At 60.9% G+C, this 113,087-nt stretch carries 116 protein-coding genes and 7 pseudogenes (1 of these 123 running past the window's edge); 48 read left to right on the forward strand and 75 right to left on the reverse strand.

The annotated features are described in order from the left end of the window. Positions 1–569 (reverse strand): chloride channel protein (locus tag LB556_RS25695; RefSeq protein ID WP_224570402.1); only part of this gene is annotated, 569 nt, incomplete at its 3' end. A 150-nt stretch (positions 570–719) separates the two neighbouring features. Here LB556_RS25695 and LB556_RS25700 point away from each other — a divergent pair. Next, positions 720–1,148, forward strand: coding sequence for a MarR family winged helix-turn-helix transcriptional regulator (locus LB556_RS25700; RefSeq protein WP_224570403.1), 429 nt, complete (start codon positions 720–722; stop codon positions 1,146–1,148). A 119-nt stretch (positions 1,149–1,267) separates the two neighbouring features. Here the strand turns inward: LB556_RS25700 and cydB are convergent, their stop codons facing one another. The 6 genes from cydB to LB556_RS25730 form a co-directional block, all read right to left on the reverse strand. Continuing rightward, a complete protein-coding gene (gene cydB, locus LB556_RS25705) occupies positions 1,268–2,278 on the reverse strand; it encodes a cytochrome d ubiquinol oxidase subunit II (protein WP_224570404.1) in 1,011 nt (336 codons plus the stop codon). Beyond that, a complete protein-coding gene (locus LB556_RS25710; RefSeq protein ID WP_224570405.1) occupies positions 2,275–3,678 on the reverse strand; it encodes a cytochrome ubiquinol oxidase subunit I in 1,404 nt (467 codons plus the stop codon). The genes cydB and LB556_RS25710 overlap by 4 nt, the downstream gene beginning before the upstream one ends. A gap of 166 nt (positions 3,679–3,844) precedes the next feature. Next, entirely contained in the window at positions 3,845–5,005 is a 1,161-nt protein-coding gene (gene metB, locus LB556_RS25715) for a cystathionine gamma-synthase (protein ID WP_224570406.1), read from the reverse strand. Positions 5,006–5,044: 39 nt separating this feature from the next. Then, positions 5,045–5,677 (reverse strand): peroxiredoxin, encoded by a 633-nt coding sequence (locus LB556_RS25720; RefSeq protein WP_140892765.1) that lies wholly within the window; start codon positions 5,675–5,677, stop codon positions 5,045–5,047. A 31-nt stretch (positions 5,678–5,708) separates the two neighbouring features. Then, entirely contained in the window at positions 5,709–7,424 is a 1,716-nt protein-coding gene (locus LB556_RS25725; RefSeq protein ID WP_411908617.1) for an NADPH-dependent assimilatory sulfite reductase hemoprotein subunit, read from the reverse strand. A gap of 15 nt (positions 7,425–7,439) precedes the next feature. Beyond that, positions 7,440–9,287: an assimilatory sulfite reductase (NADPH) flavoprotein subunit gene (locus LB556_RS25730; protein ID WP_224570408.1), complete on the reverse strand. Its 1,848-nt coding sequence runs from the start codon at positions 9,285–9,287 to the stop codon at positions 7,440–7,442. A gap of 413 nt (positions 9,288–9,700) precedes the next feature. Here LB556_RS25730 and LB556_RS25735 point away from each other — a divergent pair, with 413 nt between their 5' ends. Continuing rightward, entirely contained in the window at positions 9,701–9,916 is a 216-nt protein-coding gene (locus LB556_RS25735) for a hypothetical protein (protein ID WP_140883725.1), read from the forward strand. 75 nt (positions 9,917–9,991) lie between these two features. On the opposite strand, the pseudogene LB556_RS25740 reads toward LB556_RS25735, so the two are convergent. From LB556_RS25740 to LB556_RS25795, 12 genes and pseudogenes are all read right to left on the reverse strand, one after another. Then, positions 9,992–10,591: pseudogene (locus tag LB556_RS25740) on the reverse strand (cation transporter). A gap of 65 nt (positions 10,592–10,656) precedes the next feature. Next, positions 10,657–10,965: a hypothetical protein gene (locus LB556_RS25745; protein ID WP_224570409.1), complete on the reverse strand. Its 309-nt coding sequence runs from the start codon at positions 10,963–10,965 to the stop codon at positions 10,657–10,659. Between the two features lie 367 nt (positions 10,966–11,332). Then, the gene (locus LB556_RS25750; RefSeq protein ID WP_411908616.1) at positions 11,333–11,644 is read right to left on the reverse strand and encodes a cupredoxin family copper-binding protein; all 312 of its coding nucleotides are present in this window, start codon (positions 11,642–11,644) and stop codon (positions 11,333–11,335) included. A gap of 11 nt (positions 11,645–11,655) precedes the next feature. Then, entirely contained in the window at positions 11,656–12,180 is a 525-nt protein-coding gene (locus LB556_RS25755) for a DUF4142 domain-containing protein (RefSeq protein WP_224570411.1), read from the reverse strand. 115 nt (positions 12,181–12,295) lie between these two features. Beyond that, positions 12,296–12,976 carry an RNA polymerase sigma factor gene (locus LB556_RS25760; protein ID WP_224570412.1) on the reverse strand — a complete coding sequence of 227 codons (681 nt, stop codon included), beginning with the start codon at positions 12,974–12,976 and terminating at the stop codon, positions 12,296–12,298. 59 nt (positions 12,977–13,035) lie between these two features. Further along, positions 13,036–13,623 (reverse strand): GTP cyclohydrolase I FolE, encoded by a 588-nt coding sequence (folE, locus tag LB556_RS25765; RefSeq protein ID WP_140892774.1) that lies wholly within the window; start codon positions 13,621–13,623, stop codon positions 13,036–13,038. 545 nt (positions 13,624–14,168) lie between these two features. Then, positions 14,169–16,187: a hydantoinase/oxoprolinase family protein gene (locus LB556_RS25770; protein WP_224570413.1), complete on the reverse strand. Its 2,019-nt coding sequence runs from the start codon at positions 16,185–16,187 to the stop codon at positions 14,169–14,171. Positions 16,188–16,192: 5 nt separating this feature from the next. Next, positions 16,193–16,531, reverse strand: coding sequence for a ferredoxin FdxA (gene fdxA / locus LB556_RS25775; protein ID WP_140892754.1), 339 nt, complete (start codon positions 16,529–16,531; stop codon positions 16,193–16,195). After that, the gene (locus tag LB556_RS25780) at positions 16,528–16,926 is read right to left on the reverse strand and encodes a group III truncated hemoglobin (protein WP_224570414.1); all 399 of its coding nucleotides are present in this window, start codon (positions 16,924–16,926) and stop codon (positions 16,528–16,530) included. Before LB556_RS25780 ends, fdxA begins: the two co-directional genes overlap by 4 nt. A gap of 32 nt (positions 16,927–16,958) precedes the next feature. After that, positions 16,959–17,453 (reverse strand): CBS domain-containing protein, encoded by a 495-nt coding sequence (locus LB556_RS25785; RefSeq protein ID WP_224570415.1) that lies wholly within the window; start codon positions 17,451–17,453, stop codon positions 16,959–16,961. Beyond that, entirely contained in the window at positions 17,384–17,656 is a 273-nt protein-coding gene (locus LB556_RS25790; RefSeq protein ID WP_224570416.1) for a CBS domain-containing protein, read from the reverse strand. Before LB556_RS25790 ends, LB556_RS25785 begins: the two co-directional genes overlap by 70 nt. 11 nt (positions 17,657–17,667) lie before the next feature. Beyond that, a complete protein-coding gene (locus tag LB556_RS25795) occupies positions 17,668–18,195 on the reverse strand; it encodes a hypothetical protein (RefSeq protein ID WP_224570417.1) in 528 nt (175 codons plus the stop codon). A 131-nt stretch (positions 18,196–18,326) separates the two neighbouring features. Between LB556_RS25795 and LB556_RS25800 the strand changes: the two genes are divergently transcribed. From LB556_RS25800 to LB556_RS25815, 4 genes are all read left to right on the forward strand, one after another. After that, positions 18,327–18,497, forward strand: a complete 171-nt coding sequence (locus tag LB556_RS25800) for a hypothetical protein (RefSeq protein WP_224570418.1) — start codon at positions 18,327–18,329, stop codon at positions 18,495–18,497. Positions 18,498–18,507: 10 nt separating this feature from the next. Continuing rightward, the gene (locus LB556_RS25805; protein ID WP_318011320.1) at positions 18,508–18,810 is read left to right on the forward strand and encodes an XRE family transcriptional regulator; all 303 of its coding nucleotides are present in this window, start codon (positions 18,508–18,510) and stop codon (positions 18,808–18,810) included. Positions 18,811–19,440: 630 nt separating this feature from the next. Next, complete coding sequence (gene rnk, locus LB556_RS25810; protein WP_224570419.1) at positions 19,441–19,905, forward strand: nucleoside diphosphate kinase regulator; 465 nt, start codon at positions 19,441–19,443, stop codon at positions 19,903–19,905. Positions 19,906–20,066: 161 nt separating this feature from the next. After that, on the forward strand, positions 20,067–20,630 hold the full coding sequence (locus LB556_RS25815; RefSeq protein WP_224570420.1) for a nucleoside-diphosphate kinase: 564 nt from the start codon (positions 20,067–20,069) through the stop codon (positions 20,628–20,630). A gap of 8 nt (positions 20,631–20,638) precedes the next feature. Here LB556_RS25815 and LB556_RS25820 read toward each other — a convergent pair whose 3' ends face one another. Both LB556_RS25820 and LB556_RS25825 read right to left on the reverse strand, forming a co-directional pair. After that, positions 20,639–21,184 (reverse strand): DUF488 family protein, encoded by a 546-nt coding sequence (locus tag LB556_RS25820; RefSeq protein ID WP_224570421.1) that lies wholly within the window; start codon positions 21,182–21,184, stop codon positions 20,639–20,641. Between the two features lie 68 nt (positions 21,185–21,252). Then, positions 21,253–22,098: a LysR family transcriptional regulator gene (locus LB556_RS25825; protein WP_224570422.1), complete on the reverse strand. Its 846-nt coding sequence runs from the start codon at positions 22,096–22,098 to the stop codon at positions 21,253–21,255. Positions 22,099–22,239: 141 nt separating this feature from the next. On the opposite strand from LB556_RS25825, the gene LB556_RS25830 reads away from it, so the two are divergent. The 3 genes from LB556_RS25830 to LB556_RS25840 all read left to right on the forward strand — a co-directional run bounded on the left by LB556_RS25830 (position 22,240) and on the right by LB556_RS25840 (position 25,247). Beyond that, positions 22,240–22,902, forward strand: a complete 663-nt coding sequence (locus LB556_RS25830) for a 5-formyltetrahydrofolate cyclo-ligase (protein WP_140883749.1) — start codon at positions 22,240–22,242, stop codon at positions 22,900–22,902. A 96-nt stretch (positions 22,903–22,998) separates the two neighbouring features. Then, positions 22,999–24,594 (forward strand): cytochrome c oxidase subunit I, encoded by a 1,596-nt coding sequence (gene ctaD / locus LB556_RS25835; RefSeq protein ID WP_140883751.1) that lies wholly within the window; start codon positions 22,999–23,001, stop codon positions 24,592–24,594. Between the two features lie 74 nt (positions 24,595–24,668). Beyond that, on the forward strand, positions 24,669–25,247 hold the full coding sequence (locus LB556_RS25840; protein WP_224570423.1) for a Tim44/TimA family putative adaptor protein: 579 nt from the start codon (positions 24,669–24,671) through the stop codon (positions 25,245–25,247). A gap of 134 nt (positions 25,248–25,381) precedes the next feature. On the opposite strand, the gene LB556_RS25845 is transcribed toward LB556_RS25840, so the two are convergent. The 9 genes from LB556_RS25845 to LB556_RS25885 form a co-directional block, all read right to left on the reverse strand. Then, positions 25,382–26,203: a universal stress protein gene (locus LB556_RS25845; protein ID WP_224570424.1), complete on the reverse strand. Its 822-nt coding sequence runs from the start codon at positions 26,201–26,203 to the stop codon at positions 25,382–25,384. A 191-nt stretch (positions 26,204–26,394) separates the two neighbouring features. Continuing rightward, positions 26,395–26,691, reverse strand: coding sequence for a hypothetical protein (locus LB556_RS25850; RefSeq protein ID WP_140883757.1), 297 nt, complete (start codon positions 26,689–26,691; stop codon positions 26,395–26,397). Between the two features lie 79 nt (positions 26,692–26,770). Continuing rightward, positions 26,771–28,300, reverse strand: a complete 1,530-nt coding sequence (locus tag LB556_RS25855) for an FAD-dependent oxidoreductase (RefSeq protein WP_140883758.1) — start codon at positions 28,298–28,300, stop codon at positions 26,771–26,773. Between the two features lie 223 nt (positions 28,301–28,523). Continuing rightward, a complete protein-coding gene (gene fsa / locus LB556_RS25860) occupies positions 28,524–29,180 on the reverse strand; it encodes a fructose-6-phosphate aldolase (RefSeq protein WP_140892735.1) in 657 nt (218 codons plus the stop codon). A gap of 142 nt (positions 29,181–29,322) precedes the next feature. Next, on the reverse strand, positions 29,323–29,694 hold the full coding sequence (locus LB556_RS25865; RefSeq protein WP_224570425.1) for a DUF488 domain-containing protein: 372 nt from the start codon (positions 29,692–29,694) through the stop codon (positions 29,323–29,325). Beyond that, positions 29,691–29,900, reverse strand: coding sequence for a hypothetical protein (locus LB556_RS25870; RefSeq protein ID WP_140892733.1), 210 nt, complete (start codon positions 29,898–29,900; stop codon positions 29,691–29,693). The genes LB556_RS25865 and LB556_RS25870 overlap by 4 nt, the downstream gene beginning before the upstream one ends. 36 nt (positions 29,901–29,936) lie before the next feature. Then, a complete protein-coding gene (locus tag LB556_RS25875; RefSeq protein ID WP_224570426.1) occupies positions 29,937–30,344 on the reverse strand; it encodes a c-type cytochrome in 408 nt (135 codons plus the stop codon). Positions 30,345–30,466: 122 nt separating this feature from the next. Beyond that, positions 30,467–32,236 carry a GMC family oxidoreductase gene (locus LB556_RS25880; RefSeq protein WP_224570427.1) on the reverse strand — a complete coding sequence of 590 codons (1,770 nt, stop codon included), beginning with the start codon at positions 32,234–32,236 and terminating at the stop codon, positions 30,467–30,469. 26 nt (positions 32,237–32,262) lie between these two features. Then, entirely contained in the window at positions 32,263–33,108 is an 846-nt protein-coding gene (locus tag LB556_RS25885; RefSeq protein ID WP_224570428.1) for a gluconate 2-dehydrogenase subunit 3 family protein, read from the reverse strand. A 104-nt stretch (positions 33,109–33,212) separates the two neighbouring features. On the opposite strand from LB556_RS25885, the gene LB556_RS25890 reads away from it, so the two are divergent. Further along, entirely contained in the window at positions 33,213–34,058 is an 846-nt protein-coding gene (locus LB556_RS25890) for a LysR family transcriptional regulator (protein ID WP_140883771.1), read from the forward strand. An 11-nt stretch (positions 34,059–34,069) separates the two neighbouring features. Here the strand turns inward: LB556_RS25890 and LB556_RS25895 are convergent, their stop codons facing one another. The 3 genes from LB556_RS25895 to LB556_RS25905 all read right to left on the reverse strand — a co-directional run bounded on the left by LB556_RS25895 (position 34,070) and on the right by LB556_RS25905 (position 35,937). After that, the gene (locus LB556_RS25895; protein ID WP_224570429.1) at positions 34,070–34,891 is read right to left on the reverse strand and encodes a sensor histidine kinase; all 822 of its coding nucleotides are present in this window, start codon (positions 34,889–34,891) and stop codon (positions 34,070–34,072) included. A gap of 114 nt (positions 34,892–35,005) precedes the next feature. After that, positions 35,006–35,527 (reverse strand): plastocyanin/azurin family copper-binding protein, encoded by a 522-nt coding sequence (locus LB556_RS25900; RefSeq protein WP_224570430.1) that lies wholly within the window; start codon positions 35,525–35,527, stop codon positions 35,006–35,008. After that, positions 35,524–35,937: a DUF5602 domain-containing protein gene (locus tag LB556_RS25905; RefSeq protein WP_140883837.1), complete on the reverse strand. Its 414-nt coding sequence runs from the start codon at positions 35,935–35,937 to the stop codon at positions 35,524–35,526. The genes LB556_RS25900 and LB556_RS25905 overlap by 4 nt, the downstream gene beginning before the upstream one ends. Before the next feature lie 601 nt (positions 35,938–36,538). Between LB556_RS25905 and LB556_RS25910 the strand changes: the two genes are divergently transcribed. Beyond that, positions 36,539–37,063 (forward strand): PTS sugar transporter subunit IIA, encoded by a 525-nt coding sequence (locus tag LB556_RS25910; protein WP_140883773.1) that lies wholly within the window; start codon positions 36,539–36,541, stop codon positions 37,061–37,063. Positions 37,064–37,256: 193 nt separating this feature from the next. Here LB556_RS25910 and LB556_RS25915 read toward each other — a convergent pair whose 3' ends face one another. After that, positions 37,257–38,030, reverse strand: coding sequence for a hypothetical protein (locus LB556_RS25915; protein WP_224570431.1), 774 nt, complete (start codon positions 38,028–38,030; stop codon positions 37,257–37,259). On the opposite strand from LB556_RS25915, the gene LB556_RS25920 reads away from it, so the two are divergent. From LB556_RS25920 to LB556_RS25950, 6 genes and pseudogenes are all read left to right on the forward strand, one after another. Next, positions 38,017–38,478 carry an RrF2 family transcriptional regulator gene (locus tag LB556_RS25920; RefSeq protein ID WP_140892726.1) on the forward strand — a complete coding sequence of 154 codons (462 nt, stop codon included), beginning with the start codon at positions 38,017–38,019 and terminating at the stop codon, positions 38,476–38,478. The genes LB556_RS25915 and LB556_RS25920 overlap by 14 nt on opposite strands. A 174-nt stretch (positions 38,479–38,652) precedes the next feature. Next, a complete protein-coding gene (locus LB556_RS25925) occupies positions 38,653–38,796 on the forward strand; it encodes a hypothetical protein (protein ID WP_224570432.1) in 144 nt (47 codons plus the stop codon). A 734-nt stretch (positions 38,797–39,530) separates the two neighbouring features. Next, positions 39,531–40,372 (forward strand): annotated as a pseudogene (locus tag LB556_RS25935) (saccharopine dehydrogenase NADP-binding domain-containing protein); the annotation flags it as partial. Positions 40,373–40,822: 450 nt separating this feature from the next. Further along, on the forward strand, positions 40,823–41,266 hold the full coding sequence (gene rnk, locus LB556_RS25940) for a nucleoside diphosphate kinase regulator (protein WP_224570433.1): 444 nt from the start codon (positions 40,823–40,825) through the stop codon (positions 41,264–41,266). Positions 41,267–41,411: 145 nt separating this feature from the next. Next, entirely contained in the window at positions 41,412–41,945 is a 534-nt protein-coding gene (locus LB556_RS25945) for a nucleoside-diphosphate kinase (RefSeq protein WP_140883779.1), read from the forward strand. A 1,113-nt stretch (positions 41,946–43,058) separates the two neighbouring features. Beyond that, entirely contained in the window at positions 43,059–43,340 is a 282-nt protein-coding gene (locus tag LB556_RS25950) for a DUF1127 domain-containing protein (protein ID WP_224570434.1), read from the forward strand. A gap of 548 nt (positions 43,341–43,888) precedes the next feature. Here LB556_RS25950 and LB556_RS25955 read toward each other — a convergent pair. Genes LB556_RS25955 through LB556_RS31745 form a run of 3 tightly spaced genes read right to left on the reverse strand, consistent with a single transcriptional unit; the run spans position 43,889 to position 44,617 of the window. After that, positions 43,889–44,188 carry an XRE family transcriptional regulator gene (locus LB556_RS25955; protein WP_224570435.1) on the reverse strand — a complete coding sequence of 100 codons (300 nt, stop codon included), beginning with the start codon at positions 44,186–44,188 and terminating at the stop codon, positions 43,889–43,891. Next, positions 44,185–44,454 (reverse strand): hypothetical protein, encoded by a 270-nt coding sequence (locus LB556_RS25960; protein ID WP_224570436.1) that lies wholly within the window; start codon positions 44,452–44,454, stop codon positions 44,185–44,187. The genes LB556_RS25955 and LB556_RS25960 overlap by 4 nt, the downstream gene beginning before the upstream one ends. A 40-nt stretch (positions 44,455–44,494) precedes the next feature. Beyond that, a complete protein-coding gene (locus LB556_RS31745) occupies positions 44,495–44,617 on the reverse strand; it encodes a hypothetical protein (RefSeq protein ID WP_263485509.1) in 123 nt (40 codons plus the stop codon). Between the two features lie 620 nt (positions 44,618–45,237). Here LB556_RS31745 and LB556_RS25965 point away from each other — a divergent pair. The 3 genes from LB556_RS25965 to LB556_RS25975 all read left to right on the forward strand — a co-directional run bounded on the left by LB556_RS25965 (position 45,238) and on the right by LB556_RS25975 (position 47,371). Continuing rightward, positions 45,238–45,801, forward strand: a complete 564-nt coding sequence (locus tag LB556_RS25965; protein ID WP_224570437.1) for a hypothetical protein — start codon at positions 45,238–45,240, stop codon at positions 45,799–45,801. Between the two features lie 182 nt (positions 45,802–45,983). After that, complete coding sequence (locus LB556_RS25970; protein ID WP_224570438.1) at positions 45,984–46,514, forward strand: PTS sugar transporter subunit IIA; 531 nt, start codon at positions 45,984–45,986, stop codon at positions 46,512–46,514. Next, the gene (locus LB556_RS25975; protein WP_224570439.1) at positions 46,511–47,371 is read left to right on the forward strand and encodes a hypothetical protein; all 861 of its coding nucleotides are present in this window, start codon (positions 46,511–46,513) and stop codon (positions 47,369–47,371) included. The genes LB556_RS25970 and LB556_RS25975 overlap by 4 nt, the downstream gene beginning before the upstream one ends. A 320-nt stretch (positions 47,372–47,691) precedes the next feature. Here LB556_RS25975 and LB556_RS25980 read toward each other — a convergent pair. From LB556_RS25980 to LB556_RS26010, 7 genes and pseudogenes are all read right to left on the reverse strand, one after another. Continuing rightward, positions 47,692–47,841 (reverse strand): annotated as a pseudogene (locus tag LB556_RS25980) (IS6 family transposase); the annotation flags it as partial. 190 nt (positions 47,842–48,031) lie between these two features. Beyond that, entirely contained in the window at positions 48,032–48,931 is a 900-nt protein-coding gene (locus LB556_RS25985; protein WP_224570440.1) for a GlxA family transcriptional regulator, read from the reverse strand. Positions 48,932–48,987: 56 nt separating this feature from the next. After that, positions 48,988–50,082, reverse strand: a complete 1,095-nt coding sequence (locus LB556_RS25990) for an ABC transporter ATP-binding protein (RefSeq protein ID WP_224570441.1) — start codon at positions 50,080–50,082, stop codon at positions 48,988–48,990. A gap of 5 nt (positions 50,083–50,087) precedes the next feature. Further along, positions 50,088–50,912 carry an ABC transporter permease gene (locus tag LB556_RS25995; RefSeq protein WP_224570442.1) on the reverse strand — a complete coding sequence of 275 codons (825 nt, stop codon included), beginning with the start codon at positions 50,910–50,912 and terminating at the stop codon, positions 50,088–50,090. Then, positions 50,909–51,754, reverse strand: coding sequence for an ABC transporter permease (locus LB556_RS26000; protein ID WP_140892671.1), 846 nt, complete (start codon positions 51,752–51,754; stop codon positions 50,909–50,911). The genes LB556_RS25995 and LB556_RS26000 overlap by 4 nt, the downstream gene beginning before the upstream one ends. Before the next feature lie 109 nt (positions 51,755–51,863). Next, complete coding sequence (locus LB556_RS26005; protein WP_140892672.1) at positions 51,864–53,000, reverse strand: extracellular solute-binding protein; 1,137 nt, start codon at positions 52,998–53,000, stop codon at positions 51,864–51,866. Positions 53,001–53,090: 90 nt separating this feature from the next. Further along, entirely contained in the window at positions 53,091–54,005 is a 915-nt protein-coding gene (locus LB556_RS26010) for a LysR substrate-binding domain-containing protein (RefSeq protein ID WP_140892674.1), read from the reverse strand. Between the two features lie 99 nt (positions 54,006–54,104). Between LB556_RS26010 and LB556_RS26015 the strand changes: the two genes are divergently transcribed. Then, positions 54,105–54,884: a creatininase gene (locus LB556_RS26015; protein WP_224570443.1), complete on the forward strand. Its 780-nt coding sequence runs from the start codon at positions 54,105–54,107 to the stop codon at positions 54,882–54,884. 315 nt (positions 54,885–55,199) lie between these two features. On the opposite strand, the gene LB556_RS26020 is transcribed toward LB556_RS26015, so the two are convergent. Further along, a complete protein-coding gene (locus tag LB556_RS26020; protein WP_140892676.1) occupies positions 55,200–56,414 on the reverse strand; it encodes a M24 family metallopeptidase in 1,215 nt (404 codons plus the stop codon). A gap of 254 nt (positions 56,415–56,668) precedes the next feature. Here LB556_RS26020 and LB556_RS26025 point away from each other — a divergent pair, with 254 nt between their 5' ends. Both LB556_RS26025 and LB556_RS26030 read left to right on the forward strand, forming a co-directional pair. Further along, positions 56,669–57,883, forward strand: coding sequence for a M24 family metallopeptidase (locus LB556_RS26025; RefSeq protein WP_224570500.1), 1,215 nt, complete (start codon positions 56,669–56,671; stop codon positions 57,881–57,883). Between the two features lie 100 nt (positions 57,884–57,983). Further along, a complete protein-coding gene (locus tag LB556_RS26030; protein ID WP_224570444.1) occupies positions 57,984–58,877 on the forward strand; it encodes a LysR substrate-binding domain-containing protein in 894 nt (297 codons plus the stop codon). A gap of 41 nt (positions 58,878–58,918) precedes the next feature. On the opposite strand, the gene LB556_RS26035 is transcribed toward LB556_RS26030, so the two are convergent. Genes LB556_RS26035 through LB556_RS26050 form a run of 4 tightly spaced genes read right to left on the reverse strand, consistent with a single transcriptional unit; the run spans position 58,919 to position 63,160 of the window. Beyond that, the gene (locus LB556_RS26035; protein WP_224570445.1) at positions 58,919–59,728 is read right to left on the reverse strand and encodes an ABC transporter permease; all 810 of its coding nucleotides are present in this window, start codon (positions 59,726–59,728) and stop codon (positions 58,919–58,921) included. Positions 59,729–59,732: 4 nt separating this feature from the next. Then, positions 59,733–60,965, reverse strand: coding sequence for an ABC transporter permease (locus LB556_RS26040; protein WP_224570446.1), 1,233 nt, complete (start codon positions 60,963–60,965; stop codon positions 59,733–59,735). Positions 60,966–60,968: 3 nt separating this feature from the next. Further along, positions 60,969–62,090 carry an ABC transporter ATP-binding protein gene (locus tag LB556_RS26045; RefSeq protein ID WP_224570447.1) on the reverse strand — a complete coding sequence of 374 codons (1,122 nt, stop codon included), beginning with the start codon at positions 62,088–62,090 and terminating at the stop codon, positions 60,969–60,971. A 26-nt stretch (positions 62,091–62,116) separates the two neighbouring features. Next, positions 62,117–63,160, reverse strand: a complete 1,044-nt coding sequence (locus LB556_RS26050) for an ABC transporter substrate-binding protein (RefSeq protein WP_224570448.1) — start codon at positions 63,158–63,160, stop codon at positions 62,117–62,119. A gap of 718 nt (positions 63,161–63,878) precedes the next feature. On the opposite strand from LB556_RS26050, the pseudogene LB556_RS26055 reads away from it, so the two are divergent. Further along, positions 63,879–64,273, forward strand: a pseudogene (locus LB556_RS26055) (aldehyde dehydrogenase family protein); the annotation flags it as partial. 54 nt (positions 64,274–64,327) lie between these two features. Here the strand turns inward: LB556_RS26055 and LB556_RS26060 are convergent. The 7 genes from LB556_RS26060 to LB556_RS26090 all read right to left on the reverse strand — a co-directional run bounded on the left by LB556_RS26060 (position 64,328) and on the right by LB556_RS26090 (position 71,886). Next, positions 64,328–64,999 (reverse strand): IS6 family transposase, encoded by a 672-nt coding sequence (locus LB556_RS26060; RefSeq protein WP_224570449.1) that lies wholly within the window; start codon positions 64,997–64,999, stop codon positions 64,328–64,330. Between the two features lie 133 nt (positions 65,000–65,132). Further along, complete coding sequence (gene hydA, locus LB556_RS26065) at positions 65,133–66,536, reverse strand: dihydropyrimidinase (RefSeq protein ID WP_224570450.1); 1,404 nt, start codon at positions 66,534–66,536, stop codon at positions 65,133–65,135. Between the two features lie 15 nt (positions 66,537–66,551). Then, entirely contained in the window at positions 66,552–66,968 is a 417-nt protein-coding gene (locus tag LB556_RS26070; protein ID WP_224570451.1) for a DUF3830 family protein, read from the reverse strand. A 145-nt stretch (positions 66,969–67,113) separates the two neighbouring features. Further along, positions 67,114–68,340, reverse strand: a complete 1,227-nt coding sequence (locus LB556_RS26075; RefSeq protein ID WP_224570452.1) for a sugar ABC transporter substrate-binding protein — start codon at positions 68,338–68,340, stop codon at positions 67,114–67,116. Positions 68,341–68,375: 35 nt separating this feature from the next. Continuing rightward, the gene (locus LB556_RS26080) at positions 68,376–69,383 is read right to left on the reverse strand and encodes an ABC transporter permease (protein WP_224570453.1); all 1,008 of its coding nucleotides are present in this window, start codon (positions 69,381–69,383) and stop codon (positions 68,376–68,378) included. After that, a complete protein-coding gene (locus tag LB556_RS26085) occupies positions 69,380–70,351 on the reverse strand; it encodes an ABC transporter permease (RefSeq protein ID WP_224570454.1) in 972 nt (323 codons plus the stop codon). Before LB556_RS26085 ends, LB556_RS26080 begins: the two co-directional genes overlap by 4 nt. Then, positions 70,348–71,886: a sugar ABC transporter ATP-binding protein gene (locus LB556_RS26090; RefSeq protein ID WP_224570455.1), complete on the reverse strand. Its 1,539-nt coding sequence runs from the start codon at positions 71,884–71,886 to the stop codon at positions 70,348–70,350. The genes LB556_RS26085 and LB556_RS26090 overlap by 4 nt, the downstream gene beginning before the upstream one ends. Positions 71,887–72,498: 612 nt before the next feature. Here LB556_RS26090 and LB556_RS26095 point away from each other — a divergent pair. The 6 genes from LB556_RS26095 to LB556_RS26120 all read left to right on the forward strand — a co-directional run bounded on the left by LB556_RS26095 (position 72,499) and on the right by LB556_RS26120 (position 77,489). Continuing rightward, a complete protein-coding gene (locus tag LB556_RS26095; RefSeq protein ID WP_224570456.1) occupies positions 72,499–73,233 on the forward strand; it encodes a GntR family transcriptional regulator in 735 nt (244 codons plus the stop codon). After that, on the forward strand, positions 73,230–73,529 hold the full coding sequence (locus tag LB556_RS26100; protein ID WP_224570457.1) for a hypothetical protein: 300 nt from the start codon (positions 73,230–73,232) through the stop codon (positions 73,527–73,529). The genes LB556_RS26095 and LB556_RS26100 overlap by 4 nt, the downstream gene beginning before the upstream one ends. Positions 73,530–74,043: 514 nt before the next feature. Next, on the forward strand, positions 74,044–74,766 hold the full coding sequence (locus tag LB556_RS26105) for a haloacid dehalogenase type II (RefSeq protein ID WP_318011324.1): 723 nt from the start codon (positions 74,044–74,046) through the stop codon (positions 74,764–74,766). Between the two features lie 257 nt (positions 74,767–75,023). Continuing rightward, positions 75,024–76,130 (forward strand): IS5 family transposase, encoded by a 1,107-nt coding sequence (locus LB556_RS26110; protein ID WP_224570458.1) that lies wholly within the window; start codon positions 75,024–75,026, stop codon positions 76,128–76,130. 59 nt (positions 76,131–76,189) lie between these two features. After that, the gene (locus LB556_RS26115) at positions 76,190–76,453 is read left to right on the forward strand and encodes a hypothetical protein (RefSeq protein WP_224570459.1); all 264 of its coding nucleotides are present in this window, start codon (positions 76,190–76,192) and stop codon (positions 76,451–76,453) included. A 346-nt stretch (positions 76,454–76,799) separates the two neighbouring features. Then, positions 76,800–77,489 carry an IS630 family transposase gene (locus tag LB556_RS26120; protein ID WP_224570460.1) on the forward strand — a complete coding sequence of 230 codons (690 nt, stop codon included), beginning with the start codon at positions 76,800–76,802 and terminating at the stop codon, positions 77,487–77,489. A 458-nt stretch (positions 77,490–77,947) separates the two neighbouring features. Here LB556_RS26120 and LB556_RS26125 read toward each other — a convergent pair whose 3' ends face one another. The 10 genes and pseudogenes from LB556_RS26125 to LB556_RS26170 form a co-directional block, all read right to left on the reverse strand. Beyond that, positions 77,948–79,042, reverse strand: coding sequence for a CobW family GTP-binding protein (locus LB556_RS26125; protein WP_224570461.1), 1,095 nt, complete (start codon positions 79,040–79,042; stop codon positions 77,948–77,950). Then, positions 79,035–79,367 carry a hypothetical protein gene (locus LB556_RS26130; protein WP_224570502.1) on the reverse strand — a complete coding sequence of 111 codons (333 nt, stop codon included), beginning with the start codon at positions 79,365–79,367 and terminating at the stop codon, positions 79,035–79,037. Before LB556_RS26130 ends, LB556_RS26125 begins: the two co-directional genes overlap by 8 nt. Before the next feature lie 264 nt (positions 79,368–79,631). After that, positions 79,632–80,531, reverse strand: a pseudogene (locus tag LB556_RS26135) (polysaccharide deacetylase family protein). Between the two features lie 41 nt (positions 80,532–80,572). Next, positions 80,573–81,334: a FadR/GntR family transcriptional regulator gene (locus LB556_RS26140; protein WP_224570462.1), complete on the reverse strand. Its 762-nt coding sequence runs from the start codon at positions 81,332–81,334 to the stop codon at positions 80,573–80,575. An 85-nt stretch (positions 81,335–81,419) separates the two neighbouring features. Next, a complete protein-coding gene (locus LB556_RS26145) occupies positions 81,420–82,169 on the reverse strand; it encodes an SDR family NAD(P)-dependent oxidoreductase (RefSeq protein ID WP_224570463.1) in 750 nt (249 codons plus the stop codon). 31 nt (positions 82,170–82,200) lie between these two features. Further along, complete coding sequence (locus tag LB556_RS26150) at positions 82,201–83,256, reverse strand: ABC transporter ATP-binding protein (RefSeq protein WP_224570464.1); 1,056 nt, start codon at positions 83,254–83,256, stop codon at positions 82,201–82,203. Beyond that, positions 83,253–84,275: an ABC transporter ATP-binding protein gene (locus LB556_RS26155; protein ID WP_224570465.1), complete on the reverse strand. Its 1,023-nt coding sequence runs from the start codon at positions 84,273–84,275 to the stop codon at positions 83,253–83,255. The genes LB556_RS26150 and LB556_RS26155 overlap by 4 nt, the downstream gene beginning before the upstream one ends. A 13-nt stretch (positions 84,276–84,288) precedes the next feature. Further along, positions 84,289–85,299 (reverse strand): ABC transporter permease, encoded by a 1,011-nt coding sequence (locus tag LB556_RS26160; RefSeq protein ID WP_224570466.1) that lies wholly within the window; start codon positions 85,297–85,299, stop codon positions 84,289–84,291. Then, positions 85,299–86,222 (reverse strand): ABC transporter permease, encoded by a 924-nt coding sequence (locus LB556_RS26165; RefSeq protein WP_224570467.1) that lies wholly within the window; start codon positions 86,220–86,222, stop codon positions 85,299–85,301. Before LB556_RS26165 ends, LB556_RS26160 begins: the two co-directional genes overlap by 1 nt. A gap of 64 nt (positions 86,223–86,286) precedes the next feature. Further along, on the reverse strand, positions 86,287–87,948 hold the full coding sequence (locus tag LB556_RS26170) for an ABC transporter substrate-binding protein (RefSeq protein ID WP_224570468.1): 1,662 nt from the start codon (positions 87,946–87,948) through the stop codon (positions 86,287–86,289). A 234-nt stretch (positions 87,949–88,182) separates the two neighbouring features. On the opposite strand from LB556_RS26170, the gene LB556_RS26175 reads away from it, so the two are divergent. The 3 genes from LB556_RS26175 to LB556_RS26185 all read left to right on the forward strand — a co-directional run bounded on the left by LB556_RS26175 (position 88,183) and on the right by LB556_RS26185 (position 91,475). After that, positions 88,183–89,142, forward strand: a complete 960-nt coding sequence (locus LB556_RS26175) for an asparaginase (RefSeq protein WP_224570469.1) — start codon at positions 88,183–88,185, stop codon at positions 89,140–89,142. A gap of 79 nt (positions 89,143–89,221) precedes the next feature. Beyond that, positions 89,222–90,298, forward strand: a complete 1,077-nt coding sequence (locus tag LB556_RS26180; protein WP_224570470.1) for a tartrate dehydrogenase — start codon at positions 89,222–89,224, stop codon at positions 90,296–90,298. Positions 90,299–90,305: 7 nt separating this feature from the next. Further along, positions 90,306–91,475, forward strand: coding sequence for a mandelate racemase/muconate lactonizing enzyme family protein (locus LB556_RS26185; protein ID WP_224570471.1), 1,170 nt, complete (start codon positions 90,306–90,308; stop codon positions 91,473–91,475). Between the two features lie 34 nt (positions 91,476–91,509). Here the strand turns inward: LB556_RS26185 and LB556_RS26190 are convergent, their stop codons facing one another. Beyond that, on the reverse strand, positions 91,510–92,592 hold the full coding sequence (locus LB556_RS26190; protein ID WP_224570472.1) for a tartrate dehydrogenase: 1,083 nt from the start codon (positions 92,590–92,592) through the stop codon (positions 91,510–91,512). A 176-nt stretch (positions 92,593–92,768) separates the two neighbouring features. On the opposite strand from LB556_RS26190, the gene LB556_RS26195 reads away from it, so the two are divergent. Further along, entirely contained in the window at positions 92,769–93,683 is a 915-nt protein-coding gene (locus LB556_RS26195) for a LysR family transcriptional regulator (protein WP_224570473.1), read from the forward strand. Positions 93,684–93,781: 98 nt separating this feature from the next. On the opposite strand, the gene LB556_RS26200 is transcribed toward LB556_RS26195, so the two are convergent. Then, positions 93,782–94,078, reverse strand: a complete 297-nt coding sequence (locus LB556_RS26200; RefSeq protein WP_224570474.1) for a hypothetical protein — start codon at positions 94,076–94,078, stop codon at positions 93,782–93,784. 217 nt (positions 94,079–94,295) lie between these two features. On the opposite strand from LB556_RS26200, the gene LB556_RS26205 reads away from it, so the two are divergent. Together LB556_RS26205 and terL are read left to right on the forward strand one after the other, a co-directional pair. Continuing rightward, complete coding sequence (locus LB556_RS26205) at positions 94,296–95,186, forward strand: polysaccharide deacetylase family protein (protein WP_224570475.1); 891 nt, start codon at positions 94,296–94,298, stop codon at positions 95,184–95,186. A 102-nt stretch (positions 95,187–95,288) separates the two neighbouring features. Further along, complete coding sequence (terL, locus tag LB556_RS26210; protein WP_224570476.1) at positions 95,289–95,777, forward strand: phage terminase large subunit; 489 nt, start codon at positions 95,289–95,291, stop codon at positions 95,775–95,777. Positions 95,778–95,808: 31 nt separating this feature from the next. On the opposite strand, the gene LB556_RS26215 is transcribed toward terL, so the two are convergent. Further along, a complete protein-coding gene (locus LB556_RS26215) occupies positions 95,809–96,414 on the reverse strand; it encodes a TetR/AcrR family transcriptional regulator (RefSeq protein ID WP_224570477.1) in 606 nt (201 codons plus the stop codon). 124 nt (positions 96,415–96,538) lie between these two features. Here LB556_RS26215 and LB556_RS26220 point away from each other — a divergent pair, with 124 nt between their 5' ends. After that, entirely contained in the window at positions 96,539–97,738 is a 1,200-nt protein-coding gene (locus LB556_RS26220; protein WP_224570478.1) for a RidA family protein, read from the forward strand. Beyond that, positions 97,738–98,892 carry a M24 family metallopeptidase gene (locus LB556_RS26225; protein ID WP_224570479.1) on the forward strand — a complete coding sequence of 385 codons (1,155 nt, stop codon included), beginning with the start codon at positions 97,738–97,740 and terminating at the stop codon, positions 98,890–98,892. The genes LB556_RS26220 and LB556_RS26225 overlap by 1 nt, the downstream gene beginning before the upstream one ends. A gap of 11 nt (positions 98,893–98,903) precedes the next feature. On the opposite strand, the gene LB556_RS26230 is transcribed toward LB556_RS26225, so the two are convergent. Next, complete coding sequence (locus LB556_RS26230) at positions 98,904–99,665, reverse strand: IclR family transcriptional regulator (RefSeq protein ID WP_224570480.1); 762 nt, start codon at positions 99,663–99,665, stop codon at positions 98,904–98,906. Between the two features lie 122 nt (positions 99,666–99,787). Between LB556_RS26230 and LB556_RS26235 the strand changes: the two genes are divergently transcribed. From LB556_RS26235 to LB556_RS26260, 6 genes are all read left to right on the forward strand, one after another. Beyond that, positions 99,788–100,459: an amino acid ABC transporter permease gene (locus LB556_RS26235; protein ID WP_224570481.1), complete on the forward strand. Its 672-nt coding sequence runs from the start codon at positions 99,788–99,790 to the stop codon at positions 100,457–100,459. Then, a complete protein-coding gene (locus LB556_RS26240) occupies positions 100,456–101,106 on the forward strand; it encodes an amino acid ABC transporter permease (RefSeq protein WP_224570482.1) in 651 nt (216 codons plus the stop codon). Before LB556_RS26235 ends, LB556_RS26240 begins: the two co-directional genes overlap by 4 nt. Continuing rightward, positions 101,093–101,824, forward strand: a complete 732-nt coding sequence (locus LB556_RS26245; protein ID WP_224570483.1) for an amino acid ABC transporter ATP-binding protein — start codon at positions 101,093–101,095, stop codon at positions 101,822–101,824. Before LB556_RS26240 ends, LB556_RS26245 begins: the two co-directional genes overlap by 14 nt. Before the next feature lie 35 nt (positions 101,825–101,859). Beyond that, complete coding sequence (locus LB556_RS26250; protein WP_224570484.1) at positions 101,860–102,648, forward strand: transporter substrate-binding domain-containing protein; 789 nt, start codon at positions 101,860–101,862, stop codon at positions 102,646–102,648. 105 nt (positions 102,649–102,753) lie between these two features. Then, positions 102,754–103,770 (forward strand): succinylglutamate desuccinylase/aspartoacylase family protein, encoded by a 1,017-nt coding sequence (locus LB556_RS26255; RefSeq protein WP_224570485.1) that lies wholly within the window; start codon positions 102,754–102,756, stop codon positions 103,768–103,770. Beyond that, positions 103,767–104,717 (forward strand): threonine/serine dehydratase, encoded by a 951-nt coding sequence (locus LB556_RS26260; protein ID WP_224570486.1) that lies wholly within the window; start codon positions 103,767–103,769, stop codon positions 104,715–104,717. The genes LB556_RS26255 and LB556_RS26260 overlap by 4 nt, the downstream gene beginning before the upstream one ends. Before the next feature lie 116 nt (positions 104,718–104,833). Here the strand turns inward: LB556_RS26260 and LB556_RS26265 are convergent, their stop codons facing one another. Beyond that, positions 104,834–105,379 carry a hypothetical protein gene (locus LB556_RS26265; RefSeq protein WP_224570487.1) on the reverse strand — a complete coding sequence of 182 codons (546 nt, stop codon included), beginning with the start codon at positions 105,377–105,379 and terminating at the stop codon, positions 104,834–104,836. Positions 105,380–105,497: 118 nt separating this feature from the next. Here LB556_RS26265 and LB556_RS26270 point away from each other — a divergent pair, with 118 nt between their 5' ends. Together LB556_RS26270 and LB556_RS26275 are read left to right on the forward strand one after the other, a co-directional pair. Continuing rightward, complete coding sequence (locus LB556_RS26270; protein WP_224570488.1) at positions 105,498–106,217, forward strand: plasmid pRiA4b ORF-3 family protein; 720 nt, start codon at positions 105,498–105,500, stop codon at positions 106,215–106,217. Positions 106,218–106,385: 168 nt separating this feature from the next. Further along, positions 106,386–107,785: pseudogene (locus LB556_RS26275) on the forward strand (ISKra4 family transposase). Between the two features lie 32 nt (positions 107,786–107,817). On the opposite strand, the pseudogene panC reads toward LB556_RS26275, so the two are convergent. After that, positions 107,818–108,399: pseudogene (gene panC / locus LB556_RS26280) on the reverse strand (pantoate--beta-alanine ligase); the annotation flags it as partial. Beyond that, positions 108,396–109,241, reverse strand: a complete 846-nt coding sequence (gene panB / locus LB556_RS26285; protein ID WP_224570489.1) for a 3-methyl-2-oxobutanoate hydroxymethyltransferase — start codon at positions 109,239–109,241, stop codon at positions 108,396–108,398. The pseudogene panC and the gene panB, both read right to left, overlap by 4 nt. Positions 109,242–109,581: 340 nt before the next feature. Between panB and LB556_RS26290 the strand changes: the two genes are divergently transcribed. Then, a complete protein-coding gene (locus LB556_RS26290) occupies positions 109,582–110,049 on the forward strand; it encodes a MucR family transcriptional regulator (protein ID WP_224570490.1) in 468 nt (155 codons plus the stop codon). A 169-nt stretch (positions 110,050–110,218) separates the two neighbouring features. Here the strand turns inward: LB556_RS26290 and LB556_RS26295 are convergent, their stop codons facing one another. Both LB556_RS26295 and LB556_RS26300 read right to left on the reverse strand, forming a co-directional pair. Next, the gene (locus LB556_RS26295; RefSeq protein ID WP_095081581.1) at positions 110,219–110,431 is read right to left on the reverse strand and encodes a cold-shock protein; all 213 of its coding nucleotides are present in this window, start codon (positions 110,429–110,431) and stop codon (positions 110,219–110,221) included. 328 nt (positions 110,432–110,759) lie between these two features. Further along, positions 110,760–111,545, reverse strand: a complete 786-nt coding sequence (locus LB556_RS26300) for a GGDEF domain-containing protein (RefSeq protein ID WP_224570491.1) — start codon at positions 111,543–111,545, stop codon at positions 110,760–110,762. A gap of 838 nt (positions 111,546–112,383) precedes the next feature. Here LB556_RS26300 and LB556_RS26305 point away from each other — a divergent pair. After that, positions 112,384–113,087, forward strand: partial view of an NAD-dependent succinate-semialdehyde dehydrogenase gene (locus LB556_RS26305; RefSeq protein WP_224570492.1) — the beginning only. It continues 772 nt past the right edge of the window; 704 of the gene's 1,476 nt are visible here — the first part of the coding sequence; its start codon is at positions 112,384–112,386; its stop codon lies off the right edge, out of view.

The raw sequence follows: 113,087 nt of genomic DNA on the forward strand, positions 1-113,087 counted from the left end.
GCGAGCATGATGGCGGCGATCGGCGTGCCGAACACGGTGGTCATGCCGGCCGCCGCGCCCGCGACCAGCAATGTCTTGCGCTCATTGTCGCTGACCGGCAGCATCTGCGCGATCAGCGAGCCGATAGCGCCGCCGGTCATGATTATCGGACCCTCGGCGCCGAACGGACCGCCGGAGCCGATCGAGATCGCCGACGACAGCGGCTTCAGGATTGCCACCTTGGCGTCCAGTCTGGAGCGCCCGAGCAGGATCGCCTCGATGGCCTCGGGAATGCCGTGGCCGCGGATCTTCTCGCTGCCATAGCGCGCCATCAGGCCGATGATCAGCGCGCCGACCACAGGGACGATGACGGAGGCATAGCCCAGCGGAGTGTCCTCGAGCTTCAGGTCGGCGAGCGTGAACTGGCCAAAATAGGCAATGTTGGTGGCCAGCCGGATCAGCTTCAAAAGCGCGATGCCGGCAAACAGCCCCGCCGTCGCTACCACCACCGCTATCGCGGCAACCAGCAGCACCCTTGCATCGGTCGTGAAATCTCGGAGATGGTCGGGGCTGGCGTGATCAGGTTTCATTGCTGCTCTCATTCTGCGGACGCATCGCATGTGCCGGATGACTGTATCGGCGGACACGGCATGCTTGTCGGTTCGCTATATATCGTAATACGATATAAATAGACAAGGCCGTTCTTGCTAAAACCGATCGGAATGGAACAAGTGTCAAAAATGACGCATCCGCAAAAACCTCGCCCCGCCATCAGCCAGGCCGACTACCAGCGGCTGTCGGAGTTTCGTTACCTGATCCGCCGCTTCCTCGAATTCAGCCAGGTCCAGGCACATGATGCCGGGCTGACCCCACGCCAGCATCAGGCGCTGCTTGCGATCAAGGGATATCCCGGTGGTGGACCGGTGACGGTCGGCGACCTCGCGGAGCGCCTGCGCATCCGCCACCACAGCGCCGTCGAATTGGTCAATCGCCTTGGCGAGGCCGGGCTGGTCGCACGGGATCAGGACAAGGACGACCACCGTCGTGTGCTGCTGCAGTTAACGGTGCGTGCCGACGACCACCTGGCCGACCTTTCGGTTGCGCATCTCGACGAGCTTTCGCGGATAGAGCCGATGCTGAGACGCTTGCTGCGTCGTGGCGAGGAATGATCCGAACAGGTCGACTTCATTGGCATTGGCTCGTCGCAACACGCAGCTTCTTGCACGAGCCAGTTAGATACCATGTAAATATGAGAGCAACTGTGTCGGCTAGCGTCCGAAAAACCTATTCAATGGTAGCCAACGTCAGCGCGAACTTTGCCGCGGAACACCCAATACGACCAGCCGGTGTACATCAGGATCACGGGCAACAACACAAGAGTCCCGACGAGCAGGAAAGCCTGGGTGCGTTCTGAAGAGGCCGATTCCCAAAGCGTGAAATGGTAGGGAACGATCATCGGGAAGAGGCTGATGGCGATCCCAACATAGGAAAGCGCAAAGAGGCCGATGGCGCCGACGAAAGGCTTCGTCTCACTTGCACTGCCCAGTACCCGCCAGGTGAAGAAGGCGACGGCCGCTGTCGCGACAGGTACCGGTGCCAAATACAGAATGTTGGGCCAGGCGAACCAGCGCGCGGCGATGGCCTGGCTCATGAACGGGGTCCAGATGCTGACCACGCCAATACCGACGAGGACGCCGACAAGACACATGCGGCCGTGGCGGCGCGCCGCCGCCTGCACCTCCCCCTCGGTCTTGAGGATCAGCCAGCCGGCGCCCAGAAGGCTGTAGCCGAACAACAGGGCGAAACCTGTCAATAGCGAGAATGGCGTCAGAAAATCGAAGGAACCGCCGGAAAACTGTCTGCCAGTGACCTCAAAACCCTGGATGAAGGCGCCAAGCACGACCCCTTGAGCAAAGGTGGCGACAGCCGAGCCATAGCAGAAACCATGATCCCAGAAGGTCTTGTGCTCAGCGTCGCGGAACCGGAACTCGAACGCCACGCCGCGGAACACCAGCGCCAGCAGCATAACCAGGACCGGAAAATACACCGCCGGGATGATGATGGCGAAGGCAAGCGGAAACGCTGCCAGAAGCCCGAGGCCGCCCAGCACCAGCCAGGTCTCGTTGCCGTCCCAGATCGGCGCGATCGAGTTCATGATCGTGTTGCGGGACGCTGTGTCGGGCGCGAAGCCGTAAAGCATGCCGACGCCAAGATCGAAGCCATCCAGCAGCACGTAGAAGAACACCGCCATACCGAGGATCAGCGTCCAGATTGGCACGAAATCGAGGACCTGGCTCATCGCACTTCTCCCTCTCGAAGTTCGACGGCTCCGGCGCGGACCGGCGCCCCGGGCCGTCCTCCCTCGATCTCCACATCTATCTCGGCAGCAATTGCCGGGCCTTTGCGCACAATGCGCAGCATGAGGAAGAGGCCCGCAGGATAGATGATGAGATAGACCGCTACGTAGCCGATCAGCGAGAGCATCACATCAATGCCCGTCAACGAAGGCGTCACTGAGTCCGCCGTGCGCAGAAGGCCGTATACTGTCCAGGGCTGACGTCCGACCTCGGTGGTGATCCAACCTGCGATGACCGCCACGAAGCCGATGGGCGCCGCGATCTGGGTGATCGCGAGAAAGGCCGGCGAGGTGTCCAGCCGGCCGCGCCAGCGAAGCCATCCGCCAACAAGGACGAGGCCAAGCATCAGGATGCCGCAGCCGACCATGATCCGGAAGGCGAAGAAGGGGATAGCGACGGGCGGACGCTGATCGGCCGGAAAGTCCTTGAGGCCCTCAACCTCGCCGTCAAGCTCATGGGTGAGGACGAGGCTGCCAAGCCATGGAAGGTCTATGGCAAAGAGGTTGCGCTCGGCTTTGTCGTCTGGAATGGCGAAAAGGGTAAGCGGCACCTGTCGGGCAGTTTCCCAGCGCGCTTCAATCGCGGCGAGCTTAGCCGGCTGGTGGTCGCGCGTATTCAGACCGTGCTGGTCGCCGATGAACATCTGCAGCGGGACCAGCACGGTCAGCAGCCAGAGCGTCATCGACAGCATCGTTCGGCTTTCCTCAACGGACCGCCCGCGACGCATCAAAAAGGCGCCGACGCCCATGACGACGAATCCTGTCGTGACGAAGAAGGCGACGACGGTATGCGCCAGCCGATAGGGAAAGGAAGGATTGAAGACCACCTTGAACCAGTCCGTCGGGAAGAAACGGCCATCGATGATCTCGTAGCCGGCCGGCGTCTGCATCCAGCTGTTGGCCGACAGGATCCAGAAGGAAGACAGCAAAGTGCCGAGCGCCACCATTAGCGCGGCAACGAAATGCGCCCAACGCGGGACCAATTGCCGTCCGAAAAGAAGGACGCCGAGGAAGGCCGCTTCGAGGAAAAACGCCGTCAGGCCTTCATAGGCGAAAAGCGGGGAAAGCACATTTGCGGTCGCGTCGGAAAAGCGGCTCCAGTTCGTGCCGAACTGGAAAGGCATGACGACCCCGGTGACGACGCCCATGCCGAAAGCAATCGAGAATATCTTGATCCAGAACGTCGAGATGCGGAGATAGATGTCCTTCCCGGAAAAAAAATTGAGACCTTCCAGCATCGCGATGAACGCGGCCAATCCCACGGTGATGGCCGGCAACAGGATGTGCCAGCCGATGACCCAGGCGAATTGCAATCGCGACAGGAATACAGGATCGAAGTCCATCACTCGTCTCTCCAAACGAAAACGAGCTGGCCTCATAAATCCAACTGCGCCGTAGCCACGACAGTGGACAGGGCTCGTCTTCAGGCCGTCGTCAAGCTATAGTAACTAGCGACGGTGTCGATAGCGCCGTTTTTTAACCACCTCTTCTCCAGTAGATCGGTCCCTCCTAACCAGCGGCTTTGGAAAGCGCTAGCTCAAGGTCGGCGATCAGATCAGTCTCCGCTTCGAGGCCGACCGATAGCCTCAGAAGGCTGTCGCTTATTCCGGCGACCTTTCGGCCCTCGGCGCCCATTCCGGCATGGGTCATGGTAGCCGGATGGGCAACAAGGCTTTCGACGCCGCCGAGAGACTCGGCCAGCGTGATAACTTCGACTGCTTCGACGAAGCGCCGAACCGCCTCCACGCCTCCAGCCAGTTCGAAGCTCAGCATCGCTCCGAACCCGGCTTGCTGAGCCTTGGCGATTGCATGGCCGGGATGGGATTGAAGACCCGGATAATGGACGGCGCTCACTTGCGGCTGCTTTTGCAGGAAAGTGGCCACTGCCGCCGCGTTGGCTTGCTGCCGCTCGATACGCGGGAACAGCGTGCGAAGGCCCCTGAGCGTCAGGTAGGCATCGAACGGCGCTCCTGCGACACCGGTGGCCTTCGCCCATTCTCCAAGTGCCTCGACATCGCTCTGTTGCGCCGCGATGACGGCGCCACCCACCACATCGGAATGGCCATTCAGGTATTTGGTGGTCGAGTGGACGACAAAATCGGCACCCAGCGCGATCGGCCGCTGCAGAGCGGGCGACAGGAAGGTGTTGTCCACTGCAACCTTCGCGCCGACAGCTTTTGCCTGAGAGGCGATCGAGCAGATGTCGACGACGCGTATCAGCGGATTGCTCGGTGTCTCGATCAGCACCAAGGCCGGCTTCTTTGCCAGCATCGCCGATAAAGCCTCTGCATTCCCCTGATCAACGAAGAGGACATCGAAATGTCCTTTGTCGCGGCGAATTGAAAGCAGCCGGTAGGTACCCCCGTAGCAATCATGCGGCGCAACGACGAGATCGTCTCGTCCCAACTGCCCCAGCACCAGATCGACCGCGGCCATGCCCGAGGACGTGACGACGGCGCCGACGCCCTCTTCCAGCCTGGCCAATGTGTCAGCCAGCATGTCACGGCTCGGATTTCCGGCGCGGGTATATTCGTAACGCCCTGCCTGCTCATAGCCTGGAAAGACGAAGGTGCTTGAGAGATAGATCGGCGGCGTGACCGCGCCGAAGCCAGTGTCGGCGGCGATGCCGTTCGCCGCTGAAATAGTGCGAGGATCTCTGGGCTTTGTCATCGTGGCGACCTCGCACTTCAGGAGCGGCGTTGGCCGGAATCAGTTTAGCAGTTGGACCATGCGCAGATAAGGGCGCAATTCTTTCCAACCCTGGGGGAATCGCTCCTTCGCCTGCTCGTTGCTGAGGCTTGGCGAGATGATGACCGGCTGGCCCGGCTCCCAGTTCACCGGCGTGGAGACCTTCTGATTGTCGGTGAGCTGCAAACTGTCAATGGCGCGCAGGATTTCGGAAAAATTACGACCAGCACTTGGTGGATAGGTCAGGCTGAGGCGGATCTTCTTGTTTGGGTCGATAACGTAGACGGCGCGCACCGTCACATTGGGGTCCGTTTCGGCGTGGATCATGCCGTAGAGGTTGGCGACCTTCTTGTCGGTGTCGGCAAGCATCGGAAAATTGAGTGCGTGTCCTTGCGTTTCCTCGATGTCCTTTTCCCAAAGATTGTGTGCCTCCACATCGTCGACCGAGAGGCCGAGCGGCTTGACGCCACGTTTGTCCCATTCCGGCTTGAGACGGGCGACTTCCGCCAGTTCGGTGGTGCAGACCGGGGTGAAATTCTTCGGGTGGCTGAAGAAGATACCCCACGAATTGCCGAGCCATTCGTGGAAGCGGATTTTTCCCTGCGTGCTTTGCTGCTCGAAATCCGGAGCAATCTGGCCCAGTTGCAATGACATGATTTCGTCCTTCCTGTTTGATCTTGAAGCGTCAGTCGTTGAAATGCCGGCCTTCCTTGACCTCCGCGACATAGCCGGCGCGGATGGCGAAATCGCCGAAACGCTCGTGCGACCGTCGATCCGTCGCAAAGTGCGCGATCACCTTCGCCAGCATGTCGAGAATGGCGGCTTCGCCGACGTTCTCGAGAACCATCTTGTTCAGCCGCTGACCGTGAAAGCCGCCACCGAGGTAGAGGTTGTACTTGCCAGGCGCGCGGCCGGTCAGGGCGATCTCGGCGATGTAGGGACGCGCGCAGCCATTGGGGCAGCCGGTCATGCGAATGGTGATCGGCTCGTCCGTCAGGCCATGTGCGGCCAGGATGGCATCGATGCTGCCGATAAGGTTCGGCAGATAGCGCTCGCTTTCGGCCATGGCGAGACCGCAGGTCGGCAGCGCTACGCACGCCATCGAATTCAGGCGCAACCCACTTGCCCTGTTTAGACGGTCGAGCCCGAATTCCTTCATCAGAACTTCGATATCGGGCCGGGCCTCCGGCGCGATATCGGCGATGATCAGGTTCTGGTTCGGCGTGATGCGGAACGTGCCCTCGTGAATACGGGCGATTGCGCGCAGGCCATCCATGACAGTGCCGATGATACGGCCGTTCTCGATGAAGAGGGTGCAGTGCTCGCGCCCGTCCTCTCCACGCGTCCATCCAATCGGGTCACCGTTCGATATGAATTCGTACGAACGGGCAGCCGCCAGCGAAAAGCCGAGCCTTGCCTCGATCTCGGCCTTGATCCAGTCAAGGCCCTTGTCGTCGATTGTGTATTTGAAGCGTGCGTGGCCACGATCGATCCGGTCGCCATAATCGCGTTGTACCTGCATGACCGCGTCGCAGACCTGCAGCACCTTGTCGACGTCGGCGAAGCCGATCACGTCGGCTAGCCTCGGATAGGTTTTTGGCGCCTGGTCGGTACGGCCCATGCCGCCGCCAATGGCAATGTTGAAGCCTTCAAGCTTGCCGTTGGTAGCAATGGCGATGAAGCCCAGATCCTGCGCGTAGACGTCAATGTCGTTGATCGGCGGAATGACGAAGCCGATCTTGAATTTTCGCGGCATGTAGGTGCGGCCATAGAGCGGTTCTTCCGGCCCTGAAACCTCCGTGCGCTCTTCGCCATACCAGATCTCCCGATAAGCCGCTGTTTTGGGGATGGCGTGATCGCTGGCGCGCTTGGCCAGTGCATAGACCTCGGCGTGCAAGGTGGAGAGCCGCGGATTGACCGAGCACATGACGCCGCGGGAATCGTCGCCGCAGGCTGCCTTGGTGTCCAGAAGCACGTCGCGCAAACCCTGCATGGTCGCGCGCAGATTCTGCTTCTTGACGCGATGCAGCTGGAACGTCTGCCGCGTTGTCAGCCGCAGCGTCTCGCCTGCATGAGCGCGCCCAAGCTCGTCCAGCTTCAGCCATTGGCTGGGACTGCAGACACCGCCGGGCAGGCGGATGCGAGCCATGAAGGTGTAGTCCGGCTCAAGCTTTTGCCGACGGCGTTCGTCACGGATGTCGCGGTCGTCCTGCTGGTAGAGGCCGTGGAACTTCATCAGCTTGATGTCGTCACCAAGCACGGCGGCAGTAAGCTCTTCGGCGAGGCCCGCCGCTATGGTGCCACGCAACTGATCGCTTGCCGCCTTCATCCTCTCGTCGCGCCCGAGTTTATCCAGCGGCTGCGAAAGGTCTCGGCTACGGTTCGTATTTAACTGGGGCATTGTCATGCGCGAACCTCAATAGACATCGATCTGGTAGCGGTGATCGCGCAGCAGGCCGCCGACATAGTCGTTGGCGGCGGCCTTGCCGCATGCCCGTTGCTGTTGCACCACACTAACAAGAGCGGCGTGCACGTCGGGGGCGAGATGCGTGCCATCGCCGCAGACGTAGACATGCGCGCCCTCCTCCAACCAGGCGTAGACATCGCGCGCGTGCTCAGTGAGGCGGTGCTGGACATAGGTCTTGGTGGCGCTGTCGCGGGAGAAAGCGACGTTCATCCGGCTGAGCACGCCATCCTTCAGAAAACCCTGCCACTCGGTCTGGTAGAGGAAATCGCTGCTGAAATTGCGCTCGCCGAAAACGAGCCAGGATTTACCCGCGGCTCCTTGCGCTTCGCGCTCCTGCAGGAATGCACGGTAGGGTGCGACGCCGGTGCCTGCCCCGATCATGATGATGGGAACGTCACCGTCCGGCAGACGGAAATGCGGGTTGGCCTGGACGTAGACCGGTATCGTCGTGTCCGGTGCGCCGCGTTCGGCGAAGTGGCCAGAAGCGACGCCGGCACGCGGCTGACCGTGCAGATCATAGCGCACGGTGGCGATCGTCAGATGCGCTTCGTCGGACACGGCGGAAGGACTCGATGCGATCGAATAGAGCCGTGGCTGCAAAGGTCTCAGTCCTGCGACAAAAGTTTGCGCATCGATCCCGGGAACGGGGAACTCGCGGACGATGTCGATGACCTGATGGCTACGCAGAAACGTGGCGCGAGCCTGAAACTGGTGCTCGCCACGCAGTTCCTGAAGCTTGCTTGCGCCTGTGAGCTCTGCCCATTGGTCGAGGAAGCGCGGCGTGGCGACAGTGATTTCCAGGTGCTCGGCCAGCGCGACACCGAGCGTGGTCGTGAGCCCCTTGCCGGAAAAGTTTGCATCGGCGTCCAGGGACAGCTTATTCAGCAGCATTTCGACCAAGGCCGGATCGTTGCGCGCCATGACACCAAGTGCGTCACCCGGTTCGAATGCAAGTCCCGAGCCAGCCAGAGACAGTTCAATGTGTCGGGTTTCCTTGCTCGATCCACGTCCGGTGAGGACAAGATTATCAATGATGGCTGCCGGGAACGGCGTGTGCTTGTCGAATGTCGGCGCTTCGACCACAGCCGCGGAAGACACGCTCGCAGGGCCAGCCGCCCTATTTTGCAAGCGTGGTCCCAATGCAGCCGGCGCGAGCTTGGCCACGGCAGCTGCGATCCACCCGGCGGCCTGATCTTCATAATCAACGTCGCAATCGACCCGGTCCTGCAGTCGCACCGCACCGAGTTCGGCCAGTCGCCGATCGAGACGCTTACCCGCTTCGCAATAGCGTTCATAGGTGGAATCGCCGAGCGCAAGTACGCCATAGCGCACGCCTTCGAGGCGCGGCGCCTTTCGGCTCTCGACGAATTCGAAGAAGCCCATGCCTGAAAGCGGTGGATCGCCCTCGCCGTGGGTACTTGTAACGATCAAAATGTCCTGCTCGTCCTTGAGCTTGCGCAGCTTGTAGTCAGCCATGTCAACCAGGATTGGCTCAAGTCCTTGCCTGCGGACGACTTCGCCAAGTGTCCTGGCGAGACCGGAACTGTTGCCGGTCTCACCGCCGAAAATGATCGTCAGCGACCTCGAGGAAATCGCTCGCGGCACGACCGACACAGAGTGATCAGATGGAGAGGGAGAAGCAATGTCTCCGACCAGTGAACGCGCGCTGTGATCGATCCCGGCGAAATAACCGCTGATCCAGAGCCCCTGTCCGGGCTTCAGCGAGATCGTCAGGGCGTTAATCCGTTCCCATTGCTCGGCCGTAAAGCCTGGGCCCGGAAACTCGAATGCAGTCATCTGATCGCTTCCTTCGGCACAGTCCTGGCTGTGCTTTTTGCCAAATTAAGGAGCCTGACGGAGCTCGCATCCGAGATGCCCTGCCGGCTGCCAGGCGCGACCATTGCATTCGAGTTTTGGCCAAGACAAACGAATCATATTGTTAGTTTGAAGCAAGAATTTTGCTGCAAATGACTGTTGAAACGCCCATTCTATGGTTCGCTCGATCACGTATCGTTCCTTCTAAAAACGATGCGTCCCATGGTCGAAAAATGCGCTTGGCGGATTCCAGTTTTTATTGTGTCGAGATAACGCAGGCGGTAACTTGCGGGTTTGTGCGTGCTTAGCTGCGCAAGGACATCCGGTCGATCAAGACCGCCTGCGGCGATCCATGCGTTGGTGATGCTTGCAGTCCGCTCGGGGAGAACAGAACGATGCAAACGATTGATGAAAATGCCGACTTAGCAACGGCAATTGGAAGACTCTTATCCGAGAATACGGGAGCTGCCTTCATTTCGACGGCGGCGAGCATAGCGATCTTGAGGGAGCGTACCGGCACAGCGGTTACCGACGCAGCTCTGCAGAAACTGCTGACCGAAATGGCAAGAGTTCGCGGCATGACCATGCTTTTCGATCGACAGAAGAAGTGATCACCGGCCTGCCGGGCCGCAAACACCGAGAAGCTTCCTTGCTTGCTGAGGGGTGGACGCTGCGTCCATCGGACATCAACTACGCGTCGGCCCCCCGTTCTTCTCTGCCGCGCCCCAGACTTCGCGTGCAGCGTCAGCATCATGGCGGCGATACATAGCCCGACAATCAAATCCGGCCACGCAGACACCCAGACGTAGGCAGTTTACCAGCCCGGCGGCAACGATGACGACATTTTGCAAACGCGTCATTTCGTGCGATAGGAACGCCGCCTTGGTGAGACTGCCGCTATGGTGGCGATACTTGGCTAGCATGAGGGCGCATGACAGGTTGATGACCAGCGCCCCTGCACCAGTCAATGACAACAGCGCTGCGTTCGGCGCGACCGGGAGCTTGAACTTTTCCCAGGCCGTCCAGAGCTTCGCCAAGGCGGGGATCAGAAGAACGCCGGCCAAGGTCATGCCGACCCGCGCTCGGTTGCGCGCTGTCCAGCCGATTGCCAACACGATCAGGAGATTGACGGAAGCATCTTCCAGAAAATTGATACTGTCCGCGAATAGCGATACTGAGCCAATGGCCCTCGCCACGGTGAACTCGATGCCGAAGTAGGCCAGGTTGAGGATTGCCACAAGTTGGACAACTCTGCGCAGAGTGTCGTTGTCTGATTTTGAGGTCATCGAAACCCGTTATCATGCGCCGCACAGCGCTTCCATGATCAGGGCCGCAAATCCTGCTTGAACGGTCAAGTGGGCGGGTCGCGCGGCAGCGTTCGCCGCATTGGCGGGCGATATTTCTTCAAGACAGTGACAGTGTCGGAATCTACGGTGACAAGGCTGCCGATCTTGACCGTCACCTTGCCGGCATCGTCATCAACGCTGGTGATCTGACCGGTGATCGGATGCGTGTCACCTCGCTTTGCCTTGGCAGGCGGCTCGATCGAGAAGGGGAAACTGTACGAGGGAACGCTGACGCTCGCCCGCCCATTCCCGAGCAGTTTCAAAATGGTGACGACAAGCGCCACCTCATCGCCAATGCCTGTGTCCCGGGCCATGCCGAGATTCTGGGATAACCTTGGCAATCGTCAAGAGGTGGCGAGGAAGACCTTCGCCCTTGTCGGCCGAACATCTGCAGGCGCGGGGGATGATAGGCATAGTGGCAAGCAGCCGGAGATCACCTTGCGTCATTTTCGCGAACCGTGAAGTAATCGGCAATCGCGATGGATTCGTTATGTATCACCAGAAAGGCGTGCTGTCCTTGCACGGCAGGTGTCCGAGCGAGCGCAGCATGCTGACTTGAATGGCGCCGAAGCCTCCGGCGCCCGCAAAGCCAAACGCGGTTTTTGCTTGTGCAACCTCCCCAGGGCACGAAGCACCTCCCAAATTGTGGATCGCGGCGCCTGCCGCGATCCCGCGCTTCAGTTAGGGCGCCACCGCGATGTGGCCCTTCATGTTGGGGTGGAAGCGGCAGAAATAGTCGACCGCTCCCGCGGCCTTCAATGTCAGGCTTGCGGACTTTTTCGGCGGGATCATCACCTCCCAACCGCCATTGACGGTGGCCGTGTGCGCGAACATGTCCTTGTTCACCCATTCGATCGTATCGCCAACCTTCGCCTCGACCGTCGCTGGCGAGAACACCAGCTTGTCGATGGTGACCTGGATGGTTTCTGCCTTCACCGGCGCAGCAATGACTGTCAGCGCCAGTGCAATCCAAAGATGACGTTTCGGCACCATTAGCGCCGGCCTCATTTCAGCATACTGGCGACGTGTTCGGCATGCTGCTCATGGCCCTGGAATATCTTCAGGCCGGTCTCCAGCAGGCTCTTCAACTCGGCATTGCTGGCCGACGGGATGAGCAGCGTTTCAAGGGCGCCGTCGACCTGCTTGTGATAGGCCACCTCATTGTCGACATAGGCCTTGTCAAAGGCCGCGCCCTTGAGCTTGGCGAGCTTGGCCCGTTCCCCGGCCGCAGCCTTCGTCAGCGCCTTGCTGGTGTCGTTGTCTTCCGGCGTCACCTTGAGTTTCTTGACCAGGTCGAGCGCCTGCACATTCACCGCCTCATGGTCGCGCACCATGTCCTTAGCGAAGGCGAGCACCTCCTTGTTCTTCGACTTCTTGAGCGCTTGCTTTGCCGCCTCGACATCGATCACGCCGGCAGTATAGGCGATGTGAGCGATCTGCGGGTCGGTCGGTTTGTCGGCGGCTTGCGCGAGCGGGGCAGTGCCGAGCAGCAGCATGGCGGCCAAGGCGGCTGTGTGACGAATAAGCATGGCATCTCCTTCGCCCGGATGCAGGAACCGCATCGGGCATCGTTTTCAGTTGACGGTCATTGGATGCGCTGCGGCAGCAAACGTTCCCGCCAAAATCAGCTGAATCTAACGAGGGTCAGCCTTCCAGGCCGAGCCGCTTCATCACGGCAACTGTAAGCCGTTCGCAGCGCCGGCCGGCGAAGGGGAAGGCATCGAGCAGCACCGGCCCGATTTGGTCGTCCAGCGCTTTGCGCAGCAGCGTGCGGGCGCGATGCAGGCGGGTCTTGACGGTTTCGGGCCGCACGCCGAGTAGTTCTGAAGTCTCTTCAATGCTCAGGCCCTCGATCACCCGTGCCACGAACACCATGCGGTAGAGAACTGGAAGGCTGTCGGTCGCGCGTTCGACAAGGGCCAGGATCTGCCGTTGCGCCATCGTCCGCTCCGGATCGTCGCTGGGGTTGAGGGGAAACTGGATAATCTCGGCTTGCGGGTTCTCGGGCATCGCTACCGTTCGCCGTCTTTTACGCAACCGGCCGAGCGCTTCGTTGATGACGATGCGTGACAGCCACGTGCCGAGCGAGGCATCGCCGCGAAAACTCTCGAGATGGGCAAAGGCCCTGACATAGGCCTCCTGGACGATGTCCTCGGCCTCGCTGTCGTTGCGAACCACGCCGCGCGCGATACGGTAAAGCCGCTGGTTATGCGTCTTGATGATGGCGCGGAAGGCAGCGCCGTCGCGCGCTAGGGCCCGCTGTGCCAATTCCAGGTCGCCAGAGGCAGCGATGATTTCGGTCGCGTCTCGTCGAACGTACGACATGAGCAGTCTCCTTGCCCTTCAATAGATGGGTCTCGACAACAAGGGTTCCCGAAAATTCGTCACACCGGAATCGACGACAGGAATTCGCGCCTCAGATCGACGTTCGTGTCGAAAACGCCGAGCATGCGTTTGGTGACCATGCGGGTGCCGTGCGCGTGGACGCCGCGCGATGTCATGCAGCCATGCTCGGCTACAAGCACGACAGCCACTCCACCCGGCTGCAGGGCATCCTCGATGGCGCAAGCGATATCATCCGTGAGCCGCTCCTGTATCTGCAAGCGGCGGGCGCAAGCCTCGACAACCCTTGCCAATTTGGAGATGCCTACCACTCGGTTGACGGGCATGTAGGCGATGTACGCCTTGCCGTGGATTGCCGCCATGTGGTGCTCGCAGAAAGAATGAAACGCTATGTCGTGCAGTTCGACCGCCTGGTCATAGCGGCCGATCTCATCGAACGTCCGTTCGAGCAGCCTCACAGGATCTTGCCGATAGCCGGCAAACCACTCTTCATAAGCCCGCACAACACGCGCAGGAGTATCGACAAGCCCGGACCGGGCCGGATCGTCGCCGGCCCATGAGATCAACGTCCTGACCGCGGCCTCTGCATCGAAGCGCGTCGGGCGGGCGCGGCCGACTGTCCTGGGCATCCCGTTTGTCGCTGAACTTCCGTGGGCGGAGCCCGGCACACCGTCTTCGGTACCGTCCAGAATTTGCGAATGCAGGTCCATAAGTCTCTCCAGTTTCATGCTTGAGACCATTGGATGCGCCTATCGTGGATTGGTTCCCGATGGGCACGACACAGCGAGGAAGGTTCCCACCCGTGGCGAACCAAGGGAACTTTTCGAAAAGCGCTGCATCCAATTTCATGTCTGGGGCATGGTCGACGCACGCAGTCAGGATCGTGAAGGAGAACCAAGATGGCATCGAAACAGTCCGTGGAAACCGACCCCGACCTCGCTGTTGGTGTGTTCATCGTGGCAATCGCGATAATGCCCATGCCGCCGGTCAGCTGGTGGTCCTGGTACGCGTCGGCGACCATTTGCTGGCGGTCGACGGCACATGCACCCACTGCGAAGCCCCGCTGGCGTGCGGAGTATTGATTGGCACCAGGCCTACATCGGTCTTCGGATCGGCGAGTGGCTCCAGCGTGCGTAACGTGCCGGCCGTGGCCACAGGGCGGCCCCGATCTAGGTCAGGACGCGATACGAGGCCGCCCGGTGGCTGTCGCGACGACGATGGCTTCCACGAAGCTGCGCTCGCCTTCGATTGTAGCAACCCTTATGTCCCGTGCGATTTCGATTCGCGCCTGATCGGTCCCGGCGCGCTCAGCAAGACCTGCCGCCAAGGCACGAATGTGGGCTTCGGCGGCGGCCATTGCTTCGTCCTCGGTATCGTAGTCGTCCAGCCGCTCGCCTGAATTAAGGCGGAAAAGCCCGATCTCGGGTTGGCTGACGCGCGCTTCCGCCGACATCCGCACCTGCCCGACGACGGCACCCAACGCATTTGCGACATCGGCGTGTTCGGCGATGCTGCAGTCATTGCCGATCAATTGCGGCAGACCGGCATAATGGAGCGCGGCGGAGGCCCCTAGGCCAATCACCGGCCGGTCGAGTGCGATCGACAACTGCGCCATGCCGCCTCGTCGGCCAACCGCACGCTGAACCAGCGGATTGGCAACAGAGACGCCGCCATCCAGCCCGTCCTCGGCAAAGACTGTTTCAAGAATGGCTTCGGCAGAACGCCGGGTGACGGCGGTGAGAACCATCTCGGAAAATGCTTCTGCGCCTTTGGCGATACGATGCCCCTGGCCGTCGCGCTTGCGTGCGAACAATTCGGCGCCAAGTCGAGCCGCGACAGGATCCCAGTTGTCCTGCCGACCGAGCACATGGGCCGCATCGGATGGCGTGAAGCCCGCGATATGCACCAGACCGCGCGCGACCAGGCGATTGAGTGTCGCGACCTGTGACGTCGATACGAGCAGCCGATCAAGCGCTGCGGGAATTGCCGAAATATCAGCATAGAGCCGCTCCTCGGTAACTGTCAGGCCCGCAGCCAGACGCTCGGGCACTCCTGTGCGCAATGCAAAGCGGCCGTCCAGCCGGCTGGTGTTAGGGCTGAGCAATTGCCGCTTGAGGCCTTTGTATATGGCATCGTCGTGCTTCACCGCGGCTAGCGCTAGCGGCACGAGCCGACGGGGGCCGAGGACGATCGTCGAAGTCAGCGACCGCTCATGGAGCGAGACTTCCGAATCTCCACCGAGGCCAAAGGTGCGCATGGCGACGGCTTCCACCATGGTTCGCATTCCGCCGACGGTAGCGCCTTCCGGGTCGAGCCGCAGGCGGCCGCCGTCCAGAACGGCGATGTCGGTGGTGGTGCCGCCGATGTCGGACACCACTGCGTCATTGATGCCGGTCATGTAGCGCGCCCCCACCAGGCTTGCCGCTGGTCCTGACAGGATGGTCTCGATCGGCCGGGCGCGAGCGAATTCAGCGGAGATAAGCGCGCCGTCGCCGCGCACGACCATAAGCGGAGCGACGATCTCGCGTCTTGTCAGAAAGCCCTCGGTGGCGTCCACAAGGCGATCGATCATCGAGATCAGTCGCGCATTGAGAAGCGTGGTCAGCGCCCGACGGGGGCCGCCGAGTTTCGACGACAGTTCGTGCGAACAGGTCACCGGAAGCCCGGTGCGCTCGCGGATGACGTCACGTACCGCGATCTCATGTTCGGGATTGCGAACCGCAAAATAGGAGGCCACGGCGACGCCGGAGACCGTTTCGGCAAGAGACGGCGATGCGGCCACGAGGGCGTCCAGCACCAGCCGACGCGCATCGCCGTGGACGTCATGTCCGCCCGGGCAAAAGATCACGGGATCGGAGCCGAGAGCTTTTGACAATCCGTTCCGGGCAAGATCGGCCTCAGCGAAGCCGATCATCACCAGCGCGACCCGTCCGCCCTGCCCTTCGACGAGGGCGTTGGTTGCGAGCGTGGTCGACATCGAGACGAGCTTGATCGCGCTGGGTTCGATGGCAGCCTCGGACAAAACAGCGTCGACGGCGCCGGCGATGCCCGCGGCAAGATCGTGTCGCGTGGTCAGCGACTTGGCCTTGGCCACGATGCCTATGGATTCCGACCACAGCACGGCATCGGTGTACGTGCCGCCGGTGTCGATGCCCAGATACAGAGGCGACGGCTGGTGCGCATATGCGTTCATTTTGATCAATCGCCCAGCCCGGGTTCCGGCGAGAAATATTTCGCGAGCTTGTTCGCTTCGCCGTCGAACGCCTTGGCGTCGACGGGCGGATCACGCTTGATCGCAATATTAGGCCACACAGACGCATACCCGGCGTTCAGCGCGAGCCAATCGTCGAGACCAGGCGCGGTGCCGGGAAAAATGGCCTTCGCGGAGCATTCGGGTTCGCAGACGCCGCAGTCGATGCATTCATCGGGATGGATGACGAGCATGTTCTCGCCTTCATAGAAACAGTCCACGGGACAGACTTCCACGCAGTCCATGTATTTGCATCTGATGCAATTGTCAGTGACCACGAACGTCATGCGGCGTTTCTCAGCCATGACCGTTCAGGGCGATAGAACAAGGACAGCTTCAGACTTTCAGCTATGTGAGCGGCCTTCAGCCAACAGAGTCCCGAAGTCTCGCTGTCCAGCAATTCGTCGCAACTGTTGCCAAACAAGGCGAGGCACTGGTCGAGCAGATCGGGCTCCAACCCACCCTTGTGCTTGTGGACCGCGGCGAAACTTGCCTTGCAAGGCCCGTTGGTCAGCATGACTGAGGACCAGAAATCATACATCTTCGCCAGATGCGTTTCCCAATCGCCGGCAACGACGCGCTCGAAAATCGGTTCAAGATCCGCGTCAGCGCGGATCTTGCCGTAGAAGGAGTCGACGAGTTGTCGAACCTGCTCTTCGGAAATCGGGACTGTCTGCATCAAGGGCATACTCAGGTCCAGCGCTATCCGCCCCTTCAGACCACGACATAGGTCATATCGAGGGGAATGCGGTGATCATCAATAGCCCGCACGCCAACGGTGTTTTCAGCCAGGATGAGCGAAGCTTTCCGCTCCTGTTCCGACAGGTAAGCTCCCCAGAACGTAACCACGCCGTTGGTCACGGTCACGTCCGAACTTCCGGTCGAAGGCCACGATTCGGATCGCAAGGCGTCAATAATCTCCAGCCTGATACTGCTGTCGTCATGCGAGACCGGAGCGCGCCAACCTTTCCTGGCAACGACCAAAGCTCGCACTAGATTGGCGCGACTGACGATCCCCACCACGTGTCCGTCGCGCAGCACGGGGACACGCTTGATCCGATTGTGTTCAAGCAGGGTTGCGATCTCAGCGACTGGCGTACTCTCGACCACCGTCGCGACCTGCTGTGTCATGACGTCGATCACATGCTCGGAATGAGACTTGACATAGCCTTCCGCCTGAACCGCGTTGTTGGAAAAAAATGACGCCACCAGGACCGACTCTGCGGCTCGGTGCCGATCTCCGCCCGGCGGATCAGGTCTCCTTCACTGACAATGCCCAGCAGTGCACCTCGATCAATCACCGGCACCGCGCTGATCCCGTGCGACAGCAGAACATCGGCGACCTCATCCACCGTACTGTCCGGCCCTACGGAAATGACCGGTGACGTCATGATGTCCTTGGCGATCAGCATTTCGTTCTCCTTCACCTGCCTGCAGGCGACAGGAACGGCGGCAAGGTCGTTCCAGAGGCTTGCCCGTTGCCAGCATGGAGCTGGATGGCGCGATAGAACTCCCTTGCATGGAAAGCATAGGCGTCCAGATCGGCCGGATCGCCAACGAACAGTCCCATGTCCTCGGCTTTCCGGAAGAACCAGGGAGCGGGTAAACCAGGTTCGAGCGTCTTCACGGCAACAGCCGCCAGCAATGGCAGGCCTTCTTCGGCATCGTCGTCCATCAGTTGTTCGAGTGCATCCCGGATCACGCCTGCCGCGTCCGAAGCAACCAGGCTCTTGGCCAGTCTTGCATAGGTGATCGGCAGCCGGGTCTGTGCTTGCAGCAACAGTTCCTCACGAAGCCATATTTTGAGAGCGCTGTCATTCGCGGGAGCGATTGGGGCGCGTTCATGCATGTCGAGGTGGTTGGCGGCTACCATTCGACCGACCGCATTGCGCTGGTGGTTCGGACCGGAAAATATTACGCCGATATCGTGGTCAAGGGTGTCCATCATCATCGCTGAGCCTAAGGTGCCCTTCGCGCGATACCGCCAGGATTTCCACGTCCTGGCGTTGAGACCTGCTGCTGGCACCTGATCCTGTCAATTTCACTGCGCCGGAGCTTCACTCATCCTTAAATGCAAGACAAATGAAATTTATTGTCGCTTTAGCACAACTATTTTGCATCATAATTTCGATTGCGACTGATGACGCGGCCTTCCCTTTTCGGATTCGATATGCACTTTTGATGGATAAAGTGGTCGCGCCGGAGCGCCGTGGCTTTCAGCAGGCGGTGATTTCGCTCCCGAAGGCGATCTAGAAGGAGATTTATGATGATCACGGGTGCTCAATGCCGTGCCGCTCGCGCGCTGGTCGAATGGACCCGTGAAAAGCTAGCCAGCAATTCAGGCGTGGACGCGCTGATCATCGAAGAATTCGAGCGCCGGATCAGCCTTCCCGGCCAGGATGTCTGCGACACGCTGCAAACCGCGCTTGAAAACGCCGGCGCCGTTTTCATCGCCGAGAACGGCGGCGGTATCGGCGTTCGCCTGAAACTCAACCGCTCGGAAGTCAAGCGGATCGGCGTTCTGGAGAATGAAGGCGGCATTGTCGGTATAGATGCCGTTCCATAAGATCGAGGTCTTCGAGGCTCAATGAATTCACGGTCGGAGCCCATCGCTGGACAATCCAGAATCGGCATCGGCTTGACAGTGCAAACAAGGAGGGTGGCCCTCAATGACGGTTATCTGGGACGATCTCACCGAAGAGGAGCAAACGGCACTCAAGCGAATGAACCGCGGACCTTACCCATCTCTATCGAAAGCCTTGGCCGAACGTCTTGTTTTCCTCGGACTGGCGGAAGAAAGACCGAGCGGGACCGGGATAAACAGGACCGGAAGAGAGCTGGTGATAGGAACGTTGCTTGGTGCTCGCTCTGACTAGTTCAGAATTGACGCCCGCCAAGTTTCACCGGGTGGCTGTCTTGACTTCCCGGATTACTTCACCAACTATGGTCTTATGAACGCCGCCGTCAAAATTCGTCGCGATTTTCTTTTCCGGGTTTGCCCCATCGCGGGACTGTAACCCCCGGCTCGGCTGCCATGCGCGCCCCGAGCCGAGGGGCGGTGCGTTTACTCACGTGGGATGGTCCCGCAGGGACTCAAGCCTCCGGAGCATCGGCGTTCCATCAAGATTTTCACGAATTGGCTCGGTTCCGGCACCCTCTGTGGGCGGCTGGTCCGAGCAGAAGTACGAGTATTCAAATGCAAGACAATACGAAAACCCGGCGTAAGCCGAACATCCGAATCTCGCAGTCGGACCACGCGCGTCTGTCAGTGCTTGCGAGCACTGTGGCGGCACGAAATCCAGACGCGTCCGATGAACTGCTCGCCGAACTCGAGCGCGCGCGCGTCGTCGCCGATGGCTGGGTCTCCGCCGACATCGTTCAGATGGGCTCGACGGTGACATTCAAGCCCGACACGGGCGATGCCAAAACCGTCACGCTGGTTTTCCCAGGCGATGCGGATATCTCTGAAGGCAAGGTTTCAATCCTCACGCCGATTGGCACGGCTCTGATCGGCCTCTCGTCCGGGCAGTCGATGATTTGGACCGCGCGCGATGGGCGCCAGCACGAACTGTCGGTGCTTGCAGTGAACCAGCCCAGTCCGGAAGGCGATCCGGTCGATCGGCCCGCGCCAGCGTCTCCGACGATTGCGGCGGGCGTCTAGGCATGGGCGTTTCCATCCGTCTCCTCAATCACCCAGGCAGCCTGATCGCAGGAGTCTGACCCCTGCGCCGGCCTGTCCTGGTCCGGCACAGGGGTAGCTTTCCACACCCGATCAAATGCTTGACGCCGGATCCCTTTCAAGGGCCCGGCAGGAGACGTGCCATGCCCACTATCGATACCTGCCAACTAACCATCAAGGACTACACGATTCTCGAAGTAATGCGGGAGCGCCACCCAGCTCGCGACGAAACCTTCTCGGCTATCCTTCAACGGAAGATTTCGAGCGCAGTTGTAGTGTTTCGGGAGGACATTCCGGCAACCGTCGTGACGCTCAGCAGCCGCGTGGCTTATCAAGTAAACGACGGCCCTGCCGAAACCCGCATTGTCGCACATGACGAGATGCGCGGTCTCGTTGGCATGCTTTTGCCTATCACCAATCCGCGCGGCCTGGCGCTGCTTGGTCTGGCCGAAGGTCAGTCCATGTCCATTCCGACTGCGAACGGCTGCCTTGAAACGCTGAAGGTGCATGAAGTGGTCTATCAGCCAGAAGCGGCAAGGCGCGAAAGATTGAAGCTGGCGGGGGGTGCCGCGCCGGGCTCGTGGCGACTGGGCGGACCGGTTCTCCGCGTCGTCCATCGTTCTGATGAGCTGCAAGACAAGGCGGAGAACAAAGTCATGGCGGCTTTCGACACCGAGTTCGACGACCCGGGTCCGTCGGCCGCCTGAGGGCTCGACTATTCCGAAGGCTGTGAAGGCGGATAGACAAGCGTTCCGTCGGGCCTTGCCTTCACGCCGTCGGTGAGATTCGCCGGCTCGACCTTGTCATGGCCCATCAGATGCAAAACGGACTCGCCGCGGCTAAGGAGATAGTCCGCGACAATTCTTCTGTGACAGCGCCACCAGAGCGTTTCCGAGCACATGATGGCACATCGCCGCTGCCTGCCGAGGGACACAAGTCGGTTCAAACCTTCAAGAAATTCCACCGACAGCGCGTAGTCGGCGTAGTTGTGAAAACTCTGGTTGATCCAGAATGCGTTGAGCGTCGGTGGGATGTCGTGCGCCTTGCCACGCAGGCCGCCAAGCTCGGCAATGAATTCATATCCGATCCCGAACGCTGCCAGCTTTTCCGGGAGCACCTCGCTATTAAACTGCGGGTTCGCCCGCGATCGTCGGTCGGTCCTTATGTCGACCACCAGGGCGATGTCTCCAACCCGAAGCAGGGCGACGAACTCGGCAATCGAACGGGTCGAGTGACCGATGGTATGGAACGGATAAGGCATGTTCGGTCAATCCGTTGCGATCCATCATTCCAGCCATGCGAATCGTGGCTTCGAGCCTTGAAGGACGATCATTTTACCACTTGCTTCAGCCCGCGTAGCGCGTCCCGCACGTCGGCTCGCGCTTCGCTTGCTTCCGGATAGACTGCATAGGCCGGGTAGGTGAATTCCGGCGCGCCTTCCACGACCTCGAGCTGCCCCGACTCGATGTGAGGAGCCGCGGCGCCTCTGCGGAAATAGCCCATGCCGCCAGCGCGCAGAATATAGCTAAGACCCAACGGCCCCAAGCCGACCAGCAATCCGGGTTCCCCGAACGCGGTCGAACTTGCGTCGTGCTGGGCCGCAAACAGCGGCCCCCAGTCGACATAGACATAGTCCTTGGAGCCGACCGGCTCCCCCTCTTTGTCCGTGGTCCGAACCAGGACGAGCTGCTCCTCGACGAGAAGCTCTACCCTGAAACCCGGCAGCAGCTTCGGCGCATAGAGCACTGCAATGTCCAGAACGCCAGTCCTGAGCTGCTCGAGGAGCTGGTCCGGTACGCCGACTTGGGCTTGGATGGCGATTTCAGGCTTGGCCTTCTTCATCCAGACCAGCCAATCGAGCAGGAGCGGGTTCCACAGGCTGAGCTCTCCGCCCAAGGCAACGACACTTGTTCGTCCCGATGGGATGGCGAGTTGATGGCGGGCGCGCTCCCATATCTGGACGAATGACTGGGCAAACCGTTCGAACTCCCGACCCGCCGGCGTCAACTGCGCGCCATTGCGATTCCGGATGAAGAGCTGACGTCCGAGTTCTTCCTCCAGCGTGCGTATGCGCGCGCTTACCGTGGTCTGGGTGACGTGGAGTCGGTCGGCAGCCCTCAGAAAGCTGCCGGAATGGACGATTTCTAAAAACGTGCGAGCGCGGTCAATGTCCATCACAACCTCAACATTCAATGCAATAATATTGCATCAATACAGCATTTAATTCCGTTTGCCTTCCTGTTTCGTGAAGCGCAGCTTTTGGGCCGGACGTGTTGCGCCTGAATCGCCCAGCCAGCACAAAACGGAGTTCTAGAGATGGCCGATGAGAAAGATCTCGATGGCGAATTAAGGCAATTTGCTTCTCCGCCCTGCTCCATGCACGAACTCATGCCCGAATTTGGGATGCTGGCGATCCAGTCGGAAGATCGGAGTGACGTCGCATGCTGGCGCAAAGCAGAGCGGCAAAGATTAATCGAGGAGCGCCTCGCGGTTGACGTTGAGGAGAGAAAGGCTCGTTCGGAAAAGATCGCATCCTCCCTGGACCGGACGATAGGCAAGACCAGCGGACGGATCATCAGCACATATTGGCCGTTCCGCGGCGAGCCCGACCTTCGCAACTGGGCAATAAGGGTGATCGAGCGCGGTGGGCGCATAGCGCTTCCCGTCGTCATCAAGAAAGGCTGGCCACTGGAGTTCCGCGTCTGGGCGCCGGGCGACCCGCTGGAACGCGGCGTCTGGAACATTCTTGTCCCCTCCCGCGGACCCTCGGTCCAGCCCAATGTGGTGATCGCGCCGGTCGTCGGCTTCGACGAGGCGAGATATCGCCTGGGCTATGGCGGCGGTTTCTTCGACCGGACTCTTGCCGCGATGCCAAACAAACCCTTCGTCGTCGGAGTAGGTTACGGGCATGCCAAAATCCGCACGATCTACCCGCAGCCGCACGACATCCCCATGGACACGATCGTCACCGATGCGTGAACGACACAGGCAAGGTCTGGTTTTCCAATTGTGACGACGGCCGTCAAGCGACCCTTCGTCATTGAACCGGGCGCTGGCAGGAAGCAGGGAAAACACATGCAGGATTCCACAACCGCCTTGGATGATCACAAGCCCCGGTTTCTCGCCAGGTGGCTGTTTTCGACCAACCACAAGGATATCGGGACGCTTTATCTGCTGTTCTCGATCATGGCAGGGGTCTTCGGTACCGCGCTTTCCGTGTTGATCCGCATGGAATTGCAGGAGCCCGGCCTGCAGATATTTGGCGATCCGATGACCTACAATGTCGTCGTCAGTTCCCACGGCCTTATCATGATCTTCTTCGTGCTCATGCCGGCCCTGATCGGGGGGTTCGGCAACTGGATGCTGCCGATCATGATCGGCGCGCCCGACATGGCGTTTCCGCGCATGAACAACATCTCGTTCTGGCTGCTAGTCATGGCGTTCACCCTGTTCGTCACCTCGATGTTCGTGCCGGGAGCGCCCGGCACGCTCGGCCATGGCGGCGGCTGGACGCTCTACCCGCCGCTTTCGACCTCCGGCCAGCCAGGCCCCGCGGTCGACCTCGTCATCCTTTCGATCCACCTTGCGGGAGCGTCATCGATCCTCGGCGCGATCAACTTCATCACGACCATCTTCAACATGCGTGCGCCGGGAATGACGATGCACAAGATGCCGCTCTTCGCCTGGGCGATGCTGGTTACCGCCTTCATGCTGCTGATGTCGCTGCCGGTGCTTGCCGGCGCGATCACGATGCTGCTCACGGATCGCAACTTCGGCACGACATTCTTCGTTCCCGAGGGCGGCGGCGACCCGATCCTCTACCAGCACCTGTTCTGGTTCTTCGGCCACCCGGAGGTCTACATCATGATCCTGCCCGGCTTCGGCATCGTCAGCCACGTCATCTCGACCTTCGCCAAGAAGCCGATCTTCGGCTACATCGGCATGGCCTATGCGATGGTGGCGATCGGCGCGATCGGCTTCGTCGTGTGGGCGCATCACATGTATACGACCGGCATCTCCGTCGAGAGCCAGCGCTACTTCGCCTTCGCCTCGATGGTCATCGCCGTACCGACCGGCGTGAAGGTGTTTTCGTGGCTGGCCACAATGTGGGGCGGGTCGATCGAGTTCAAGACGCCCATGCTTTGGGCGACCGGCTTCATCCTGCTCTTCACCATCGGCGGCGTCACCGGGATCATGGTCGCCAGCCCCGGCATCGACCGCTCGCTGCACGACACCTATTTCGTGATCGCCCACTTCCACTATGTGCTGTCTTTGGGCGCGGTCTTCGCCATCTTCGCCGGCTTCTACTACTGGTTCCCCAAGATGACCGGTTACATGTATAGCGAGACGCTGGGCAAGTTGCATTTCTGGACGATGTTCATCGGCGTCAATCTCGTCTTCTTCCCGCAGCATTTCCTCGGCATGGCCGGCATGCCGCGCCGCTACGCCGACTATCCCGACGCTTTCGCCGGCTGGAATTTCGTCTCCTCGATCGGATCCTACATCTCGACCGCGGGGCTGATCATCTTCTTCGTCGCGGTCGCGGAAGCTTTCAGCCGCAAGCGCCCGGCCAGCGCCAATCCATGGGGCGAAGGGGCGACCACGCTTGAATGGCAGCTGCCCTCGCCGCCGCCCTTCCATCAGTGGGAAAGGCTGCCACGCATCCATTGAGGTGTGTATTTTCGACAAGTCGTTGGGTGAATACCATGAACGAGACCACAGATGCGAACAGCCAGATCTTGCTCGTGGCGATCATCGCGCTTTATTGGGCCATGCTTGGGAGCTGGAGCCAGCTTCTGTCGCGCTGGAACGAGGAGAAGGCCAAGCGGGAAACTGCGTCGGCGCGGCGGGACGGCAGTGCTGAACACACGTCCTCCTCGGACACGCCCCAGGATGCGCTTCGCAAGGTCGACCCGGATTTCGACCTCGCCGCATTTCTGTCCGGCGCCAAGAGGGCCTATGAAGCCATCCTGCGGGCGTTTGCGGATAGTGACATCCAGACATTGCAGCGCCTTGTCGGACCGGAGGTGCTTGCCGCCTTCGAGCGAGAGATCGTCAAACGCCGGGATCGGCAAGAAATGCTGGAGCTCACCTTCATAAGCACGGACCAAGCAAAGGTCGTCGACGCTTTCCTGGGGAATGGCACCGCTGAGATCGTTGTTCGGTACGTTTCCGACGTGGTCAGTGTCACGCGCTCGGCCAACAATGCAGTCGTCGCCGGCGATCCCCGGCAGATCGTCGAGATGATCGATACGTGGACGTTCGCCTGTGAAACTCAGTCGAAGAAACGGAATTGGATGTTGATCGCCACAGAAGGCGAATAACAAGCATGAGCTCTTCCGATAAGTCCGGCCGACAGGCTTGCCATGGTTGATGGGCAGCGAACCCAGAGGGGCCTGGATGCCTTCGAGGATTTGTCAGCTTGTGGCGATGCGCTCCACTATTGGTGTATCAACGATCAATTCGACATGACTCGGTTCAGTCGATCATTTTCAACTAGCGAGCGGGTAGCACCGCCGAATATCCACTCCCTGAACCTGCTGTGGCCGTAGGCGCCGGATATGACCAGATCCGCATGCATTGCGTTGGCCACGTCGGCGATCGTTCCGCCATCGGATTTTTCCTGAAACACGTCCGCCATCGCCTTTACGCCGTGAAAGGAAAGTAAGGCAACAACATCGTCCAGACTGTTCCAGGCTTCGTCGGTCGCGTCATTGTCGATCGTGATCACGCGAACCTCCTGAGCCATTTGCAAAAAGGGCATGGAATCAACAACCGCGCGCCTGGCTTCGCGCGTATCCTTCCATCCAACAATAACCTTGTTGATGCGGAAATTTTCCTGGTTGGTCGAGGCGACCAGTACAGGGCGTCCAGCCTGAAGGATCAGATTGCCGAGATCGGTGGAACGATGAACGTTCCCAGACGAGGCGCCCTCGGGCGACGCTGTGACGATGAGATCGGCCACGCGCGCCGCGTCGATCAGCAAGCGGGTCGGATTGCCCACAGCCCCACGCCATTCCGTATCAACCGTTGCGCCAGCAAAGCCTTCGAACTCGGCGCGGAGGTCCTCAATTCGTCGCTCGATGTTCTTCCGCTGGCGCATCATGCTCTCTCCTTCGAAGGCCACTCCTCCTTCCATTACAACAGGCGGTGGAACGTCGGCAGCAGAGAGGCCTACCAGGCGCGCATCGAAGCGCTGGGCCAGATCGACACCGAGCTTGACAACAGGAGCGACTATCCCGTCGATGTCGAGATTGAGAACGATCGACTTGTAGCCCATATCGGCTTTCCTTCCGTTGGTTGAAGATGATGCCGGCTCGGCAAACGGGAGCGTCAACAGGTCCCGCGCGAGACCTGGTTCACAATGCGGCAAAGGCCGGAGGCCTGCCTCGCAACGTTCCAACAAACTCAATGACGAACGATCGTTGTGGTGAGAAGTACGCCGGCCGGCGTGATCGTTAGGTCCCCGTCCTACTCGAACATAATCCGAGCGGTGCCTCTTTTGGCTATCAACGCTCTGCGAGCTTCCTGAATCCGTTCAGCCTGTAGTTTGGTATAGGGTCCCATCGGCCGCGTCTTTTCATTGCCGCGACGGACCTGGCAGTACCAGCGACCGCTGTCCGAAAAGATTTCAACCGAGGTCGGCATCTGATGGGCTTCTTCCCTGGCAACCTCCTTGGCGAACTCGATGATCTTTGAATAATGCTGAATGGGCGCAACGATGCGCAAATCCCTGCCGACGTTAAATTCCCGTTGCAATGTGGACATAGGTCAAACTCCTTTCCGTCACGACGACATACCTGCTCCGCCATTCCCTTGCGCTCTCGTCGGTGCTCGAGAGCGCTTTCTAGCCTGTCATTTGGCGCTCCATTTCCGCCTCGGCCTCCAGACTTTCGAGATCGCGGAAGATCGAAGCGACAGCCAAAGTGCGCCCTTCCCGTTTGAAACGAAGCAGGCAATCCCTGGCCGTGATGTCTCCATCGACCGAGATCTCATCCCATCGCTGGGCATGGCCGATATAGTTGATGGGGACATCGTAATGCTGGCTCCAGAAGAACGGCGCCGCGGCGAACTTCTCGCGATTGCCAAGCATGTTGAGTGCCGCGGTGCGCCCCTGTCTCTCTGCAACCACCCAGTGCTCTACCCGGATAGTCTCGCCACTATGAGGGTCGGGCCACCGGGCAATGTCGCCGGCCGCGAATATTCCGGGCGCGCTCGTTTCCAGGAACGAGTTCACCGCGACACCGCGATCGAGCTTGAGCCCGGCCTTTTCCGCGAGCCCAGTGCGTGGCCTCACGCCGACGCCGGCCACGACGAAATCGGCCGCCAACGTGCCGCCACTGCTGAGCTTCATCTTGCCGCCGTCGATGCTGGCCGCGGTGTCCTCGAGATGGAACACGACACCCTTCTCCTCATGGAGGGCGCGGATAAAATCGCCCATTTGCGGACCCAGGACCCGCTCCATAGGCCTTCTGTCTGGCGCTACGACATGAACGTCGATGCCGCGCGAGCGCAGGGCCGCCGCAACCTCCAAGCCAATGAAACTGGCGCCAAGCACGACGCAGCGTCGCGCATTCGTGGCCCGCTCGATGATCGCCTTGCAATCCGCGAGAGAGCGCAGCGTGTGGAAGGGTGATTGCTCGGCTCCGGGGATAGCAAGCCGAACCGGTTCGGCCCCCGTGGCCAGCAGCAGCCTTTCGTAGGCAATCCTGCCGCCATCCGCGAGGACAACCTCGCGTGAATGCAGGTCGATGCGATCGGCCTTCGTATCGAGACGCAGGTCGATATTGTTTTTCGAATAGAACTTCTCCCCGCGGAGCGGGATCCAATCCTCCGGCGCCTTTCCGGCGAGATAGTCCTTGGAGAGGTTCGGTCTGTCGACGGGCGGCGCTTGGTCATCGCTGATCATGACGATGCTGCCCTGGTATTGCTCGCGCCGCAGTGTCTCGGCGGCGGCGAAGCCGGCCGCGCCGCCGCCGACGATGACAATCTTGTCCGGAGCCGCATTGCCATCTCGCAGCTTGGCTGCCGTTCGTTTGCGCTTCTCGACCACGAATATCTTGCCTTCTCGCTGTTCAACCGACCAGCAAGCGAGTGGGTTGAAGGCGGGAGCGCGCAAGGCCTCGCCGGTCCGCAGATCGAAGCATGCGTGATGCCAGGGACACCGGACGGTATCTCCCACCAGAAGACCTTCAACGAGCGGGCCGCCGTAATGCGTGCATGTCGCCGCGGTGGCGAAGACCTCGGCCCCTCGGCGCACCAGCAACACCTGCTCATCGCCGCAGTGACCGACAAGCTTTCCGCCGTCGGGAAGGTCGGACACCGCGACGCCCTGAGCCAGATCAGGTCCAGCTAATTTGGTATGTCCTTCAACCATCTTCCTCTCCCTTGGCGATCCTGTGTAAAAATCGCTCGTTATGGCCGAGAAGCAGGAACCTCGCGGGCATCACAGTCTGGAAAGGGCTGGTTTTGCCCTGTTGGATGCGGACTTGCGCAGCTCTTATGCGTCAGTTTCCCGCCATCTCCGGTACCATGCAAACGAATTTAATCTGCAATTGTGTGCAATTTTTATGTGGGATCGGCGACCCCAATGCGGGCGGTCACAGGATCGCTTGCCCCGTCTTACGCCAATCGGCGAGAAAGGACTCGAGGCCCTTGTCGGTGAGCGGGTGCCTGGCGAGATTTTTGAGCACCGCCGGCGGCACGGTCGCGATATCGGCGCCTGCCATCGCCGCCTGTTTGACGTGGAGAGGGGTGCGAATTGAAGACGCGAGGATCTCCGTCGTGAAGGATTTGTCATTGTCGTAGATCGCGCGGATTTCCCGGACCACTTCCATGCCGTCCAGACCGAGATCGTCGAGCCTGCCGACGAATGGCGAAATGAAGGTCGCGCCCGCCTTGGCCGCGAGCAGAGCCTGGTTGGCCGAAAAGCACAGCGTGACATTGACCTTGTGTCCGAGCTGACTGAGCGCCCGGCAGGCCCTGAATCCATCCCAGGTCGACGGCACCTTGACGGCCACATTGGCCGCAATGCGGGCTAAACGCTCTCCCTCGGCGATCATGCCGTCGAAGTCGGTCGCGGTGACTTCCGCTGAAACCGGGCCCTCGACCGTCTGGCAAATCTCCTTGATCACATCCCTGATCGGTCGGCCGGTCTTTGCGATAAGGGACGGGTTTGTGGTCACCCCATCGAGAATGCCAACAGCGGCAAGCTCGCGAATTTCAGATATATCGGCGGTATCGACAAAGAATTTCATCGTTTTTCTCTTCAACGTGAACGTGTCCATCGGCGCTTTGATGAGGCTTCTTCTGTTTGGTTCCAGAAAGGTGATTTTGGTCTCGCTGTCGTGATCGCACGCCCAATGTCTTTGAAGGCCAAGGCAGCCCGGCGCGGCGTCTCTATCGATGCCTCAGCAAAACCTCCCTAAGGACGATGGCATCGTTGTGGGTCTCGTCATGAGCCGAGTAGACGAGTGTGACGGCGCCCTGCCGCATCAGGTCGCGCAGCCGGTCGAGGTCATCGCGACGCTCGTGGATTTCCGCCGCATATCGCCGACGGAATTCCTGCCAGCGGGCGGGATCGTGTCCGAACCATTTCCGAAGCTCGGTGCTTGGCGCGAGTTCTTTGATCCAGCAGTCGATGGCGGCGTCGGTCTTCTTGACCCCGCGCGGCCAAAGCCGGTCAATCAGCACCCGCGTGCCATCGTCGGCAGCAGGGCTCTCATAGGCCCGCTTCAGTTTTACTCTCTCGTCGAAGACTTTTCCGCTCATCCGTCCGTCTCCTTTTCGTTGACGGCATCGAGAAGCCCGGAGAACTCCTTTCGAAGGATCTTCTCGTCGGCTTGATCGGATACGATCACGAAAATGCTGCCGCGATATCGCTCGATCCAGTGATGGCCAGTTCCATGGCTTCGCAGGTGGTCACCGATCTGATGAACCGTGGAATACCCCAGACCCTGATGCAGGAGGAACTTCATGTGCTTGCTTGCAAGCCGGGACAGGTCGCCCCTGATTCAGGGGGAGACGTTCTGTCCTTGAGCGTTGAACTGTTTCAGGTAGGCGATCACATCGGCGATCTCCTGGTCCTTGCTGAGACCGGCGAATGTCATCTTTGTGCCTGGCACCAACTTGCGCGGCGCGTGCAGATATGTGGTCAGCGTCGGTTCATCCCAGGTCAGGCCCGAATCCTTGTTCGCGGCGGAATAGTTGTAATCCGGGTAAGTGCCTGCCGCACGGCCGACGACGCCATTCAATACGGGCCCTACTCCGTTCTTGGCATCAGGGCCCACCGCATGGCAGGACATGCATCTCTTGAAGACGACGGCGCCGGCTTCAGCATTGCCAGGAGATGTGTCCTGCGCATGCGCTGAACCGACTGCGGTGAGAATCGCGGCCGCCAATCCAAGCATGGTCGATTTCATGTTTGCTGCCTTCAATGAGTTACGGGTCGGTTCCGGTAGAGCCGGCTCCCGGCAATAAGAGGTTCGAAACACACCCAGCCTGCCGGACCCGAACCGCGGATCCGGGTCCGGCAGGCGTTGCCTCAGGAGGGAACCAATTGGCCTGGGCTCTTCAGATACTGGTTCTTGATCGCGTCCACTGCCCAGTAGGCAAGAGCGCCCACCGGCCCGGTCGGATTCTTCCCTGCGTTTTGCGGAAACACGCAAGCGCCAGTGACGAATACGTTCGGGACATCCCAGACCTGGAGATATTTGTTCAGAACGCTGGTGCTCGGGTCGGCTCCGAAGACCGCCCCGCCAGTGTTGTGCGTGCTCTGATATGGCACGATCGAATAGGGCACAGGCGGAATGCCCCGATCGACCTTGGTCGCGCCCATTTCCTTGGCGATCTCCACGCAGATGTCGGCCTGACCGTTCATTTGCTTTACCTCGTTGTCCTGGAAGTCGAACGTCATCCTCATCAACGGACGTCCAAAGACGTCGGTGTAGGTCGGATCGAGGCTCAGGTAGTTCTGCCGGTAGGCCATGACGGCCCCTTGATTGCCAACGCTGGCCGCGTGGTCATAATTGTCGACCACTGCCTGCTTCCAGTCGGAGCCCCAACGCGGTGTGCCGTGCGGAGTTGGATGCGACTGGATAGGCCGGGCGCCCGAGTTGCTGCAGCTGATGCCGCCGCCGCCAATGTAGCCGACCTTCACGAAATCGTAGTTGTCGCCGTTGAAATCATCCATGCAGGTGCCGAGCGCACCGGCGCCCATGTAGCGGTTCAGGATGGTTTTCTTGTCGAAGAAGGCGGTGGCCCCGCCACCGCACTGATAGGCATAGTTGCGGCCGACCACGCCCTTCCCCGTTGCCGGATCATAGGGCACGCCAATGCCGGACTGCAGCAACAGATTGACGTTGCCGAGCGCATAGGCCGACAGGATGATGAGGTCGGCAGGCTGTTCGAATTCGCGCCCGCGCGCGTCGAGATAGGTGACGCTGACCGCCTTCTTGCGGGTCGAGTCGAGATTGACCTTCAGCACGATCGAATTTGTGCGCAGTTCGAAATTCGGGTTCTTCAGCGCCAGCGGAATGACGGTGAAATGGGGGCTCGCCTTGGCATTGGCCTCGCAACCGAAGCGCTCGCAGAAGCCGCAATAGTGGCATTGGCCGAAGGCCACCCCGTCGGGATTGACGTAGTCGCGCGACGCGTTGGACGATGGATTGGGGAAAGGATGGTAGCCGAGATTGCGGGCCGCTTTCTCGAACATCACCATGCTCTGCGCGGCAATCATCGGCGGATTGGGGTAATCTTCCTTTCGCGATCCCTCAAAGATGTTGCCGCCGTCGATTTTCCGGCCGTTGAGATTGCCGGCCTTGCCGGAGGTGCCGCAGGTTTTCTCGAACTTGTCGTAATAGGGTTCGAGATCGTCGTAGGTGATCGGCCAGTCCTGAAGGTGCATGTCCGAGGGGATGATCTTCTCGCCGTACTTGTCGACGGTCCGGGTGCGCGCCTGGTGATCCCATTCGAGCCAGCGCCAGGTCACGCCGTTCCAGTGCACGCCGGCGCCGCCGACGCCCTGGCCGGGCAGGAAGGAGCCGAGTTGACGCATAGGCAGCGCCGTTTGCGATTCACCATTGCGGAATGTGATGGTCTCCCGCCGCACGTTCTGCATGAGGTCGTAGCGAGCCGCGTAGCGCAATTCGTCATGGATTTCCGGATCGATGAAGTCCGGATTGGTGTCACGCGGGCCTCCCCGCTCGAGGGCGACGATCTTCAGCTTGGTTGACGCAAGCTCCTTGGCAATGATGCCGCCTGTCCACCCAAGACCGACAATCAGGACATCGACCGCGTTCAGTTTGGTGGCCATGTCAAAATCTCCTTCTCTTCCGACGATCAAATGAGGTCCTGGATGCCCTTTGGTTCAGCCTTGTAGGGCTTGTTCCGAAACGGCTCGATCTTGTCCGCGTACATGGCATCCGCGCCGGGGAAGCCGATCATCTTCCAGGTCGCCGCGTCCTTGTTTCCGCCATACATCGGGTCCGCGAAATAGCCTTCGATCGTGAGTTGCAGCAGAAGCCCGAAGAATGTTCCGGTCGGCACTGTTGGAAGCTCGGTCTTCTTGGCGTCAAGGTCGGCCAGAACCGCGGCGCGGTCCTTTGCCGAAAGGGCCGCGAAGCTGTTCTTGTGGCTTTTCTGTACAACGGCGTTGACATCGGCGATGCCCGCCCGGATCAGCTCCGAGGGTGTCATCGGCAATTGATAGCCCTGCTCGGGCGCACCCTCGCCAAACGGCCCTTCCAGGTACAGCCGGTCGCCCTTGCCGTATCCGCTGGCCATCTGCCGGTCGATGTAGGTCGCAACGCCGAGCTCCTTGGCGCCGGGACCGGTTGAATCGCTGGGAATGAGCGTGTCGACCGCCGCCTCGACGAAGGCGGATTCGTCGACATTGAAGAATTCGCAGCCAGGGCCTCCGGCGTGAGGTTCGGCGGCGGCGTGATGATGTTTCGTGTCTGTTGCGGCCGCTGCCATAATCTCGTCCGCTGATGCGGATCCGCCAAACGGCAGGGTGCCTGCTGCCGCACCGGCCGCGCCGAACAGTTTCAGAAAGTCACGACGTCCTACATCGCTTTGGTCGTTCTTCTCTTTCGTCGACATGATTTCTCCTGTGACACTGCAGGCAAAACGATAGGTGAGGATGGAGAGGGCTCGCGCCCGCTCCAACTTGGCGCTGCGCAGCATTCAGCGCGTTGCTTGGTGGATTACCGAAGCCTAATGTTCTCGCTTGTTGTGTGGCAAACGAAATTCATTGACATTTAAGCGCAATTTTTATGCTATTAGCGCTCATGGATATTGAACTGGCTCGCACGTTTATCGAGATCGTTTCTACAGGGAGTTTCATTCGAGCTTCGGAACGCCTGAACGTCGCTCAGACGACCGTGAGCGCGCGAATCCGCAACCTTGAACAGCAACTGGGTCGACCGCTCTTCGTTCGGCACAAAGGCGGAGCTTCGCTCACTCCGGCAGGCGAGCAATTCCTGCGCCACGCCCCGATGTTCGTCCAACTATGGCAACGCACCCTTCACCAGGTTGCCGTGCCTCCAGGGCGCCGGGCCGTCCTGACGGTCGGCAGCGAAGTCAGCCTTGCGCAACCTCTTCTGCTCGACTGGGTCCGCTGGATGCGCCAATCGCTTCAGGATATCGCGCTGCGAGTGCACGTCGACGTGCCACAGGATCTGATCAACCAGGTCGCCTCGGGACTGGTCGACTTGGCCATCATGTACGCGCCCCCGCACAGACCGGGTTTGAAAATCGATCTGCTTTTGGAAGAAAAGCTCGTCCTGGTGACTACCAATTCCGATGCCCGTGTCGTGGATGAATCATATGTTTATATGGATTGGGGGCCGGATTTTGGACTTCACCACGGGATGAATTTCCCGAGTGCTGCGCCGGATCTTTCCTTCGATCTCGGTCCGCTCGCCCTGAACTATGTTCTTGCGACAGGCGGCTCTGGATATTTCAGAATGAGCTCAGTGCAATCTCACATAGAAGCAGGCCGGCTTCATCTTGTGCCTGAAATGCCGCAATTCTCGTATCCGGTTTACGCGGTGCAATCGGCAAGTGCGGATGAGAGCGTGGTAGGTCCTGCGCTGGCAGGATTGCATTCCGTCGCACGCGACGAGAGGAGATAGCAGGAGCCTTGTTAGGCTTCCGCCTGGATTGACGGGAACAGCAGGTCGACCGTCGTTCCGATGCCTTGCTCGCTTGCAATTCGGATCCGGCCACCCACCATATCCAGCCATGCCTGCACCTGCGACAGTCCTATCCCTGTGCCTTTTTCGCCCTTCGTCGTGAAGAAGGGATCGAAAACCTTCTGCAACACCTCCGGAGCCATGCCGCAACCGTGGTCCTCGACCCGAACGTAGGCGTAGCTTCCCGGCCCGGGCGGATCAGGTGAGGCGGTCGTCTGCACCAGTCGTCCGGTGGTGACCCGGACTTCGGAGTCATTTGAGACGGCATCGCGCGCGTTGATGACGAGGTTAAGCACGGCTGCATCGAAGAACGCGGGGTCGACCATGCAGAGCGGGACATCGGAACCGAGTTCGAGCTTGACCCTGACATCTGGTCCCGCGCCATACCTGAGGAAGGGCTCGAAAGACCTGAGGAACTCGTTCAGGTCGCCCGCATGGGCATCGAGTTCCTGATGTTTTGCGAAGGCGAGCAGTTGAGACGTTAGCTCGATCCCTCGATCGATTCCTTGCCGCGCCGCCGCGATGTAGGCCCGCACGCTTTCGGGTTCGTCGGCTCGCCTTTCGGCAAGCCGCAGGCCGGATTCGATGACTGCTAGGAGGTTTCTGAAGTCATGGGCAATGCCGCCCGTCATCTCGCCCAGAGCTGCAAGCCGGTTCGTCGCACGCTCACGCTGTTGGGCTGCGGTCGGGGGCACGTCCATCGCATGAGCGCTGTCGTCCCGTGTCGCGTGGGACCGTGATTGAGGTTCGCCCGGGAAAATATTGGCTGTCATAACGATCGCCCCCAAATTGATCGACGCTGACGATGGCGAGGAATCTGGCGCTCCCGTTCCCATCGTCGTATTCAATTCTCCTTGTTGCTGGCGGTCGTGTGTCTCATGCACAGCCTAAGCGGGCCGGACGATCCCTTTCGCCATGATTTCCTCGACTGTCGGAAACGCCTTGAGGGCCTCCTCCGGGAGGTCGCCATTGGCTCCGTCAAGTTGGGTCCAGCCGTTTGTCACGGGTTCGCCGACGATGATGCGGCCGACCATTCCGGCATGCTCGTGCGGAATGCAGAAATAGTCATAGACACCCTGTTCGGTGAAGGCCACCGAAAAGGTCTCGTGAGGCAGGAGGTAGTCCGAGGCCCATGGTCTTGCGGCCTTGGGCATGCGCAGCGGCCGCCCGAAATTCTTCGGGCTGTACGCCGTGGTCGTGTGCGAGTTGCCAGGATTGAGGTTTGTCCAGCGGACCGTCTGACCTGGCTTGATCAGAACGCCGATAGGGTCGAACCAGACGTGCGAGCCATCGTCGCGACCCTTCATCGCGATGTCGACGATGTCGCCGGCCCACACGGCTAAAGACGAAAGCGCCAGGGCGGCGAAACCGCCGCCCGCGCCAACTATCTCACGGCGCGTGAGTGTCATTTGGCGACCCGCGCCTCGTCGGTGGCCGAGACATGCCACAGCACCACGTGGACGTGCGGTTCTGGAACGCCAGGGTGCCCGGCATTGTAGTAAACGTCGACATGGTCGACGTTGCCGCCCGGCGCCGCGAGGTTGTCAAAACGCTTGTCCGGATTGAGTTCCTTGATCGGAAGCATGTAGATGCTGCTGACAAGCTTGCCGTCGTGGTCATAGGCAAGGAACGGACCGGCCGGCAACGTCGCCGGATCGACGAAGAGTTGACCCATGCCCGGGAGGAAGTCGGGCAATTTCACAAGTTTGCTGACCTGTTCGTAAGGAGCAGGCGGCGGCGATTTGGCGACGTCACTAGCCGCCATGGCGCAAAACGAACAGGCCATTGTCACGGCAACTGCGAGGGCAAGCTTTTTCATGACGGTACTCCTTTGCTTGGGTAGAAGCCGTGCGACAGCCGAAATCTGGAAGGCCTAAAATCCGATCCTATCGCGCTGACACGGCCCGTTCGGTCTCGCCCAAGCAAGGAGGAGACGGCCATCTTCGTCAAACGAAATTAAATGGCGTTTCAGTGCATTATTTTTGCGTTTGTCTGGTGCCCCTTGTTCGCATCCAAGAATTCTCTTCAGTCACGCGTCGGCGAAGATCGCAGAATGCGCATCGGCAAGGGCCGAGGATCATTCGCGATATCTCGCGAACCGGGGCAGCACGTGTCAAATGGTCGAAGGAGTTATACCCGCAACATCTGATAACTCTGAAGCGACCCGCCATTATCGACGTCGCTTGATTCCAAAAAGACCTTCACTACATTTTTGTTGTTATGCATATTTTCATGCAAAATCTCCGACGATATCCACGGCGCTTCAAAGCAGGCCTCTAGCCCGGACGCGAAAAGACCCTGGCTTTGCGTCCGGGACGGCCAGGATCCCTATTCAGTCAAAAGTGAACATTGCCTTGCGTAGGCAATGTGGCCGAACGCTCGTTCGCAATCGCGTTTGGATCGGCTTAGAGGCGACTGTGATGATCCCCCACATCTTTTCAGAAGAAGACATTTCGCTTGACCTCGCGACTAAGGGAAAGCATTCGGCCTTGTCGAGGATCGCCGTCAGGATTGCACGGAGATCAGGGCTGGACGAACATGTGGTTCTCAGCGGTCTTTTGTATCGCGAGGGCCTCGGCTCGACGGGTATCGGCCGCGGCGTGGCGATCCCACACGTTCTGCTCGACATGATCTCTTCGCCTTGCGTGTCTTTCACACGACTGGCTCCGCCTATCGATTTTGACGGACCAGACGACGACCCGGTCGATATCGTTTACACGTTGCTCTGGCCGCGCTCTGCCGTTTCCGCTTTCCTTCCCGCTCTTTCACAGGTGTGCCGGGTGCTTCGGAGGCCTCAGATTCGAGAGGGACTGCGACAGGCACAGTCAGCCGGTGAGGTGATGGCGATACTCGATGCTGACCTGTATCCGACCATTTCTACCAATTCGCACACTCGCCAGGTCGAGCCTGGCATTGTCATGCCTAGGCAGTTGAGCAATGCCTAGACCCCGTTGGTCGCGGGCGTACGCTGCTGGCATCTGTGCCATGCGGAATGCCCAACCTGTCGACGCTTCGGCTATGAGGCACTCCGAATAAGCCCGGCCTTCGGCAGGTTGCGGTTCAGCAGAACGCCCTCCAATCCATTGTATACTCACTTCATGACCGTCTTTCCTAAAACATAGATTGACAATATATGTTTTAGTTGGGATGCTTGTTCGAGTCCATGCCAAGGCACCATGAGAATGCAAGCCATCGATCCTCGTCGCAGAACGCGGCTGCAAGGATGCGCACTTTCGGTGCTGCGGATGAGGCAATCCATTCGCATCGACAGTCGGACAGCACTCTCAAGGAACCCGTACCGTCGGCAGGTTGGATTGTGCCTGGCGACGATGCCAATGCCGCCTTGGCCTTGCGGAAATCGGAGCGCGCATTATGAGCGGGAATAGTCGGAGCAAGAGAACGATCATCGTCGACGGCGTCCCGTTGCCGGATGTGCTTGACGAGACCATGATCCATGGTGTGGTTCACGGCTTTTACTATGAAATTCGCCGCGATGAGCTTCTCGGCCCCATATTCCACCAGAGGATACAGCCCGACGAATGGCCGCGTCATTTGGCAAAGATGTGCGACTTCTGGTCCGCGACACTGCTGCGAACGGCCCGATATGAAGGGCGGCCCCTGCCACCACATCTCGCGATAGCCGGCCTCGGCGAGGTGCATTTCCGGCGTTGGTTGAAGTTGTTTCGCGCCACGGTGCATCGCATCTGTCCGCCCGAGGTTGCGGTGCTGTTCATGGATCGCGCGCTGCGCATCGCTCACAGCTTTCGCCTCGCGGTCGCCTTCAGTCGCGGAGAGCCTACGATGGGCATCGAACCGATTGCCGAGAAACACCTGTGATGCCGAATTGGTTTGTGAGTGATTCCCGTAACAGCCCGCCAATCCAAGAGAGGAACCGCCGGTGAGGCTGACCAATTTCTCGGACTATGCTTTGAGGATGCTGATGTACGCGGCCTCCGCTGGCGATCGCCTGATCACGATCGAGGAGACTGCCCGCACCTTCAAGGTGTCGAAGACACACCTCAACAAAGTCGCCAATACCCTGACGCGCGGCGGCTACCTGAAGGCGGTCCGCGGCCGTTCCGGCGGCCTTGTTCTGGGACTTCGGCCCGAGATGATCCGGATCGGCGAAGTCATACGGCTGACCGAGCCGGATTTCGCGGTTGTGGAGTGCTTTGCCTCCGGAAACCAATGTGTGCTCACCGGCTCCTGCAAGCTTTCAAGCATGTTTGGCGAAGCGATAGCCTCCTTCCAGAGCATCCTCGATCGTTACACGTTGGCCGACGTCGCACTGATGCCTCAACATTTCCTCGGCAGGCCGTCACCACCCCAAGCTTCCGGCCCGGCGCGAGATGGTGGGTAAAGGCCGACGCCTCTTTACAATCGGAGACAAAATGTCTTGCCGCGAAGGATCAAGAGCCGCGCCATCTCGTTGCCGGATCAATTTGAGGACGGAGCAGACAGCCGTCACGGTCACCTGCGCAGGCATTGCCCCTTACCGGACGGATGCTGATTTTTTCTCGCAAGGAGACGAGCCATGGCTGAACGAAAGAAGAGCGACAAGCCGATAACACAGCAGTTTGAATCTGGTATCGACCCGGACAACAGCCTGTTGCCGATGCTGATCGGCGGCCTTGTCCTGATTGTCATCGGCGCGATCGTCGTCATGATGTTCGTCTAGTTTCGAAATGAGATAGTCGCCCCCGCATGTCGGGAGCCCGATGTTCGGGAGTTGAAAGGACCAGTTTTCTTGGGCTGATTTGGCTAGAGAAACTCCTACAGCGTCTGTCTGAGCTGAATGCCAACATCCATGATGGGAGATTTCCGTCCCGCGGAGCACTCGGCGTCCACGACGATAGACAGCGCCAGATCTTCGGCACAGATCAGTTGGCCGAATTTTCCACCGCATATGGCGAAAGGTTTGGTCTTGGAGCAATGTGTCCGACGCATCGGGGGCGGCAATGGGTGATCTTGTTCGACTGAGGTGGCGGCGAAAGAACGGGACGACGCGGCGTTCACGACTGCGCTCGAAAGGAAGCTGGTATTGGACGGTCACAGCTGCGCTCCTGGCTGCGGGCGCCGCCGGGTATTTCGGGTTCCGCTTCGTCTCAGGAGATAGTCCGGGATTCATCCCCTTCGCGCAGGGCAAGACTTCTTAGGTTCAGGAGGATTTGGTCGGCCGTGCTTCCGTCATCGACGGTGACACAATCGAAATCCATGGCAAGCGCATCCGCTTCAATGGCATCGACGCGCCCGAGTCGTCGCAAACCTGTGCAGACGGAAATGGCAAAGCATACCGATGCGGTGCACGCTCAGGCGCGGCACGCGCTTGCGCGTCTGGATAGAGTTCTCTGCGCTCTCCGAGCCAGGGTGGCACGCCAGACAGGCGCAGAACTGAAGAAGATTAGACAGTGCATGAACAAGAACGAATGGCCGGTTCACGGCAGGATCACGGGGCCCCTCGTCATGATCGGGTTCGGCTCGATCGGCAAAGGCATGCTGCACCTACTGGGGCGCCATTTCGAGTTCGACCGCTCGCGCTTCGTCGTCATCGATCCGAACGACGCGGACCGTGCGCTCCTCGACGAGAATGGTATCCGTTTCGTCCATGCGGCTGTCACCCGCGACAGCTACCGGAACCTCTTGAAACCGCTGCTCACGCAAGGCGGGGGACAGGGCTTCTGCGTCAACGTGTCGGTCGACGTCTCATCCCGTGCCGTAATGTAGTTCTGCCGCGAAGTCGGAGCGCTCTACATCGATACCGTCGCCGAACCCTGGGCAGGTTTCTACCTTGATGAGAGCGCCGGTCCGGAGGCACGCACCAACTACGCCCTACGCGAGATCATCATCCTCGAGGCGCAGGCGGAAAACCCCGGTGGCGCGACGGCCGTGAACTGCTGCGGCGCCAATCCAGGCCTGGTCTCATGGCCCGTCAAGCAGGCGTTGCTCAACCTGGCCCAGGACACGGGCGAAAGCCCGGAGCCTAAGTCGCGGGAGGAATGGGCGGCGCTTTTATGCAGCGTGTCGGCGTCAAGGGCATCCATATCGCCGAGCGCGACACCCAGCGGTCGCTGTCGCCGAAGCCGATTGGAACCTTCGTCAACACCTGGTCGGTCGAAGGATTCATCGCCGAGGGCCTCCAGCCGGCCGAGCTCGGCTGGGGCACGCACCAGACCTGGATGCCGGAGAACGGCCGTCGGCACGGGAAGGGCTCGCAATCTGCGATCTACCTGCTCCAGCCCGGGCCCGACACCCGTGCCCCGCAGCCGTTCGCAATGCGTCCGACCGGGGGCTAGTGGCCCGCGATGGGGCACACCCTGTAGAGAATTCCGTTGAGGGGGAAGACGCTGGTCATGCCCCAGAGGTGGGAGTTATCGGCATGCTTGTCAAGCAGCCGTGGCGGCAGCGACGAGCATCCGCCAGTCGGATGCGGGTGCAGGCAATGCACCCAGCTTGACTTTGTGTCTGGGGTGTCCCACGTTCTATGGCATGTTGACTGATCGCTGCATCCTCCCGCTCGGACGGGCGTTCCCCATCGAGGGCCACTAACCCCCGGCTCGGTCGCGTCGCGCCCCGGCCGCGGGGCATAAGCCTTCACGCTGCAATACGCAGCGCTGTAGGAACGGCGACAAACAAATTCACACAGACAATCTTCCGTTGGCGCCGTTGCCGCACCGGCGGTTCGAACATTTTAGAGAGTTTTGAAAATGGCCACCACCACGGGCAGGCGCAGGCCTGCCATCACCATGACCCGCTCCGACCATCAGAGCCTATCGCGCCTTACCGAATCCCGCGCTGCGAGGGATCCGGACATGTCCGAGCAGCTCCTCGCCGAACTCGACCGCGCCCGCGTGGTAGAGGACAGGCGCATTGCGGCCGACGTCGTCCGCGTGGGCTCGACGCTTCGGTTCACCACCGACGCGGGCGAGGACCGGACCGTCACGCTGGTGTTCCCCGGCGAGGCTGACATTGCCATGGGCAAGGTCTCTGTCCTGACGCCTATCGGCGCGGCACTGATCGGCCTGTCCGCCTCGCAGTCGATTGACTGGACGTCGCGCGACGGCCGCATCCACAGGCTGACCGTCGAGCGCGTTGAACAGACTGATGTCGCACAGCCTGCACGGCCGCAGCCCGAGCTACGGACGGCATGACCGTGTCGACGCCCCTGAGCCGCCTCTCGCTCTGCGGAGGATGCCTCATCGCAGGATCGTAGCCCCCTGTGCCGCACGCATGCGGCCAGGGGTTCTTCACCTCGTCCCGAGTTAGCGCTCCCAGACGGAGCAATGGAGAACTACGATGTCAAAAGAAACCTGCATCCTCACCACGAAGGACTTTACCATCCTGGAAGTCATGCGCGACCGCTGCCTTGGCCGGGACGACCCGCTCGCCCCGATCCTCAAGAGGAAGATCGAGTCAGCCACGGTCATGTTCCGGGACGACATTCCCGTGAACGTCGCCACGCTCAGCAGCCGGGTAGTCTTCAGCGTAAACGGCCGCGATCCGGACACACGCGTGATCTCGAGCGACCGGATAACCTCGCCGATCGGGATGTTCCTGCCTATCACGACCGCGCGCGGACTGGCGCTGCTTGGTCTTTCCGATGGCCAGGAATTCGTCACGACCAACGTCGACGGTGAGGAAGAACGTATCCTGCTCCGCGAAGTGCTCTACCAGCCCGAGGCCGCAAGGCGGGAAGAGGAAGCGATGCGACAGGTAGCCACGCAGCGCAAGCCGATGCTGAAGCTGATACGCGGGGCATTCTATGACCAGCCCCGTCTCGTCCCGGTGGCTCCGGACGGGTTCGACGACCCCGGCCCGTCGGCCGCCTGAGCGCTGCCGCCGCGCAGGAGAACCGCATTTGACAGACCGTCTCATCTTCGCCGCAGCGGCCTTTTTCGCCGGAATGCTGAACACGGTGGCGGGCGGCGGCACGTTCCCGACCTTCCCCGCCCTCGTCTACACAGGGGTATCTCGGCGTGGCGGCGGGCTTTCGCGGGGAGATCAGGACATTCGACAGCGGCCGGCGATTGAAGGCCACGGCAGCAACTGCCGGAGGCGGTCTTGTCGGATCGCCGCTGCTTCCCGTTTCATCTAAAGAGGCATCGCGGACGTGGTTCCGTTCCTCCGGGCACTGGCCCACTCCCGTCTTCCGTTCAACGATCGCTTCAGGTGCGTGATGGAGACGCATCCCGCCGGAGGGGGTGCCGTCGGGACGACCGTCGACGCAGCCCATGGAGGCTATTTCAACGGCGGTCTCGGGATCATGCTGCTTGCGCTGTTTTCTCTATGGGAGTGCGCCACCTCAACCAGATGAACGGGCTAAAGAACGGCCTATCCTTCATCGCCGGCCTGGTGGCCTGGCCGCAGGCGGTCGTGACGATGACAGCCGCGGTGATCGGCGTCTACCTCCGCGCCCCTGTCGCTGGGCGCTTCCTGCATGGGTGGTCAGGGCGGAGTCATCGCCGTCGGCGTCGCGATGAGCGCGGCATTCGTCTGGAGGCTCCTCGCACGATTGGCCGGACCCACGATCAAGGGCTTGAGGCCTGCTGTGGGCCGCCGCCGGAAGGAAAGTCCGTACGATGGCGTTCTATTCATGGCGTGCATCGTGGCGAAGATAAAAATAAAATCAACGTAATAAGAAAGCCCCCGACGGCGACGCAAGGCCGCACTCAAGATTTACAGATTGAAAAATCCATCTAAAACTATTATGTATTTCTTATGTTTAGTTTCGTTCAAGAGAACAACTGGTTTGCTTTTCTAGCGCCGTCCCTGACCCGCTCATAGCCCCGAGCGGCGCACACGTTCGCCGCCTCGGGGATCCCAAAACGACAGTCAAGCACATAGCGAAGGCGCGCTCCTTACGGGAACGCGCCAGATGCCATACACGCCCCCTGCGCTTCTCGCGCGGGCGGCTCGATCAACGCTGTGAATGGAGCGGCAATCATGTCCGAATTCAAACAATCAGGAACCCTTCCCGCATCAGGTCTACGCCCTGGTTTGCGCGCGACGGTCGCGGGCCTCGTCTCCCGCGCCATGGTGCGCTGGCATCGCGGCAAGGCTGCAGCCGTGCTTCATCGCCTCGACGACAGGCAGCTGGAAGACATCGGCGTCTTGCGGAGCGACATCCCCCGCGTCGTCGCAGAGCTCGTTCCATCGAACATCGAGACATCAGTGCAGGATGCCCGGATTTCGGCGCACGCCGCTGGGCCCCTGAAGGCCACCTGATCGCAGTGAAGGAGACAGAAATGGATATGGCGACCAGAACGATCGTGGCCATCGGCCTTCTTAGTATGATGATCATCGCATTCATGGTGATCTGAGCGGAATGCCCTCCGGCGACGGAACGCCGTTCCGAGAGGCCGGCTAGACCAGGTAGACACCACCATGTGCATTGAAACGTTCATCAGGATTTCGAGGCTTGTCGGGAAAGGTCGCGTCCTTCCCCGGAGCAGGCACTCAACCCCTGTATCCCGCATGTAACGCCTGCTCCGGCACCCCCTCGGATGATGCGGTTCATTCCGGCGGCGCCACGCGCCGCATCGATGGAGCGTGACATGAGAATATTCCGGTCGAGGCGCGTTTGCCTTTCCCGCAGCCGTTCGTTGCCGCGAGCGGCATCCCGTTGCCCGTGGTGCATCGACTCCGTCGTTGTTCCGGCGGCTCTGCTGAACCGTCGCGACCCGGGCCTCAGCAAATCGCCTTGAGAGCGCGGCAGACTGAGGCGATAGAGCCTCTGGAAGCGCGTACGAAAACGGGTCCCGCGCCCGCAGGGATCAGGGCACCCGGTCGTTCGCGACGATCCCTCCTTCGCCCTCCAAGCGTGCGATCCGCTTCGCTTCCGATTCCGTGAACTTCAGCCGCACTCCGATACCACCGCCGTTCTCGCCGATGAACACGGCGCCGAGCAATTGTAGCGCCACCTCGAGCTCGCCGATCGTGGCCTCGGGTGGCTTCTGGAGCTTGCGTTCAAAGTCATGGATGACGGTCTCGTCCACGCCAGAACGGATGCTGAGCTTTCCGCGGGTGACCTCGACGAGGGCTCTTGCCGCCCGGCATTGCGAACCAGTTATCATGCTGCCCTCCTTCGATTTTCGTAGCCGCCAGTCTTCTCCCGCCGCCGCTCGGTTGCAAGAGCGGCACTACGTCGGATGGCGACGACGATTACGTCGTCGGAAGGCTGCGGTAACGTGGTGGCGATCTGTTCCATCACAAGGCCCCGAAGCCGACCGTGGCGGTCATGACGCAGCCAGCAACGATCGCCGTCTCGCGCTGCACGCCTGAAGAACGTGCCCTTCATGCTTTCCGCGATCTCCGTCGCGACGTTTGCTGCTGCGGGCATCTTGCCTGCACGCGGCTGCAAGTCCGCGTGCAGGCCTGCCTTATCCCCGCTTTCCGGGCATCGAAGCCCTGGCCATCAGCTCCGACACCGACCCGATCTCGGCCTTTTTTCCCTTGTTCTGCTTGGGCTTGCGGGCTTCCTTGTTGCCCTTCCTTTTCGCCATGAAGGCTTCCTTTCCGACGGCGCGCTTCGCGCGGCTGCGTAGCAGCCCGCGGCAGTTAGAGACAGTCTGCGGAAGGATCCCTGGCCCGTCGCGCCTAGGCTGGACGAGCCAGGGCTAGCAGCCGTTTTTCGGCCGCTTCCGAAAAGGAAGCCGGGTGTGAAGGAACGTGGTCACGCCCGTATTCTGGCGACGCGAGCCGGGAAGTCAAACCCTCTTAACGACCGTCGCACTGGTGGCATAATGTCGCGTCGGAAAGCAGACTGGAAATAACTATGTGTAGGTCATGTGCATGGAGACTTTCATCAAGGTGTCGAGACTTGCCGGGAACGGACGCGTCCTGTCCCGGAGCAGGTTATCTCACCCTGAATTCCGCACGTAAGCCTGTTCCGGGAAATCTCGACGACATTGCGGTCTACTCCTGCGGCTTAACACGCCGCATCGATGGAGCTTGTGATGAGAACCTCCCGTGTCCGGCTTATATGCCTTCCCTGCCACCGCCCGCTTCCAAGGTCAGCGAGCAGGTGCCCCTGGTGCCTGTCGCCGATGGTCGGGCCTTCAGAATACCTGGTCCATTCGTTCGTCCGGCCTTCAGGTTCGACGGCTGCCCAGGCGGTGCGGCCATGACAGGCGGCAGAGAGAGGCAGATTGTCGCTGATGCCCCGTTCAAGGCCGAGTACGCGGCGCTCCCCTGGCGCATGGGCGGCGAAGGGACGATGGAAGTCCTGCTGCTTTGCCCGCGGCAGGACGGACAATGGACTGTCCCCAGAGGCACGTGTTCCGGGACGAGAACGGAGCTTCGGTCGGCCGAACGGGCGGCGTTCCAAGATGCAGGCGTCACCGGACGGCTCGGGCAGGAACCGGTCGGCCGCTACCGCACGATCCGCGTTTTGGCGGACGGCCGCAAGGAGTCCTGCGACGTGACCGTGTTCGGACTGCACGTCTGGGGCACTCTGGTCAGCTGGCCACGCGACACGAAGGTCTTGAGGCAGTGGATGCCCCTGAACGAGGCCCGGACTTTGGTAGCCGATCCCGGCCTTGCAGAATTGCTCGCTTCCGTTATGTCCGGCGCGACGATCCCGCAACCGGATGAAGCGCCTCTTAGCGGCATTCCCGATGCAGGCCGGGGCGGCCACGTGTCGGGGGTTGCCTCGCCAGCCGGAATGGCTAGGTTAAGCGCATGTTGACCTTGCCTGCCTTCGTTCTCCCCAATGGAGCGCGCCTGCTCAAAGCGGGACTCTGACCCGGACGCGATCTGACCCCTGGCTCAGCGTCCGGGTCCGCCAGGCTTCAACCAACCGACATCCACCTTCGCGCCATCGTCTCGGCGTGATCGTCTCGGCAATCCGGCCAGAGCGAGGAGGCCATCATGGATATTCTCGATCTCCTGCATCCGCGGGACATTCTCGTTCGGGCGCAGGCACAGGCAAAACGCCCGCTGCTCCGGCTCGTATCCGGCCGCCTGGCTGCCCGGTCCGGCGTGCCGGAGGAGACCGTACTGGCGGCACTTCTGAACCGTGAAAGCCTCGGCTCAACGGGTATCGGGCATGGCATCGCGGTTCCCCACGCGCTCCTGGAGCAGCTCCTGGCTCCTACTGCGACGCTGGCGGTCATGGACCGCCCGGTCTGGTTCCGGGCTTCCGATGAACAGCCTGTCGACGTAGTGCTGGCGGTGATCTGGCCGCGGGAGCGTGCGGGGGAGTTCATGCCTGCGCTCGCGCGCTTCTGCCGTAAGCTGTCTCGTCTGGACATCCCGAAAGGGATTCGATGCGCCGCGTCGCCCGACGGAGTCCTCGCATGCCTCGGGGCTTTAGACGGCATCGGTCATCAACCCCATCCCGCAACCCTGGTCTCCTCGGCGCGGACGGCGGGCGGAGCGACACGGGAGGGCATTCAATGATGGCGAAGGTCGAAGCCAGCCGGAGGATTGCTTGGCGTGACGGAATGATGACCGATCAGGATGTCGCCGACGCGCTGGAATGCGACGTCGCGCTGGTACGAGAGATCCTCGACTTTTGGGCCTGCCGGACCCTGACGGCTGCATCCGCATGCGTGGAGCGGCGTCACGGCGCTCAGGCCTGCATCAAGCTGGCGATGGCACAGGCACTCCATGCCGTGGCCGGGCTCGCTCTAGCCGAGGCGGCCGCGGTTGCCTGCGGAAGCTGGCAAGTGAGCACGTCTCTGCTGAGGATCGTGGAGTTCCAGCCTCCGCGGAATTCCACGATCGACGGAACGCGACAGGATACGCCCGGTCCTGATCCTTTCATGCTTTTCGCGCCGCATGCAGCGGAGGCAATTCCCGTGGCGGCGGCGGACGAATACCTCGACGTGGCCGACGGCAGGCGCGTCTACTGGAGGAAGCCGCGGCGCGACGCCTACGTGCTGGCATGCGAGCTGCACCGCCTGTCGGACATCAGCAGGCGCGAGGACACCCCCGCGTTCCAGGACGAGTATCTCGAGCTGCTCAGCCGTCTCCGGGAGCCTGCCGACCACGTCTGCGAATGGATCGGCACCGTGGCTGGCGAGCGCTTCCGCCCCGCCCCCGACAGGTTTGCCGAACAGACCCCGGCGATGCGGCAGGGACCCGGCTGCGGCGAAGCCAGGCATACTTTCGCTGAATCCTACTCCAGCAAGGTTTCGGTGAACGTGTCGCTGGCGGCGCGGTCGATGAAGCGCCGCGCCCTTGGCCTCGCTGTGAAGGATCCGCTCGGGGGGACGGCGTTGGCGCCTTCGGAAGGAAGGACGAGGCGACGATGAACACGCCCTATTACCTGATAGACGAGTCAGCGAACTGGTACTTTTCTTGTCCGTCATCTCTGACCTCCTCTGTTCGTGGAAACCGGGAAACTCCTAGAACATCCGACCTCGGCTGCTTTTGCTCTCTTGCTTCTTTTATGACGCCGCAGGGCGGCTCCTGTCGCCACGCTGCACAAGTTAGGACGAAATTCTGGACTTCGGACGTGCTAGTTTTGCCATTATTGATGCGAGATCGTCATGAATGGTTTGTGGCCTGAGGCTCTGAACTGGCTTTGTCGCAAATCTGAAAACGGCTAACGATTGTTGACCGTGGGGCGTCGTCACGCTGCGGATTCGAACTGTTCAGCAATTGGATGGTAGGCGTAACTCTCCTGCCGCTTGCGCATCATGTGGATCATCTCGATGCCGGATACGGTTATCCCGGCACAAGTCATAGACTTGAAGCCGAGCATGGATTGGATCCGGCGCCTTTGTGACCACGGACGTCACGCGTAACCGGCTTGCCGGCAACTCGCTGACTGAGGCGGTGGTTGCCAAATCGATGGCGGACAGCATGACTGAGGCAGTCGTCCGACGCAGGCGCAGCCTGTCATCCCGAGCATGCGGCCTGATCCGACACCATGGACTCCTGTGCTCCCCGTCTTGGATGCGCCCAGAGAGTTAACCCCTTCGAAGCGCTGTTGGTGTGCCACCTTCATGTTGCCGATATACGCGGCTGAAATGCCCAGCATTTGGAAAACCACACCTGTATGCGATTTCGCCGATTTGTAGGTCGCTAGTTCCCAATAGCGTTTTCGCGTACTGCAGACGCAGCGCCAGATAGGCGGCCATAGGGCTGGTTTCTATTTCTGTGGCAAACAATCGCTCAAGCTGGCGGCGTGAGATGCCAAGCTTGCTCGCTACGTCAGTCACTGTGATTTTTTCTTGCAGATTGCTCTCCATCAGAAGCAATGCACGCCTGATGTGGCGGCTTTTCGCTTTGGGAAACAATTCTCCGTTAGGCTGCACGTCGCGGCCGGTTCTAATTCTGTCGAGAACCAAAATTTTTGAAGCTTTCTCCGCAGCTTTGTTGTCAACATGCTTGGACACAAAGTAACTCGCCAAATCGGCTGCTCCGGCACCTCCGGCGCAGGTGGCCCTATTTCCATCGATTGAAAACAACGTGTCAGCGTGCGCACGAACGTCCGGGAACGCATCTCGAAATTGCTTGATGTGAAACCAGCTTACACAGGCCCGATAGTTGTCGAGCAGACCATAGTGGGCCAGCACGAAACTGCCCGTGCATAAGGCCGTAAGAGGCACATCGCATTCTGCCGCACGCCGCAGAAAGTCCTGTTTTTCCTCACTGAGGTACTGGGTGCCATTGAGCAGCCCACCGACAACAACGATATTGTCATAATCCTGCGGATCAGTGATTTGTTTCGTGGGCAGCAACTCCACACCGGAACTTGAGCGGATGGGAAGACCTCGCTCACCGATAATCTGCCAGTCAAATCGCCCCCGCCGACTACGATCACCGTCATCACCCGCAAGGCGCAGCGTATCGATGAAAAGCGACATTGGAGACAGTGTAAAATTTCGGGCAAGTAGGAATCCGAACCGCAATGTCAGCCCCCCTATTCTCCCGGCAGAATATGGCTCGCTTCAGCGCGCCACGACATCCAGATTCTGGCGCCCGGCACCAAGTTGAGCCGCTCCAGTTCGTCATGGCTCTTCTGCGCCTTGAGTTCCAGCCCGTCGGCGCCTTCGAGGTGGATGACGGCAGTAGCACCGACGAATTCTTCGCCGACCACCGAAGCTTGCATGCCGTTGACGTCGCCGGCAGGCTTCTCATTGGTCAGCTGTACGCGGTCACCGGACACGACGAAGGTCGCCTTGTCGCCCTTGACCAGCGCCTTGGCCGGATTTCGGGCAACGCCGAAATCGCCCGAGGGCGTTGCGATCCTGATGAGGTCGCCGTCTGTCGCCGACACCTTGCCGGCGAACACATTCGAGGAGCCAAGAAACTCGGCGACGAACCTTGTCCGCGGCGCGCGATAGATCTCCTGCGGGTTGCCGATCTGCTCGATGCGGCCGCGGCTCATGATGACGACGCGGTCGGCCATCGAAAAGGCCTCCGACTGGCTGTGCGTGACATAGACGAAGGTGATGCCGAGTTCCTTTTGCAGGTTGGACAGCACAGTCTGCATGCGCACCTTGAGATGCGCGTCGAGCGCCGACAACGGCTCGTCGAGAAGCAGGATTTCCGGCTCCGTCACCAGCGAGCGGGCCAGAGCCACGCGCTGGCGCTGGCCGCCGGAAAGATGGGCGACGTTGCGATCAGCGAATTCGGTGATCTGCATGCGTTCGAGCCACTTGTCGACGCGTTGCCTGCGCTCGATTTTCTCAACACCGCGCATGCGCAGGCTGAACTCGACATTTTCGCGCACCGTCAGGAATGGAAACAGTGCCAGGCTCTGCCAGACCATCGGGGTATCGCGCCGCCAGGTTGGCAGATCATTGATCCGCGCACCGGCAAGGCGAATCTCGCCCTCGGTCGGCGCTTCAAGGCCCGCCAGCATGCGAAGCGTGGTTGTCTTGCCGCAGCCGCTCGAGCCCATGATGGCAAGAAACTCACCCTTGCGGATATCGAGATCCAGGCGCTCCACGGCAACAAAATTTCCGAAGCGTTTGACGACGCCGTCGAAGACGACGAGGGCTTCATCGGTCATGGCACCTACTCCGGCGCATTGCTGCCGGCCTGGGGCGCGGCGCTGCGTTTCATGAGAAGAATCTGGGCGAGGATCACCAGCGTCATCGAAGCCAGGAAAACGAACGTGCCGATGACATTGATGCGCGGGCTGACCTGTCCCTGCAGGAAGCCGAGCACCTTGACCGGCAGCGTTTCGTGCAGGCCCGACACGAACCACGACACCGCGAATTCATCGAACGATACCGCCATGGTGATGAACAGCGCGGCGAAGATGGCGGGCCGGCAGAACGGCACGATGACATGCCGCATCGCCATCCATTCGGACGCACCGAGGTTCCAGGCGGCGGCTTCAAGCGATGGGTCCATCTGCGACAGGCGAAGCCGGCAGATCGCCATGGCGAACGGAGCGCACATCACCACATGGGCGATGATGACGGAATGAACCTCGCCGGACAGGCCGACATTGGACAGGAAGGCCAGCATCGCCAGGCCGAGGATGACAACCGGGATGGTCGGCGGCAATAGCGCCAGCGCCACGTAGAACGGCTTGCCGAAGAATTTATAGCGGAAGTCGGTGTAGGCGGCGCCAAAGCCAAGTGCCGTGGCCACGACCGAGACGACGGCGCCGACCATCAACGTGTTGCGCAAGCCCTCCCAGACCAGCGGATCGGCATAGACGGTCTCGTACCAGATGGTCGAGAAACCGCCCAGCGGCAAGGACGGAAAACGGTCGATATTCAAGGAGAAGACGAAGCTCGCGGCGATCGGCGCGAAGATGAAGGCAAAGGAAAGCACGATGTAGAGCTTGAGCGCCCAGTCGATCAGCGGGTTGCGGTTGAAGTCGCTCATCGCCCGCGCTCCCTGTAAGCGTAGCTCACCGCCGCGAACGCCACCGCGAGCAGCGTTGCGATCATGGTCAGCGCGATGACTGCCGCGCGGGGCCATTGCTGGCCCGACTTGGTGGTATCGGTGATCAGGATGGAAAGCGTTGGTGGGTCGCCGCCGCCGAGATAGAGCGGGCTGACGAAATCGCCGAAAGTGAGGATGAAGCAGAACAGCGCCGCGATCACCAGTCCAACCTTGGCCGCCGGCACCACTACCTCGAACACGGTGCGCAGGCGTCCGCAACGAAGATTGTGCGCGGCCTCGATCAGCGTGCGGTCGACGAACATCAGGCTGAACAATTGCAGCAGCACGACCAGCGGAAAGCTCAGCGTCAGGTAGCCGATCATCGTGCCGAAGACCGAATTCAGCATGCCGAGCGGTCCGAGACCCGCCTTTGCCAGCAGCGCATTGATGATGCCGTTATCGGACAGGAAAATCTGCCACGAATAGACGCGCACGAGATAGCTGGTGAAGAACGGTATGACCATCAGGAAGATTGCCCAGCGCCGCGCCGTCTCCGACAGCTTGAAGGCGATGCCGTAGGCGCAGGGCAAGGCCAGCGCGCTGGTGACGATCGCGGCCGCCGTCGACAGGACCAGGGTCCGGAAATAGGCCTCCCAGAACACGCCGCGGCCAAGCATCCTGATCCAGTTGTCCGGATTGAAATCCGGCTCCATACGGAAATTCCGGACCGTCCAGAAGCTCAGCGCGATCAAGAAGACCAGCGGCGCCAGGAAGAACATCACCTGCCAGATCAACATCGGCAGCGAGAATGTCAGTCCGTAAAGGGTGATCGATTTCCGCATCGATGCAGGTCCTGCCCGTTGAAGCACGGCTCATCCGTCTGAACGACGCACGACGACGTTTCAGGAAATGCCGGACGGGCCCGAACGCCCGCCCGACGGTTTATGACCGTTACGATCCCTTGTATTCGGACCAGAAGTCGTTCCAATCTTCAAGGCTCTGCTGAACCGGCAGTTGGCGATATTTGATGCGCCCGTCGCGGATCATGTCCATGACATTGCTCTGGTTGAGCAGCATGCCCTGCCGCTTGGCCTCAGCCGGCGTCTCGGTGGCCAGGAGTTCCCAGCCCTTCTTGTTCGGGATAAGGCAGGGATAGGCGACCATGTTGGCCGACTTAACCTGGCCCTTGGCGGAAGTGATGTACTGGATCCACTTCTTCGCCAGATCGGCCTTTTTCGAGCCCTTGCCGATCGAGAAGGATTCCGTGAACTGCAGGCCGCCCTCTTCCGGAATGACTGTGCGTACTTTGGCGCCGCCCTTTTCCAGCGCCCCGGTGATCCAGTCGCCGATGCCCGCCATGGCCAGCATCTGACCGTTTTGAAGCGACGAGAAAGTGCCGCCATAGTCGAAGAAGCCGCCGATCTGCGGACGCAGCGATTTCGTTTTTTCCTGTAGCTTGCTCCAGGCCGCGTCGTTGATGTCATAAGGCGAGGCGTTGCCATTGAGCAGGCTCATCTGGCCCAGATTGGGCAGATGCCAATCGAAATGCCCAACCTTGCCCTTCAGCTTCTCGGCCCAGTAGACATTATAGGTCGAGGCCTCCTTCTCGGTGATCGCCTCGGTGTTGTAGGCAACACCGAGGAAGCCGAAACGGGTGATGACCGAATAGAGATCGTTGCCCTGCCAATGCCCTGGAAAATGCTGGAATTCGGGGAAGAATTCGTCGAACGGATAGTCGGCCGGGTCGAGCTTCTCGATATATCCGGCGGCGTTGAGCTGCTGCACATACTCGGCATCCGACAGGATGACGTCGAAGGTTCCGGGAGGCGATTGCGCGATCAGCCCGAGCATGTTGTCGCCGCCGGTGTAGTATTTCGGCTTGAACTTGACGTTGTTGGCGGCCTCGAACTCGGCGACCACGTCGGGCTCGGCATGTCCATACCAGGCGAGCATATTGAGTTCGACCGGATCGGCAAAAGCCAGCCGGCTTACGAATGGCATTGCCAGAACGCCGCCACTCAGAACAGTTGCACCCTTCAGAAAGTCGCGGCGCGTGCTGCCGTTGAACAAGCTTTTTTTGATTGTCATGGTTGTTCCCCTTGGCTTGTAGTCCAGCGAGCCTACGAAGGGGTCAACTATTTGAAAAATTAATTCTCATAATAAATGCATTTGCGCCCTTTATTGGCGGTCCAGTTCGATCGGCCGGCGCACCGGGTCGCCGGAGACGCCGGCTTCATCCAGGCGCGCGACGATGTGATTGACCAGCCTGATTCCCGCATCGGACAGGCGGGGATGCTTGTAGAACAAGCCGACCCGGATTTCCGCAAGCGCTGGAAACCCGTCACTTTCGTCGAGAACGCGCATGCCGGGCAGCATTGTGTAACGCGTGAGCGCGCTGACGCCAAGGCCATTGACCACGGCATTCTGCAAACCCGCGATGCCGGAGCCGGTATAGGACACCCGCCAGCGAATTTGCGCGGCATCCAGGGACTGGATCATCCGCGCCCGATAGGCGCAGCCTTCCGGGTGCGCGGCCAGCGGCACTCCGGTTCCCAGGTCAAAGCGAGCAGCTTCGGCGGCAGCCCAGACCGGCCGCTCGATCCACGAACGGGACAGATACTGCGAACGCTCATTGTTGACCATCGCCACCGCCAGGTCGAGTTCGTCGGCGCGCAGCCGATCGAGAATGTCGGCGCTCCAGCCGCAGTGGATTTCCAGCGAAATGCCCGGATGCTGGCTGGTGTATTCGGTGATGACGCCCTGCAGGAACGCGACCGCATAGTCATTCGGCAGGCCGATCCGCAACACGCCGGCTATCTTCGACCGATTGAAATAGGATGCAGCCTCATCGTTGAGCCGCAGCATCTCGCGAGCGTAACTCAACAACACCTCCCCTTCGCTGGTCAGGAGCAGCGTCCGTCCGACCTGTTTGATGAGCGCCGAGCCGACCAGTTCCTCGAGCCGGCGGATCTGCAGCGAGATGGCCGGCTGGGTGCGCCCCAGCGCATCGCCAGCTTTGGTGTAGGCACCAAGATCGATGACCGAAACAAAGGTCCGCAGCAGGTCGGTCTGAAAATTAACGATGTTGCGCATGGATTTCGATTTCTCATACATGGATCATGAATATAAATTTTTCATATCATGATTGTCGCCACTAATCATCAACACAACAGCTGAAGTTGGGAGACCATCATGCCGGATGCCACCGTTTTTGCCGCCGAACTGCCTTGGCCGGACTACGACGCGAAGGTTCGGGACGGCGCCGTGCCTATCCTGCTGCCGGTCGGTTCGATGGAACAGCATGGCCACCACATGCCAATGCACGTCGACGTGCTGCTACCGGTCGAGTTCTCCCGCCGCGTCGCCGGCGAGATCGGCGCACTTGTCGCGCCGCCCTTCACCTATGGCTACAAGTCGCATCAAAAATCGGGCGGCGGCAATCACCTGCCCGGCACGACCAGTCTGGATGGCGCGACGCTGGTCGCGGCGCTGCGCGATGTCATCAAGGAATTCGCCCGCCACGGCGTGCGCGATATCTGCTTGATGAACGGCCATTTCGAGAACTCCTGGTTCATCGTCGAAGGGATCGATCTGGCGCTGCGCGAACTGCGCTGGGGCGGCATTGGTGACATGAAGATCGTGGTGCTGTCCTATTGGGATTTCGTCGACAAGGCGACGATCGCGCGTCTCTATCCGGGTGGCTTTACGGGGTGGGACCTGGAGCACGGCGGCGTACTCGAAACGTCGCTGATGTTAGCACTGTACCCGAACCTTGTTCATATCGAGCGCGCCGTCGATCATGAGCCGGCCAGCTTTCCGCCGTATGATGTGTACCCGCCCAAGCCGGAATGGACACCGGCGAGCGGTACATTGTCGTCCCCCAGGGAGGCGTCGAAGGAGAAGGGCGACATTCTGCTGGATGTTTGCGTGAGCGGCATCGTCAAAGCTCTGAATGTCGAGTTTCCGCGCTGAACCTTGGGCTTCCGCTTGAGTTCCAATGCGCCTTTGGGCAGCGCGCGAAGGCCACGCCAGTCAAGCGAATCTTGATCGACACGCGTCGTCAGTATGGAAACGGCCAGTTCGGTGGCGCCTGCCCTCTCACGGTGTCGACATTTTCGTCGGGGCAATCATTGCGTTCCACGAGCGTGTCGACCGTGAACACTCTTATCAGCAAAATGAAGAATTCGTGGGCGAAGCCATAAACAGGCGACGCCGCGTAGGGGTTGGGCGGGTTTGTCCGGCCCTCGCCTCGCGGATGCCAATCGTGAGGAATGTAAAGCACTCCCGTCAGTTCCTGACGATGTTATGGTCGGGGCCAAAGGGGAAGCCGGTGATGTTTTCCGCGCTGTCCTCCTTCACGATCAGGATATCGTGCTCGCGATAGCCGCCCGCACCCGGCATGCCTTGCGGCAACATCACCATCGGCTCCATGGACACGACCATGCCGGGCTCCAGCACCGTCTCGATGTCCTCGCGCAGTTCCACACCCGCTTCGCGGCCATAATAATGGCAGAGCACACCGAAGGAATGGCCGTAGCCGAAGGAGCGGTACTTCAGCAGATCCCATTCCCGGTACATGTCGTTGAGTTCGATCGCGATGTCCTTGCAGCGCGCGCCCGGCTTGATCAGTTCGAGGCCTCGGCGGTGGACAGCGACGTTCTTCTGCCAGATGTCGAGGCTGGCGTCGTCGACATGGTCACAGAACAATGTGCGTTCGAGCGCGGTGTAATAGCCAAAAATCATCGGGAAGGTATTGAGCGACAGGATATCGCCGGATTTGACGAGACGGTTGGTGACCGGATTGTGGGCACCATCGGTGTTGATGCCGGACTGGAACCACGTCCAGGTGTCCATAAGCTCGACATAGGGGTGCGACTTCGCGATCTCGCGGATCATGGCGTTGGTCGTTGCGATGGCGACTTCGTGCTCGGGCACGCCGGCCTTCACGGCTGCCACACAGGCGGCGCCGCCGATATCGCAGACGCGTGCGCCCTCGCGGATCAAGCCCTGCTCCTCAAGCGACTTGATCGAACGCATCCACATGGACGGCTGGGCGACATCAACGAACTCGACGCCCGGGAGCGCCTCCTCAAGCTGGCGGCGGAAATCAAGGTTCACATGGTCGAACTCGATCCCGATGCGCCTTGAACTGGCGGTGAGTTGGCGCACCGCGCGATAGAAATTGTCGCGGCGCCAGTCCGTGTAGGTGACGTTGTCGCCAAAACTGCGGCGGTAGGGCTGGCCGCCATCGATGCCGGCGGAAATCGTCGTGGCTTTGTCGTGGTCAACGACCATGCCGTATTTGCGGCCGAAGTAGCAGTAGAGCCAGCCGGAATAATAGTTAATGCAGTGATAGGAGGTGAACAGCACCGCATCCACGTCGTTGTCCGCCATCCAGCGGCGAACGTCGGCCTGACGGCGATTCATCTCGGTGTCCGAGAACGGCGAGTACTCCTTCTCGCCATTGTGCCACGCCATCACGTGCAACATGTCGTCGGTCATCGGGAGCTTCCTGCAATGATAATGCGAGGAGGCTACGATTGGCGCGCGCATCAGGACAATTTATTCACCTGATATGTGCATTTCCAGAAGTTATGGAAGTCCCCAATGTCCCCGCAGCGCGGCCGACCGATTAGCAACCCTAATCGGATGATATCGACTTCTAATTTCCAGTGGCCCGGCCGAATTTTTATAGTCCGTTCCAACCTGAAACCCGATTGGATGCGGAGGAAAGAATGAACGTCTACGCCAAGGGCATGCCCAACGAATTGCTGCGTCTGCAGACGATGCATAATGGCGAGAAGGCTGTCGCCACCTTCAGCGCCGCCGAGATGACGCGCCGTCAAGACGGGCTGCGCGGCATTCTGGCTGAACTGAAGCTCGACGCAGCCGTGCTCACTTCCTACCACAACATCTGTTATTTCTCGGACTTCATGTTCTGCTACTTCGGCCGCCGCTATGCCTTCGTGGTCACGGCCGAGAAAGCGGTGTCGGTTTCGGCGGGCATCGATGCCGGCCAGCCATGGCGCCGTACCTTCGGCGACAACATCACCTACACCGACTGGCAGCGCGACAATTACTTCCATGCCCTGCAGCAGGCGCTGCCCGGCGTGAAGCGTATCGGCATCGAGTTCGATCACGTCAACCTCGAATTCAGGAAGCTCCTGCAGGATGCCTTCCCGAACGTCGAGTTCGTCGATGTCGGCGCGCCGACCATGTGGCTGCGTACGATCAAGTCGGCCGAGGAGATCGTGCTGATCAAGAAAGGCGCGCGCACCGCCGATATCGGTGGCGAGGCCATTCGCAACGCGATCCGCGAGAACGTTCCTGAATACGAGGTGGCGCTGGCCGGCACGCAGACCATGGTCCGGCATATCGCCAAGACCTTTCCGCATGCCGAGCTGATGGACACCTGGGTCTGGTTCCAGTCAGGAATCAACACCGACGGCGCGCACAATCCGGTCACCTCGCGCAAGGTTCAGAAAGGCGACATCCTCTCGCTCAATTGCTTCCCGATGATTTCGGGCTACTACACCGCGCTCGAGCGCACGCTGTTCCTCGATCATGCCAGCGACGAGCACCTGCGAATCTGGGAGATCAACTGCGACGTCCATCGTCGCGGGCTGGAGCTTTTGAAGCCGGGCGCACGGTGCGGCGACGTGGCGACGGAGCTGAACGAAATCTACCGCAGCCACAATCTGCTCGGCTACCGCTCGTTCGGCTACGGCCACTCCTTCGGCGTGCTGTCGCACTACTACGGTCGCGAAGCTGGCGTCGAACTGCGTGAGGACATCAACACCGTGCTGCAGCCGGGCATGGTCGTTTCCATGGAGCCGATGCTGACCATTCCGGAAGGCCTGGCGGGTGCCGGCGGCTATCGCGAACACGATATTCTCGTCATGACCGAGGACGGCGCGGAAAACATCACCAAGTTCCCGTTCGGCCCGGAGCACAACATCGTCAAGGCGTGACCGCTGACCACCGCGGTTTCTGGCGGGCCTTCCTGACAGGGAAGGCCCGCTTGCGTTTGTTTGGAACCGCGTGATCTAATCGGCCAATGAGGAGCTAACCATGCGCAGCATCCCGACCGACCTCCTCCGCGCCTTTGTCACCGTCATCGACCTGCGCGGCTATACGCGTGCGGGAGAAAAGTTGGGCCGTACGCAGCCCGCGATCAGCTTGCAGATGAAACGGCTTCAAGAGCTGCTTGGCGTCTCCCTCTTCGCCAAGGAAGGCGGCGCGCAGATCACCGAACAGGGCGAAATCGTCGCCGGCTACGCGCGGCAAATCCTGGCGCTCAACGACGACATGATGCTGAAGCTCTCGAAGCGTGACAGCAAGGGCCGGCTGCGGCTCGGCATTCCAAACGACTACGCCGATCATTTCCTGCCCAAGCTGATGGCGAGCCTCGCGCGCGACGGCGGTGACCTCACCTTCGACGTCGTCTGCGATCTGTCGCACAATTTGCTGCAGGGCTTGCGCAACGGCGTCTTCGACATCGTCGTGGCGATGACGCCGGACGGGCCTTCCGAAGGCGCGTTCATGACCTGGAAGGAGACGCTGGCCTGGGTCTGCGGAGCGCAGTCCCCGGATCCAGCGGCGGATGCCGGGGGACAAAGCGAACTGCGCATCGTCTGCTACCCCGAGGGGTGCCTCTATCGACGCAACATGCTGACCGCGCTGCAACGCGACGGCCGCAATTTCGAAATCGTCTACACGAGCCCAAGTCTCGCCGGCCTGGAGGCGGCCGTGGGTGCCGACTTCGGCGTGACGGTCCTGGCGCGCCGAATCATCCCGGCAAAACTCAGGATCGTCGAACCGTCGAGCCATCTGCCGCGGCTCGCGGATGTCGTGGTCGGCATCTATGTCAGCCCCGACCGCAAGCGGTCCTCGGTGGCGCAGAGTTTCGCCGCTCGCTTCGCCGATATGTTCGTCGCCGGTGAGGCGGCCACCAGGATCGGTTGAGAGCCGCCTTCGGCTCCTTGCCCGAAACCGTGGTGGACAGGCTATTTCACGCGGCGCGGGGTCAGCAGCGCCAGCATGGCGAACAGGACGATCGACAACGCAAGCAGCAGCGTCGCGGCGGCCATGATGGTTGGATTGATCTGGTCGCGGATGCCGGAGAACATCTGCACTGGAAGCGTGCGCTGTTCGGCCGCCGTCATGAACAGGGCGACGACGACCTCGTCGAAAGAGGTGGCAAAGGCGAAGATCGCACCTGAAATGACCCCCGGCATGATGTTCGGCAGCGTAACGCGAAAGAACGCCGACGACGGGGACGCGCCGAGGCTCAATGCCGCCCGGGTCAGGTTGGTGTCGTAGGTGGAAAGCGTCGCCGTCACGGTGATGACCACGAAGGGCGTCGCCAGCGCGGTATGCGCCAGGACGAGTCCCGTGCGCGTGTTTGTCAGGCCGAACTGGCCGAAGAAGAGATAGCTGCCGACAGCCACGATGACGATCGGTACGATCATCGGCGAGATCAGCAACGCCATGATCAGCCGCCGCGCCGGAAAATTGGGGCGTGAGATGCCGAGTGCCGCCAACGTGCCGAGCGTGGTGGCCAAGATCGTTGTCATCACCGCCGCGACGGCACTGTTGAAGATGGCGTTCATCCAGCGCGCATTGCCAAAGAAATCGGCGTACCAGCGCAGGGAATACTCCTTCACGGGCAAGGTGAAGAACGGGTCCTTGGAGAAGGACAGCGGCACGATGATGAACAGCGGTGCAACCAAGAACAGGAGCACGGCGATGACGAACGCCATCACCAGCGTGCGCATCAGGCGTTCGGACGGCGTCGCGTAAGAAGGCAGCCACATGGCGTCACCCCAGCTTGATCTTGTCGGCGCCAACAAGGCGCAGGAACAACAGGTAGATGGCAAGCGTCACGACAAGCAGGACCACACCGAGGGCGGCGGCCAGGCCCCAGTTGAGATCGCGGTTGATGTAAACCGAGATGAAGTTGGACACCATCTGGTCGCGCGGCCCACCGACAAGCGCCGGCGTGATGTAGTAGCCAAGAGACAGGATGAAGGTCATCAGGCATCCGGCGACGACGCCGGGCAGCGTCTGCGGCGCGTAGATGCGCCAGAAGGCCGAGGATGGTGGGGCCCCCAGCGAGCGAGCCGCCCTGAGCTGCGTGGCGGGGATGGAGCGCATGACGCTGTAGATTGGCAGGATGGTGAAGGGCAACTGGATGTGCGTCATCGCGATGACGGTTCCGGCACGCGTGAAGATGAGCTGCAGCCGGTCGCTTGTCAGATGCAGGGCCATCAGCACGTCGTTGATGACGCCATCCGACTGCAGCAACACGACCCATGCGGTGGTGCGCACGAGCAGCGACGTCCACAAGGGAAGAAGCACCATCAACATCATGATGCCGGCGATTGCCTTGGGCGCGATGGTCAGCACATAGGCGACAGGATAGCCAAGGATAAGGGTGAACAGCGTGACCAGTCCTGCGACGAACAACGTCCGCGCCAGCACGTCGAGGAAGATCGCCTGATCGCCCTGGACGCGTTCGACCGACCCGTTGGGGGCCTGCTGGAGGTCGAGCGCGGTCAGCAGATAGTAAGGGGTGAGAGAAGTACCGTTGCGCTTGATGATCGCCCAACTTTCCGGCGAGCCCCAATCCTTGTTCAGCTCGAGGAACTTCTGCTTGTACGGACCCGTATCCAGCCTCTCGACCATCCGCGCCGCCGCCAGCACGCGGCTGCGCATGCCGGAAATTTCGTAGTTCAGACGCTTGCCGAGCAAGGCGGCCGTGCTGTTGTCCTTGGCGACCTTCAAGTCAGCGGCGAGCGCGGCGTAGACAGGCTCGTCCGGCACTGAAACGCCATCCCAGGTTTCAAGCGCGCCCAACGTGCGCGGCAGCACCTGGCGTGTCTCGGGATTGCCGACCGCCGTGACCAGTAGGTAGAGGATTGGAGCGACAAAGGCGACCACCAGGAAGACGATCAGCGGCAGGGCCAGCGAAAGTGCTGCCCGCCGGGCGGGTTTCTCGGCCCGACGAACCGCCATGAAGACGTTGATCCGGTCCATATCCGCGACGGCCATGGCTCACACCTCCAGCAGGCGGCATTCGGAAATCCCGCATTCGAGGACGACATCCGCGCCCGATGCGAAATGCCGTGCCTGCCGCGCCGGGATGCGCGCGGTGACAAGCTGGCCGCCAAAGGCCTCGATCGACAGCCGCATATGGTCGCCGAGGAAGAAGACGTCGCGGGCCTTGCCGATGAAACGGTTGAGATCGGCACGGACACCCTCGCCCGCCAGTGAAATATTCTCCGGCCGTATGGATATGCTCATGTCCGTACCGGTGCCGGACACATTGGTGCCAGCGGCCTTCAACGTCGTGCCGTCGGCCATGCGCACGACAGCCAGGCCCCCTTCACGTGCGAGCAAGGTGCATGACAGCGAGTTGTTCTCGCCAATGAAGGAAGCAACGAAGCGGTTGGCCGGCTCGTTGTAGAGCGTTGCCGGATCCGCGAGTTGCTGGATCCGCCCGTCATGGAACACCGCGATGCGGTCCGACATGGTCAACGCTTCGGACTGGTCATGGGTAACGTAGACCATAGTGATGCCGAGTGAGGTCTGGAGCTGCTTGATCTCGATCTGCATGCGCTCGCGAAGCTGCTTGTCAAGCGCACCGAGCGGCTCATCCATCAGCACCAGCGACGGCTCGAACACCAGTGCGCGGGCCAACGCGACGCGCTGCTGCTGGCCGCCGGAAAGTTGTGCCGGGCGTCGATCACCCAGCGCTTCAAGATTAACGCGGCCAAGCGCCTGGCGCACCCTTTCCCTGGCGGCAATTCCGGTGATGCCGCGATAGCGCAGCGGAAACGCGACATTCTCCGCCACCGTCATGTGCGGAAACAGCGCATAGTTCTGGAACACGAAGCCGATGTTGCGCGTTTCCGGCGGCAGCCGTTCGACCGGCCTGTTGTCGAGCAGGATATGACCGAGCGTCGGCTGCTCGAAGCCACCGAGCATCATCAACGTGGTGGTCTTGCCGGAGCCCGAAGGCCCCAGCATGGTCAGGAACTCGCCGCGAGAGACGGTAAGGTTCAGGTCCTTAACGACGAAGTTGATGCCGTCATAAGACTTCTTCACATCCTCGAACCGAACGAGGGCATCGACTGGATTGTCCGTTGCAGGCGATATTCGCTTGGAAAAATTCATCGATGCTTCCCTCCCGGACGCCCGCGCTATTGTGCGAGCCAGGTTGTGAACCGCTTGCGGATTTCATCTCCGTTGTCAGCCCAGAACCCATTGTCCAGCGTCAGCGAGACGGTCAGGTTTTGCGGGCTGGTCGGCAAGTTCTTGGAGTCTTCGGGCGCTACGAATTGGGAAGCGGATTTCCGCACCGGTCCGTAAGGGATGTACTTGGTGATGCCCGCCAGGATTTTGGGATCAGCTGCGTATTTGATAAAGGCCAGTGAGCCTTCCGCATTCTTGGCGCCCTTCGGAATCACCCAGTAGTTGGAATCGAGGATCTGGTTGTCCCAGACGATGCGGAAGTCCTTGCCCTCTTTGTTGGCGTTGTAGATGCGGCCATTCCAGGCAGTTGTCATCGTCACCTCGCCCGAGGCAAGCAGCTGCGGCGCCTGTGCGCCTGCTTCCCACCACACGATGCTGTCCTTGATGGTATCGAGCTTGGCGAAGGCACGGTCTACACCCGCGGGAGTCGAAAGCGTCTCATAGACTTGGTCCGGAGGCACTCCGTCAGCAAGCAACGCGAATTCGAGATTGGTTGCGGGGTTCTTCCAGAGGCCTCGCTTGCCCGGGTATTTCTTCGTGTCGAACAGATCTTTGATCGTCTTCGGGCCGTCGGCAAGTTTGGCGCCGTCATAGGCAAGCGTCGTCGCATAGACAATGGTGCCGACACCACAATCGGACGTCGTGCCTTCGATCCAATCCTCTTTCGGGCCGATCGTCGACCAGTCGATCTTTTCGAAAATACCTTCGTCGCAGCCTTGCAACAGCGTCGGCGCGTCGACGTCGACGACGTCTATGGTGGTGTTTCCGGATTCGATCATCGCCTTGATCTTGGCGATTTCCCCGCCGTATTCCTGTTCGTCAATCTTGATGCCTGTGCTGGCTGTGTAGGTTTCGAATACCGCCTTGCGCTGCGCTTCCTGATAAGCGCCGCCGAAACTCATGACCGAGAGCGCGTCCTGCGCCATCACCGTTGTCGAAAAAAGCATGCCGATCGAGAAAATTAACGTCGGTCCGATTGATTTGATCCCCATGTCCGTCACTCCGTTGTGAGTTGAACCAGACCTCGGCTCATTATTTTTTCCGCCTTGGCCAGTCGCACAACGCTAGTTTCGCAAGTTGGCGCCGGCAAATAAGTACATGACATGACTCCATCAGATCCCGTTATCTTGGCCTTCGTGAAACGACGATCCATCATAAACTTATGCGGCATCTGATTGGGATCAGCGTATCAAGGGCCGCCACCGCTGCCGCTCGGAGGACCGGAATGTCCCGCTATAACGGGCCGAGGGTCACGGTCGATTGTTGTGTCATCTCTCCGCCTACAAGCCAATATATGCTCGGTGTGCCCCGACTAGATCCGGCCGTCGGTTTGATATGCCCTTCACCCACTTTTCTCCTTCACGAATTTTCTCACGAAGCCCGCTGCGAGCATTTGATGGCGTCCATATCCCGGCATGGACTACGCCAGGTCTGTGAGGATCAGTTATCGCCGATGCCATCGCAAGGAGCGCGACCAAACGGATTTGGAGACCGTTGCCCCTGTCCGATTTAAGTGATCGCAGCGATATGCTCATCGGCTCAGTCTGCTGCTTTTTCTTCGTGCTGAGGAACATTGACGGTGGCTCTACCCGCCGTCCGTCAAGGATCTATGGGGAAAGCCGGACGTGCGGGATAGACATCCACACCCTTACCAATAGACACACTCGCCGCGTTGAGAAGGAAGCCGATTTTGCCCCTCTGTGCCTGCCGATGATCCGCCACCTGAAATCCCCCGACCTGTTCAGCACCATCGACCGAGTGCCGGCCCTCGGCACCCCGGTCAACACGCGAACGTTTGAGCTCTTCAATCCATCGACCGGGGAGCTGCTGGCGCAACTGCCTGACATGGGCGTCGAGGAGACGCCGCGGCAATTGAGAGAGCCTATGTGGCACAAACTGAATGGGCAGCCCTGACTGCAAGAGAGCGAAGCGACATGCTCTGGAGATGGCACCAGCTTATTGTCGATCACACTGATGATCTTGCAGCCATCCTCACCGCTGAGATGGGCAAACCGTTTTCCGAAGCGAAGTCAGAGGTGACGCATGCAGCTGCGTATCTTCAGTGGTACGCTGAAGAGGCCAATCGCATCTATGGGGAGACGATTGGTTCCGTTGCAAATTTCCGCCCAGCCATAGAGACTGCGGGGCGGCGACAGCCCTCACGCGGCAGCGATGATTTCAAACTGCTCGGCGATGGACGGATCAGGATTGTAGGCGTACCTCGCCTGTCGTTTTCGCACCATGTGGATCATTTCGATGCCGCCGAGCGTGGCGACCGCGCTTGCGAATGACTTGAAACCGACCATGGACCGCACACGGCGCTTGATGCGCCGATGATCCTGCTCGATGCGATTGTTGAGGTATTGGCTCTGGCGGATGCGGATGGGCGCCGGCCTGCGCCGTGAGCGATGCTGCAATCGGTTTGTCGCATCATAGGAGACGATGGCCTCCCGAGTGGTCTGGCTGCCGTCGATGACGATGCGATCGGGTCGACCATGGCGCGCAAGAGCTTTCCGGAAGAAGCGCCTGGCCGCCGGCAGGTCGCGGTGTTCGCTGAACCAGAACTCGACAGTGTCGCCGACACTGTCGATGGCGCGATAGAGATACATCCATCGTCCGCGGACCTTGATGTAGGTTTCGTCCGCATGCCATTTGCGGGTCACGGCGCGCTTGCGCTGATTAAAGCGCTTAAGCAGCAAGGGCGAGAAGTGAACGACCCAGCGATGGATCGTGGAATGGTCGAGGCTGATACCGCGCTCAGCTATCATTTCCTTCAAGTCGCGCAGGCTCAAGCCGTACGCCAGATACCAGCGGACGCAGAGCAGGATCACCGATTGGTCGGCGGCCCTTGAACATCTGAACTCTCCCGCGAGACACCGGAGACAATTGCCACAACGTCCGTAACTGAAAAGTTTGCAACAGAGCCAGTCCAAGCTCTCCTGGAATCACTTCGCCACAGGAAAGTCAGTAGGTCTTGAGCCTGGGCAGCGTCCTCTTTAGTTGCGCACCGTCTTTGCGTTCCGACACGACACCCTCCACCACGATGGTGCGCCCTTTCATGATGGTGCGGACGGGCCAGCCGATCACTTCCATGCCTTCGTAAGGCGTGTAATCGCAGCCGTCCTGTAGCAGGTCGTGTGTTATGGTGACCTTCTTCTTGTCGTCCCAAAGTACTAGGTCGGCGTCGCTTCCGACTGCGATCGTTCCTTTTTGCGGGTAAAGCCCGTAGCGCTTGGCATGGTTGGTCGAGGTCAGCGCCACGAAGCGGTTCAGGCTTATCCGGCCCTTGCCCACGCCTTCGGAGAACAGGATCGGCATGCGTGTCGCGATCCCGGGTATTCCATTGGGAACGTAGCGAAAGCTCGTCTTGCCCTTGGCGTTGCTCTTGCCGGCTTCGTCCTCGTAGCGGAAGGGGCAATGATCGGACGAGAAGACTTCGAACACGCCCTGCTGCAGCCCCTCCCAACAGGCAAGCTGGCTGTCGATGTCGCGGGGTGGCGGACTGCAGACATATTTCGCGCCTTCCATGCCCTCGCGATCCATATCGTTCTCGGTCAGCACCAGATATTGCGGGCAGGTCTCGCCATAGATCGCCAATCGGCGCTGCTGCGCCCGGCGTATCTCCTCCATCGCCTGCCGGTTGGAGACATGGACGATCATGATGTCCGTATCGACGAGCTCGGCCAGGCTGATGGCGCGATGCGTGGCCTCGCGCTCGACCACGACGGGCCGCGATGGGCCATGGAAGAAGGGCGCGGTGTTTCCCTGCTGCTCAAGTTGGTCGGTCAGGAACTTGATCGTGTCATAGCCCTCGGCATGAACCATGACGAGCGCGCCATGCCGGCGCGCGACGGCCAGCACTTCGAGGATGTCGCGGTCACGCAGCACTAGGTCGTCATAGGTCATGAATATCTTGATCGAGGTGTATCCCTCCTCGATCAGCGCCGGCAGTTCCTGCCCCAGCACCTGCGGCGTCGGATCGCTGACGATCAGATGGAAGGCGACGTCGACATGACAATTGCCTTCGGCCTTGCGCTCATATTCGGTGATCGCCTCGCGCAGTGTCTGCCCCTTGGTCTGCAGGCAAAACGGCAACACGGTCGTGTTGCCACCGACGGCGGCCGACCGGGTGCCGGTCTCGAAATTGTCCGCCATCACGATGCCGGGACTTCCCGGCTGGTCGAGATGCACGTGGCTGTCAATCCCGCCCGGCATGACCAGCAGGCCGGACGCGTCGATGATTTCCGGCGCGTCGTCCAGGTTCCTGGCAAGGACGGAAATACGGCCGTTCTCTATTCCGATGTCGGACCGGAACCGGTCAGTTGCGGTAACGACGGTTCCGCCCTTTATGATCGTATCCAATGGCATTTCGAGACGTCCCGGTTAATCGGCTACAGAGAACTCGACGTTCTGCGCACCGTGCCAAAGAACCGTCTTGCCCAGTTCGGCCAAATTCTCCTGGCCTTCGGTGATCGTCAGGAAATGATTTCCGGCAAGCTGGCCCATCTTGCTGGCGAAATTCACGCCGCCATAGGCCAGCAGGATCTCGGTCTCGCTGAAGCCGCCTGGATAGAGGATGAACTGACCGGGCGCCGGATAGCTGGTCGCGTTTTCGAAGCTGACTCCGAAATCCGTCTCACCCAGGGGAATCCAGCAGCCTTCGCCGCTCCAACGGACATGGATGATGCGCTCCTTGTAGGGCAGGAGAGAGCGGAAAAGCGCGCAGGTCTTCGGTGCAAGCTTTTCTTCCAGCCTTGCCTTGAAGCTGAAGTCGCCTGCCTTGATGTTTATCCTCGTCACTTGTTGCTTCTCCGTATTTTCAAAGTCTGCACGGCGTTCATCCTGCCGCGTCGAGGAATTGCGATGACCAACCTTGCAGATGGCCCGGCATCGGATCTTAGCCGGATCCGATGCCCAAGATGTTCATGTCCCGTTGTCGCGAGGCTTAGTTCGGCACCGGGATGGGCTTCACGAGGTTGGGCTCGAGCCAGTCGGCCGGCGGCGTGCAGTCGGTGCAGTTGACGCCCGGCAGCGTGTCGGCATATTTCACCGGGGGCAATTCCTCAATCTTCGCGCCAGCCTTCGGGTTGCCGGTCTGCACAGCATCGATGCTCAGTTCCGGCAGCAGCTTGCCGTCGAGCGCTGTGTCGAGGAACAACGCCGACACCTTGTCGGCCGGGAAGGTGTTGCAGCCGTTGACAAAGGCGTCGCCGGGGCAAACCTTGACGTCCTTCGGCTCGACCCAAGGCAGCGGGAACTCGACATTCTGCTGGTCCAGCTTCTTCTTGCCCGTCACCACTTCCATCATCAGCTTGAAGGCATAGCCGCCGACCGAGGGACCGGAGCTCGAGGAAACGCCCTTGAGTCCCTTCGCCTGCATGGCGGGATCGGCAATGGCCAGGCGATAGCCGTTGTTGGATTGCCCCGCCATTGTCACCAAACGGTCCGGACGGCCGTTCATCACGGCCTGCAGCGATCCGTAGCTGCCGTCCACGCTCCAGATGCCGTCGATATTCGGGTGAGCGGCAAGGATCTTGGCGACTTCCTCCTGGGAGGTCGCGTCGTTCCAGTTGCCATAGAAATCGCCGACAATCTTGATGCTGGGATATTTCTTGAAGACGCCGTATGCCTGCTCATCATAGGTTTTGGTTACGGTCGTGCCGGCAACGCCGTGATTGAATACGACCTCGCCCTTTCCGCCCATCTGATTGACCATCCACTGGGCAGTGTTGGCGCCGTAGCGGGCCGTGATGCTGCTGACATTGTGGGCGCATGGCTGCGTGACGGTGGCGTCGTAGGTGAAGACGGCGATGCCCTTGTCGCAGGCCTGCTTGACAACCCGGTTGAGCGCTGTCGGGGAGAGAGGCATGATAAGGATCGCGTCGGCGCCGGCGGCGATCATGCTCTGCAGGTCGGAAATCTGGCGCTGCACGTCCGTGCCCGAGATGACGGTCTTGAACTCGATCATCTTGTCGTAGGGCGGCGTCGCCGCGAGCGCCTTGATGCCGTTGGCCGCCGCCGCCTGCCATGAATTGCCGCTGTAGCTCATGTTCAGGAACACCTTGTAATGATCCTTGGCATTGGCCTGGCTCAGCGGAACCACGCATAGTGACGAGACCAGCGCGGCCGCGGCCGCCTTGGCTATACGCCGAGATATTCTCTTGCCTTCCATTTGCTCTTCCTCCTTTTTGTGCCGTCGTTGTCCGGTCAGCGCCTCTGCGCGGACCGACTGCTTTGGAGCAGAAGCGCTCCGATGATGATGCCGCCCTGGATGACGCTGCGCAGGCCCTGCGACAGGCTCATGATCGTGATCACGGTCGAAAGCGTGCTCAAGAAAAACGCGCCCGCCAGCGTGCCCAGATAGATGCCGGCTCCGCCGGTGACGCGGGCGCCACCGATCACCACGGCCGCGATGGTCGGCATCAACAGCGCGTTGCCCATGTCCAGCGTCGCGCTCGAGGAGTAGCCGGCGAGCAGGATGCCGGCTATTCCCGCGCACAGCCCGCTGGCCCCATAGACGGCGATGGTCAGCATCGTGGTCGGAAGCCCGAGTACACGCGCGGCGCCGGGACTGCTGCCCATGGCATAGAGCTTGCGGCCTCCGGCGGTGCCGTTCTGGACCAGCGTCGCGAGTACGGCAAAGAGGATCAGGAACCAGACCGGCAGCGGCAGGCCGAGCCAGCTCCCGCTCATGAACTGCTGCAAGGCGGGCGCGACCGCCTGCTGCGAGCTGCCCGCCGTGAGCGCCAGCCCGACGCCGAAGAAGGTCGTGCCCGACGAAAGCGTCATGATGAATGGCGGCAGCTTGGCCACGGCAACGCCGATGCCGTTGATCACGCCGATCGCCGTGCAACAGGCGAGCGCGGTCGGCAGAGCGTAAATCAGCATGTCGTCGCTGCCCCGCGTCATGCCGGCGATGATCATCCCGCCGATGCCCATCACGACGCCGATCGAGAGGTCGATGCCACCCGTCAGGATGACGAGCCCCTGGCCAAACGAAGCCACGACGAGGAAGATCGACGTGATCAGGATGGCGTTGAGCTGGTTGAGCGAGCCGAATTCCGAGTTGACCAGCTTCATGCTGACGATCAGCGCGACGGTGGCCAGCAGCACCAGCGCCGCCGGCCTGGCGTCGGAGCGCAGCCACTGCCGCGCGACAGATTTCTCGAACCCGGCGATATCGTCGACGGCTGTGGTCTGCTTGTTCTGTATCACGCGGGTCTCCTCAGTGCGATCCGTGCCACAAGCGACGAAAGCTGGCCGAAGAAGATCGCGGCAATCATGATCAACCCGTTGAAAATGTTGGTGTAGAATTCAGCGACGCCGATCGCGAACAGCATCTTCTGCATCACCGTCAGGATGCCCACTCCGATGAGCGAGCCGAGCACGCCGCCACGCCCGCCCACGAGCGACGTCCCGCCGATGGCGACGGCGGCGAACATGTAAAGCAGGAAGGAATCGCTTATGCGCGGGTCGCCAGACCCAATCTCGGCGCTGTAGACGAAACCCGCCCCGCCGTAGCAAAGCCCGGCGAGCACGAACGCGATGAACTTGGTCGTAGGAACGTTCAGGCCCGAGAGGCGCGAGGCGACGGGGTCGGCGCCCACGGCATAGACGGCGAGCCCCCACCTGGTGTTCTTCAAGAAGGTCCATGCCAGCGCAAGCGCCACGAACATGATGCCGGCGATCGGGATGCCCAAGAGATCGCCCGTCACGCCGGAGATGATCGCGTCGGCAACCTCGCCGCCGGGCGCCGGCAGGATGATCAGCGCTATGCCCTGGCACACGATCAGCGAGCCGATCGTCACCGCCAGCGACTGCAGCCCGAGCATGGCTATCAGATAGGCGTTGATCGCGCCGACGAGCAGCCCCGCCAGAAGCACGAGGCCAAGGGTTCCCATGCTGCCCGGGGCGCCCATGCTCAGCGTCGCGGCCATGACGTTGCAGATAGCGACGACGCCGGCGCCCGACAGGTCGAATTCACCGGTCAGCACGACGATCGTCAGGCCGGTCGCGGCCAAAGCGAGCACGATCGCGTTGTTCAAGAGATTGCTGATCCCGAAGCTAGTCAGCGCCGACGGCTCGTAAGCGGCATAGATGCCGAGCATCAGGATGAGCAGCAGGATCGCCGGCAAGGCGCCGCCGCCCAATCGCCTGTACCATGGCGAAGCCTGAGCCATCATCGAGCATCCTTCTGGCTGACGGCGGCCAAGCCGGCATCCGGCCGCGGCTTGAAACCCGATGCGATGGACAGAAGCCGATCCTGCGACAGCTCCTCGCGACGCAGGTCGCCGGCGATCGCGTTGCGGTACATGACAAGGCAGCGGTCGCAGAGATGGACCAGTTCATCGAGCTCGGTCGAACAGAACAGCACCGAGCCGCCGTTGCGGACGAAAGCCGCCATCATGGCGTAGATATTCTGCTTGGCTCCGACGTCGACGCCGCGCGTGGGGTCGAACAGAAGCAGGCATTTGGCGCCGCTGATGAGGGCGCGCGCCAGGATCGCCTTCTGCTGGTTGCCGCCCGACAGCGTCCCAATGCCGTAGCCTAGGAAGCGCTCCGACAGATTGACTGACGGCGTGACGACACTGACAGCGCGACGTTCGGCATTGCGGTTCACGAGGCCGAAACGGGTGATGCTGTCGATGACTGGCATCGAAATATTGGCCATCGTCGTCAGGTCGCTGAAAATGCCTTCGGATTTCCTTTCCTCCGGCACCAGCGCGACGCCATGCTTCAGCGCCTCTCGCGGCGAGCGAATGGCAACGTCGACGCCGTCCACCGAGATCGTGCCGGCTTCCACCGGGGACAAACCGATCAGGGCCTTGAACAGGCTCGACTGGCCGTGCCCTTCCAACCCCGCGACGCCAAGGCATTCGCCGGGCGCGAGCTTGAAGCTTACATCCTCGACACCCGGTCCCTTTAGATTGCGCACCTCGAGCCGGGGCGCCCCGCCGACCCGGATGGCGGGCGCCCTGCTGACGAACGTCTCGACAACCGAGCGCCCGGCCATATTAGTGAAGATCTCGTCGTTGGACATGGACTCGACGTCGCTGTCCATGACCTTGCGCCCGTTTCGAAGGATGACGCAGCGGCTGCAGAGGCGGCGAATCTCGTCCAGCTTGTGGCTGATGTAGAGGATCGAAGTCCCCTCTGCGACCGCCTTGTCGATCAGACCGAACAGCCATTCACGATCAGACAGGGCGGCGGTCGGCTCGTCGAGAAGCAGCACGGACGGCCTGCGCTGCAGCGCGCGCACGATCTCGATGCGCTGGCGCATGCCCAAAGGGAGGTCGCCGACCAGGACGGACGGCTTGATATCGCGAACGCCATGCTCTTCAAGAATCTCGACCGCCCGCTGCTCGAGCTTGCGGGTCGGCACTAGACCCAGCCCGTTCCGCTCCGGATGCGGCAGGAATAGGTTCACAACCACGGAGAGCGTCGGAACAAGGCTGAGCTCCTGAAACGCAGTGGATACCCCTCGGCGGTTGCCCTCGACGATCGACCGCGGACGGTAAGGCTCGCCGTTAAGCAGGATCTCGCCGGTATCCGGCCTGATCACCCCGCTTATGCATTTGACGAGGGTCGACTTGCCAGCCCCGTTCTCGCCGAGGAGCCCGCAGACCTGTCCGCGCTCCAACTGAAACGATACGTCCTGAAGGGCGGTCGTCGCCCCATAGCGCTTGCTGATCGCATTTACCTGGAGAGCGGGGGACAAGGTCAAACCCCGCCTTGACGAACAACACGGGCACGAACAGCACAAACGCGTGCGAGACGGTTGCGGCCCGGGACACCGGCACGATCCGACGACCCAAACTCGCGACTGCCAATACCAGGCAGCATGGCGCGATCCATCGCGCTCATCGGCACGCCAGCCATCTTGCACTTCCTCCACAAGCTTCATCGCAGAGCGGACATGGCTGGTCCGCCCGGCTGACGGTTCACGCTTCCTCAAACAGCGAACCGCCGATCTCTATCGTGCCTTGGGCGTGTTATATCCCATATTGTGCACAATGAATTTCTGCATTAGTTTGGCTCTTTGTCAACTCTCAAAGAGGCCTCGATCGAAATCCCTTAGGTGACCTGGGCAGGCCACGAGCACCACGGATGCACGTCCAAGCGGATATCCACGCCGGTGCATCGACCGCGCGTGGAGCACGGTTCACCTTGGTGCGAAACACGCCTATACGGACAACGATTCTGTAGCGCTCCGGAAATCCAAGGGCGTTGCGAGTCTAGCGTAGTGATTCGGCGAAGAGCCTCAAACGGAGAGACCTGAATTCGTGAAGGCTCTTTTTGAGAAACACTCAAGACAGCAAGGTAAGGCACCGTGGAACGCACACTTAGCCGATTTGAAAAGTCACACGGAAGGACAGAAGTAGAGATTCGCAAGCGTATACTTCAGGCGATATTTGAGCAAAGACTGCCTCCGGGCGAGAAAATAACCGAAGAGCAGCTCGCGACTACGTTCGATGTCAGCCGCACGGTCGTGCGCCAGGCCATGGCTCGCCTTGCTCAAGACGGTATCCTGGTGAAATCCCCCAACATCGGATCAACCATCGCGGCGCCAACCAAGAAGGAAGCCCGCGACATCCTTGCCGTGCGCCGCATGGTCGAGCCCGACATCGTCAGGATCCTTGCAAGCGCACCTTCCAGACAGGACCTCATTGTCCGACTGGATCAGCATCTGGCCAGGGAAGACGAAGCCAGGCGCACTAACAGCCGGGGGACGCAGGTCGGGCTGTCCGGTGAATTTCATCTTCTGCTCGCGGAAATGGCAGGGAACCGCATCCTGGTGCGTTTGATGAACCAGCTCCAGGCGCTGACCTGCCTGGCCATCCTTTTGTATGCGGGCCGCGACGAGGCCTGTCCGCCCGAAGAACACAGCCGCATCGTGCGCGCCATCGCGGAGGGAGACCACGCGGCGGCCGAAAAAGAGATGTTGAGCCACCTACGCCATGTCGAACAGGACATGAATCTCGAGCGCGGCGTCGACACCGCAAGCTTTACGGCATCAATCGAGTGGCTGCGGGGACATGCAACGGCCGCAAACGAAAAAGGGTGACTGCCAAGGTGGATTCAGCGTTTGACCACATCGCGCCGATCCGCTTTGACTGTTTGTTGTTACGCGACCCCGAACGGAAAGTCGCCTGGCAAGAATCGCGCTGCGTTTGCCTAAAGGAGAACAACACGTCTCCCATGGTCAAAGCCGCATCGGCGCAAATGGGGCCGAGCGCCAGTGTCCATACCCGCAATGAGACGGTTTGCCGCCTGCTGGCGATGATGCGCGAAGCAAAAGGAAGGGGCGCCGAACTTGTGGTGCTTCCCGAACATACCTCCCGACCTTTCCCCGCAGGGTGATCGAGAACGAGGCCGAACTCGCCAGCTATTACGAGCACGACACGCCGGGACCGGAAACCGCACCGCTTTTCGAGGAGTCCAGAGAACTCGGATCGGCTTGTACGTCAGCTATGCCAAACTGATGACGAAAGCCGCAGGAAGTGGCGCTTCAACACCTCCATCGTCATCGTCGATTGCAATGGCGAGATCATCGGGAAATACCGCAAGGTACATCTGCCCCGGTCATGGCGAGCCTCAGCCAGAGCGAGCCATCAACATCTGGAGAAACGTTATTTCGAGCCCCGCAATCTGCGCTTTGGTGTCTGACGGGCTTCGGCAGAGTGGTCGGCATGTGCATCCGCAACCATCGCCTCTGGCCCGCATCCTATCGTGTCATGGGTCTCTAAGGCGTGGAACTGATCATGCTGGGGTACGATACTCAAGGAACCCATTGCCAGTAAATGGACTATTAGACTGCACAGTTTGGGCGTTGCTGTCGGTGAGAGCCGAAAGTTGAACAAGGAGGTGCTTCGTTATGACAATGGATGGTGTGCGCGCTCTGGTTTTCGACGTCTTCGGCACTGTTGTCGACTGGCGCAGCGGTGTGGCCCGCGACGCTGAAACGTTCTTGAAGCGGCATGGTGCAGGATCGGTCAGTCCGACAGCTTTCGCTGATGCTTGGCGTCGCCGATACTCCCCAGCGATGGAGGAGATACGAAATGGCCGGCGGCCCTTTGAACGGTTAGACGTGCTGCATCGGGAGAATCTGGAAGCCGTTCTGCCAGAATTCGGGATCGCCCCGGCTTCGGTGCCAGCTGCGGAGCTGGACGAACTGAGCCGAGCTTGGCACCGATTGGACCCCTGGCCGGACGCGGTGGCCGGCCTCACACGGCTGAAGGCGCGCTATATCATCGCGCCGCTCTCGAACGGCAACATCGCTCTGATGCTCAATATGGCAAAGCGTAGCGGCATTCCGTGGGACGCGATCCTCGGTGCCGAGGTCGTGAAAGCGTACAAGCCGGCGCCTGAAGCCTATCTTCGCACAGCTGATGTCCTGGCGATGAGGTCGAATGAGATCTGTCTTGTGGCTGCCCATAATGGAGATCTGGCAGCAGCGCGGGCATGCGGACTGCGAACTGCCTTTGTCTTCCGTCCTACCGAGCACGGATCAGGCCAGACGACAGACCTGCACCCTGTCCAGGATTGGGATATGGTGATCGGCGACTTCCTTGAGATGGCTGAACGACTTCAGGTGTAGGGGTCATTAACGATGACCCTTTCGGAAACAGCTTATCGACCTTGGGTCAGGCGGCTTAGACGGCGTTGGCGAGCTTCGTGAGGTTGTGGGGCAATGCACTTTGTCGCCCCATGGCTGCTTACCTTCCTGATGCCTCGCAACAAGAACTGCCTGAACCCATTTGCTGTCTTGATGTGTCCTAGCAGGCTGTTGAAGAAGTGCTAGCACAGCTGTGGGGAGCGTGATTCACTGATCCCAGACTGATTTGGGATTGGTGGATGCGCGGATCGGACGAGCGGACAGGCTCTCTTTTTTCATATGTCGACCTTGAGGCACGTGTGCGGCGGGATCATCCGCTGCGTGCGATCCGAGCGATCGTCAATGCGGCGCTGGTTGAGATGGACGGCGACTTTGCGGTGCTTTATCCGCCAGGGTTCGGCCGCCCGTCGATAGCACCGGAGCGATTGCTACGTGCGATGCTGTTGCAGGCTTTCTACGGCATTCGTTCGGAGCGTCAGTTGATGGAGCGGATGGAGTTCGATCTTCTGTTCCGCTGGTTCGTGGGTCTGGGCGTTGATGATCCGGCCTGGGATCATTCGAGCTTCAGCAAGAACCGAGACCGTTTGCTGGAAGGCGAGATCGCGGCGAAGTTCTTGCGCGCGGTGCTTGCGCAGCCGAAGGTAAAGCGACTGTTGTCATCGGACCATTTCTCGGTGGATGGAACGCTGATCGAAGCCTGGGCCTCGATCAAGAGCTTCCGCCGCAAGGATGGCGGCGACAATGATCCGGACGGTGCTGGCCGCAACGCCGAACGCGGCTTCCACAAGGAGAAGCGCTCCAACGACACGCACCAGAGCACGAGCGACCCGCAGGCGCGGCTCTACAAGAAGGGCGACGGTCAGCCGGCGAGGCTGTGCTACATGGGCCATGCGCTGATGGAGAACCGTCACGGGTTGGCTGTCGACGGCGGCGTCACCCAGGCAACGGGCACGGCCGAGCGGGAGGCCGCGCTCGCCATGGTGGAGCGTCGGCCATCGCGGCGGCGCATCACGCTGGGTGCCGACAAGGCCTATGACGTGCGCGCTTTCATCAAGGACCTGCGCGAGCGCAAGGTCACGCCGCACATCGCCGTCGACGGCCATCTGAGCAAAACTGGCAAGCCTCGTGTGACGGCCATCGATGACCGAACAAAACGCCATCCCGGCTATGATGTCAGCCAGCGCTGCCGCAAGCGGATCGAAGAGGTGTTCGGCTGGATCAAGTCATCCGCCGGCATGGCCAAGGTCAAGCTGCGGGGATGCGCCCGGGTGGGTGCCGCCTTCACCTTGAACCTGGCGGCCTACAACCTGATCCGCCTGCCCAAGCTGCTGGCAGCGCCGGCATGAGCCTCGTGGGGTGCTGGCGGATCGTTGCGATGCCCGACTATGTCGAGGACTATCCCGACATGGTCGAGCCCGCCTACATCCGCTTCGAAGCCAATGGTTCGGGCGAATTCGCTTTCGGCTGCGTCACCGGACAGATCTTCGGTGCCGGCGATGGCAACCACGCCTCCTTCTCCTGGCAAGGCAACGACGAAATGGACGAGGCTCAGGGCGATGGTTGGGCCGAAATCCAACCCGATGGCTCCATCAGCGGACAAATCTGCTTCCATGGCGGCGATGAAGCAGACTTCATCGCTCGCAAGTGGGCTTCTTCAACAGCCTGCTAGAGCGTCGGGCGAATAGGGTGAATCGTTGGGATTCCCTTTTCGACTGAAGTCTGATTCCTATGGATGCGGAGGTGCACCATGGGCAAAGCGGTTTCGCAGGATTTGAGGCTTCGACTTGTTCGCGGCATTGCCGAGGGCAAGTCGCGGCGGGCAGTTGCGGCGCAGTTTGAGGTGGCGCCTTCGACGGCGGTACGCGTTCAGGCACGCTATGCGGCGACTGGTTCCGTCGAACCGGCCCGTCAGGGGCGTCCTGCCGGGTCTGGCAAACTCGGCGCGTATCGTCAGGCCATTGTCGACAAAGTGATGGCCAGGCCGGACATCACGATGCCTGAGCTTGGCGCGTGGCTTGAAGACGAGCACGGCGTTAGGGCGGACCCGTCGAACCTGTCGAAGTTGCTGTGCCGGGAGGGGTTTACGTATAAAAAAAGCCCTGCTGGCGTCGGAGCAAGAACGGCCCGACGTGAGAGCGGCGCGGCGTGAGTGGCGCGACCATCATCAGCCTCTGATGCGCGCCGTGCCGGCGCGGATCGTCTTCATCGACGAAACGAGCGTGAAGACCAACATGACCCCATTGCGCGGGCGCAGCCTGCGCGGCAAGAGGCTCCTCGCCGATGCGCCCTTCGGCAAATGGCATACCCAGACCTTCATCGCCGGCCTGCGTTGCCATGAACTGGTGGCCCCCTGGATCATCGAGGGAGCCATCGACGGGGCGGCGTTCGATGCCTATGTCGAAACCCAGCTCGCACCGGCTCTCGGGCGCGGCGACATCGTTATTCTGGACAATCTCAATGTCCACAAAAGTCCGCGCGCCGCAGAGGCGCTCAAACGGCGCGGCGCCAGGTTCCTCTTCCTGCCCAAATATTCGCCGGACCTCAACCCGATCGAGATGGCCTTCGCAAAGCTCAAAACCCTGTTGCGAAAGGCCAAAGCGCGCACCTACGACGATCTCGTCCGCGCCGTCGGAAGCATCTGCGCCATGTTCGATCCAACCGAATGCTGGAACTATCTCAAACAGGCAGGCTACGTTGCATGTTAATCGCCCGATGCTCTAGCCCTGTTATCCCGTGTAGCCCGGATGATCGGTTCCCCGATTCCGTTTGCTGCCTTCGGTGGGTGTTTGCTCATCCGGTTTCGATGTAAGCGTCGCGAACGATCAAGTACGACACCATCACGTCGGCTGTTACATGCCTACTTTGTTCGAATAGCTTGGGAGAGATTGGCCTCTGAGGGTCCTGCGGAACTCACAGATCACGCTTGCCCAAACGGGTGACAAAGGTGGACCCCCGAGCCCCTCGTTCATGCCGGCCTCGGCGCCTCCTGCATCACCGCACCGATCACTTCGTGACGCACATGTGGGTTCGAAAGCAGACGTCTTCGGCGGCGGCGTGGGCGGTGTTATTTTCAGTCACGGTCGCGCTCTTCGCGGGAATCAGGTGAACGTCACCAGCCTGCCATGACCGCTTTGTCTCGGTAAACTAGCAGAACTCCGGCACACTACCCCTCTCTTCCCGTTTCACAGGAAATCAAGTCGTTCGGAAGGGGGAAGACGCCGATACCATCAGAGCACCTATTTGCCGGGGTTCGACTTCTCAAGGCAAATGCAGCGAACGACCGTTGAACCTGTTTCAGATCAACGCCGTCGACAATGATCACGAGACGCGAGCGACGATCGTTGCTCGGCCATGCCTCCATATGGACCGGGGGATGAACAAGGTGTTGCACGCCATGGATGGCGACGGGACGTTCTTCTCCTGAAATATTCAAGATCCCTTTCACTCGAAGGACGCGTTCGCCGTGCCTGTTAAGCAGCATAGTGAGCCATAGGCCGAACGCGGTCCAATCGACTTCTTCCTCCCACGTCAGGACGCAGGACGCGATCGCCGCCGGATGAGTTTGTCCGTCGGCGTTCAACAAAACAGCCGTTTCTTCGCAAAAGAAACCCGATTGCGATTGCAGCATGCTCCCGCGGGTAGCTAGATCCGGCTCGAAAAGATCCTTGGCACAGAACTGAGATTGAATATTCAAGATCGCCGCATCAGGATTGATGCGGCGCAACCGGTCTGTAAGAAGTTCGATCTGGCTATATTCGGCAAGATCGGTCTTGGTTACGACCAGCCTGTCGGCAATAGCGACCTGACGGTTGCACTCGATGTATCTGTCGAGTTCAGCCGCCCCGTTCACGGCATCCACCGTTGCCACTACATTACCAGATTTGAAATGATGTCTCAGCATTGGGTCAGATTTCAGCGTGGAGAGAACCGGAAATGGATCCGCCAATCCTGTGCTTTCAATCACCACCTGCCTGAACGATATCTGCCGGCGTTCCCGCTTCGAGTGCAGATCGCGAATCGCATCGGCCAATTCGCCGCGCATGGTGCAACACACGCAGCCTGACTGGAGCAGCACCATGGTCTCGTCAATCCGCTCGACGAGATGGTGGTCAAGCCCGACTTCGCCAAACTCATTTATGAGGACGGCTGTGTCCGACAGAGCGGGATCGTCCAGCAGCCGCTTCAGAAGCGTGGTTTTGCCCGAGCCGAGAAATCCTGTCAGCAGATGGACCGGCGTGAACGGCGGTAGCTCAGTCATCGCGGCCGGCTTCTACGCTTGCGATTATATCAGCATTCAGCGGGTCGCAGGTCTTGCCCGAAAGACGCTCGGCGGCCCGCCATAGGTGGCCGAGATCGCTGATGATCTCTGTCTTGCCGGTTCGCGTTGAAATGACGAACGACGTGCCTTGCCAATCCGCCAGCTGCATGTCGAAAGAGGCTAAGATGCGGTTCGCGATCCTAACTCGATTGGCGCGCTCACGGCGCCGATCAACATTTTCGACGTTGCGCGTGTAAACGCCGGGCCGGGCCACAGCATCTGTCCAATGTTCGTTGCTGCCCAGAACGCCGCATAGCGAGCACATGATCTGCCCCTTGGGTTGATGCCTCGGAAACCCATCGATCCCGACACGTTTCAAGCATATCCTCTACAGGTGGTGTCAGGCATGCCAATACCAAGACCCTGCCTGGTTAAATAGGAGTCCTGCGGAAAGAAGGATACGATCGCTGTTCCCAGCAGGAGTGATGGAATGAACCAGACAGCGGAATCATCAGATCCATCCGGTCAGGCAATTCAAACGAACGGCCAGGGACCGCGCGGTCGCTGGCCATGGTGCGGTGAAGCCGGCTCAGGACTTCGGACGTGCTTTGCCGCTGCGCGGGAAACGCTTGCCGAAATCGGCCGCGATCTCTTCCATCTTGACGAACTTCACGCCGTCGAAGCCCTTCATGTGATCGTAGAGCCGCTCGTGCATCTTCAGCACATGCGGCTTGCCCGATACGTCGGGATGGATGGTCAGCGGGAACACGGCGTAGTCGTAATTCTCGTAGACCTAATCAAACTGGTCGCGCCACATCTGCTCGATGTCGCGGGGGTTGACGAAACCGTGGCTGTTCGGCGAAGCCTTGATAAACATCATCGGAGGCAGGTCGTCGAGATACCAGGACGCCGGGATCTCGATCAGGTCCGTCTCATCGCCCTGCGAATAGGGTTTCATCCAAGCGGACGGATGCTTGGAATAGTCGATCTTCGTCCACTGATCACCAACAGTCACATAGTAGGGGTGATGGTCGTTGTGCATAAGGGAGTGGTCGTAAAGCAGGCCCTTTTGCTTCAGCAACTCGTTGGTCTTGGAACCGAACTCCCACCACGGAGCCACGTAGCCGCGCGGCGACTTGCCGGAGAGCGTGGTAATGAGGTCGACGCATTTATTGAAAATGGCCTCTTCCTGTTCCGGCGACATGGCGATGGGGTTCTCATGGCTGTACCCATGCATCCCGATCTCGTGACCGGCATCGGCCACTTGCTTCATCTCGTCCCAGAAGCTTTCGATGGAATGGCCGGGGATAAACCAGGTCGTCTTGATACCCCACTTCTCGAACATGCGCAGCAGGCGAAGACTGCCGACCTTGCCCGCGAAGGCGCCGCGAGAAATGTCGCAAGGGCTATCCTCGCCACCATAGGATCCTAGCCAGCCGGCGACAGCATCAACGTCCACCCCATAGGATACAAATATTTCTTTCGGCATCTCTCTTCCTTTCGTTGCTCATGTCCCCGGCCGAAGGGTATCTATGGCAGTTGCGAGGGTGGAAGACCGGCCCGGCTTCCCGCCATGCTGATGTGCTTGCGCATGTAGTAGTTGGCGCCATCGGGATCGCCCATGGCAATCGCCTCCAGGATGCGGTCATGCTCCTGCACTGCAAACAGCAGATTGCCCCGCCGCTCGGTGGGCAGGCGCTGACTTTCCAGCAGCACGCTCGCAAAAGTCTGGTGCATGTCCACCAGCAGCTTGTTGCGCGAGATACGCATAATGAGGTTGTGGAAATCGAAGTCCGCCTGCGCGTAGGCATTGAGGTCCTTTTCGCGCGCCGCGTTGCGAAAGGCGGCCGTGCATTCCTTCAAGTCGGCGACCTCCTGATTGGTATGGGTCAGGGCCGCGAGCTCGGCCGCGTAGGATTCGACGATGTAGCGGAACTGATAGACCTCGCTCAGCGAATAGCGCGCCGCGAAGCGCCAGGACGGAGTCGCCGGTGCGCCGGAAGGGTCAGCACAGACGAAGCCCCGCCCCCCCTCGCGCGCCACGATCTCGCCGATGGTGGCCAGGATCGACAGAGCCTCACGCAGCGTGGCGCGGCTCACACTGAGGTCACGTGCCAGGTCGCGTTGCGGCGGCAGTGTATCGCCCGGTCGCAAACGGCCGTCGCGGATCATCGACCGCAGGGCGGCCACCGTTGCCTGGGCCACACCAACACTGGCTTCCCGGCGCTCGCGCGGCAGGTCGGCCGACGGTGAAGGCGCGGTTCCATCATCATTGAGATCGAGTTTCATCATGGCTTTGGCTCCAGCGTCAGCAAAAATTGTCGCCACGTAGCTAGAACAAGATACATTTGGATGGAACCATTCAGCCGGCGGTTGATCAGAGCATGACATCGCCGCCGTTCGGATTCATGGTCGCGCCGATGTAGTAAGCCCCCTCCTCCGACGCCAACAGCACGGCCGTGGGAGCGATCTCGTCGACATGGCCGGCGCGGCCGATCGGCAGTTCGCCGAGCTTGCGCTTCTTCCATTCCTCCGGCAGCGCCTTGAAGAGCTCCGTTTCGATGGGGCCGGGACAGATGGCATTCACGGTTATGCCGTCGCGCGCCACCTCGTAGGCGAGCGAACGGGTGAAGCCGATGGCACCTGCCTTGGCGGCCGCATAGTGCGCCATTTCCGGCGCACCCTTGTGACCGAGCTGCGAGGCGATGTTGATGATGCGGCCGAATTTGCGGGAAATCATCGGCTTCAGAACCGCACGCGTGCAAAGAAAGACGCTGCGCAGGTTCACGGCCATCATCTGGTCCCACATGGCGGTGCTCATTTCGGCAACGACGGACGTCGTGTCGATGCCGGCATTGTTGACCAGTATGTCGATCTGGCCGAGCGCCGCCTCCACTTTCTTGACGGCTGCCTCGACCTGCGCCTCGTCGCTGACGTCAGCCGCGACGGCGAAAGTCTTCACTCCAAAAGCCGCAAGTGCTGCGGTGCGTGCTTCGGCAGCATCGAGTTTCAGATCGAGAACGGCGACGTCCGCGCCTTCGCGCGCGAAGGCCGTGGCAATCGCGCCGCCGATGCCGCGTGCACCGCCGGTGACCAGTGCTTTTTTTCCTGTGAGACGTCCTGACATGCTTGCTCTCTCGATTTCGTGGTTGGCTTGACTATTGGAGCGATGGGGCGACGCCAATGGGCCCGGCGCGGCCGAGGATGCGTTCGGCTTCCTTCATGAACACGTTGAAAGTATCGGACGCCGGCACCGAAGCGGCGACATCCTCGTGGCGGAAGCAATGTACCGTGTGCCGTTCGCCGACTGTTTCGGCCGGCGGCATCTCATGGCGGCAGCGGTCGATGACGAACGGGCAACGCGACGCCAGGAAGCACCCCTTCGGCAGGTTGATCGGGCTCGGGATCTCGCCCTTGAGGCTGACACTGCTTTCGATCTTCAAGTGCGGATGGGGCAGCATGACTGACGATAGCAAGCCGCTGGAATAGGGGTGCTGCGGGCGGTTGAAGACCGTCTCGGCGCTGCCCTGCTCCACGATCATGCCTAGATACATCACCGCGACGCGGTGGCTGATGAAGCGCACCGTGGACAGGTCGTGGGAAATGAACAGGTAGGCGGTGTTACGCTCGTTCTGGATGCGCCGCAGGAGGTCGATGATCTCGGCGCGCGCCGTTGGGTCGAGCGCGGAAGTCGGTTCGTCGAGGACGACCAGTTCGGGCTCCGTGACCATCGCACGCGCTATGCCGACACGCTGCTGCTGCCCGGAGGACAGCTCGGAAGGATAGGCGTCCAGCAGATCCGGATTCAACCGCACCAGCCGCAAAGCATCGGCAGTCCGGCGGCGCCTTGTTTCGCGGTCGAGCTTGAGCGGCAAAAGCGGCTCGCTGATCGTATCGCCGATCTTCATGCGCGGGTCCAGTGACTCGTTCGGCTCCTGGAATACGAGCTGAATCTTGCCTGCCAGTTTGGCCTTGTGCTGCTGGCGCTGTGCGAGGTCGGTGCCGCGAAACCGGATGGTTCCGGCGGTCGGCTCGATCAGGCCGACGATGCAGCGGCCGACCGTGGTCTTGCCCGAACCGCTCTCGCCTACAAGCCCGAGGGTCTCGCCGGGCTCGACGGTCAGACTGACGCCGTTGATCGCCTGCACCACCTGCTTTGAGCCGGCAATGGGGAAGCGCTTATAGAGATTGTCTATGGTCAGGACCGCGCTCATGCATGCCTCACGGGGAAATAGCAGCGGACGAAGTGCCCGGGCCCGATCTCGGCGAAAGGCGGCCGCTGCGTGCGGCAAACCGGCTGGGCAATGGGACAGCGATCGGCATATTGACAGCCGGCATTTCTTTCGCGTCGCCTGCCGGTGTCCGGCACACTCCAGCTGTCGCGCAGCTTGGGGCTATGCGAAAAGGCCGCAAGCAGCATCAGCGTGTATGGATGCGCCGGCTCCAGGAAGAGCGGTTCGCGCGGGGCAATCTCGACGATCTCGCCTGAGAAAAGCACGGCGATGCGATCGCAGAAATGCGCGGTGATGCCGACGTCGCGGCTGATGAACAGCATAGCGCTGCCATGGTCGGCCGCAAGCTTGGCAAGCAGTGCCAAGATCTGCGCCTGCACGGTGACGTCGAGGCCGCTGGTCGCGTCATCGGAAATGACGAAAGCGGGGCTGCAAATGAGGGCCATGGCGATCACAACGCGCTGCGCCATGCCGCCGGATAGTTCGTGCGGATAGGCATCCATGCGCCGCTCCGGGTCCGGTATCTGCACCTCGCGGAGGATCTCCAGCGCCATACGGCGCGCCTCTTTGCCTCCGACGCCGAGATGGATTTTCGCCATCGCAGCGATCTGGTCGCCGACCTTGAGCAGAGGGTTGAGTTCGGCGCGCGGATTGGGCACCACGACCGAGAGCCGGTGGCCGCGAAGACGGCGGAGTTCGGATTCGGACAGGCTGAGGATTTGCCGACCCTCGAAATGGACTTCGCCCCCGGCAATGCGGCCCGGCGACGGCGGCAGGCCGAGGATCGAACGGGCCAGCGTTGTCTTGCCCGCGCCGCTCTCGCCAACCAAGCCTACGATCTCGCCCGGCTGAACGGCGAGGTCGATGCCCTTCAGCACCGCCTTCGGCTCGGCGCCACCGGACGGGAATGTCACGCGCAGGTTCCTGATGTCGATCAACGGCGGCTTGTCGCCGCCAACGGAGGCGTTGCGCGTTTTGCTTATGACTTCTGCTGCGCCCAATGACATTCTCACATTAGTTGCTGATACGCGGGTCGAGCAGGAAATAGATGAGGTCGACCGCGATGTAGACGATAAGGGAAAAGATGGCAGAGAAGAGCACGAAGCCCAGAACCGGATAGATGTCCGAGTTCAGCACACCCTGGACCGCGTACTGCCCCGCGCCACCCCACGAGAACACGATCTCGACGAGCACCGCACCGCCGATCAAGAAGCCGTAAAGCACGCTGATAATGGTGACGATAGATGGCAATGCATTGCGCAGCGCATGGCGCACCACAAGGTTCTGCGGCACCCCACACAAAACTTCAAAACGGCTGAAATCCGATTCCAGCATCTTCTCCATCGTGGCCTGCGTCATCTTCAGGATGGGACCGGCATTCAGGAGGCCAAGCGTCAGCACTGGCAAGACCAGGTGCGCGCAAGCAGACCAGAAGGCCTGCAGGTCGCCGGCGAGAAGCGCGTCGATGGTGAGGGCCCCTGTGACTGGCAGCGGCGGTATGACGATCATGTCAATACGGCCGAGCGGCGCAGGCGCCCAGCCGAGCACGGTATAGAAGATGAAGATGAGAACCAGAGCGAACCAGAAGTCCGGCAACGCACCGGCACTGAGGCCGTAGAGATCCGCCAGGCGCGCCACCCAGCCGTTCGGCTTGCGCGCCGCATATACCCCTAGTGTAACCCCGACGACGATGGCCAGAAGCAGTGAAAGCGTAACGAGTTCGAGTGTGGCCGGGAAGCGCTGAAGCAGATCCTCGAGCACTGGCCGCGTCGTCTGCCAGGAAGTCCCCAGGTCGCCGTGCAAAAGATTGCGCACATAGATCAGGAACTGCACATAGAGAGGCTGGTCGAGCCCGAGCTGCTGACGCAGTGAGGCGATCGCCGAAGGTGTCGCCGTCGGGCCGAGCATCAGCACAGCGGGGTCACCCGGAATGCTCTTTACCAGCAGGAAGCTGACGAGCACGATGCCTAGCAACTGAGGGATGACGAAAATCAGGCGCTTGGCGAGATAAGCGAGGATGCGCATCAGGCACCCTCCACCGGCAGGTCAGCGCGACGGCGATGCTCACGCGCATCGCTCAGCAGCTGCCGGCGCTTGGACGGATCGGCAAGGACCTCAATGGAGGCGCCGACCAGCGAGAAGCCGAATACGGTGATCGCCAGCATCGCGCCCGGGAACATGGACGGCCACCATTGGCCGGTCACCACGTTTTGAAAGCCCATGGCGATCATACTGCCCCATTCGGGTGTCGGGGCTCGTACGCCGGCACCGACGAAGGACAGCGCCGAGGTCAGCAGGATGCCCCACCCGACATTGACCGATAGCTGCGCCAGCACCGGCGCCATCGCGTTGGGGATGATGTGGCGCACGATGGTTTTCATGTCCGAAAGGCCATTGACCTGCGAGGCCTCGACATAGCGCATGGAGCGGATGCTGAGCACCTGCGAGCGCATGAGACGCAGGTAGATCGGCGCATTGACGAAGGCGATGGCCAGCACCACGGTCTGGATGCTTTGGCCGAGGCTGGCAACCAGGGCGATGGCAAACACGAAAACGGGAAAGGCCTGCAGCACGTCGGCCGCGCGCATGACGGCGAAGGATAGCCACACGCGAATGCCGCGCCCGCTGCTGTAGAAGCCAACAACAGCGCCGACCGAGCCGCCGGCCAGCGCCGACAGAAGCGTACCCAGTATAGCGATCGTCAGGTCGATGCGCGGCGCGTAGATGGAACGGCTGAAAATATCCATGCCGACATTGTCGGTGCCAAAGAGATGGGTGGCATCCGGCGGCTGCAGGAAGCTGACCGAATCCGCCTCGGTCGGCGAATAGGGTGTGATGGCCGGCGCGAAGATCGCCAGCAGGGTGATCGTGATGACGATCAGGTAGCCGATCGCAAATCTCGGCCGGATGACCGCCAGCCTCACGAGAAGGCGAAGCTTCGAAGACATCTGAGTTCTTTCCGATACTCGAACTTGTCCCCGGAGGTTACCCACCTCCGGGGACAAGCCCTCATCAGCCGCGACTGAAATCCTGGAACCGCAAGTTGTTGGACGTGTAATAGGTATAGCCCTTGAGGGCAGCCTTACGCGCCAGCGTGTATTTGGGATAGGCGATGAAGCCCCAGGGCGCCTCGTCCATGAGCGTTTTCTGAACTTCCGTGTACTTCTGCTTGCGGACGTTGTCGTCCAGCGTGGCAAGGCCGTCCTTGATCATCTGATCGACGTTCTTGTTGTCGTAGTTAGAATAGTTCACGTAGCTTTCGGAATTGAAGTATAGGTAGGTCGAGTAGCCCGGATCCGGCGTCCACGGCGAGTCCAGATAGAAGATCATCGGCTTGGCGCGCTTGGTGACGTTCTCGTAGAACACGCCGGCCGGCAGCTTCTCCAGCGTCAGCTCCACGCCGATCTGCTTCAGCGCGGTCTGGATCAACAGTGCGATCGGCTCCTGCGTCGGGTCGCCGGCGTTGTAGGACAAGGTGGTCGCTAGGTTCTTGGCGCCGGCCTTGTCCAGAAGCTCCTTGGCCTTGGCAAGATCATAGCCGTAGGTGAAGAAGCTTTCGTCCGCCATCGGGTAGATATACGGCATCGGCGCCTTCTGTTCGTCGGCATAGCCGTAGTAAATCGTGCGGATGATCTCGTCGCGCGGGATCGCGAGGTTGATGGCGCGGCGCACGTCGACATTGTCGAACGGAGCGATCTTGGAGTTGAGCTCCAGCCAGATCATGTAGGACGAGTTGACCGCATCCACGGCGACGTTCGGCTGCTTCTTCAGCGCCTCGAGCTCGCGCGGCTGCAGGAACTGTGCGATATCGACCGCCCCGCCCTGCAGCAGCGAGAAACGACTGGCCGACTGCGGCACTTCGCGCATGATGACGCGCTTCATGAAGGGCTTCTCGCCCCAGTAGTCGTCGCGCGCCTCGAATACGGCTTGTTGGCCGCGCACGAGCTGGGCAAGGCGATAGGGCCCGAAGCCCGCGCTATCGTTCTTGAGGAAATTGACCCCCCACGGGTCGTCGGAGCCACCGGCTTCAGCGCACTTGGTGGCGTCGTAGATCGGATTGGCCAGGTTGCATTGCTGCTTGAGAAGCAACGGATTTGGCTGGTCAAGATTGAAAGAGACCGCATAATCGCCTTCGACCTTGATCTGGTCAGGCGTCTTGAGACCGAGCACCGCTGTCTGGAACAGGCCTTGCCCCTTGAGGTTGAACTTGCGGTCCCAAGTCCATTTCACGTCCTTCGATGTGAACTTGTTGCCCCAATTGGAGACGACACCCTCGCGCAGCTTGAAGGTCGCCTTGCGTCCATCGGGAGCCACTTCCCAGCTTTCCGCCAAGCGGCCTCGCAGAGCGAGGTTGTTCGGCTTGTCGGTATGGACGCCGGTGTCCTCGCGCAGCACGCCGGGCGCATTGGGATCATCCATCTTCTCGTAGCCGAGCATGTACTCGTAGAGCGCACCGAGCGAATCGATGGAGCCCAAGCTAACGTCGAACTCGATGTCGAGCCCTTGCGGCGTCGCGGGCGCAGCGATCACCAGCGTACTGTTGGCATCCTGCGCGAACGCTTCACCCAGGCGGCCTGTCGACGAAGCAAGGGCCGCGCCACCAATGGCGGCGGTCGTTTTCAGGAATTGTCGACGCGTCGACGCCAACCGAATTCTGGTAAAATCATCAGCCATCTCTGTTCCCCATTGCTTGCGCGAAAAGCGCGCTATCGTCTATTCGCCTTTGGACAGACCAAAGAGCGCAATTCAGATTAATGGATAATTTTGGCCTGACCGTCAATCACAAAAAATGCAAAAAAATCATCGCGTCTCATAGCATAACTAAAAAGCTTCTTGATTTCTTGGTCTGACCAAATTACTCAACGTCGGGAACGACAGCGAGGGACTGAAATGCGAAAAATCTGTCTGATGACCACAGGGGGAACGATCGCATCCAAGCTGGAACCCGTGAGCGGACATGTCACCGCTAGCGTCACAGGATCGGAGTTGCGTGCCATGCTGCACGATCCGCTCGATGGCATTGACATCGTCATCGACGAGTTCTGCAATGTCGGCAGCTATGCCATCGATCTTCCGCTCGGCTTTGCATTGGCCCAGCGGATTTCGCAGCACCTGCAAGGTGATTTCGACGGGGTCGTGGTGACCCACGGGACCGACACGATGGAGGAAAGCGCCTTTCTGGCTGATCTCCTTGTTGCGACGGACAAGCCGATCGTCTTCACCGGCGCGCAGCACGCGGCCGATGAGGCAAACCCCGACGGCCCACGCAACCTCACGGATGCGATCCGGCTGGCCGCGTCCGAAACCGCGCGGGGCCTCGGCGCGATGATCTGCTTCGAGCAGGAATTCCATGCTGCGCGTGACGTGAGCAAATCGCACAGTTCACGCACTGATACCTTCATTTCCTACGAACACGGCAAGCTCGGGGAAGTGGACGGCGACCGCATCGTGCTGCACCGCAAGCCCGTTCTGCGCCGAACCTACGACGCCAAAGACATCGTCGCCGATGTCGATCTCATCAAGCTGGCCATGGGGATGGGCGACCGCTACATCCGCTTCGCCGCCCAGGATGGCGCCAAGGCCATCATTCTTGAGGGTTTCGGACGCGGTAACGCGACGCCTGCCGTCACTGCCGCCGCGACATCGCTTGTCGCCAAGGGCACTCCCGTTATCATGACCAGTCGCTGCCAGCGCGGCCGGGTCAAGCCGATCTATGGCAATGGCGGCGGCAAGACGCTCTCCGACGGCGGCGTGATCTTTGCCGGCGACTTGAGCGGCCAGAAGGCACGAGTACTCGTGGCAGTCCTGCTCGGCATGGGAATCGAGGGCGAACGCCTTCGCCAGGAGATCGAATATTTCGGCGGTTGATACCCGCTCGTCCATCGCCTGAATTCTTTGAGGCGGCCGTCCATAGCCGCCATCCTACCGCTGCAGCCGAGGAACCACGATGTCAGCCAAGAAACACAGGATCGCGGTCATTCCCGGCGACGGGATCGGCAAGGAGGTCGTCCCCGAAGGACTTCGCATACTGGAAGTGGTGGCAAGGCGCTTCGGCATCGACCTGCAGTTCGACCATTTCGACTTTGCGTCGTGCGACTATCATGCCAGGCACGGCCGCATGATGCCGGAGGACTGGAAGTCCAGGATCGGAAACCACGATGCCATCTTCTTCGGCGCAGTGGGCTGGCCGGCCATCGTTCCCGACCATATCTCGCTTTGGGGATCACTGCTGCAGTTTCGCCGCGAGTTCGACCAGTACGTCAACCTGCGCCCCGTCCGGCTTATGCCGGGCGTGCCCTCGCCGCTCGCCAATCGCAAGCCCGGCGATATTGATTTCTACGTCGTCCGCGAGAACACCGAGGGCGAATATTCATCCATCGGCGGCCGGATGTATCCGGGCACGGAGCGCGAGATCGTCATCCAGGAAACCGTGATGTCGCGCGTCGGCGTCGACCGCATCCTGCGCTATGCGTTTGATCTGGCGCGGAAGCGTCCGAGCAAACACCTCACATCGGCCACCAAGTCCAACGGAATCTCGATCACCATGCCGTATTGGGACGAGCGTGTCGAAGCGATGGCCGCCCAATATCCGGATGTCTCGTGGGACAAATACCACATCGACATTCTGACAGCCCATTTCGTGCTCAATCCGAACCGTTTCGACGTTGTGGTGGCGTCGAACTTGTTCGGCGACATTCTCTCAGATCTCGGACCGGCCTGCACCGGCACCATAGGCATCGCGCCGTCCGCCAACATCAACCCGGAAGGCCACTTTCCATCGTTGTTCGAGCCGGTGCACGGCTCGGCCCCGGACATCGCCGGGAAAGGCATCGCCAATCCGATCGGACAAATCTGGACGGCTGCCATGATGCTCGACCATCTCGGCTACGAAGAGGCCGGCCGCGCGATCGTGGAAGCCATCGAAGCCACGCTGAAAAACGAAGCCACCCGCACAGGCGATCTCGGAGGCAAGGCCGATACCGTCACCTGCGGCAAGGCGGTGGCAAAGGCACTCGAAGGATAGGACCGGCATGCGCATCGTCGACATCAGGGAAAAGACGATCTCGATCGCCTCCCCCATCGCCAACGCCTATATCGACTTTTCGAGGATGACTTGCTCGGCCGTCGCCGTGATCACCGACGTAGTGCGTGACGGCAAGCCGGTGGTTGGCTACGGTTTCAACTCGAATGGGCGCTATGGCCAGGGCGCGCTGATGCGCGACCGCTTCCTCGCGCGCGTCCTTGAGGCGGATCCCGAAACGCTGATCGACCATGAGAATGACAACCTTGACCCGTTCGCCATCTGGAAGACGCTGATGGCTAACGAGAAGCCCGGAGGCCACGGCGAACGGTCCGTCGCGGTGGGCACCATCGACATGGCCGTCTGGGACGCCGTCGCCAAGATCGCCGGCGTCCCGCTGTGGCGCCTGCTGGCGGACCGGTACCGGGCGGGCGTGGCTGACGAGAAGGTTTGGGTCTACGCGGCTGGCGGCTATTATTATCCCGGCAAGGATCACTCGAAGCTTCAGGCGGAGATGCGCGGCTATCTCGACCGCGGCTACAAGGTCGTGAAGATGAAGATCGGCGCCGTGCCACTGGAAGAGGATCTGCGCCGCATCGAGGCCGTGCTGGAGGTGGTCGGGGAGGGCAAGTATCTGGCTGTGGATGCCAACGGACGCTTCGACCTGAAGACCGCCATTGCCTATGCCAAGGCGATGCAGCCATACGGCCTGTTCTGGTACGAGGAGGCCGGGGATCCGCTGGACTATGCCTTGCAGGCCGAACTGGCGGACCACTACGACGGGCCGATGGCGACAGGCGAGAACCTGTTCTCGCATCAGGATGCGCGCAACCTCCTGCGCTATGGTGGCATGCGGCCCGACCGCGACTATCTTCAGTTCGACTGCGCTCTCTCCTACGGCCTCGTGGAATATCTGCGCACACTGGAGGTGATGAAGGCGTTTGGCTGGTCGTCACGGCGCGTGGTGCCGCATGGCGGCCACCAGATGTCACTCAACATTGCCGCGGGCCTGCACTTGGGCGGCAACGAATCCTATCCCGACGTTTTCCAGCCCTTTGGCGGCTTCGCCGACGACATCGCCGTCGAAGATGGCCATGTCGGGCTGCCGGATATTCCCGGTGTCGGGTTCGAGAAGAAAGCCGAACTGTTCAAGCTGTTCCGGCAATTGCACCAGCCGTGAGCGAGAACCGCCAGCCGCGCCGAAACGACGGTTCTCAGCCCGTGAGGACGTTGCGCCCGCCTACGGCGTTGCAGACCGCTTCGGTAACTTCGCGCGTCGTCGCCTTGCCGCCAACATCCGGCGTCATGATGCCCGCTTCACCGACACGCTCGATGGCGTGCATGAGTTGATCCGCCGCCGCCTGCTCGCCCAGATGGCCGAGCATCTGTACCGCCGTCCAGAAGGTGGCGACGGGATTGGCGATCCCCTTGCCAGCAATGTCGAATGCCGAGCCGTGGATGGGCTCGAACATAGAGGGAAAGCGACGTTCCGGATCGATGTTGGCCGTCGGCGCCACGCCGATGCTGCCGGCCAGCGCGCCCGCGAGGTCAGACAGCACGTCGGCGTGGAGATTGGTGGCCACGATCGTGTCGAGGCTCTGCGGCTTCAGCACCATTCGCACCGTCATGGCGTCCACCAGCATCTTGTCCCAGGTGACGTCCAGAAACTCGCGCGACACCTTCTCGGCGATCTCATCCCACAACACCATGCCGTGACGCTGCGCATTCGACTTTGTGACGACCGTCAGGAACTTGCGCGGCCGCGACTGCGCCAGCCCAAAGGCGTAACGCATGATGCGTTCAACACCGACGCGTGTGAAGACGGACACTTCCATGCCGACCTCTTCCGGCAGGCCACGATGGACGCGCCCGCCGGCACCGGAATATTCACCCTCCGAGTTCTCTCGCACGATCACCCAGTCCAGGTCTCCGACCTCGACGCCGCGCAGCGGAGACGCGATGCCGGGCAGGATCTTGGTCGGTCGGACGTTGGCGTACTGGTCGAACCCTTGGCAAATCTGCAGGCGCAACCCCCACAAGGTCACATGGTCCGGGATGTCGACCGCGCCGACAGCTCCGAAGTAGATCGCGTCGAACTCCTTCAGCTGTTCAAGGCCGTCGGCCGGCATCATGGCGCCATTGCGCTTGTAGTAGTCCGAACCCCAGTCGAAGACAATGAAGTTCAGCCTCAGGTCACCGCGCTGCTCGGCCAGCGCCCTGAGCACGGTGATGCCTGCGTCGATGACCTCAGGCCCGATTCCGTCAGCGGGAATCGCGGCGATCGAATATTCGCGCACTATCAGTCTCCTCGCCATGGCAAGCGCGTGGACGCACCAAACCTGAGCCGGGTGGACGGGGCCCTGTGCGGTCCGTCCACCCGGCCTCGGGTTTATAGGCCGAGTTGCGTCAGATTCGATGCACTTCTGATTATATAAAAATGTGACTTAATCCGGCCTTGTACGGGAGTTAGCGCTTGGACCTGCACCAATTGAGATGCTTTGTCATGGCAGCCGACGAGCTGCATTTCGGCCGGGCGGCGCAGCGCCTCGACATGCTGCCGTCGTCCCTCAGCCGGCATATCCGCATGCTGGAGGAAGATCTCGGCGTGCGGCTGATGATGCGCACCACGCGCAATGCCGTGCTGACCGAACATGGGTCTCTCCTGCTGGAAGAGGCAAGGTCCCTGCTTGCCAGAGCGGACGATTTGGAAAGTCGCATACGCGAGAAGGGCCGCGACCGTGCGGCCGTGCTGCGGCTGGGCGTGATCGATAGCGCCGCGGTGGGGCTGGTGCCAAGCCTACTGCACGACTTCAGGGAAGTTGCCCCCGACGTCACCGTGCAGGTCATGGAGGACAAGACAACCCGCCTGTTGCCGCGCGTGCTCTCGGGTCGGCTCGACCTGGCCTTGATCCGGCCGTCTGCCGCACCGAGCCGTCGTCTGGAACTCCACTTCCTGCTTTATGAAACGGCCGTCGTGGCCGTACCCTCCAGTCACGACCTGACGCGTCGGACAAGCGTGTCGGTGCTCGACCTCGTGGACCAGACTCTGATCGTGCCGGAGCGACGATCGCGACCGCATAGTCACGACCTGACGATGCGGCTTTTCAGTGAAAGCGGCCTCTCTGCCAAGGTCGTGCATCTGGCCGATGAGAAGCAGACAATCGTGAACCTCGTGGCAGCCGGAATGGGTATCGCCATCGTGCCGCGCTGGGCTTCCCGGATGCAGGTCGAGGGCGTGACCTACGTCGCGCTCGACACGCCAGGAGCAGACGGATTGAAGAAGCTTCCCTTAGCCGTTGCCTGGACCGGACGCACTCGCGATCCCGTACGAGACATGCTGGTCGAGCTGCTGCGCGGCAGAATCGACATCTATTCAAAAGACGCATGATTGGCTTTGCTGCCGGAATCAGGTCTTTGCGAGAGTCGCCGATTCTTATCCTCCTCGTCGCACAGGAACCGGCGCTGCCTTCGTGATTATTGCGAATTTTAATACAATTGACGCTCGTCTCCGCTGCGCTCAACATTCAAGTTCCACGGTTGGCCTTGGGTCAACCCAAACTTCCAAGTGAAACCAATGCGCAGGCCCGTCACAACCGCTCTCAGCTGCACCGCCATCATTCTGTCCTTGCTCCCGGCGTCGGCCCAGGAGAAGAAGGCCGTGATCGGTATGAGCGTCCCGGCGCTGCAGAACCCGTTCTGGCGCTCGTTCGCCGACTTCGGCACGGGCGCGGCCACGGCGCTGGCGCGGAAACCGTCGTCGTCGACCCCAATAAGGCTAAACACCACTATCTTCAGCCTGTTTGCTCGGACAATGGTCGACCTCTGTACCCAAAGCCAAGGCGCCCTATGAGATCTACGAAGACGAGTTGCATCCGCTTGGCGGCGCCGCCGTGGAGGCCTATACGTCTCGGCCGACTGGTTGCGCGACCGGCTTGACGGCGGGTTCGCCCTGAGAAGCCTGATTTCATCGAATCGCATTCCAAGCCCGTAGGACCGTCCCATGCCGCTGAGCCCTCGCGAACGAATAGACTATCAGGCGATCGTCGATAGGGAGCCGCTGAAATTGCCTGACGGCGTCAGGATGCCAGTATGGCTCATCGTCAATGTCGAACATTGGGATGCGCGGCGGCCGATGCCGCGCACGGTCCTGCCGCCGCCGATGGGCATGCCGCTGCTACCCGATATTCCGAACTGGTCATGGCACGAATACGGCATGCGGGTCGGCTTCTGGCGCATTCACGAGAGCCTGACATCCCGAAAAATCGTTCCGACGTTGGCCATCAACGGATCAGTGTGCGAGGTCTATCCCAGGGTCGTGCATGCGGCGCACGACGCCGGATGGGAACTGATGGGTCACGGTTGGTTGCAAGGGCCGATGCACAATCTCGAAGACCAGCGCCTTTCGGTCCGGCGCACTATCGAAGCTCTCTTCAAGATTTCCGGCAAGGCGCCCGTCGGATGGGAAAGTCCGGGGCTTACCGAAACAGCCGACACGGCTGACATTCTCGCTGAGGAAGGTATCCGATACGTTGCCGATTGGGTGATGGACGACTTGCCTTGCGAACTAAAGACTACGGCCGGCCAGCTGGTGACACTCCCCTATACGGTTGAGATCAACGACGTCGCCATGATGGCTGTGGCGCAGCACTCGTCAGCGGAACTGCTCGAACGCGGCAGGCGCCAGTTTGACCGGCTGTATCACGAGAGCGAGACCTCGCCGCGGATCATGTCCATCAGCGTCCATCCCTATCTCAGCGGTGTTCCGCATCGGATCGGTTACCTGGAGGAATTGCTGGATTACATCGCATCGCATGGCGACGTGGCGTTCTGGACGGGCGAGCAAATCTATAATTGGTACACGTCGGCACGGCCCAATGCCGCCCAGCCGTAGGCTCCTCAATGAATCGACGCGGTTCCGGAGACTGTAATGTATGGACCACGGGGAGGTTTGCGATCGCAGTCCGGATCTTCGCCGGTCCACGAGATCAGCGTCGTGACCGCGGCCTCTGCATCCAAGCGCGTCGGGCCGACGCGGCCGACTGTCCTGGGTATGTCGTTTCCCACTGAATTTCACGCCGCTGCGAGGTTGGGGGCCGCCCTACACGTGCGCATCAGGGCAGCTTACCCAGACCTCATCAAGGCCGTCAAAAGCTACCTTTTGGAGCACGACCCCGACATCATCCTCATTGAAGGTGCGGGCTCTGGCTCAAGCCTCATCGCCGACTTGCAGAGCCAAGACATCAGCACCACGCCGGTAAAAGCCAGAACCGACAAGGAAAGCCGGCTGTCACCCGTTGCCGCAATGATCGAAAACGGCAACGTGAATCTTCCTAAAGACGCACATTGGAGAGATGACTTCCTGCTTGAGGTGCTCGCATTCCCGCACGGAAAGCACGATGATCAGGTCGACTCGATGACCCAGGCTCTGATCTGGATGAAAGACGACAAGCCGACTGGTAGGTTCCGCATCGGCCGGTGTTGAGATTGGCGCATGGTCAATTTTAAACTTTATGTCACTCGGCGCTGGATTTGATGATCCGCGTCAGGCTGCGATAGGTTTCTTCCAGCGCTTCAAAGCCGCCTTCGGCGAGAGTGATCGGGGCAGCGTTATCGGCGATCGCCGCGAGCAGCAACGCCGCGTCGGCGGCCACCACTTTGGGTGCGAGCTCGCCACGCCTGCCGGCCGATAAAAATGCCTGGGTGAACAGTGCCAGGAGCTCAACGCCAAAGTGGTTGAGCATCCGCCGGCCATCGTCCCCCAACAGATCGGCATCCTGCCGCAGCCTCGAAATCAAGCTCCAGTTGTGCCCTTCTGTGCCGGCTGGGTTGAAGTGCCGGAAGCGGGCGCGGCTATAGGCGATCATCGCCTCGGTCTGCTCGGCGAGGCTCGACCCCTCATGCGACCACACAGCGCGCAAGGCGCTCAGCGTCGCCTGCATGTAGTCGCCCAGCACCTCGTTGACCAAGGCCTGCTTGTTGCCGAAATGATAGTGGATGTTGGCGCGCGTCGTCCCGAGCGCCGCCGAGATGTCACCGAAGCTAGTGCCGCGATACCCGTCGCGCACCAGCAGCTCCAGCGCCGCATCCTTGATCGCCTGTCTCGTATCCGTCTCATCCATAGCGGCATCATAGCCAAATCCGCGCCACTTGGACGCCGAAGCTCACGGAGTCCCCAAGCATTTGACGAAAAACTGACTTGCAGGTAAGTAAGTAAATAGCGAAGCAGGAGAACCGCCGGTGCAAATGCAGAGTTTCACGGATGTCCGGGATGCGGCACCGCAGGCCGTCCGCGCCGGGAATCTGATCCTCGTCGGGGGGCTGATGGCAACGGACGCTAACGGCGACATTGTCGCCGCCGACATTGCCGGCCAAGCGCGCGTCATCTTCGCGCGGCTGGCGGCACTTCTCGCCCATGCCGGCGCCGGCATGGCCGATGTGGTCAAGCACAATATCTATTTCAGCTGCGAAGCCGATGCCGTCGGCGCCTTCCTCGACGAGCTCGATTCCGTGCGCGCAGGCTATTTCACCGCACCCGGCCCGACCACCACCGAAATCCGCTGCGGTCTCGACAACGAGGGCGCGCGGCTGATGGTCGACGCCTGGGTGGTGACCGGCGGCAAGCGCGAGCTGCTCGATCCCTCATGCCACTGGCGCTGGCACAAGAAGGTGCCCTTCGTCCATGGCTGGAAGGTCGGCGACATGCTGTTCATCGGCGGTCAGCGCTCGCTCGATGCCAACGGCAAGGTGCTCGGGCTCGGCGACATCGAGGTGCAGACTGAAGAGGCCTTCCGCAACCTCGACACGAGGCTGCGGCAGGGTGGCGGCGACCGCAACAGCCTGATGCGCCAGAACACCTGTTTCCGCTTCTTCAGCGAAGGCCGCGAAGTCACCGACTATTGGGAGAAGATGACCAATGTGCGTCGCCGCTACATGTCGGTGCCCTCGGCAGCGGGTGCCGGCCTGCGCATACAGGGCATGGGAAATGCCGACGAACTGATCCAGGTCGAGGGCATCGGTATGCTCGGCGACGACAAGCAGCGGCTTCAGCCGGCCAACCACTGGGACTGGAGTATCCCCAACACCCAGTTCACGCAAGGCTGGAAGATCGGCAAGCTCGCCTTCATCGGCGGCCAGATTTCGGCCGACAACAAGGCTCAGGCCGTCGGCCACGACATGGAGACGCAGACCCGCAACGTTTTCGAGTTCATCCGCCGCACGTTGGCCGAAGGCGGCCTCGACGAGAGCGACGTCGCCAAGCTCTACATCTACTACCACGCCGAAGGAAGTTGGGCCGAGATCGAGGCGACCCGCGCTGTAATCGCCCGCGTGCAGCGCGAATTCTATCCGCAACCTGGTCCGGCGGTGACCGCGATCCGCGTCGCAGGCTTTGCCTTCGAGAACCTGCTGGTCGAGATCGAGGCAATGGCGGTGACACGGGACTGATGTCGAAACACGATTTCACCGCCGCCGAATTCGCCGCGCGACTGGTGCACGTCCGTGCCGCCATGGCCGCGCGGGACCTCGACTGGTTGGTCGCCGTCCACCCCACCTCCATCCATTGGCTGACCGGCAGCGACGCCAAGAGCTATCAGGAATTTCAGTGCCTGCTGGTTGGCGCGCGCGACGAACCGCTCGTCGTGCTGACACGCCAGGGCGAGGTGCATGAATTCGAGACAGACTCGGCTGCCGGCGAGGTGCATGGCTTCGGCGGCGGCGAGAACGAGGATCCGATCGCTGCTTTTGCCGGCGTGGCCCGGCGCCATGGCGTATTGGGCAGGCGCGTCGGTCTCGAAGTGCCCGCCTATTATCTTCACCCGCATCACTATCTCGGCCTTCGCGCCGTCATCGGCGATGCTCTTGTCACCGAGGCGACCGAATTGATCGCCGGGCTGAAGCTGGTGAAGTCACCGGCGGAGATCGGCTATATCAGGCGCGCGGCCGTCCTTGCCGACCTCGCCATGGCTCGTTTCGCCGGCGCGCTCGCGGCGGGCCAGTCGGAACTGGCGCTGGCCGGCGGCATCCACGACACGTTGCTGCGCAATGGCAGCGGCATCGCCGCCAGCCCGATCAACCTCGCCTCCGGCCCGCGCTCGGCCTACAGCCATGGCGCGCCGACCGCGCGCCTGTTGCGTGAGGGCGATTTCGGCAACCTTGAATTCGGCGCGACCTTCAACCGCTACACCGCCACCATTGGCCGCAATTTCGTACTGGGAAAGCCGACGCCGCGCATGTCCGAGCTGCATGACATCGTGCTGCGCGCCAGCGGCGCCATGATTGGTGCGATCCGCGACGGCGTACCGGCAACAGTGCCGCACCGCGCGGCCCGAGCCGTCATTGGCGAGGCCGGGCTCGAACCCTACCGTGTCCACACATCGGGCTATGCGCTGGGGCCGGGCTTTCCGCCGAGCTGGGCCGAGCCGCTGCACATGATCGGCGACAGCCCGCATGTGCTGAAGGCCGGAATGGTGGTCACCATCGAGCCGCCGGTCTTCATCGGCGCCGAGGGACTGGGCGCCCGCATCATCGACAATGTGCTGGTGACACCGACGGGTGCTGAAGTGCTGGCGCAAACGCCTCGCGATCTCATCGTCGGGTGATTTTTTGCCGGCTAGCCGCCCAGCTCGTGCGCGATCTCGGCGCAAGCAAGCTTCAGCCGCGCCAGCATGGCCTCGAAATTGGGTGCCGCGCTGCGCCGGCTGACCGCCGCCACCGTCACGCAGGCCACGGCGCGTCCGTCGCCGGCGATGATCGGGCAGACCACGTCGGTCACGCCGATAATGTCGCGGCTCTCATGGATGATGGCGCCGCGATCGCGCACGGTGTCGAGCTCGGCGGCAAGCGTCGTCGGGTCCGGCGGCTCGCGCATCAGCATCAGGCATTCGCTGATCATGCGGTCGCGAACCGGCTTGGGCTGGAACGCCATCAGCACGAGGCCGGAATGCGCGTCTGCCAGCGGCCGGCGATAGCCGAGCTTGAGCGAGAAGTTCATGTCCGCCCCGCCCGATGCAGCGGCGATGATAACCGTTTCGCCGCGATGCGCGACAACCAGATGCGCCGCCTGATGCACCTCCTCCGCGAAGCGCTCGACGATCGGCGCTGCGGTGCTGACCAAGTCGCGGGCGCGCGCCGTTTGCATGCCCAGTCCGAACAGCTTGTTCGACAACATCAGCCCCTCGCCGCTCTCGTCGCGCTGGATGTAGCCGCGCGCAAGCAGCACATGGACCATGCGGAAGATCTCGTTTTTTGATCGCCCCAGTTCCTCGGCGATCTGGCGCGTGCCCATGGTCTGGCCGGCATTGGCCAGCAATTCAAGGATATCCAAGCCCTTTTCCAGGGCCGGCGCACTGTAGTTGAGCTTGTCGTCTGTCATTCAGCAGCCGCTTCATAGATGATGCTTGACGTCACATATGAAGCGACGCTAGCGTGATGTCTAGCAAATCCGCGCGGAAAATAGCGATCTGCGCGTGGTTGCATAGGGGACGCTCTCCTTCCATGAGCTATAATTTCAAATTTGATGTCCTGCTGCGCTATGTGCCGGAAATCTTGCAAGGCGTGTTCCTCACCTTGCAGTTCTCGGTCATCACCATGCTCTGCGGTCTCGCCATCGGGCTGATCGTCGCCATGGCCTCGATCAGCCCGCTGATGCCGCTGCGCGCTTGCGCCCGGATCTACGTCGAAGCGCTGCGAAACACGCCGCTGCTGGTGCAACTGTTCATCGTCTTCTTCGGCCTTCCCTCGATCGGCATCAGGCTGGGCGCCAACACCGCCGCGCTGATCGCGCTGTCGATCAACATGGGGGCCTATGGCGCCGAAATCCTGCGCGCCGGCTTCGAATCCGTGCGCCAGAGCCAGATCGAGGCCGGCCGCTCGCTGGGTCTCACGGCCGGCCAGACCTTTCGCCATGTCGTGCTGTTCCAGGCGGTCAAGACCATCTACCCGGCGCTCGCCAGTCAGTTCGTGCTGATCATGCTGACCACCAGCGTCGTCTCCTCGATCGGCGCCACCGAGCTGTTCCACCAGGCCGCCTTCATCGATTCGCGCACCTACCGCTCCTTCGAAACCTACACGCTGATCACCATTTCCTATCTGGTCCTCACCCTCGCCTTCCGAGCCTTCTTCGCCGGCGTCTACTGGGTGGTCTTCGTCAGGAGGCCGCGCCGATGATCCGCGAATTCGCCGACGCCGACATCGTCTACCTCATCGAGGCGGCACGCTGGACGCTGCTGCTCGCGCTCACCGCCACCGTCGGTGGCGGGCTGCTCGGTATTGTCGTCGCCGTCCTGCGCGTCATCCCGTTTCGACCGCTCAACTGGCTGGCCATCGCCTGGATCAACCTGATCCAGGGCACGCCGCTACTCGGCCAGCTCTTCGTCTTCTTTTTCGGCCTGCCGCTTGTCGGTCTTTCGGTAGACGCCTGGACAGCGGCGGCACTTTCCCTGTCGATCTACGCTTCGGCCTTCTTCGGCGAAATCTGGCGCGGCAGCCTGCAATCGGTTTCGCAGCGTCAATGGGAGGCGGGCGCCGCCCTTGGCCTCACCTATGCGCAGCGGCTTGGCCATGTCGTGCTGCCGCAGGCGATCCGCATCTCCATCGCGCCGACGGTCGGCTTTCTGGTCCAACTGGTCAAGAACACCTCGCTCACTGCGCTGATCGGCTTCGTCGAGCTGACGCGGGCCAGCCAGATCATCAGCGGCGCGACCTTCGCCCCGCTGCCGGTCTACCTCACCGCCGCCGTCATTTATTTCATCATCTGCTTTTCCCTCTCCCAGCTCGCCCACATGCTGGAAAGGAGACTTCATGTCGCTCGTTGAGCTCGCCGACATTCGCAAGCGGTTCGGCGCCGTGGAGGTGCTGAAGGGCATCTCGCTCACCCTGGAGAAGGGCGAGATCGTCGCCGTCATCGGCCGCTCGGGCTCGGGCAAGTCGACCATGCTCCGCTGCATCAACGGGCTGGAGAAGGTGCAGGCCGGCCGCATCGTCGTCGACGGCATCGACGTCACCGCGCCCAAGGCCGACCTCAACCTTCTGCGCCAGCGCGCCGGCATGGTGTTCCAAAGCTACAATTTGTTCCCGCATCTCAATGTCGAGCGCAACGTCATGCTGGCGCTCAAGCTGGTCCGCAAGCTCGACACATCGGCCGCCCGCGAAGTCGCCCGGGCCGTGGTGACCAAGGTGGGCCTCGCCGACAAGCTGCATGCCTATCCCGACGAATTGTCGGGCGGCCAGCAGCAGCGCGTGGCGATCGCCCGCTCGCTGGCCATGCAGCCGACCCTGATGCTGTTCGACGAGATCACTTCGGCGCTCGACCCCGAACTGGTGGGCGAGGTGCTGCGCGTGCTCGAGGGCGTGGCCAGCGAAGGCATGACCATGATGCTCGTCACCCACGAGATGAACTTTGCAAAGAACGTCGCCGACCGCGTGATCTTCATGCACGAGGGCCGCATCCATGAGGATGGGCCAGCGCGTGAGACCTTGCTCGAGCCTCGTACGGCCGAACTCAGGAGCTTCCTGAACGCCGTCCTTCACTAGGAAAAGAAAGCTCAACCAGAAAAAGGGGAAGTTCCATGCTCAAGCATCTTACCAGGATCGTCACAGCCGTGCTCCTGGCCGGCGCAGTCTCGGCGATGCCGGCCAAGTCGGCCGACCTGCAGAAAATACTGTCCGCTGGGACAGTGCGCATCGGTGTGCCGATCGACGTGCCACCTTTCGGTTCGGTGGATGCCAAGAACGAAGCGGTCGGCCTCGACGTCGACATGGCCAAGAAGATCGCCGAGGCGCTTGGCGTCAAACTTGAGCTGCAGCAGATCACCGGGGCCAATCGCGTGCCCTACCTCGTGACCGACCGCCTCGACATAGTCATAGCCGCTATGGGCGCCACGCCGGAACGCGCGCTGCAGATCGCCTTCACCTCGCCCTATGCAGCGCTTTCCATCGGAGTCTTTGGGCCCGACAGCATCGCAGTAAAGAGCGCTGCCGACCTGAAGGACGAAACCATCGCTGTTGCCCGCGGCACGACGCAGGACCTTGAGCTGACCAAGGCCGCGCCCAACGCCAAGATTGTACGCTTCGACGACGACGCCACCGCCGCAGCCGCCTTCACTTCCGGCCAAGCGCAGTTGCTGGCCACTGCGGATGTCGTCGCGAAAGACCTGATGGACAAGGACTCGAAGGTTCAGCTGAAGCCGAAGTTCATTATTCAATTCTCGCCCTGTTACATCGGTATCCAGCAAGGCAGCCCCGAGTTGCTGCGTTGGCTGGACACCTACATCCATCTGGGCCTGCTCGACGGCTCGCTCTCCGCGCTGTCGCAGAAATGGATCGGCACGGCGCTGCCGGCCCTGCCGCCGATTTGACCGCCAATCGCGGCGGGAGCATCACTCCCGCCGCCCCTCACCACCCGCCTGCCGTTCATAGCCAATCGCCCTTCATTCCAGGACGACAGTCCTGCCAAGAGAATCATGGCCCACATGTCCACCGCCCGCACCACCGTCGACTTCGACCGCTCCGGCAAGCAGATCGGCTTCGTCGACATCCCGCATTCGCCGCATGACGACGCCTGGGGCGCGACCCGCATCCCGCTTGCCGTGATCAGCAATGGCAACGGTCCAACCGTGATCCTGCAGGCGGGCAACCATGGCGACGAATATGAGGGGCCGATCACGCTTGGCGAACTCATACGCGAACTCGACCCGGGCATGGTGAGCGGCCGCATCATCCTCCTGCCAGCGATCAACCTGCCCGCCGTGCTGGCCGGCCGCCGCACCTCGCCGGTCGACGGGCTCAACCTCAACCGCACCTTTCCGGGCGACCCCACCGGCACCATCACCCAGCAGATCTCGGCCTATGTCAGTGACATCGTCATGCCGCTCGGCCATGCCTATGTCGATCTGCACTCTGGCGGCTCTTCGCTCAACATCCTGCCTAGCGCCATCATCGAGCCGGCGCCCGACGCCGCTCACCGAAAGCGCAACATGGAAGCGGTACTGGCCTTCGACGCACCGCTCACCGTCGTCATCGACAATCTGGGCGAACCGCGGACCTCCACGGCCACGTCGGTGCGGGCCGGACTGACCACGGTCGGCACCGAGATGGCCGGCGCGGGCACGGTTTCACTCGACGCGCTCGGCATCTGCCGCAAAGGCGTGCGCAATGTGCTCAGCCATCTCGGCGTACTTCCGCCAACCGGCAAGCCACCGGCCGCGCGGCCCGAAAACATCCTGCGCATTCCCGGCCATGACGGCTATGTGCTGGCGACCACGGACGGCGTGTTCGAGCCGTTTCATGGGCTGGGCGCCAAGGTCCATGCCGGCGAGGACGCTGGTCGCATCCACAATCTGGCCGATCCCGGCCGCACGCCGGAAAACGTGCGTTATCTGTCGGATGGGATCGTCTATGGTCGCCGCCAGCCCGGGCGGGTCGTGGCCGGCAATTGCTGCGTCACCGTCGCCACCCGCTATGAAGGAGAGCTGGCGTGATCTCGCTGGAGGACATTCGCGCCGCCGCCGGCCGCATCGAGGGCAATGTCAGGCACACGCCGATGATCACCGCCAGCAATCTGAAGACGCCGTTAGCGGGTGGCGTCGAGCCGATGCTCAAGCTGGAACTGTTGCAGGTTACCGGATCCTTCAAAGCGCGCGGTGCCACCAACAAGCTGCTGTCGCTCGACCGCGCCGAGCTGGCCGGCGGCATCGTAACCGCGTCGGGTGGAAACCATGGCATCGCCACCGCACGCGCGGGCTTCATGGCGGGTGTGCCGACCACCATCTTCCTGCCGACCAATGCCTCCCCGGCCAAGATCGAGAAGCTCCGGGCCTGGGGTGCAGCCACGCGTATCGTCGGATCGGCCTGGCACGAATCCAACGAGGCTGCGCAGGCCTTTGTAAGTGAAACGGGTGCCGTCTACTTCCATCCCTTCGCCGACCCGGCCGTGGTGGCCGGACAAGGCACGGTCGGCCTCGAAATCCTCGATCAGATGCCTGATGTCACCACGGTGCTTGTCGCCATGGGTGGCGGGGGCCTGGTCAGCGGCGTGGCGACCGCGATCAAGGCGCTGGCGCCGCATGTCCGCGTTGTCGGCATCGAGGCGACCGGCTCGCCGGTGCTACTGCGCGCCCTCGAAGCCGGCCGCAATGTGGCGCTAGACAAAGTGACGACCTCGGTGGCGACCATGGCCTGCGCCAAGACTGACGACCGTATCTTCGACATTGTTCGCGACAAAGTTGATGAGATCGTGCTTGTCGACGATTCAGAGATGCTGCGCGCCGCCAAAAGCCTGTGGTTCGAAATGGGCCTTGCTGCCGACCTTAGCGGCGCTGCCGCGATTGCAGCGATTGCCGAAGGCCGGGTGCGCTTGAACCAAGGCGAGCGTATCTGCGTGATCGTCTGCGGCGCCGGCCCGGACGCTATTATACAGGTCGGCTAGACTAATATAAGCCTGTAGACTGAAAGTCAGGAAAGATCTCTGCATAGGATGTCATTTGTTTCCCGAGATCCTCAAATCCCAATGTGCCGTTCAGAATTATCTGTCGCTGTCCGGAATTAAGCCTGGCTTCGGAGCTCGTCTCGGCGCTCGTGCAGAAGCTTGAGCGCGCCGCTGCCGCATGACATGCCGCGAAGCGTGGTCTCGATCCGGGGAAGACGAATGCTGCCGATGCCGCTGGTAGAGGCAGCGCAGTTTTGGACAAGGTGGCAAAGCGCGCGAAGGGAGGTGTTCTCACCGTAGATGACAATCGCATCGTAGGCGTCGGCTCCCTCAACGTTGTGTTCGGCGCCTATGCCGACTCGTTCACCATGCCGGTCAAGCAACAGCAACTCGGCCGGTGTGGGATAGGCCGGCACACGGACCCAAATCTTCTCGTACTGGTAAGCTTGCAATTCCGGGCATGTCCAATGACGGCCACCGACCGATATCGCACCCTGAACAACCGACCGCTCTTCGGTTCGCGCACATGCCGCGCGCACTTCATCGCGGCTCATCGCAGTCGGCGCCCATCCCGCCTCGACGTGTTTGCGGTATGTGGCTTCAGGTGAGAGACCTTTGAGCGCGCTCTTCTTGCCCTGCGCAGTGTAATTATAGGTGCGCACAAAGCCTTCTATGGCTGGCACCACATCTTGGAGAGCATGAGGAATCGTGTGGCAGCAGTGCCGAAGTTGGGGAGAATGCGGTATGGCTGGGCGGTGATTCTCGCCGAGGCCAGCCCTTTTGAAACCACCGCGCCGATCGAACCGCCGTTCACCGTCGAATCCTGATGGCGCTCGCACGCCGGATGAGACGCCGACGATCCTGCAATTCCGGGTCTGGTTGAAGGGTCTCAGCCCGATGGTCTGGCGTCGGGTACAGGTGCCGGCGACCATGGCCCTACGCGAGTTTCACGGCGTCCTCCAGATCGTGATGGGTTGGGAGGATATCCATCTCTACCAGTTTGTCGTGCACACGGTCCGCTACGGCTCATGGGAGCTGACTGCGAAATCGCCCGACACTGGGCTCGACACCTTGAAACTGCGCAAGGGCAGCCGGTTCTTGTACGAATACGATCTCAATGTTCCATGGGAGCATGAGGTGCGGCTGGAAGAGCGGAGCGCTGCCAAACCAAAAACGCATCATCCCTGCTGCATCGGCGGTGACGGCAATTGCCCGCCAGAGGGCAGTGGGAGCCCTGAAATCTGGATGCGGCAGAAGGACGAGGCTCTTGGGCTGGAAACGGATGAGGATCTCGTCACGGCGTTGGAGTTCATTCAGGAAATCAGCGACACCCGGTCCTTGGCAATCCTCGAAGATCCGGATCGTGCGGCTGAATTGCAGGAACTGCTTTTCCGGATCGAGGGCCGCGCAGCTCTTCTGGGCAAGCCGTTCGAGCGACGGAAAGTCAATGGGCGCCTGCGGCGCGACGAACATCTCACGCTCATGCATCAGCAGATGTGATGTGTCCACCCGAACCGCGCTCGTTCGCGAGCAGATCGGCAGCAAGAAGGGCAGCGTCGTCACCGCGGTCCTGCTGAATGCCAGAGAGCGGAAGGCGGAAATACGCGGATCGGGCGTGACGAGCTTCCCACTCCACCTGTTCTGGAAGCCCGGCAAGGAGATGAAAACATGCAGGTTCGGATCGTCATGGAACTCACCGGTGACGATGGGGAGGAGATCGGCCGGGAGATCATCGCCGACATGACGAAGGTCACAAAGAGCGCGGAGGATCTCGGCCTGTCGCTCGCCGAAGGCAAGGCCTTACTTGCCAGACTTCAGCAGAAGATGGTGGAGACGCAGGTGGACCTATGGCTAAAGGAAAACCGCGAGACGGACGGCCGCCGGTTGCGACACAAGGGATACTATTCCGTCACCTTCCACACTCTATTCGGCGATGTCCGGCTCAGGAGCCCAAGATACGGACTACCGACAAGTGAAGGGCGCAATGGACCGGCGACGGTTTCTCCGTTGCGGCAACTGATCTCCGATCACATCGCGCCCGAGCGGCTGTATCTCGAAACGCGCTGGGCTTCGCTCGTGCCCTATGCCGCTGCGGCCGAGTTGCTGGCCGACGTGCTGCCGATCGATTGCGGCGCCAACGCCACGACGGTGCGGCAGCATGCGCTGAGAACGGCCGTCCGGATCGAGCGGGAGCTGACGGAAGAGCGGGTTTCCTTCATGCAGGATTCCTGTCCCCGAGACTGGATGGACCTGCCCATTCCCGATGGCCGCATCGTCATCGGCCTCGATGGCGGATACATCCGGGATCGTGACGACAGGAAGAAGAATTTTGAGCTGATCGTCGGGCGCTCCCTGCCCGAGGATGGTGAGCCGCGCTATATCGGCTTCGTCCATGGCTATGACCGCAAGCCGCAGCGCCGGATTCTCGACCACCTCAAGAAGCAGGGCGTGCAGGCCAACCAGGATATCACCTTCATCACCGACGGCGGCGAGGAAGTCCGCTCGCTCGCCGAAATGATCGCCCCGGCCAGCGAGCATGTGCTGGACTGGTTCCACATCACCATGCGCATCACTGTGCTTCGCCAGTTCGCCCAGGGCCTTCGCCATCATGACGAGGAGGCCGGCGGCAGCATGCTGGGTATGCTGTCCCGGATCAAATGGTATCTGTGGCATGGCAACACGTGCCGGGCTCGCGAGGAGATCGGCTGGCTGCTCGACGATGCCGAAGCCACGGAATGCGACTATCCCAACATGAGAAAGTTCCTGACGGCGATCGGCGAGTTCCGATCGTATATCGGATCAAACCACGCCAGCCTGATCAACTACGGCGAGCGCTACCGGTCCGGAGAGCGGATATCCTCCGCCTTCGTCGAGGCTACCGTCAACGCCGTTGTCAGCAAGCGTTTCGCCAAAAAAAACAGATGCAATGGAGCCGGACAGGCGCGCATCTCCTGCTGCAAACCCGAACGCAGACCCTCGACGGCTCGCTGCGGTCGACCTTCGAGAAATGGTTTCCGCGCATGACAAACGACAATCACCATGGCTCCGCCAACCGGGCGGCGGCGTAACTGCCGCACAATTCCTCATGCTCTCCTACGTGCGAGAGGCGAAGGTTGCGCGATGACATTGCCAGACCGTCGGCTTCGCGCACCGTCGGGCAGGCGACGATCTCGATCGGAATATCGAGATCGCGGGTCAGCCGGCGCATGACGTGCAACCGCTGAAAATCCTTCTCTCCGAAGAAGGCCAGATCGGCGCCCGTCTGCAGGAAGAGCTTGGCCACGACAGTTGCCACGCCGTCGAAATGGCCAGGACGGTACGCACCGCACAACCCCTCGCTCGCCCCGCTCACCGAGACCATGGTGGCGAAACCATCCGGATACATTTGAGAGGCATCGGGTGCGTAGAGCATATGGGCACCCAGCGGCGCGAGCTTGGCAGCGTCCTCGTGCTCCGTTCGTGGATAGGCGGCAAGGTCCGCGTCATTGTTGAACTGTCTCGGGTTGACGAAGAGTGTCACGATTACCCGATCCGCGCGCTCCAGTGCCGCTCGCACCAGGCTGAGACGGCCCTCATGCAGCGCGCCCATCGTCGGCACGACGGCAACCTTGAAGCCTTCGCGACGCCAGGCTGAAACAATGCTACGCAATTCCATGACGGTCCGGACAATCGGTATGCTCACGCTGCCTGTCCCCCTTTGACGGTATTTGGCGCATCGCCGAAGACATGCTCGGCCGCTGGAAAGCGGCGCTCGCGCACGTCCTGCGCATAAGCCGCGATCGCCGCCTCGGCAGTTTGCCCGAGCTCTGCGTACCGTTTGACGAACTTCGGGCGGAAGTCGCCGAACAGGCCAAGCATGTCGTCGACGACCAGGATCTGCCCGTCGCACCCCGGCGAAGCCCCGATCCCGATTGTCGGAACGGCCACTTCGTTGGTGATCCGCCGCGCGAGCGGCTCAGGCACCTTTTCCACAACGACCGAAAAGGCACCGGCTTGCGCCACCGCCTGGGCATCGCGCCGGATGCGCTCACCGTCCTCGCCCCTGCCCTGTACACGATAGCCGCCGAAGGTATTGACCGCCTGCGGGGTCAGGCCGACATGGGCCATGACCGGTATGCCACGGGCGGCCAGGAAATGGATCGTCTCCCCCATTGCCTCGCCGCCTTCGATCTTGACGGCCGCGCAGCCAGTCTCGGCCATCACGCCGGCTGCGTTTCGGAAAGCCTGCTCAGGACCTTCCTCATAGGAGCCGAACGGCATGTCGACGACCATGAGCGCACGCGTGAGGCCACGCCGCACCGCCTTGCCGTGCAGGATCATGATGTCGAGCGTCACGCCGAGGGTCGAAGGCAGGCCGTGGAGCACCATGCCGACGCTGTCGCCCACCAGCACAACATCGCAATGCGGATCGATGATGCGGGCGATCTGGGTCGTGTAAGCTGTCAGGCAAACGAGCGGAGCCTGGCCTTTCCCCAAGCGAATGTCCGGCGGCGTGATCGCCTTGGTCTCAGCAGATGTGCTCAAGCAAAGCCTCCTTCCCTGGCGTTATCCATCGCCGCTGTCGCCTTTGGCATATTTTTGTGCAGCTGCGAAGAGAAAACGGCTACGTCTCGGGACGGTCGCCGCAACGACCAAGTTGGATGATAGGCGATCCCGCACTATGACGGTACTTTCGCCGACAACCGCAGTGCCGCAGTGCCAATCAGCTTCGCCATCGACGTGGTATGGGCGGGAAGCGTTGCTACTAACCGCGGTGCAGGACGAGCATCGCAATAGTCTTGCCTGGGCTTTATTGCTTTCCGCGGCAACCGCCACTATGTAGCGACACTTCGCCGACTGTCTTTCAAGCCATCCGGAGAGTTTCATGACGGAAGAAGCCGACAATAATATCGATGTCCTCATCGAGCTCACCGCCGATGTCGTCTCAGCCTATGTCTCCAACAATGCGGTCCCCGTAGGTGATCTCCCTGCCCTGATCGGCCAGGTTCACGCAGCGCTAAAAGGCACTGTCGGCGCCAGCGTTTCCGCAGAACAAGCGGAGGCTCTCAAGCCTGCCGTATCGATCAGGAAGTCGGTGACACCGGACTACATCATCTGCCTTGAGGACGGCAAGAAATTCAAATCGCTGAAGCGCCATCTGTCGACCCACTATGGGCTGACACCAGACGACTATCGCGCCAAATGGGGTCTGTCGGCGGATTATCCCATGGTCGCGCCGAATTACGCCGCTGCCCGCTCGGCGTTGGCCAAGACGATGGGGCTCGGCCGCAAACCGAAAGAGCCGGAAAAGCCGGCGCCGGCGAAGCTGACCCGCAAGAAGGCCGCAGCCTGATTTCAGAGATGAGGTTTTTCTGGAGCGCGCAAGTTGTCATCGGACAGTCTGCATCTGCCCGGAATGTGAAAAGGCGGGGGCCCAGCCCCGCCTTCCCTTTCAAACAGCTTTGGCTTCTCAGCCTGGAAGCACCCTTGTCCATAGCTGTGGCCAGGACGCTGGAGAGAATTCAGCCAGCTTTGCTGAGGCTGCCAGCAGAGGACTTGCCAGTGCGGCGGTCCTGTTCGATTTCATAGTTGATCTTCTGACCATCGGCGAGGGTCGAGAGCCCCGCTCGTTCAACGGCGGAAATGTGAACGAAAACATCCTGACCGCCATTGTCAGGCTGGATAAATCCAAATCCCTTACTGCTGTTGAACCACTTCACGGTTCCAGTCGCCATATGCGTGTTCCTTTGTAACAATTGCAACGTGGGCAGGCCGTCCGGCCAGTCCCGATTCATAACCGAACTTTGGAGTTGGGGGCAGCAAAAACGAAAAATTGCAAGGCCCGCTATATCGGCGGCAGCTTGCTCACTCGCAATGTCCCTATTGCCAACAAGCACGTCTTGCGCTTCCGCTCGCGCGCATGACCGCCATCTGAAGCCCGGGCGGTCTCACCGCTGCGAAGAATTGCAGAGCCATGCCTGGCGCTGTCCGGGCCGACGCAGCGGCCGACGTACCACCAGGCCCGCGGCGTGTTTTTCGGCCTCTCTGCCAGGCGGGTACCGGTTACGGTGTCACGAGGCGCAACCTGGCCGCTTCATAATCGAACGAAACGCGGTTCCGCCCACGTTGTTTCGCATCAAAAAGGCATCGTGCGGCATTGCGAAGGACATCCTGAGTATCTGCACCATGAGGGACTTCCGCACCTCCGACGCTGACGGTCAAGTTCACGCCGTCCTGTTGCGCTTTCAACCCAGGTACCCGCTCGATATGACGACGGATGTTCTCCGCAATGGTACTTGCCTGCTCTTTGCGGGCGTGGCGTAGCAAGACCCCGAACTCTTCCCCGCCAAGGCGACCGATCGCGTCTCCTGGGCGCGTTGTATAGACGAGCGCCTTCGCAATCCGAACCAGAGCTTCGTCACCCTGGGCATGTCCATGCTTGTCGTTGATTGAGGAGAAGTGATCGGGATCGATGAGGAGAAGGGTGTCGCATTCCCCTTCATCGCGGCTTCTATCCATCCTTGCGATGAATTCACCGCGACTGAGCAGTCCCGTCATCGGGTCATGACTGGTGACGAAGGTGAGCCTGCTATGCGTCTCTTTCAGGGCTGCATGAGACTTCTCCAACTTGTCACATGTTTCCTGGATCGTTTCCGCCTGGGTGAAGATGTAGGCACTGACCGGCATCCCGATGAGAATGGGAATGAACGTGCATTCCATCCAGCTCAGCCAGTCGATCGGCATCTGCAGGGCAAGCCGAGCCGTAAAAGACAAACCGAAGGTTGCGACGACTGCAATTATCGTCACGACTATTGATTTGCCAAGGATACGCTTGCGGCGCGGTGCCATGCTGTTCCTTTGGAAATGGATGTTGTTTCTTTAGATACTGACGCTGAACAACCCCTTACGAAGTCCATTAAGATTATTTCGGATGCGAAGGGCAAGGAAGCGCCACCCTCGCGGTTCAACGTTGAGGCAGCAAGCCAGTTGCCGGCCGAGTGGCGAATTTTAGCGACGATTAAAATTCGAGTTTTTCGAATCTGCCGGCGTTGGTTTTCGGACAGATGGTGAGCTGAACATGCGTGGCCTAGGTTGGATTAGAGATATACGGCAGGCTGAGGCTCAGCACATGCGAGATCGAATAGCATGGCTCGAATGCGAACTGATTGATTCTGCCGCGTCCAAAGGCAAATCCAGGTTGCAAAACGTTGGTCACGAGCTTCGTTCACAGAAGGCTCGGCTAGCACGCCTCGAACAATGCATAGCGTGGATGCCAAAGCGGCTCTAATGTCGCGACCACGTGCGACGGGTAGATCTGAAGATCGCCGTTGTCGCAGGAGCCTCGCTCCTGGCCCGATCATGCACACGCCGCATTTCGCCAACGCCCATTGGGCTCACTTTACGAAACGTTCTACGGCTCCGATCGAATACGCGAAACGGACGGCGCCGAGAAGATAAGAGCTATATCGCAGGGCCATGCATGATCGCCTCGGCGGGTTGGGCTGTGGACTACGCCGCTGGCGAAAGGTTCGGGAGGCGGAAAGCCGACCGCCGGTCTTCCCCACAGCAGGGTCCACGGGTTCCAGGAACGCACGACTTTTCGTGAGTGGTCCTATGCAAAAGCCACACGTGCGCCGTAGATGTCCACCCCGGCCGGACAGGCCGAAAGCCCTTGAAGGAACCGACATTGCCGCTGCTCCCGCCTTTGATCCGCCATCTGAAATCTCCCGACCTGTTCGCCGTCATCGATCGCATGCCAGCCCTTGGCAGGCCTGTCAGCGAAAGGGCCTTCGAGGTCTTCAATCCATCGACCGGCGAAGTGCTGGCAGAGCTTCCCGAAATGGGAATCGAGGACACACGTGCTGCGATTGACAAAGCGTACATGGCGCAGCCTGGATGGGCGGCGCTGACCGCTCGAGAGCGCAGCGACATGCTTTGGCGATGGCATCAACTGATCGTTGATCACACCGACGACCTCGGCGCGATTCTGACCGCCGAGATGGGCAAGCCTCTGGCTGAAGCCAAGTCTGAGATATCGCATGCGGCGGCGTACCTGCAATGGTATGCCGAAGAGGCCAATCGCATCTATGGCGAGACGATCTCCGCCCCGTCGACCGACCGCCGCATGCTGGTGATCAAGCAGCCGATCGGCGTCGTTGGCACGATCACACCCTGGAATTTCCCTGCTTCCATGGTAGCGCGCAAGATCTCGCCGGCTCTGGCCGCCGGCTGCACGATCGTGCTCAAGCCTGCCGAACAGACACCACTAGTGGCGGGCGCAATGTTCGCCCTCGCCCATCAGGCTGGCTTCCCCGAAGGCGTCGTCAATCTGGTCTACGCGTCCGAAGGCGACGCGGTCGGCCGTGAACTCTGCGCCAATGTGAAGGTCCG

This window comes from Mesorhizobium sp. ES1-4 (genome assembly GCF_020164745.1).
Taxonomy (GTDB): domain Bacteria; phylum Pseudomonadota; class Alphaproteobacteria; order Rhizobiales; family Rhizobiaceae; genus Mesorhizobium.

Coding starts and splice junctions, on each gene's coding strand:
- LB556_RS25870 (WP_140892733.1), bottom strand. CDS start 29,900: ATGAAGTTCCTCCTGCATCAGGGTCTGGGGTATTCCACGGTTCATCAG.
- LB556_RS25890 (WP_140883771.1), top strand. CDS start 33,213: ATGGATATTGAACTGGCTCGCACGTTTATCGAGATCGTTTCTACAGGG.
- LB556_RS26175 (WP_224570469.1), top strand. CDS start 88,183: ATGACCACAGGGGGAACGATCGCATCCAAGCTGGAACCCGTGAGCGGA.
- LB556_RS25795 (WP_224570417.1), bottom strand. CDS start 18,195: ATGATGATGGACACCCTTGACCACGATATCGGCGTAATATTTTCCGGT.
- metB (WP_224570406.1), bottom strand. CDS start 5,005: ATGACAAAGCCCAGAGATCCTCGCACTATTTCAGCGGCGAACGGCATC.
- LB556_RS25985 (WP_224570440.1), bottom strand. CDS start 48,931: ATGTCGCTTTTCATCGATACGCTGCGCCTTGCGGGTGATGACGGTGAT.
- rnk (WP_224570419.1), top strand. CDS start 19,441: ATGCAAGACAATACGAAAACCCGGCGTAAGCCGAACATCCGAATCTCG.
- LB556_RS26000 (WP_140892671.1), bottom strand. CDS start 51,754: ATGCGGAAATCGATCACCCTTTACGGACTGACATTCTCGCTGCCGATG.
- LB556_RS26245 (WP_224570483.1), top strand. CDS start 101,093: ATGTCGCTCGTTGAGCTCGCCGACATTCGCAAGCGGTTCGGCGCCGTG.
- LB556_RS26130 (WP_224570502.1), bottom strand. CDS start 79,367: ATGTGCTCGCTATGCGGCGTTCTGGGCAGCAACGAACATTGGACAGAT.
- LB556_RS25760 (WP_224570412.1), bottom strand. CDS start 12,976: ATGTCGTACGTTCGACGAGACGCGACCGAAATCATCGCTGCCTCTGGC.
- LB556_RS26035 (WP_224570445.1), bottom strand. CDS start 59,728: ATGTGGCTGCCTTCTTACGCGACGCCGTCCGAACGCCTGATGCGCACG.
- LB556_RS26180 (WP_224570470.1), top strand. CDS start 89,222: ATGTCAGCCAAGAAACACAGGATCGCGGTCATTCCCGGCGACGGGATC.
- LB556_RS25830 (WP_140883749.1), top strand. CDS start 22,240: ATGGCCGATGAGAAAGATCTCGATGGCGAATTAAGGCAATTTGCTTCT.
- LB556_RS25865 (WP_224570425.1), bottom strand. CDS start 29,694: ATGAGCGGAAAAGTCTTCGACGAGAGAGTAAAACTGAAGCGGGCCTAT.
- LB556_RS26225 (WP_224570479.1), top strand. CDS start 97,738: ATGTCGAAACACGATTTCACCGCCGCCGAATTCGCCGCGCGACTGGTG.
- LB556_RS25970 (WP_224570438.1), top strand. CDS start 45,984: ATGGATATTCTCGATCTCCTGCATCCGCGGGACATTCTCGTTCGGGCG.
- fdxA (WP_140892754.1), bottom strand. CDS start 16,531: ATGACGTTCGTGGTCACTGACAATTGCATCAGATGCAAATACATGGAC.
- LB556_RS25955 (WP_224570435.1), bottom strand. CDS start 44,188: ATGATAACTGGTTCGCAATGCCGGGCGGCAAGAGCCCTCGTCGAGGTC.
- LB556_RS26290 (WP_224570490.1), top strand. CDS start 109,582: ATGACGGAAGAAGCCGACAATAATATCGATGTCCTCATCGAGCTCACC.
- LB556_RS26025 (WP_224570500.1), top strand. CDS start 56,669: ATGCCCAACGAATTGCTGCGTCTGCAGACGATGCATAATGGCGAGAAG.
- LB556_RS25800 (WP_224570418.1), top strand. CDS start 18,327: ATGAAATTTATTGTCGCTTTAGCACAACTATTTTGCATCATAATTTCG.
- LB556_RS25700 (WP_224570403.1), top strand. CDS start 720: ATGACGCATCCGCAAAAACCTCGCCCCGCCATCAGCCAGGCCGACTAC.
- fsa (WP_140892735.1), bottom strand. CDS start 29,180: ATGAAATTCTTTGTCGATACCGCCGATATATCTGAAATTCGCGAGCTT.
- folE (WP_140892774.1), bottom strand. CDS start 13,623: ATGCCCAGGACAGTCGGCCGCGCCCGCCCGACGCGCTTCGATGCAGAG.
- LB556_RS25910 (WP_140883773.1), top strand. CDS start 36,539: ATGATCCCCCACATCTTTTCAGAAGAAGACATTTCGCTTGACCTCGCG.
- LB556_RS26010 (WP_140892674.1), bottom strand. CDS start 54,005: ATGCGCAACATCGTTAATTTTCAGACCGACCTGCTGCGGACCTTTGTT.
- LB556_RS25995 (WP_224570442.1), bottom strand. CDS start 50,912: ATGAGCGACTTCAACCGCAACCCGCTGATCGACTGGGCGCTCAAGCTC.
- LB556_RS26205 (WP_224570475.1), top strand. CDS start 94,296: ATGCCGCTGAGCCCTCGCGAACGAATAGACTATCAGGCGATCGTCGAT.
- LB556_RS26005 (WP_140892672.1), bottom strand. CDS start 53,000: ATGACAATCAAAAAAAGCTTGTTCAACGGCAGCACGCGCCGCGACTTT.
- LB556_RS26050 (WP_224570448.1), bottom strand. CDS start 63,160: ATGGGGATCAAATCAATCGGACCGACGTTAATTTTCTCGATCGGCATG.
- hydA (WP_224570450.1), bottom strand. CDS start 66,536: ATGCCATTGGATACGATCATAAAGGGCGGAACCGTCGTTACCGCAACT.
- LB556_RS26125 (WP_224570461.1), bottom strand. CDS start 79,042: ATGACTGAGCTACCGCCGTTCACGCCGGTCCATCTGCTGACAGGATTT.
- LB556_RS25710 (WP_224570405.1), bottom strand. CDS start 3,678: ATGGACTTCGATCCTGTATTCCTGTCGCGATTGCAATTCGCCTGGGTC.
- LB556_RS26215 (WP_224570477.1), bottom strand. CDS start 96,414: ATGGATGAGACGGATACGAGACAGGCGATCAAGGATGCGGCGCTGGAG.
- LB556_RS26295 (WP_095081581.1), bottom strand. CDS start 110,431: ATGGCGACTGGAACCGTGAAGTGGTTCAACAGCAGTAAGGGATTTGGA.
- LB556_RS25815 (WP_224570420.1), top strand. CDS start 20,067: ATGCCCACTATCGATACCTGCCAACTAACCATCAAGGACTACACGATT.
- LB556_RS25725 (WP_411908617.1), bottom strand. CDS start 7,424: ATGCCCCAGTTAAATACGAACCGTAGCCGAGACCTTTCGCAGCCGCTG.
- rnk (WP_224570433.1), top strand. CDS start 40,823: ATGGCCACCACCACGGGCAGGCGCAGGCCTGCCATCACCATGACCCGC.
- LB556_RS25885 (WP_224570428.1), bottom strand. CDS start 33,108: ATGCTGCGCAGCGCCAAGTTGGAGCGGGCGCGAGCCCTCTCCATCCTC.
- LB556_RS25850 (WP_140883757.1), bottom strand. CDS start 26,691: ATGTCCACATTGCAACGGGAATTTAACGTCGGCAGGGATTTGCGCATC.
- LB556_RS26170 (WP_224570468.1), bottom strand. CDS start 87,948: ATGGCTGATGATTTTACCAGAATTCGGTTGGCGTCGACGCGTCGACAA.
- LB556_RS25895 (WP_224570429.1), bottom strand. CDS start 34,891: ATGACAGCCAATATTTTCCCGGGCGAACCTCAATCACGGTCCCACGCG.
- LB556_RS25770 (WP_224570413.1), bottom strand. CDS start 16,187: ATGAACGCATATGCGCACCAGCCGTCGCCTCTGTATCTGGGCATCGAC.
- LB556_RS25950 (WP_224570434.1), top strand. CDS start 43,059: ATGTCCGAATTCAAACAATCAGGAACCCTTCCCGCATCAGGTCTACGC.
- LB556_RS25820 (WP_224570421.1), bottom strand. CDS start 21,184: ATGCCTTATCCGTTCCATACCATCGGTCACTCGACCCGTTCGATTGCC.
- LB556_RS26115 (WP_224570459.1), top strand. CDS start 76,190: ATGGTCGAGCCCGCCTACATCCGCTTCGAAGCCAATGGTTCGGGCGAA.
- LB556_RS25960 (WP_224570436.1), bottom strand. CDS start 44,454: ATGCCCGCAGCAGCAAACGTCGCGACGGAGATCGCGGAAAGCATGAAG.
- LB556_RS31745 (WP_263485509.1), bottom strand. CDS start 44,617: ATGGCGAAAAGGAAGGGCAACAAGGAAGCCCGCAAGCCCAAGCAGAAC.
- LB556_RS26165 (WP_224570467.1), bottom strand. CDS start 86,222: ATGTCTTCGAAGCTTCGCCTTCTCGTGAGGCTGGCGGTCATCCGGCCG.
- LB556_RS25845 (WP_224570424.1), bottom strand. CDS start 26,203: ATGGGCTACAAGTCGATCGTTCTCAATCTCGACATCGACGGGATAGTC.
- LB556_RS26030 (WP_224570444.1), top strand. CDS start 57,984: ATGCGCAGCATCCCGACCGACCTCCTCCGCGCCTTTGTCACCGTCATC.
- LB556_RS26020 (WP_140892676.1), bottom strand. CDS start 56,414: ATGACCGACGACATGTTGCACGTGATGGCGTGGCACAATGGCGAGAAG.
- LB556_RS26235 (WP_224570481.1), top strand. CDS start 99,788: ATGAGCTATAATTTCAAATTTGATGTCCTGCTGCGCTATGTGCCGGAA.
- LB556_RS25825 (WP_224570422.1), bottom strand. CDS start 22,098: ATGGACATTGACCGCGCTCGCACGTTTTTAGAAATCGTCCATTCCGGC.
- LB556_RS25925 (WP_224570432.1), top strand. CDS start 38,653: ATGGCTGAACGAAAGAAGAGCGACAAGCCGATAACACAGCAGTTTGAA.
- LB556_RS26040 (WP_224570446.1), bottom strand. CDS start 60,965: ATGGCCGTCGCGGATATGGACCGGATCAACGTCTTCATGGCGGTTCGT.
- LB556_RS25755 (WP_224570411.1), bottom strand. CDS start 12,180: ATGCTTATTCGTCACACAGCCGCCTTGGCCGCCATGCTGCTGCTCGGC.
- LB556_RS26105 (WP_318011324.1), top strand. CDS start 74,044: ATGACAATGGATGGTGTGCGCGCTCTGGTTTTCGACGTCTTCGGCACT.
- LB556_RS25905 (WP_140883837.1), bottom strand. CDS start 35,937: ATGAAAAAGCTTGCCCTCGCAGTTGCCGTGACAATGGCCTGTTCGTTT.
- LB556_RS25730 (WP_224570408.1), bottom strand. CDS start 9,287: ATGACTGCATTCGAGTTTCCGGGCCCAGGCTTTACGGCCGAGCAATGG.
- LB556_RS25900 (WP_224570430.1), bottom strand. CDS start 35,527: ATGACACTCACGCGCCGTGAGATAGTTGGCGCGGGCGGCGGTTTCGCC.
- LB556_RS26240 (WP_224570482.1), top strand. CDS start 100,456: ATGATCCGCGAATTCGCCGACGCCGACATCGTCTACCTCATCGAGGCG.
- LB556_RS26045 (WP_224570447.1), bottom strand. CDS start 62,090: ATGAATTTTTCCAAGCGAATATCGCCTGCAACGGACAATCCAGTCGAT.
- LB556_RS25945 (WP_140883779.1), top strand. CDS start 41,412: ATGTCAAAAGAAACCTGCATCCTCACCACGAAGGACTTTACCATCCTG.
- LB556_RS25880 (WP_224570427.1), bottom strand. CDS start 32,236: ATGGCCACCAAACTGAACGCGGTCGATGTCCTGATTGTCGGTCTTGGG.
- LB556_RS26075 (WP_224570452.1), bottom strand. CDS start 68,340: ATGGAAGGCAAGAGAATATCTCGGCGTATAGCCAAGGCGGCCGCGGCC.
- LB556_RS26255 (WP_224570485.1), top strand. CDS start 102,754: ATGGCCCACATGTCCACCGCCCGCACCACCGTCGACTTCGACCGCTCC.
- LB556_RS25875 (WP_224570426.1), bottom strand. CDS start 30,344: ATGAAATCGACCATGCTTGGATTGGCGGCCGCGATTCTCACCGCAGTC.
- LB556_RS26150 (WP_224570464.1), bottom strand. CDS start 83,256: ATGAGCGCGGTCCTGACCATAGACAATCTCTATAAGCGCTTCCCCATT.
- LB556_RS26300 (WP_224570491.1), bottom strand. CDS start 111,545: ATGGCACCGCGCCGCAAGCGTATCCTTGGCAAATCAATAGTCGTGACG.
- LB556_RS25975 (WP_224570439.1), top strand. CDS start 46,511: ATGATGGCGAAGGTCGAAGCCAGCCGGAGGATTGCTTGGCGTGACGGA.
- LB556_RS26110 (WP_224570458.1), top strand. CDS start 75,024: ATGCGCGGATCGGACGAGCGGACAGGCTCTCTTTTTTCATATGTCGAC.
- LB556_RS25790 (WP_224570416.1), bottom strand. CDS start 17,656: ATGCTGATCGCCAAGGACATCATGACGTCACCGGTCATTTCCGTAGGG.
- LB556_RS26185 (WP_224570471.1), top strand. CDS start 90,306: ATGCGCATCGTCGACATCAGGGAAAAGACGATCTCGATCGCCTCCCCC.
- LB556_RS26230 (WP_224570480.1), bottom strand. CDS start 99,665: ATGACAGACGACAAGCTCAACTACAGTGCGCCGGCCCTGGAAAAGGGC.
- LB556_RS25745 (WP_224570409.1), bottom strand. CDS start 10,965: ATGGCCCGGGACACAGGCATTGGCGATGAGGTGGCGCTTGTCGTCACC.
- LB556_RS25965 (WP_224570437.1), top strand. CDS start 45,238: ATGACAGGCGGCAGAGAGAGGCAGATTGTCGCTGATGCCCCGTTCAAG.
- LB556_RS25855 (WP_140883758.1), bottom strand. CDS start 28,300: ATGGTTGAAGGACATACCAAATTAGCTGGACCTGATCTGGCTCAGGGC.
- LB556_RS26015 (WP_224570443.1), top strand. CDS start 54,105: ATGCCGGATGCCACCGTTTTTGCCGCCGAACTGCCTTGGCCGGACTAC.
- LB556_RS25805 (WP_318011320.1), top strand. CDS start 18,508: ATGATGATCACGGGTGCTCAATGCCGTGCCGCTCGCGCGCTGGTCGAA.
- LB556_RS26145 (WP_224570463.1), bottom strand. CDS start 82,169: ATGTCAGGACGTCTCACAGGAAAAAAAGCACTGGTCACCGGCGGTGCA.
- cydB (WP_224570404.1), bottom strand. CDS start 2,278: ATGAGCCAGGTCCTCGATTTCGTGCCAATCTGGACGCTGATCCTCGGT.
- LB556_RS26160 (WP_224570466.1), bottom strand. CDS start 85,299: ATGCGCATCCTCGCTTATCTCGCCAAGCGCCTGATTTTCGTCATCCCT.
- LB556_RS26140 (WP_224570462.1), bottom strand. CDS start 81,334: ATGATGAAACTCGATCTCAATGATGATGGAACCGCGCCTTCACCGTCG.
- LB556_RS25990 (WP_224570441.1), bottom strand. CDS start 50,082: ATGACCGATGAAGCCCTCGTCGTCTTCGACGGCGTCGTCAAACGCTTC.
- LB556_RS25750 (WP_411908616.1), bottom strand. CDS start 11,644: ATGGTGCCGAAACGTCATCTTTGGATTGCACTGGCGCTGACAGTCATT.
- LB556_RS26085 (WP_224570454.1), bottom strand. CDS start 70,351: ATGATGGCTCAGGCTTCGCCATGGTACAGGCGATTGGGCGGCGGCGCC.
- LB556_RS26250 (WP_224570484.1), top strand. CDS start 101,860: ATGCTCAAGCATCTTACCAGGATCGTCACAGCCGTGCTCCTGGCCGGC.
- LB556_RS25735 (WP_140883725.1), top strand. CDS start 9,701: ATGCAAACGATTGATGAAAATGCCGACTTAGCAACGGCAATTGGAAGA.
- LB556_RS26220 (WP_224570478.1), top strand. CDS start 96,539: ATGCAGAGTTTCACGGATGTCCGGGATGCGGCACCGCAGGCCGTCCGC.
- LB556_RS25720 (WP_140892765.1), bottom strand. CDS start 5,677: ATGTCATTGCAACTGGGCCAGATTGCTCCGGATTTCGAGCAGCAAAGC.
- ctaD (WP_140883751.1), top strand. CDS start 22,999: ATGCAGGATTCCACAACCGCCTTGGATGATCACAAGCCCCGGTTTCTC.